Source organism: Marinobacter nauticus ATCC 49840, from assembly GCF_000284615.1.
GTDB classification, from domain to species: domain Bacteria; phylum Pseudomonadota; class Gammaproteobacteria; order Pseudomonadales; family Oleiphilaceae; genus Marinobacter; species Marinobacter nauticus.
On sequence record NC_017067.1, the window covers coordinates 3,443,562 to 3,558,904 of the forward strand.

96 protein-coding genes (2 of these 96 cut by a window edge) are annotated in these 115,343 nt (G+C 58.9%); 52 read left to right on the forward strand and 44 right to left on the reverse strand.

Annotated features, from left to right (window positions below; translation table 11 throughout):
* The 4 genes in view from MARHY_RS15995 to MARHY_RS16010 are tightly spaced (at most 31 nt apart) and all read right to left on the reverse strand, a layout consistent with a single transcriptional unit that may run on beyond the window.
* Positions 1-385, reverse strand: partial view of a helix-turn-helix transcriptional regulator gene (locus tag MARHY_RS15995; protein WP_014422741.1) — the 5' portion only. Its footprint begins 263 nt before the window's first position; only the first 385 of its 648 coding nucleotides appear in the window; the start codon lies at positions 383-385; the stop codon falls past the left edge of the window.
* A complete protein-coding gene (locus tag MARHY_RS16000; RefSeq protein WP_014422742.1) occupies positions 382-1,812 on the reverse strand; it encodes an HlyD family type I secretion periplasmic adaptor subunit in 1,431 nt (476 codons plus the stop codon). The genes MARHY_RS15995 and MARHY_RS16000 overlap by 4 nt, the downstream gene beginning before the upstream one ends.
* On the reverse strand, positions 1,809-3,944 hold the full coding sequence (locus MARHY_RS16005; protein ID WP_014422743.1) for a type I secretion system permease/ATPase: 2,136 nt from the start codon (positions 3,942-3,944) through the stop codon (positions 1,809-1,811). The genes MARHY_RS16000 and MARHY_RS16005 overlap by 4 nt, the downstream gene beginning before the upstream one ends.
* Positions 3,945-3,975: 31 nt before the next feature.
* Positions 3,976-5,808: a TolC family outer membrane protein gene (locus MARHY_RS16010; RefSeq protein WP_228703057.1), complete on the reverse strand. Its 1,833-nt coding sequence runs from the start codon at positions 5,806-5,808 to the stop codon at positions 3,976-3,978.
* A 353-nt stretch (positions 5,809-6,161) separates the two neighbouring features.
* Here MARHY_RS16010 and MARHY_RS16015 point away from each other — a divergent pair, with 353 nt between their 5' ends.
* Positions 6,162-16,493, forward strand: a complete 10,332-nt coding sequence (locus MARHY_RS16015; RefSeq protein ID WP_014422746.1) for an Ig-like domain-containing protein — start codon at positions 6,162-6,164, stop codon at positions 16,491-16,493.
* Positions 16,494-16,536: 43 nt separating this feature from the next.
* Here the strand turns inward: MARHY_RS16015 and MARHY_RS16020 are convergent, their stop codons facing one another.
* Both MARHY_RS16020 and dauA read right to left on the reverse strand, forming a co-directional pair.
* Positions 16,537-18,489, reverse strand: a complete 1,953-nt coding sequence (locus tag MARHY_RS16020) for a CASTOR/POLLUX-related putative ion channel (RefSeq protein WP_014422747.1) — start codon at positions 18,487-18,489, stop codon at positions 16,537-16,539.
* A 162-nt stretch (positions 18,490-18,651) separates the two neighbouring features.
* Complete coding sequence (gene dauA / locus MARHY_RS16025; protein ID WP_014422748.1) at positions 18,652-20,388, reverse strand: C4-dicarboxylic acid transporter DauA; 1,737 nt, start codon at positions 20,386-20,388, stop codon at positions 18,652-18,654.
* 127 nt (positions 20,389-20,515) lie between these two features.
* Between dauA and MARHY_RS16030 the strand changes: the two genes are divergently transcribed.
* The 3 genes from MARHY_RS16030 (at position 20,516) to MARHY_RS16040 (ending at position 22,528) form a co-directional block, all read left to right on the forward strand.
* A complete protein-coding gene (locus MARHY_RS16030) occupies positions 20,516-20,698 on the forward strand; it encodes a ribbon-helix-helix protein (RefSeq protein ID WP_014422749.1) in 183 nt (60 codons plus the stop codon).
* A 91-nt stretch (positions 20,699-20,789) separates the two neighbouring features.
* A complete protein-coding gene (locus MARHY_RS16035) occupies positions 20,790-21,722 on the forward strand; it encodes a ChaN family lipoprotein (RefSeq protein ID WP_014422750.1) in 933 nt (310 codons plus the stop codon).
* A gap of 95 nt (positions 21,723-21,817) precedes the next feature.
* A complete protein-coding gene (locus tag MARHY_RS16040; RefSeq protein WP_014422751.1) occupies positions 21,818-22,528 on the forward strand; it encodes an SIMPL domain-containing protein in 711 nt (236 codons plus the stop codon).
* A 14-nt stretch (positions 22,529-22,542) separates the two neighbouring features.
* Here the strand turns inward: MARHY_RS16040 and MARHY_RS16045 are convergent, their stop codons facing one another.
* Positions 22,543-23,610, reverse strand: coding sequence for a beta-N-acetylglucosaminidase domain-containing protein (locus tag MARHY_RS16045; protein ID WP_014422752.1), 1,068 nt, complete (start codon positions 23,608-23,610; stop codon positions 22,543-22,545).
* A gap of 178 nt (positions 23,611-23,788) precedes the next feature.
* On the opposite strand from MARHY_RS16045, the gene MARHY_RS16050 reads away from it, so the two are divergent.
* The 7 genes from MARHY_RS16050 (at position 23,789) to MARHY_RS16080 (ending at position 31,166) form a co-directional block, all read left to right on the forward strand.
* A complete protein-coding gene (locus tag MARHY_RS16050; protein WP_014422753.1) occupies positions 23,789-24,859 on the forward strand; it encodes an acyltransferase family protein in 1,071 nt (356 codons plus the stop codon).
* A gap of 52 nt (positions 24,860-24,911) precedes the next feature.
* The gene (locus MARHY_RS16055; protein ID WP_014422754.1) at positions 24,912-25,370 is read left to right on the forward strand and encodes a hypothetical protein; all 459 of its coding nucleotides are present in this window, start codon (positions 24,912-24,914) and stop codon (positions 25,368-25,370) included.
* Between the two features lie 139 nt (positions 25,371-25,509).
* Positions 25,510-26,586, forward strand: a complete 1,077-nt coding sequence (locus MARHY_RS16060; protein WP_014422755.1) for a TRAP transporter substrate-binding protein — start codon at positions 25,510-25,512, stop codon at positions 26,584-26,586.
* Between the two features lie 104 nt (positions 26,587-26,690).
* Entirely contained in the window at positions 26,691-27,236 is a 546-nt protein-coding gene (locus MARHY_RS16065) for a TRAP transporter small permease subunit (RefSeq protein WP_014422756.1), read from the forward strand.
* Positions 27,233-28,531: a TRAP transporter large permease gene (locus MARHY_RS16070; protein ID WP_011786891.1), complete on the forward strand. Its 1,299-nt coding sequence runs from the start codon at positions 27,233-27,235 to the stop codon at positions 28,529-28,531. Before MARHY_RS16065 ends, MARHY_RS16070 begins: the two co-directional genes overlap by 4 nt.
* Before the next feature lie 194 nt (positions 28,532-28,725).
* Complete coding sequence (locus MARHY_RS16075; RefSeq protein ID WP_014422757.1) at positions 28,726-30,042, forward strand: SAM-dependent methyltransferase; 1,317 nt, start codon at positions 28,726-28,728, stop codon at positions 30,040-30,042.
* Positions 30,042-31,166, forward strand: coding sequence for an NAD(P)/FAD-dependent oxidoreductase (locus tag MARHY_RS16080; RefSeq protein WP_014422758.1), 1,125 nt, complete (start codon positions 30,042-30,044; stop codon positions 31,164-31,166). Before MARHY_RS16075 ends, MARHY_RS16080 begins: the two co-directional genes overlap by 1 nt.
* 93 nt (positions 31,167-31,259) lie before the next feature.
* Here MARHY_RS16080 and MARHY_RS16085 read toward each other — a convergent pair whose 3' ends face one another.
* From MARHY_RS16085 to MARHY_RS16100, 4 genes are all read right to left on the reverse strand, one after another.
* The gene (locus tag MARHY_RS16085) at positions 31,260-32,204 is read right to left on the reverse strand and encodes a porin (protein WP_014422759.1); all 945 of its coding nucleotides are present in this window, start codon (positions 32,202-32,204) and stop codon (positions 31,260-31,262) included.
* 33 nt (positions 32,205-32,237) lie between these two features.
* Positions 32,238-32,864 (reverse strand): YccT family protein, encoded by a 627-nt coding sequence (locus MARHY_RS16090; RefSeq protein WP_226374353.1) that lies wholly within the window; start codon positions 32,862-32,864, stop codon positions 32,238-32,240.
* A 177-nt stretch (positions 32,865-33,041) separates the two neighbouring features.
* Positions 33,042-34,910 carry a choice-of-anchor I family protein gene (locus MARHY_RS16095; RefSeq protein WP_014422761.1) on the reverse strand — a complete coding sequence of 623 codons (1,869 nt, stop codon included), beginning with the start codon at positions 34,908-34,910 and terminating at the stop codon, positions 33,042-33,044.
* A 157-nt stretch (positions 34,911-35,067) separates the two neighbouring features.
* The gene (locus MARHY_RS16100) at positions 35,068-35,541 is read right to left on the reverse strand and encodes a Dps family protein (RefSeq protein ID WP_014422762.1); all 474 of its coding nucleotides are present in this window, start codon (positions 35,539-35,541) and stop codon (positions 35,068-35,070) included.
* A 227-nt stretch (positions 35,542-35,768) separates the two neighbouring features.
* Between MARHY_RS16100 and MARHY_RS18415 the strand changes: the two genes are divergently transcribed.
* Entirely contained in the window at positions 35,769-36,035 is a 267-nt protein-coding gene (locus MARHY_RS18415) for a DUF2061 domain-containing protein (RefSeq protein WP_014422763.1), read from the forward strand.
* A gap of 33 nt (positions 36,036-36,068) precedes the next feature.
* Here MARHY_RS18415 and MARHY_RS16110 read toward each other — a convergent pair whose 3' ends face one another.
* Positions 36,069-37,508: a dihydrolipoyl dehydrogenase gene (locus tag MARHY_RS16110; RefSeq protein ID WP_014422764.1), complete on the reverse strand. Its 1,440-nt coding sequence runs from the start codon at positions 37,506-37,508 to the stop codon at positions 36,069-36,071.
* Positions 37,509-37,683: 175 nt separating this feature from the next.
* Here MARHY_RS16110 and MARHY_RS16115 point away from each other — a divergent pair, with 175 nt between their 5' ends.
* A complete protein-coding gene (locus MARHY_RS16115; protein ID WP_023011287.1) occupies positions 37,684-38,361 on the forward strand; it encodes a LysE family translocator in 678 nt (225 codons plus the stop codon).
* Here MARHY_RS16115 and MARHY_RS16120 read toward each other — a convergent pair.
* Positions 38,306-39,358 carry a 3-deoxy-7-phosphoheptulonate synthase gene (locus MARHY_RS16120; protein WP_011786901.1) on the reverse strand — a complete coding sequence of 351 codons (1,053 nt, stop codon included), beginning with the start codon at positions 39,356-39,358 and terminating at the stop codon, positions 38,306-38,308. The genes MARHY_RS16115 and MARHY_RS16120 overlap by 56 nt on opposite strands.
* A gap of 365 nt (positions 39,359-39,723) precedes the next feature.
* Between MARHY_RS16120 and MARHY_RS16125 the strand changes: the two genes are divergently transcribed.
* Positions 39,724-40,518, forward strand: a complete 795-nt coding sequence (locus MARHY_RS16125; RefSeq protein ID WP_011786902.1) for a secretin N-terminal domain-containing protein — start codon at positions 39,724-39,726, stop codon at positions 40,516-40,518.
* On the opposite strand, the gene MARHY_RS16130 is transcribed toward MARHY_RS16125, so the two are convergent.
* Positions 40,519-41,025 carry a DnaJ domain-containing protein gene (locus tag MARHY_RS16130; protein WP_014422766.1) on the reverse strand — a complete coding sequence of 169 codons (507 nt, stop codon included), beginning with the start codon at positions 41,023-41,025 and terminating at the stop codon, positions 40,519-40,521.
* Positions 41,026-41,310: 285 nt separating this feature from the next.
* Between MARHY_RS16130 and MARHY_RS16135 the strand changes: the two genes are divergently transcribed.
* Complete coding sequence (locus MARHY_RS16135; protein ID WP_014422767.1) at positions 41,311-42,408, forward strand: efflux RND transporter periplasmic adaptor subunit; 1,098 nt, start codon at positions 41,311-41,313, stop codon at positions 42,406-42,408.
* Positions 42,408-45,497, forward strand: coding sequence for an efflux RND transporter permease subunit (locus tag MARHY_RS16140; RefSeq protein ID WP_014422768.1), 3,090 nt, complete (start codon positions 42,408-42,410; stop codon positions 45,495-45,497). The genes MARHY_RS16135 and MARHY_RS16140 overlap by 1 nt, the downstream gene beginning before the upstream one ends.
* Positions 45,498-45,551: 54 nt before the next feature.
* Here MARHY_RS16140 and MARHY_RS16145 read toward each other — a convergent pair whose 3' ends face one another.
* Both MARHY_RS16145 and MARHY_RS16150 read right to left on the reverse strand, forming a co-directional pair.
* A complete protein-coding gene (locus MARHY_RS16145) occupies positions 45,552-46,517 on the reverse strand; it encodes a helix-turn-helix domain-containing protein (protein WP_014422769.1) in 966 nt (321 codons plus the stop codon).
* A 118-nt stretch (positions 46,518-46,635) separates the two neighbouring features.
* Positions 46,636-48,294 carry a putative bifunctional diguanylate cyclase/phosphodiesterase gene (locus MARHY_RS16150; protein ID WP_014422770.1) on the reverse strand — a complete coding sequence of 553 codons (1,659 nt, stop codon included), beginning with the start codon at positions 48,292-48,294 and terminating at the stop codon, positions 46,636-46,638.
* A gap of 227 nt (positions 48,295-48,521) precedes the next feature.
* Between MARHY_RS16150 and MARHY_RS16155 the strand changes: the two genes are divergently transcribed.
* The 5 genes from MARHY_RS16155 (at position 48,522) to MARHY_RS16175 (ending at position 54,125) form a co-directional block, all read left to right on the forward strand.
* Positions 48,522-50,153, forward strand: coding sequence for a methyl-accepting chemotaxis protein (locus MARHY_RS16155; RefSeq protein ID WP_014422771.1), 1,632 nt, complete (start codon positions 48,522-48,524; stop codon positions 50,151-50,153).
* Positions 50,154-50,223: 70 nt separating this feature from the next.
* A complete protein-coding gene (locus MARHY_RS16160; RefSeq protein ID WP_023009553.1) occupies positions 50,224-50,535 on the forward strand; it encodes a DUF3301 domain-containing protein in 312 nt (103 codons plus the stop codon).
* 111 nt (positions 50,536-50,646) lie between these two features.
* Positions 50,647-51,573, forward strand: a complete 927-nt coding sequence (locus MARHY_RS16165; RefSeq protein ID WP_014422773.1) for an esterase/lipase family protein — start codon at positions 50,647-50,649, stop codon at positions 51,571-51,573.
* Between the two features lie 7 nt (positions 51,574-51,580).
* Positions 51,581-52,663, forward strand: coding sequence for a lipase secretion chaperone (locus MARHY_RS16170; RefSeq protein WP_014422774.1), 1,083 nt, complete (start codon positions 51,581-51,583; stop codon positions 52,661-52,663).
* Positions 52,664-52,742: 79 nt separating this feature from the next.
* Positions 52,743-54,125, forward strand: coding sequence for a sensor histidine kinase (locus MARHY_RS16175; protein WP_041655648.1), 1,383 nt, complete (start codon positions 52,743-52,745; stop codon positions 54,123-54,125).
* Here the strand turns inward: MARHY_RS16175 and MARHY_RS16180 are convergent.
* Positions 54,058-54,717: a response regulator transcription factor gene (locus MARHY_RS16180; RefSeq protein ID WP_014422776.1), complete on the reverse strand. Its 660-nt coding sequence runs from the start codon at positions 54,715-54,717 to the stop codon at positions 54,058-54,060. The two genes, MARHY_RS16175 and MARHY_RS16180, sit on opposite strands and share 68 nt — an antisense overlap.
* A gap of 206 nt (positions 54,718-54,923) precedes the next feature.
* On the opposite strand from MARHY_RS16180, the gene MARHY_RS16185 reads away from it, so the two are divergent.
* The 3 genes from MARHY_RS16185 (at position 54,924) to MARHY_RS16195 (ending at position 58,540) form a co-directional block, all read left to right on the forward strand.
* Positions 54,924-56,243 carry a substrate-binding domain-containing protein gene (locus tag MARHY_RS16185; RefSeq protein WP_223268813.1) on the forward strand — a complete coding sequence of 440 codons (1,320 nt, stop codon included), beginning with the start codon at positions 54,924-54,926 and terminating at the stop codon, positions 56,241-56,243.
* Positions 56,244-56,367: 124 nt separating this feature from the next.
* Positions 56,368-57,663, forward strand: coding sequence for a pyridoxal phosphate-dependent aminotransferase (locus tag MARHY_RS16190; protein ID WP_014422778.1), 1,296 nt, complete (start codon positions 56,368-56,370; stop codon positions 57,661-57,663).
* Between the two features lie 52 nt (positions 57,664-57,715).
* Entirely contained in the window at positions 57,716-58,540 is an 825-nt protein-coding gene (locus MARHY_RS16195; RefSeq protein WP_014422779.1) for an inositol monophosphatase family protein, read from the forward strand.
* A gap of 411 nt (positions 58,541-58,951) precedes the next feature.
* Here the strand turns inward: MARHY_RS16195 and slmA are convergent, their stop codons facing one another.
* The 9 genes from slmA to MARHY_RS16240 form a co-directional block, all read right to left on the reverse strand.
* The gene (gene slmA, locus MARHY_RS16200; protein WP_014422780.1) at positions 58,952-59,539 is read right to left on the reverse strand and encodes a nucleoid occlusion factor SlmA; all 588 of its coding nucleotides are present in this window, start codon (positions 59,537-59,539) and stop codon (positions 58,952-58,954) included.
* Positions 59,540-59,608: 69 nt separating this feature from the next.
* Positions 59,609-60,418: a thiazole synthase gene (locus MARHY_RS16205; protein ID WP_014422781.1), complete on the reverse strand. Its 810-nt coding sequence runs from the start codon at positions 60,416-60,418 to the stop codon at positions 59,609-59,611.
* Positions 60,419-60,477: 59 nt separating this feature from the next.
* Positions 60,478-60,678: a sulfur carrier protein ThiS gene (gene thiS / locus MARHY_RS16210; RefSeq protein ID WP_041655650.1), complete on the reverse strand. Its 201-nt coding sequence runs from the start codon at positions 60,676-60,678 to the stop codon at positions 60,478-60,480.
* A 17-nt stretch (positions 60,679-60,695) separates the two neighbouring features.
* Positions 60,696-61,094 (reverse strand): DUF423 domain-containing protein, encoded by a 399-nt coding sequence (locus MARHY_RS16215; RefSeq protein WP_014422783.1) that lies wholly within the window; start codon positions 61,092-61,094, stop codon positions 60,696-60,698.
* Positions 61,081-61,884: a symmetrical bis(5'-nucleosyl)-tetraphosphatase gene (locus MARHY_RS16220; RefSeq protein ID WP_022993141.1), complete on the reverse strand. Its 804-nt coding sequence runs from the start codon at positions 61,882-61,884 to the stop codon at positions 61,081-61,083. Before MARHY_RS16220 ends, MARHY_RS16215 begins: the two co-directional genes overlap by 14 nt.
* Entirely contained in the window at positions 61,877-62,707 is an 831-nt protein-coding gene (rsmA, locus tag MARHY_RS16225) for a 16S rRNA (adenine(1518)-N(6)/adenine(1519)-N(6))-dimethyltransferase RsmA (RefSeq protein ID WP_011786918.1), read from the reverse strand. Before rsmA ends, MARHY_RS16220 begins: the two co-directional genes overlap by 8 nt.
* Positions 62,704-63,714 (reverse strand): 4-hydroxythreonine-4-phosphate dehydrogenase PdxA, encoded by a 1,011-nt coding sequence (pdxA, locus tag MARHY_RS16230; RefSeq protein ID WP_014422785.1) that lies wholly within the window; start codon positions 63,712-63,714, stop codon positions 62,704-62,706. Before pdxA ends, rsmA begins: the two co-directional genes overlap by 4 nt.
* Positions 63,711-65,054 carry a peptidylprolyl isomerase gene (locus MARHY_RS16235; RefSeq protein WP_014422786.1) on the reverse strand — a complete coding sequence of 448 codons (1,344 nt, stop codon included), beginning with the start codon at positions 65,052-65,054 and terminating at the stop codon, positions 63,711-63,713. Before MARHY_RS16235 ends, pdxA begins: the two co-directional genes overlap by 4 nt.
* A gap of 62 nt (positions 65,055-65,116) precedes the next feature.
* Positions 65,117-67,450, reverse strand: coding sequence for an LPS-assembly protein LptD (locus tag MARHY_RS16240; RefSeq protein ID WP_014422787.1), 2,334 nt, complete (start codon positions 67,448-67,450; stop codon positions 65,117-65,119).
* A gap of 238 nt (positions 67,451-67,688) precedes the next feature.
* Between MARHY_RS16240 and MARHY_RS16245 the strand changes: the two genes are divergently transcribed.
* From MARHY_RS16245 to MARHY_RS16255, 3 genes are read left to right on the forward strand one after another with little or no spacing between them, the layout of a single operon-like run.
* Entirely contained in the window at positions 67,689-68,729 is a 1,041-nt protein-coding gene (locus MARHY_RS16245) for an aminoglycoside phosphotransferase family protein (RefSeq protein WP_014422789.1), read from the forward strand.
* 2 nt (positions 68,730-68,731) lie between these two features.
* Positions 68,732-69,418 carry an N-acetylmuramate alpha-1-phosphate uridylyltransferase MurU gene (murU, locus tag MARHY_RS16250; RefSeq protein ID WP_011786923.1) on the forward strand — a complete coding sequence of 229 codons (687 nt, stop codon included), beginning with the start codon at positions 68,732-68,734 and terminating at the stop codon, positions 69,416-69,418.
* Complete coding sequence (locus MARHY_RS16255; RefSeq protein WP_011786924.1) at positions 69,415-70,170, forward strand: DnaJ domain-containing protein; 756 nt, start codon at positions 69,415-69,417, stop codon at positions 70,168-70,170. The genes murU and MARHY_RS16255 overlap by 4 nt, the downstream gene beginning before the upstream one ends.
* Here MARHY_RS16255 and MARHY_RS16260 read toward each other — a convergent pair.
* A complete protein-coding gene (locus MARHY_RS16260) occupies positions 70,167-71,132 on the reverse strand; it encodes a DUF3530 family protein (protein ID WP_011786925.1) in 966 nt (321 codons plus the stop codon). The genes MARHY_RS16255 and MARHY_RS16260 overlap by 4 nt on opposite strands.
* Positions 71,133-71,230: 98 nt before the next feature.
* Here MARHY_RS16260 and rpe point away from each other — a divergent pair, with 98 nt between their 5' ends.
* The 13 genes from rpe to MARHY_RS16325 all read left to right on the forward strand — a co-directional run bounded on the left by rpe (position 71,231) and on the right by MARHY_RS16325 (position 85,522).
* Entirely contained in the window at positions 71,231-71,917 is a 687-nt protein-coding gene (gene rpe, locus MARHY_RS16265) for a ribulose-phosphate 3-epimerase (protein ID WP_011786926.1), read from the forward strand.
* Positions 71,914-72,603: a phosphoglycolate phosphatase gene (locus tag MARHY_RS16270; RefSeq protein WP_014422790.1), complete on the forward strand. Its 690-nt coding sequence runs from the start codon at positions 71,914-71,916 to the stop codon at positions 72,601-72,603. Before rpe ends, MARHY_RS16270 begins: the two co-directional genes overlap by 4 nt.
* A 236-nt stretch (positions 72,604-72,839) precedes the next feature.
* Positions 72,840-74,327 (forward strand): anthranilate synthase component I, encoded by a 1,488-nt coding sequence (trpE, locus tag MARHY_RS16275; RefSeq protein ID WP_011786928.1) that lies wholly within the window; start codon positions 72,840-72,842, stop codon positions 74,325-74,327.
* Positions 74,328-74,343: 16 nt separating this feature from the next.
* The gene (locus tag MARHY_RS16280) at positions 74,344-74,922 is read left to right on the forward strand and encodes an aminodeoxychorismate/anthranilate synthase component II (RefSeq protein WP_014422791.1); all 579 of its coding nucleotides are present in this window, start codon (positions 74,344-74,346) and stop codon (positions 74,920-74,922) included.
* A 17-nt stretch (positions 74,923-74,939) separates the two neighbouring features.
* The gene (gene trpD, locus MARHY_RS16285; protein ID WP_014422792.1) at positions 74,940-75,968 is read left to right on the forward strand and encodes an anthranilate phosphoribosyltransferase; all 1,029 of its coding nucleotides are present in this window, start codon (positions 74,940-74,942) and stop codon (positions 75,966-75,968) included.
* A gap of 162 nt (positions 75,969-76,130) precedes the next feature.
* Positions 76,131-76,943 carry an indole-3-glycerol phosphate synthase TrpC gene (gene trpC, locus MARHY_RS16290; RefSeq protein WP_014422793.1) on the forward strand — a complete coding sequence of 271 codons (813 nt, stop codon included), beginning with the start codon at positions 76,131-76,133 and terminating at the stop codon, positions 76,941-76,943.
* A gap of 27 nt (positions 76,944-76,970) precedes the next feature.
* Complete coding sequence (locus MARHY_RS16295) at positions 76,971-78,338, forward strand: MATE family efflux transporter (protein WP_014422794.1); 1,368 nt, start codon at positions 76,971-76,973, stop codon at positions 78,336-78,338.
* A gap of 81 nt (positions 78,339-78,419) precedes the next feature.
* On the forward strand, positions 78,420-80,252 hold the full coding sequence (locus MARHY_RS16300; protein WP_014422796.1) for an IucA/IucC family protein: 1,833 nt from the start codon (positions 78,420-78,422) through the stop codon (positions 80,250-80,252).
* 25 nt (positions 80,253-80,277) lie between these two features.
* Entirely contained in the window at positions 80,278-82,041 is a 1,764-nt protein-coding gene (locus tag MARHY_RS16305; RefSeq protein ID WP_162132555.1) for an IucA/IucC family protein, read from the forward strand.
* Positions 82,042-82,075: 34 nt separating this feature from the next.
* On the forward strand, positions 82,076-83,377 hold the full coding sequence (locus MARHY_RS16310) for an AMP-binding protein (RefSeq protein WP_014422798.1): 1,302 nt from the start codon (positions 82,076-82,078) through the stop codon (positions 83,375-83,377).
* The gene (locus MARHY_RS16315; RefSeq protein ID WP_014422799.1) at positions 83,374-83,643 is read left to right on the forward strand and encodes a phosphopantetheine-binding protein; all 270 of its coding nucleotides are present in this window, start codon (positions 83,374-83,376) and stop codon (positions 83,641-83,643) included. Before MARHY_RS16310 ends, MARHY_RS16315 begins: the two co-directional genes overlap by 4 nt.
* A complete protein-coding gene (locus MARHY_RS16320; protein ID WP_023009526.1) occupies positions 83,640-84,650 on the forward strand; it encodes a DUF6005 family protein in 1,011 nt (336 codons plus the stop codon). Before MARHY_RS16315 ends, MARHY_RS16320 begins: the two co-directional genes overlap by 4 nt.
* Entirely contained in the window at positions 84,647-85,522 is an 876-nt protein-coding gene (locus MARHY_RS16325) for a sugar phosphate isomerase/epimerase family protein (RefSeq protein ID WP_014422801.1), read from the forward strand. Before MARHY_RS16320 ends, MARHY_RS16325 begins: the two co-directional genes overlap by 4 nt.
* Here MARHY_RS16325 and MARHY_RS16330 read toward each other — a convergent pair.
* The 11 genes from MARHY_RS16330 to MARHY_RS16380 all read right to left on the reverse strand — a co-directional run bounded on the left by MARHY_RS16330 (position 85,498) and on the right by MARHY_RS16380 (position 96,288).
* On the reverse strand, positions 85,498-85,788 hold the full coding sequence (locus tag MARHY_RS16330) for a DUF2218 domain-containing protein (protein WP_014422802.1): 291 nt from the start codon (positions 85,786-85,788) through the stop codon (positions 85,498-85,500). The two genes, MARHY_RS16325 and MARHY_RS16330, sit on opposite strands and share 25 nt — an antisense overlap.
* Positions 85,789-85,811: 23 nt before the next feature.
* Positions 85,812-86,597, reverse strand: coding sequence for an ABC transporter ATP-binding protein (locus MARHY_RS16335; protein WP_014422803.1), 786 nt, complete (start codon positions 86,595-86,597; stop codon positions 85,812-85,814).
* Positions 86,594-87,691, reverse strand: a complete 1,098-nt coding sequence (locus MARHY_RS16340) for a FecCD family ABC transporter permease (protein WP_014422804.1) — start codon at positions 87,689-87,691, stop codon at positions 86,594-86,596. The genes MARHY_RS16335 and MARHY_RS16340 overlap by 4 nt, the downstream gene beginning before the upstream one ends.
* On the reverse strand, positions 87,688-88,836 hold the full coding sequence (locus MARHY_RS16345; RefSeq protein WP_014422805.1) for a TroA family protein: 1,149 nt from the start codon (positions 88,834-88,836) through the stop codon (positions 87,688-87,690). Before MARHY_RS16345 ends, MARHY_RS16340 begins: the two co-directional genes overlap by 4 nt.
* Before the next feature lie 8 nt (positions 88,837-88,844).
* Complete coding sequence (locus MARHY_RS16350) at positions 88,845-90,818, reverse strand: TonB-dependent receptor domain-containing protein (RefSeq protein WP_041655120.1); 1,974 nt, start codon at positions 90,816-90,818, stop codon at positions 88,845-88,847.
* An 87-nt stretch (positions 90,819-90,905) separates the two neighbouring features.
* Positions 90,906-92,255, reverse strand: a complete 1,350-nt coding sequence (locus MARHY_RS16355; protein WP_041655123.1) for a sensor histidine kinase — start codon at positions 92,253-92,255, stop codon at positions 90,906-90,908.
* Positions 92,252-92,956 (reverse strand): response regulator transcription factor, encoded by a 705-nt coding sequence (locus MARHY_RS16360; protein ID WP_014422808.1) that lies wholly within the window; start codon positions 92,954-92,956, stop codon positions 92,252-92,254. Before MARHY_RS16360 ends, MARHY_RS16355 begins: the two co-directional genes overlap by 4 nt.
* 70 nt (positions 92,957-93,026) lie before the next feature.
* On the reverse strand, positions 93,027-93,644 hold the full coding sequence (locus MARHY_RS16365; protein ID WP_041655125.1) for a DUF4202 domain-containing protein: 618 nt from the start codon (positions 93,642-93,644) through the stop codon (positions 93,027-93,029).
* A gap of 109 nt (positions 93,645-93,753) precedes the next feature.
* Positions 93,754-94,371 carry a glutathione S-transferase family protein gene (locus MARHY_RS16370; RefSeq protein WP_014422810.1) on the reverse strand — a complete coding sequence of 206 codons (618 nt, stop codon included), beginning with the start codon at positions 94,369-94,371 and terminating at the stop codon, positions 93,754-93,756.
* A 77-nt stretch (positions 94,372-94,448) separates the two neighbouring features.
* Complete coding sequence (locus tag MARHY_RS16375; RefSeq protein WP_014422811.1) at positions 94,449-95,186, reverse strand: alpha/beta fold hydrolase; 738 nt, start codon at positions 95,184-95,186, stop codon at positions 94,449-94,451.
* Between the two features lies 1 nt (position 95,187).
* Positions 95,188-96,288, reverse strand: coding sequence for a M14 family zinc carboxypeptidase (locus MARHY_RS16380; RefSeq protein ID WP_014422812.1), 1,101 nt, complete (start codon positions 96,286-96,288; stop codon positions 95,188-95,190).
* A gap of 144 nt (positions 96,289-96,432) precedes the next feature.
* On the opposite strand from MARHY_RS16380, the gene MARHY_RS16385 reads away from it, so the two are divergent.
* Positions 96,433-97,266, forward strand: coding sequence for a substrate-binding periplasmic protein (locus MARHY_RS16385; protein WP_014422813.1), 834 nt, complete (start codon positions 96,433-96,435; stop codon positions 97,264-97,266).
* Here MARHY_RS16385 and MARHY_RS16390 read toward each other — a convergent pair.
* Both MARHY_RS16390 and MARHY_RS16395 read right to left on the reverse strand, forming a co-directional pair.
* Positions 97,242-98,219, reverse strand: coding sequence for an META domain-containing protein (locus tag MARHY_RS16390; RefSeq protein ID WP_014422814.1), 978 nt, complete (start codon positions 98,217-98,219; stop codon positions 97,242-97,244). The genes MARHY_RS16385 and MARHY_RS16390 overlap by 25 nt on opposite strands.
* 129 nt (positions 98,220-98,348) lie before the next feature.
* Positions 98,349-98,786, reverse strand: coding sequence for an META domain-containing protein (locus MARHY_RS16395; protein ID WP_014422815.1), 438 nt, complete (start codon positions 98,784-98,786; stop codon positions 98,349-98,351).
* A gap of 109 nt (positions 98,787-98,895) precedes the next feature.
* Here MARHY_RS16395 and MARHY_RS16400 point away from each other — a divergent pair, with 109 nt between their 5' ends.
* From MARHY_RS16400 to MARHY_RS16430, 7 genes are all read left to right on the forward strand, one after another.
* On the forward strand, positions 98,896-99,633 hold the full coding sequence (locus MARHY_RS16400; protein WP_014422816.1) for a glutathione S-transferase family protein: 738 nt from the start codon (positions 98,896-98,898) through the stop codon (positions 99,631-99,633).
* 111 nt (positions 99,634-99,744) lie between these two features.
* Entirely contained in the window at positions 99,745-100,728 is a 984-nt protein-coding gene (locus MARHY_RS16405; RefSeq protein WP_014422817.1) for a sterol desaturase family protein, read from the forward strand.
* Positions 100,694-101,647, forward strand: a complete 954-nt coding sequence (locus MARHY_RS16410) for an alpha/beta hydrolase (RefSeq protein WP_014422818.1) — start codon at positions 100,694-100,696, stop codon at positions 101,645-101,647. The genes MARHY_RS16405 and MARHY_RS16410 overlap by 35 nt, the downstream gene beginning before the upstream one ends.
* Before the next feature lie 9 nt (positions 101,648-101,656).
* Positions 101,657-102,424, forward strand: coding sequence for a molybdate ABC transporter substrate-binding protein (gene modA, locus MARHY_RS16415; RefSeq protein ID WP_014422819.1), 768 nt, complete (start codon positions 101,657-101,659; stop codon positions 102,422-102,424).
* Entirely contained in the window at positions 102,424-103,104 is a 681-nt protein-coding gene (gene modB, locus MARHY_RS16420) for a molybdate ABC transporter permease subunit (RefSeq protein ID WP_014422820.1), read from the forward strand. The genes modA and modB overlap by 1 nt, the downstream gene beginning before the upstream one ends.
* On the forward strand, positions 103,101-104,180 hold the full coding sequence (gene modC, locus MARHY_RS16425; RefSeq protein ID WP_014422821.1) for a molybdenum ABC transporter ATP-binding protein: 1,080 nt from the start codon (positions 103,101-103,103) through the stop codon (positions 104,178-104,180). The genes modB and modC overlap by 4 nt, the downstream gene beginning before the upstream one ends.
* A gap of 87 nt (positions 104,181-104,267) precedes the next feature.
* The gene (locus tag MARHY_RS16430) at positions 104,268-105,149 is read left to right on the forward strand and encodes an alpha/beta fold hydrolase (protein ID WP_014422822.1); all 882 of its coding nucleotides are present in this window, start codon (positions 104,268-104,270) and stop codon (positions 105,147-105,149) included.
* 89 nt (positions 105,150-105,238) lie between these two features.
* On the opposite strand, the gene MARHY_RS16435 is transcribed toward MARHY_RS16430, so the two are convergent.
* Both MARHY_RS16435 and crp read right to left on the reverse strand, forming a co-directional pair.
* Positions 105,239-106,147, reverse strand: a complete 909-nt coding sequence (locus tag MARHY_RS16435; RefSeq protein WP_011786959.1) for a vWA domain-containing protein — start codon at positions 106,145-106,147, stop codon at positions 105,239-105,241.
* 269 nt (positions 106,148-106,416) lie between these two features.
* Positions 106,417-107,058: a cAMP-activated global transcriptional regulator CRP gene (crp, locus tag MARHY_RS16440; protein ID WP_007153756.1), complete on the reverse strand. Its 642-nt coding sequence runs from the start codon at positions 107,056-107,058 to the stop codon at positions 106,417-106,419.
* Between the two features lie 249 nt (positions 107,059-107,307).
* Here crp and MARHY_RS16445 point away from each other — a divergent pair, with 249 nt between their 5' ends.
* The 3 genes from MARHY_RS16445 to MARHY_RS16455 all read left to right on the forward strand — a co-directional run bounded on the left by MARHY_RS16445 (position 107,308) and on the right by MARHY_RS16455 (position 109,759).
* A complete protein-coding gene (locus MARHY_RS16445; protein WP_011786961.1) occupies positions 107,308-107,730 on the forward strand; it encodes an OsmC family protein in 423 nt (140 codons plus the stop codon).
* Positions 107,731-107,963: 233 nt separating this feature from the next.
* Complete coding sequence (gene speD, locus MARHY_RS16450) at positions 107,964-108,755, forward strand: adenosylmethionine decarboxylase (RefSeq protein WP_011786962.1); 792 nt, start codon at positions 107,964-107,966, stop codon at positions 108,753-108,755.
* A 149-nt stretch (positions 108,756-108,904) separates the two neighbouring features.
* Positions 108,905-109,759 carry a pirin family protein gene (locus tag MARHY_RS16455; RefSeq protein ID WP_014422824.1) on the forward strand — a complete coding sequence of 285 codons (855 nt, stop codon included), beginning with the start codon at positions 108,905-108,907 and terminating at the stop codon, positions 109,757-109,759.
* On the opposite strand, the gene MARHY_RS16460 is transcribed toward MARHY_RS16455, so the two are convergent.
* Both MARHY_RS16460 and MARHY_RS16465 read right to left on the reverse strand, forming a co-directional pair.
* Positions 109,760-110,626, reverse strand: coding sequence for a phosphoribulokinase (locus MARHY_RS16460; RefSeq protein WP_011786964.1), 867 nt, complete (start codon positions 110,624-110,626; stop codon positions 109,760-109,762).
* 26 nt (positions 110,627-110,652) lie between these two features.
* Positions 110,653-114,402 carry a DUF1631 family protein gene (locus MARHY_RS16465; protein WP_014422825.1) on the reverse strand — a complete coding sequence of 1,250 codons (3,750 nt, stop codon included), beginning with the start codon at positions 114,400-114,402 and terminating at the stop codon, positions 110,653-110,655.
* A 186-nt stretch (positions 114,403-114,588) separates the two neighbouring features.
* Here MARHY_RS16465 and MARHY_RS16470 point away from each other — a divergent pair, with 186 nt between their 5' ends.
* Positions 114,589-115,343, forward strand: partial view of an aminopeptidase gene (locus MARHY_RS16470; protein WP_014422826.1) — the 5' portion only. 316 nt of this gene lie beyond the right edge of the window; the window shows 755 of its 1,071 coding nt (coding positions 1-755); its start codon is at positions 114,589-114,591; its stop codon lies beyond the right edge, outside the window.

The window sequence follows — 115,343 nt, forward strand, 5'->3', positions numbered from 1 at the left end:
GTGCAACCGACTGCAACAGTGAACTCAGGAGATTCTCCGGAAACCACAAACCGCCTGCCAGAATCGTCTTGGCGACCTGGCGGAAGACCTTATCGTTTGATAACGCTGGCAGATAAGCCCGCGCTCCGCACGCCAGACTTCGGTTCATTTCAGCGGCTTCGGGTAGCCGCGCGAGCACAGCCACACGAATACCAGCCTCGGAAAACATGCGCACACATTCTTGCCAGCCCGGCACATCGGAACTTATCCAGGCCACCGAGGCTTTCGGCATCGACACATGCTGCCCATCAACCATTTGCTGGGGCACCCCAGGCAATACCCGCTCCCAGTGGCCCAGAGGGCGAAAAGCACGACCATACAGCAGAATAGAGGACTCTGTTTTCATCGCTCGCTCAGTGCCAGAGAAGTAGCGCGCACCACGGGCTTGAGCAGGTACTCAAGCACTGTTTTCTGCCCGGTCAGGATGTCTACCTGTGCCGTCATTCCGGGGATAATGGCAAATTGCTCCGAAAATCCCTGAGTTTCAGTGCGCAGTCTTGTCAGATAATAGGTGTTGTTGTCTTCATCGGTGATCGTGTCTGCACTGATGTGCTCAACCGTTGCCCTCAGCCCGCCAAAAACCGCAAAATCATAGGCGGTAAACTTGACGATGGCTTCCTGGCCCTTCTGGATAAAAGCAATGTCTTTGGGCGACACTCTCGCCTCGACCAGCAATTCATCGTTCAGCGGGACGATTTCTACCACGTCCTGGCCTGGCGAGACCACACCACCCACCGTTTTCACAAACAAGCGCTGAACGGTGCCGTCAACCGGTGCAACAATTCGGGTTTTGCTGACGCGATCCTGTAATCCATCCAGTGTCTCGAGAGTCGCCGCCAGCTCGCTGACTGAGTCCGACAACTGCTCACGCCAGCGATTGGTCATAACCAGCCCGGTTTCCCGTATCTTCGATTCTGCTTCCAGAATAGCCGACCGCGAACGCGTGATCGCAGCCTCAGCCTGAGCAAGCTCACCCCGCGCATTCGAGATTTCTCTCTCCAGCTTGATCAAGTCAACTTCTGAAACCGCTCCCGAGGCCAGCAAGGGTCGCTTGAGTTCAAGTTCCCTGGACGCCAGTTTCAGCACTTCCTGGAATTGCCGGCGGGCCGACTGAGCCTCCTCAAGATCGGCCTGACGCTGTTGCAACTGTTGGCGATGAATCGCCTCCTGCTCCTGCATTTCGCGGCGACTGTTTTCAAACAAGGAGCGCTGGACCGTGACAAGTTGTGGAGAACGCTCAATAAACTCAGGCGGGAACGTGAGCTCCTTGCCCTGAACGAGAGCCTCTAGCCGGAATATATCGGCGGTCAAGGATAATTCCCTCGCTTTCTGCTCGGCAAAGTCAGAATCGAAGCGGGTCGATTCAATGCTAACCAGCAATTGCCCTTTCTTGACCAGTTCGCCTTCCTGCACAGACAGAACCTCAACGACGCCTCCATCCAGAGACTGCACCACCTGCAGTTGCGTCGAGGGAATCACCCGGCCATCCCCTCGAGCGACCTCATCAATCGGTGCCAAGCCGGCCCAGACCAGCAACGCAATCACAGTCAGAAAGATCATCCACAACAGCGCTCTCGGCCGGATCGGCTCCTGCTGAATGCGGGCCCACTCACTGTCTACTTCCCACCCACGCTGATCCGGGACGCGCAGCCAACGCCCTGCCAGCTTCTCAAGCCAACGTTCCGGACGCTTGCCAACACGCTCAGCGCCCTTGCCAATCCGGTGAAAGCTCTTCTCGGCCAATGACGAGGACGGCTCATTGTTCTCGCTCACGAGGCCCCCCTTATCTTACCCTGACGCAATGCCTCGACGACCGTTGCTTTTGGTCCATCCGCGACAATCCGGCCGCCATCCAGCACAATAATCCGGTCCGCCAGTTCCAGCAACGAGGTTCGATGCGTGACCATCAATAGCGTCTTGTTCTCCGCCGCTTTGGCCAGACTGCGCTTGAAGTGTTCTTCGCTACTGTGATCCAGAGAGCCCGTGGGCTCGTCCAGCAGCAGAATGGCGGGATCACCCACCATCGCCCGCGCGATGGCTAACGCCTGACGCTGCCCGCCAGACAGTCGCTGGCCACGCTCACCAACCTGCAGATCAAACCCATCTGGCTGTGCATCGACGAACGACTTCAAACCGCTGAGTTCTGTTACCCGAAGCAGTTCCTCATCGGACACCGGCCGGGAAAGCGTGATGTTGTCTCTGAGACTCCCGAAAAAGAGCTCCACATCTTGCGGCACATAGCCAATATTGTTTCGAAGTTCCGCCGGGTCTAACTGACGAACATCCACATTATCCAGCGACAAGGTACCTGCGGAGGGGTGGTGTAGTCCAAGCAACAGGCGTTGCAGCGTACTTTTGCCCGAGCCGTTTCGCCCCAGAACCGCCACCCGCTCACCTGGGTTCAGTTTCATTGAAACGCCGGTGAGCGCGGCCTGCCCGGCGTCCGGATAACTGAAATGCACATCCCGAAGTTCCACCCGACCACTCAAGCGAGGGCGCGAGACCCAGTCCTTTCCGGCTTCACGCTCCTGTGGCAAAGCCATGATATCGTCGAGGGTTCGGAGCGCTGTCGCTGCCTGGTGATACTGAGCCAGCAAACCGGCAGCCTGACTGACCGGCGCCATGGCACGCGAGGACAACAGATAAGCAGCGATCAGGCCACCCTGGGTCAACTCACCGTTGATGATCAGATATACCCCGAGGATGATGATTGAAACCGCAACCAGGTGCTGAACCCACTGCGCACCATTCTGAAGACTGGCAGAGATGAATTTCAGGCGAGCTCCAACGTTGCTGATATATAGCGATGTGCGCTCATAGGCTTCCTGTATCCGGCTTTCAACGCCGAAACTCTTGACCGATTCCAGGTTCGCGAGACCCTCTACCAGAGTCGCATTCCGCTGGGAACTCGCCGACATGCTCTCTTCGGACAAGTCCCGTAAACGGCGCTGCGCGATGGCGGCATAAATTACAAGGCCGAGCGCCCCCACCAGCACTGGAATGCCAAGGGGCCAACTGATTAGCACAATCACCACCAGGAACAGAAGCATAAACGGCAGGTCGACCAATCCCACCACGGTCATGGAACTGACAAACGAGCGTACAGATTCAAACGACTGAACATTTGCGGCAAATGCGCCCGCAGATTGTGGACGATGTGCCAGGCTGAGTCCCAACACCCGTTCCATAATCGTCGCGGACAGTTTCGCATCCGCGCGACTGGCGGCCAGATCAATGAACCATCCGCGCATCAGGCGAAGAACCAGATCTGCACAAAGGGCGATCAGAAGCCCCACCGCCAGGACCCACAACGTATGCGTGGCATGGTTGGGCACCACGCGGTCGTACACGTTCATGACAAACAAAGGCATGGCAACCGCGAAGACATTGATCAACAGCGCGGCGATACAGATATCACGATACAGCTTGCGATTCTCGCCAATGACACTCCAGAACCAGTGCCCGCCCTGCGCCGCCCGTGTTCTGGTTGCGCGCTGATCAAAGTGAAATCTCGGGCGACAATAGATCACTGTCCCTGAGTAGAGTTCGGATAACTGTGCAGAGGTAATCTCCGTTTCTGACTCGGGCAGCTCGGGAAAAACGACCGATGCCAAGCCTCCCTCCGCATCAAGCGAGTGAACGACACACGCACGTTCATTATTCAACAACAACACTGCAGGCAGCAGCGCGGTATTGATTGATGACAATGACTGTTGACAGACCTGGCTGCTAAAACCCAGTCGCCGAGCGCCTCGACCAAACAGCGAGGGCGTCAGTCGGCCCTGGTCAAGGGGTAATCCGGAAACAATGGATTCTCCGGACGCCTGGCGTCCATGTAATTTGCAAAGAACGCGCAGGCACGTTAGCAAGTCATCCTGCCGGTGATCTATTGCAGAAGTTTCCACGCCTCTCCTTATCTATGCCGAAATGGAGATATCAGTTTCCTGCAACCTCTTGCGCCTGCAGAACACGAATATCGACCCTGCGGTTGGCGCTCACTGCCGCCTCGGAAGGCTGGGAAAACCGGGGCTGATAAAATCCCTGACCTGTGAGCTTTAGTCGAGTTCTTTCAATAGCATAGTCGTTAACCAATGTCTCTGCGACCGCTTCCGCCCGGCGCATCGAGAGTTCCCGATTATAAACCGGCGCCCCCGTTCTGGAAGCATGGCCAACGATCTCCGCTTGCGCATCCGGATTAGACACGAGGTACTGTCCGAGATCCCTCAGGTAAGCCTCACTGGCAGACGAAATGTCGGCAGAATCATTGGCGAACTCAATCACCATTGTTTTTACCACCTCAGGGGGTTCGGCAATGGTACAGCCGCGAATATCCACCTTGCTGCCTGCCGGCGTTCCGGGACACTGATCTTTATAGTTCTTCACCCCATCACCATCGGAATCGAGCAACAACCGGACCGACTGGTCCACTTCAACGGCCGGGCACATGGAGTCTGTAAACGGGAGCGGAGAGGCGCCAAGGTCGTCCAGGGAGGGAAGACCGTTTCGAACCAGCCCCAGAGACACAACCAATTGCCCCATCTCGGCCTGAACGCGCGCCACTGCCAGTTTCTGATCGTAGATTGCATTCACATAGGCACGGCTGGCATCGAAGTATTCGTTCTCCGCATCCAACACATCCAGCAAGGTGCGTTCACCAATATCAAACTGATCTTTGTAAGCTGTCCGCACCCGCGCTGACGAGAGGCGGTGGTTGTTGAGAATCGGAATCTGGCTCTCCAGATTGCGCACATCGTTGAAGGCAATCTGAACTTCCTGGCGAATATCAACGCAGGCTTTGTCACGAAGATCCTTGGCTACATTGACCCTGTCGTAGGCACTGCGCACCCTGGCCCGGTCGGCGCCACCGCGATACAGATTCATACTCAACTCAAGACCAACCCGGCCATCGGTCTCGGAATCGTCGAAGCCCAGATCGTCATACGAGCGATGACCATAGCTGGCCACCAGGTCCAGCTTTGGATGAAAGCCTGAACGACTTTCCTCAACGCTGGCCTCTGCCGCCCGGATCTGCCGATGCGCGGCACGGAAGGACGGATTCGCTTCATAAGCAATACCCAGGGCCTCCTGTGCAGTCGCTGGTACAAGCTCAACCCCGATCATGACCTCATCCGGCTGACTGGGTGCTTTTTCTCCTATGATTCTGAGATAACGAGCCCGAACGTCGTGCAAATTACTGGCTACCGTGAACAGATTGGCTTCGGCCAGTGATAAACGTCCATTGATCTGCTCGAGGTCTGCTGCTCTCGCAACGCCCGCCTCGGCACTTGAGCTTACCTGTTCATACACATCCTGGTGTGTCTGCAGATTATTCCTGGCCAACTCCAGAAGCTCTTGCTGACGGCTGACGTCAAGATACGCTCGCAGGGCTTCAAGGCTGGTGTCTTCAATCTGGGCGAGCAGCTCAAAATAACTGACCAGTTGTTCCTCTTCAAAGCGCTGAACGGCACTTCGGGTCTGAAAGCCATCGTAGAGCATCTGGGTCAGGGTCAAACGACCGTCGTAGCCATCAAACTCACTGACTTCGCCATAATTGCGATGTTCCCAGCCATAACGGGCCGTCGCGTCCAGAGAGGGCTTATAATCCCCTTTTGCGGCCGATTTGTCGTGGCCGGCAACCAGAAACTGGTGCCAGCTCGCCTGAACTTCCGGATTGTGCTCAATAGCATTTCTGACCGCCTCCAGCACACTACCCTCTGCAACAGGTTGGCTGCCATAGGTCTGCGCAGCGGTGATCGCCGGCGCAGTCATACAAGCCAAGATCGCAAACGCAACAGCCCGGCACTCCAAGACCTTTCTTACCATTAAAAGCTCCAAAATCATCACACGAATCATGGCACCACGTTGTTCACTGCTGACCAACGCTCAAGTTACGAGGCTACCCGCATTATCGCCCACCCGGCCCGAAAAAACCGGCCGTCAATTGTACAGAAATCACGCAAAAAAAGATGGATTTTACAACTGTTTACAATCAAACACAGGGAATCTACCCAACCTGTACCTGAGTCCAGTAGGCGACGATTGGCAGACAGTCTACTGTAAACGACACTACGAAGTTTCTTAAATTCACTTGCTTGTTCGATTTTGCAATATAGAGGAACGCCATGAGCATCACGATCGCGATCGTTGTTAACGTTACCGGAAACGCTTGGGCAGAAGCTCCCGACGGGAGCCACCGCCTGCTGCAACCGGGCGACGCACTGATGCTTGGCGAGCGCCTGATTACAGCTGATGACGGGCGGGTCACGCTGGACTTTGGCTATAACAACGAAGCAACCGTCGATAGCGGTGTCTCCATACTGGCCAGCGCGGAATTAGCCAATAATTTTGTCCCGGCAGCGACCGACAATTCACTGGAAGACAGCAGCGTTGAACAGGCTCTGGCCGCCATCGAAGATGCTCTGGGCTCGAGCCTTGATGATATAGAAGCTCCCGCAGCCGGTATTGACGGTGGCAGTGCGGGCGGCAGCAGCTCTGTTCGCCTCGCAAGGATCGTCGAGAATATTAATGGCGCCGATATCAGCTTGAACCTGCAGTCCCTTGATAGCGAGACGCCCCTAATTAATGACGGTGGTGTTACGACCGGGTCCACCGCCGAGGCCCAACCATTGCCGGGCAGTATCGCCATTGACAACGTTTCTCCAGTGACTGGCGACAGCAATAACCTGATCGTAAACGGCAACAGCAGCAATCTGTTGGCCGGCAACAGCATCATCGTTACCGTGACTGATCAAAACGGGAATTCCGTTTCACAAACAGTCACGGCAGGGCCGGATGGCAAATTTACTTCGGTAATCTCCCAGTTTCCGAATATGGTCGACGGCCCGATTACCGTCGGGGTATCGGCGCAAGGATCGGATGGCAATCTGGTGTCTGCCACAACAGAAGGCTCCCTGGATCTGATCGCCGGCAGCGTATCTGTTACATCAACGATCACGGATCACAGTAGCCAGACCCTGGGCCTGGATGGCACGACCACGGATATTGCACCAGGCAGCGCCGTGACCATTGTGGTTACCGATAGCAATAACAACAGCCTTACAACCACAGCGACGGTGGGGGATGACGGCTCGTTCTCACTCACGGGCGTCGATATATCAGGCCTGGTGGATGGCGATCTGGCCATTACCGTTACCGGCGAAGATCGCAACGGTAATGCCGTTACCGACTCGGCCAGCGGTTCTTTCGACGCGACTGCTGGTGCTCTGACTGTCTCTCTTGACACCGTGGATAACACGGCGCAAACCGCGAACCTGTCTGGTACCACCACGGACGTTGCGCCGAATGAGCAAGTTGCGATTACCATTACCGACTCTGCTGGCAATATCGTGAACGCCATCGCCACCGTCGGTGCGGATGGCTCCTACAGCCTGACCGGTGTCGACATCTCCAGCCTGGTCGATGGCAGCCTGACCGTGGAGGCCTCGGCTCAGGACCGTAATGGCAACGCCTTGACTGACTCGGCCAACGGTGCCCTCGATGCCACCGCCGGTGATCTGACGGTCTCTGTCGGCACCATCGATAACACGGCGCAAACCGTGAACCTGTCCGGCACCACCACGGACGTCGCGCCGAATGGGCAAGTTGCGATTACCATGACCGATTCGGCTGGCAATATCGTGAACGCCACCGCCACCGTCGGCGCCGATGGTTCCTACAGTCTGACCGGCGTCGACATTTCCAGTCTGGTCGACGGTGACCTGACCGTGGAGGCGTCCGCGCAGGACCGTAACGGCAATGCTGTGAGTGACTCGGCCAACGGCACCTTCGATGCCACCGCCGGTGATTTGACCGTCTCTGTCGACACTGTTGATAGCACAGCTCAAACCGCGAACCTGTCCGGCACCACCACCGACGTGGCCCTGAACAGCCAGGTTGACCTAACCGTCACCGACTCCGCCGGCAATGTCGTCACTGCCACCACGACTGTCGGCGCCGATGGTTCCTACAGTCTGACCGGCGTGGACATCTCCAGCCTGGTCGATGGCAACTTGACCGTGGAAGCCACGGCTCAGGACCGTAACGGCAACGCTGTCTCCGACTCGGCGGCAGGCTCACTTGATGCGACTACCGGTGCTCTGACCGTCTCTCTTGACACCGTGGATAACGCAGCGCAAACCGTCGACCTGTCCGGCACCACGGCCGATGTGGCGCCAAACAGCCAGGTCAACGTGACCATCACGGATTCCACTGGCAATGTCGTTAACGCGATCACCACCGTCGGTGCGGATGGCTCCTACAGTCTGACCGGCGTGGACATCTCCAGCCTGGTCGACGGCGACCTGACCGTGGAGGCCTCGGCGCAGGGCCGTAATGGCAACGCCTTGACTGACTCGGCCAACGGTGCCCTTGATGCGACCGGCGGTGCTCTGACCGTCTCCGTGGACACCATCGACAACACGGCGCAAACCGTGAACCTGTCCGGCACCACCACGGACGTCGCGCCGAATGAACAGGTCAGCATCACCGTCACCGACTCCGCCGGCAATGTCGTCACTGCCACCACCACCGTGGGTGCCGATGGTTCCTACACTCTGACCGGCGTCGACATTTCCAGCCTGGTCGATGGCAGCCTGACCGTGGAAGCGTCCGCACAGGATCGCAACGGCAATGCCGTCACCGACTCGGCGACCAACAGCTTTGACGCCACCGCAGGTGCTTTGACGGTCTCTGTCGACACCGTCGATAACACCACGCAAACCGCGGATGTATCCGGCACCACCAGTGACGTAGCACCAAACAGCCAGGTTAACGTGACCATCACCGATTCCGCTGGCAACGTCGTCAACGCCACCACGACCGTCGGCGCCGATGGTGCCTACACCCTGACTGGCGTCGACATCGCCAGCCTGGTCGATGGCGCCCTGACCGTGGAAGCCTCGGCTCAGGATCGCAATGGCAATGCCGTGAATGATTCGGCCAACGGTGCCTTTGATGCGACCGGCGGTGCTCTGACGGTCTCTGTCGACACCATCGATACCACAGCGCAAACCATGAACTTGTCCGGTGCTACCACGGACGTGGCGCCAAATGAGCAAATTGCGATTACCATCACCGACTCTGCCGGTAATGCCGTCACTGCCACCACCACCGTGGGAACCGATGGCTCTTACACTCTGACCGGCGTCGACATTTCCAGTCTGGTCGACGGCAACCTGTCCGTGGACGCTTCCGCGCAGGATCGCAATGGCAATACTGTGAGTGACTCGGCTACTGGCAGCTTTGATGCCACTGCTGGCGATCTCGCCGTGACCATTAGCAACGTCGATAATGGTGCCCAGACTATCGATCTGTCCGGCACCACGACCGATGTGGCGCCAAACAGCCAGGTTAACGTGACCATCACGGATTCCGCTGGCAATCTCGTTAACACCACCACGACTCTAGGCGCCGATGGCTCCTACACTCTGACCGGCGTCGACATTTCCAGCTTGGTCGACGGCGACCTGACCGTGGAAGCGTCCGCGCAGGATCGCAATGGCAATGCTGTGAATGATTCGGCCAACGGCACGTTCGATGCCACCGCCGGTGCTCTGACCGTCTCTCTCGACACCGTGGATAACGCAGGGCAAACCGCGAACCTGTCCGGCACCACCAAGGACGTGGCGCCGAATGAGGAAGTCAGCATCACTGTCACCGACTCCGCTGGCAATGTCGTTAATACCACCGCCACCGTGGGCGCCGATGGCTCCTATTCCCTGACCGGCGTAGACATCTCCAGCCTGGTCGACGGCGACCTGACCGTGGAGGCCTCGGCCCAGGATCGCAACGGCAATGCCGTCTCCGATTCGGCTACCGACAGCGTCGATGCCACCGCCGGTGCTCTGACCGTCTCCGTGGACACCATCGATAACACGGCGCAAACCGCGAACCTGTCCGGCACGACCTCGGACGTGGCGCCGAATGAGCAAGTTGCAATTACCATTACCGATTCGGCTGGGAATATCGTGAACGCGGCCGCCACCGTCAGTGCTGACGGCTCCTACACCCTGAACGGCGTGGACATCTCCAGCCTGGTCGACGGCAACCTGACCGTGGAAGCCTCGGCTCAGGATCGCAATGGCAATGCCGTGAATGATTCGGCCAACGGTGCCCTTGATGCGACCGACGGTGCTCTCACCGTGGCCGTCGCCAATATCGACAACACAACTCAGGCGATTGATCTGTCCGGCACCACCACGGACGTCGCGCCGAATGAGCAAGTTGCGATTACCATCACCGACTCTGCCGGTAATGCCGTCAATGCCACCGCCACCGTGGGTGCCGATGGTTCCTACACCCTGACTGGCGTCGACATTTCCAGCCTGGTCGACGGCAACCTGACCGTCGAAGCCACGGCCCAGGATCGCAATGGCAATGCCGTGAGTGATTCGGCCAACGGCAGCTTAAATGCCATTGCTGGCGATCTCACCGTTACCTTGGACACCGTCGATAACGCGGCGCAAACCGTGAACCTGTCCGGCACTACCACGGACGTGGCGCCAAATGGACAAATTGCGATTACCATCACCGACTCTGCTGGAAATGCCGTCAATGCCACCACCACCGTCGGCGCCGACGGTGCCTACACCCTGACCGGTGTGGACATCTCCAGCCTGGTCGATGGCAACCTGACGGTCGAAGCCACAGCTCAGGATCGTAACGGTAACGCCGTCACTGACTCCGCCAACGGTTCCCTGGATGCCACCGCCGGTGATCTGACCGTGTCTCTCGACACCGTCGATAACACGGCGCAGACCGTAAACTTGTCCGGTACTACCACTGACGTGGCGCCGAATGAGCAAGTTGCGATTACCATTACCGACTCTGCTGGTAATGCCGTCAATGCCACCACCACCGTCGACGCTGACGGTGCCTACACCTTGACAGGCATGGACATCTCCAGCCTGGTCGACGGCGACCTGACCGTGGAAGCGTCCGCGCAGGATCGCAACGGCAATGCCATCACCGACTCGGCAACCGGCACCTTCGATGCCACCACCGGTGATCTAACGGTGGCCATTGCCAATGTCGATAACGGTAACCAGACCATCGATCTGTCCGGCTCGACCACGGATGTGGCACCAAACAGCCAGGTTAACGTGGCCGTCACCGATTCCGCTGGCAACGTCGTTAATACCACCGCTACTGTCGACGCCGATGGTTCCTACACCCTGACCGGCGTAGACATTTCCAGCCTGGTCGACGGCGACTTGTCCGTGGAAGCCACGGCCCAGGATCGCAACGGCAATGCTGTGAGTGACTCGGCCAACGGTTCCCTGGATGCCACCGCCGGTGCCTTGAGTGTCTCTGTCGACACGATCGACAACACAACCCAAACCGTGAACCTGTCCGGTACCACCACGGACGTGGCACCAAACAGCCAGGTTGATGTGACCATCACCGACGCCGATGGCCATGTCGTTAATACCACCGCCACCGTGGGCGCCGATGGCTCCTACACCCTGGCTGGCGTGGACATTTCCAGCCTGGTCGACGGCAATCTGACGGTCGAAGCCACGGCTCAGGATCGCAACGGCAATGCCGTCAATGACTCAACCACTAGCATTCTTGATGCGACTGCCGGCGACCTGACGGTATCTCTCGACATCGTTAATAACGCGACGCAAACGGTTAACTTGTCCGGTACCACCAACGACGTGGCCCCGAATGAACAGGTCGACATCGCCGTCACCGATTCCGCTGGCAACGTCGTTAATACCACCGCTACTGTCGACGCCGATGGTTCCTACACCCTGACCGGCGTAGACATTTCCAGCCTGGTCGACGGCAACCTGACGGTCGAAGCCACAGCTCAGGATCGTAACGGTAACGCCGTCACTGACTCCGCCAACGGTTCCCTGGATGCCACCGCCGGTGATCTGACCGTCTCTGTCGACACCGTCGACAACACCGCGCAGACCGTGAACCTGTCCGGCACCACCACGGACGTGGCGCCAAATGGACAAATTGCGATTACCATCACCGACTCTGCTGGTAATGCCGTCAATGCCACCACCACCGTCGGCGCCGACGGTGCCTACACCCTGACCGGTGTGGACATCTCCAGCCTGGTCGATGGCAACCTGACGATCGAAGCCACAGCTCAGGATCGTAACGGCAACGCTGTCTCCGACTCGGCGGCAGGCTCACTTGATGCCACCACCGGTGATCTAACGGTGGCCATTGCCAATGTCGATAACGGTAACCAGACCGCCGATCTGTCCGGCTCGACCACGGACGTGGCGCCAAACAGCCAGGTTAACGTGACCATCACCGACTCGGCGGGTAGCACGGTCACTGCCACCGCCATCGTCGGTGCCGATGGCTCTTACACTCTGTCCGGCGTCGACATCTCCAGCCTGGTCGACGGCGACCTGACCGCGGAGGCCTCGGCTCAGGATCGCAATGGCAATCACGTGAGTGACTCGGTCACCGGTAGCTTCGACGCCACCGCCGGCGATCTCGCCGTGACCATTAGCAACGTCGATAATGGTGCCCAGACTATCGATCTGTCGGGTACCACCACCGACGTGGCCCCGAACAGCGAAGTTGAGGTGACAATCACCGACTCCGCCGGCAACGTCGTTAATACCACCGCCACGGTCGACGCTGACGGTTCCTACACCCTGACCGGCGTGGATATTGCCAGCCTGGTCGATGGCAACCTGACGGTCGAAGCCACGGCCCAGGATCGCAACGGCAATGCTGTGAGTGACTCGGCCAACGGCACCTTCGATGCCACCGCCGGTGATCTCACCGTGTCTATTGCCACCATCGATAACGGTAACCAGACGATCAATCTGTCGGGTACCACAACGGACGTCGCCCCGAACAGCCAGGTTGAGGTGACCATCACCGATTCCGCTGGCAACGTCGTGAACGCGACCGCCACCGTCGGTGCGAATGGCTCCTATTTCCTGACCGGTGTGGACATTTCCCGCCTGGTCGATGGCAGCCTGACCGTGGAAGCGTTAGCACAGGATCGCAACGGCAATGCTGTGAGTGACTCGGCCAACGGCACCTTCGATGCCACCGCCGGTGATCTGACCGTCTCTGTCGACACCGTCGACAACACCGCGCAGACCGTGAACCTGTCCGGCACCACCACGGACGTGGCGCCAAATGGGCAAATTGCGATTACCATCACCGACTCTGCCGGTAATGCCGTCAATGCCACCACCACCGTCGACGCCGACGGTGCCTACACCCTGACCGGCGTGGACATTTCCCGCCTGGTCGATGGCAACCTGACGATCGAAGCCACAGCTCAGGATCGTAACGGCAACGCTGTCTCCGACTCGGCGGCAGGCTCACTTGATGCCACCACCGGTGATCTAACGGTGGCCATTGCCAATGTCGATAACGGTAACCAGACCGCCGATCTGTCCGGCTCGACCACGGACGTGGCGCCAAACAGCCAGGTTAACGTGACCATCACCGACTCGGCGGGTAGCACGGTCACTGCCACCGCCATCGTCGGTGCCGATGGCTCTTACACTCTGTCCGGCGTCGACATCTCCAGCCTGGTCGACGGCGACCTGACCGCGGAGGCCTCGGCTCAGGATCGCAATGGCAATCACGTGAGTGACTCGGTCACCGGTAGCTTCGACGCCACCGCCGGCGATCTCGCCGTGACCATTAGCAACGTCGATAATGGTGCCCAGACTATCGATCTGTCGGGTACCACCACCGACGTGGCCCCGAACAGCGAAGTTGAGGTGACAATCACCGACTCCGCCGGCAACGTCGTTAATACCACCGCCACGGTCGACGCTGACGGTTCCTACACCCTGACCGGCGTGGATATTGCCAGCCTGGTCGATGGCAACCTGACGGTCGAAGCCACGGCCCAGGATCGCAACGGCAATGCTGTGAGTGACTCGGCCAACGGCACCTTCGATGCCACCGCCGGTGATCTCACCGTGTCTATTGCCACCATCGATAACGGTAACCAGACGATCAATCTGTCGGGTACCACAACGGACGTTGCTCCAAACGAGCAGGTCAGCATCACGATTACGGATTCCTCCGGCAACGTGGTAAATACCACCGCGACGGTAGGAGCAGACGGTTCGTATACACTGAATGGTCTGGATATCAGCAGCTTTGAAAACGGCCAGATTTCTGTCAGCGCCAATGCGATCGATCGCAACGGTCAATCGGTATCGGATTCTGACAGCGATCTGCTGGACAAGAACTTTGCACCCGACGCACAAGCAGATAGCTTCGGTGGTGTAGCCGTTCAAGGACTGTTCGGGGAGTACTATGCGTACGCTCAAGGTAGTGACGGAGGCAACCTCTCCAATGTTGCCCAGGTCAAAGCCTTCATTGCCGCCAATGAGGCCGATGCCACCTTTATCGGTAGAAATATCGACTATGGCTCTGTGAGCGGAGATCTTGGTGGCAACGGTAAAGTTCAGTCGTTCCTCAAAGACGATGCCGGCTCGCTAAGCACAGATCCCGAAAACAGTTCAGATGCCATCGTGAAGCTCACCGGCAATCTGGAACTGCAGGCTGGAACCTACCAGTTCCGAGTTCGTGCAGATGATGGCTATCGAATTGAGGTTAATGGCCAGACGGTTGCCGAGTACAATGGTAATCAGGGCGCGAACACCCGCACGGGCAGCGAGTTCACACTGACGGGAGATGGCCCTCATTCAGTGGAAATCGTTTACTGGGATCAGGGTGGCGCAGCACAGTTGCGTATCGAGCTCCGGGAGCAAGGTGGCGCCTACGAAATATTCGGCTCTCAGCATGCCAGCCATGGTAGCGAGAATCCGGCTTTGGTAGTAAACGAAAACCAGACCCTCGAAATTGATCCAGCCGTCCTGTTGGGCAACGATAGCGACAGCAATGGAGACATCCTGACGATCCAAAGTGTTCAGAGTGCCACCAACGGAACAGTCTCTATTAATGGCGACGGCAACATAGTATTCACCCCGGATGAACACTACTCCGGTAACGCCTCGTTCACTTACACCGCCAGTGATGGCCGTGGCGGCACCGACACCGCAACCGTCACTCTGGATGTAAAGCCTGTAGCGAGCGCACCAACGCTCAGCTTACAGGATGCGGTCAGCGCCCAGGTTGGCGCAACAACAATTTCCACAGGCTCATCAGACACTGTTGTTGACCCCGTTGCTTTCAATTCAGGTGATGGCATTTCAAGGGAAGCTCTGGAGAGCGAATTGAATGTCGCCCAGAACTACCTGAACAACCGGTTTGATCCCTCAGGAACGGGTGTCAATGATTCCGGAACCGTTAACATCCAGGATGGCAAACTGACAGAAGCCACTTACAAGCTTTCAGCCGGCACCGAAATTCGTTGGGACTATACGTTTATCAATGGCGAAGATGATTTCTGGGAAGTATCACGAGGCTTCAATGACATTGTTGCACTAGTGGTGATCTCGCCATCAGGGGCGCGAGAAACCATTCTGGTCGACTCCTCCGAAAACAAATATCCGGACCAGAGTGCAACTGGCATTCAGAGCTTCACGGCAACCGAAAGCGGACATCATCAGTTTCAGTGGATTGTCCTCAATGGTGGCGATAAGAACAAAGATTCGTCTCTGACACTGAGTGCTCCGAGTTTCGCCCTCCCGAATGTAGCCGGCAGTTTTGGTGTACCCGTTGACCTGGCCATCAACGCTGAATTGGCAGACCCGGACGGATCCGAAACCCTGTTGATCACTATTGCGGGTGTTCCGGCTGGAGGTGCGTTGTCTGCGGGCACGCTGAACGCGGATGGATCATGGAGCCTCGTCAGCGGCGACCTGGAAAACCTGCAACTACTGCCTCCGGTTGATTACAACGGTGACGTCCAGCTTACGATTACCGCAACAGCAACAGAATCCGCCAACGATGATTCCGCATCGGTTACGGATACCCTGTCGGTCACCATTACCCAAACAAACAATACCACTTCGGGTACAGAAGGGAATGACACCCTGCAGGGGGCGGCGTCCGACGACCTTATGCGGGGTTACACTGGCAACGATTCGCTATCTGGTGGCGATGGGAACGATTATCTATTTGGCGGCGCCGGCAATGATACCCTGATCGGTGGTACGGGCAGCGATGTACTCACTGGAGGCATGGGTGCCGATGTCTTCCAGTGGGAGCTGGGGGACGCCTCCGATGCTGACCCGACTCAAGACGTCATTACCGATTTCGCACTGGATAATCAGGGATATACAGGAGCTGGAGACGGCGATCAGTTGAATTTTACCGACTTGCTTCATGACGCAGACGCAGCGTCTATCAGCAATTATTTGATGGCCCAGGAAGAGGACGGCGACACGGTCATCTACGTAAATACCGGAGGCACTCTCGATAACAACACAGACAACGCAAACCAATCCATTGTTCTGAGTGGCGTCAGCATGGACGGGCAGTCGTCCGAGCAGTTTATTGATAGCCTGCTGGCAAGCAACCAGATCAAAATCGAGTAAGCGGAAACCACCGCGCCGGTGCCAATGCACCGGCGCGGACTTGTCAGGCCGTTCTACAAAGGATCACCAAGCGATCCTCTGCCCGGAGATCCAGATACTGGCTCCGGGGCAGGTTTAGCTGCAAATGCCGCCCGCGTTCATCCGCTTCGTCCCGAAAAACGCCCAGGGCAATTTCACCGCGCTCCGCCACAATCTTTTCTAACACCTGGAAATCCGCGCTGGCCGGCAACGGGTAGTCGTGGGGGTTCCGGAACTGGATTTCTGCCCCACCCTCCGTGAACAATTCATCCAGCACCACCCGCAGTTCTCGCCGCAGGGCCACCTGAGCCAGTACATGACTGAGGATCATCGGGCTGATCAGCATCTCGCTCTTGTGGCCGTACAACAGATGGCGGTTGTCCGGGTCACTCAGTTCCATAATAATCTGCGGTCGCCTGGGGGCGGCCGACAGAACATCTTCCAACTGGAGATAGCCCACCATGGCACGGGCATCGGCTTCCTCTCCGGAGCCAACTCGATCACTGCTGAGCAACATCACTGTGTCGTATCCAGCTGGATCAAGGCGCCGAAGGTCCTCTTCCACCATGTAGTCAGCTTCCAGCAGGCGACCGTTTACTTTCGACAGGTCAACGCCGTAACGCTGCATTTCCCGATTCCGGTCATCCAACGGAATCGCCGACACCAGATCGAGTTCAAAAACCCGACTGCCATAGCTGGCAAACTCGGCCGCCATGGTCGGCACCCTGCGGTTCCAGCCCAGTACCAGCACCCGGTGGACACCCGGAACCGGCTCTGGCAGGGCCTGATTTTGTCTTCGCTCCAGCTTCGGCAACGTCGCTGCCTTTGGCACGGCCACGGTATGCTGGTAATCCCGGGCCAGAAGCACAACCCGGTCTTCGTTGCGGATGACCGTGCCGGAATCTGCCAACAGATTGACCTGCCAGCCCCCGCTCGGGTTTGGATGCAACAAACCCAGGACAATCGCATTGGGCCGCTGGCTTGCCAGCTCTGCCAAGGTCAGGCCTTCAGCGGTTTCTCCCCCACGCACGAAAATCTCGTTGCCTTCACCAGCGGTCAGCAACTCGTTGTAGACCTCGGAAAGGTTCGGGTGGATGACGTTCTGAACCATCAACCTGCTGATGGTGGCATCACCGGCCACCACTTCCACGGCCCCGGGGTAGGCCCGCTCGATAACGGGCAGTTTACGCATGTCCTGAATTTCAGCCACCACAAAGGGCAGCCGGGCGTTGTAGTGCCTGGCCTGGGCGGCGATGGACAACAGCGCCTTCACGGTTTCAACATCGGAGGTTATCAGCGAGCCGCCCTCGTGCACCTGGCTGGGCACAATCACCGCCGCCGCATCCAGGCAGGCAACCCGATGCAACGCTTCCGGCTGAATGGCAGAGCCGCTCCGCAGAATCACTTCCCGGGCTCGCCGGCCAATACCAGGCTCCCTGATCAGTTCGTGCAAATGCTCGACACTGGCCTCTTCCGCCAAAAGAACCAGCCGCAGTTTCTGGGCGTCATGTTTCTCCAGAAACCGGGCCATACGTCCGGACGAACCAAATAACTCCGCTACCAGCGGCGGCGTCTGGGCGGTCCAGCCCAGCACGACGATATGGTTTTTCAATGTCACCGGAGTAAGGCCACGCTCCAGATCTTCCATCTTGGCAATCAGCCAACGGGTGAGAATGGCCACCAGGGTACCCATGAACACCACGTAGCCCATTATCGTCAGAAGAGTAGAGACAATACGTTGCCAGGTGCCCACATCGTCTCCCAGGTAACCCGGATCGGTCAGGCGCAAAAATGCCCACCAGATGGCATGCCCGGCACTTTCAAACTCGCCGGCCTGGGGCAGCACCACCAGCAGACCACCAATCAGCGATATCAGCGCAATAAAGCCTCCGACCACCAGCAACTGGAAACCAGCCCCCTTGACCAGTTGGCGCTCCACAATGAACTTGATCCGGTCGATAATTCGAAATGGCAGCATTCGGTCCCTTATAGCGTTGTTCATGCGGCAAACGGTTTGCCGGTTTCTGATTCTGTCGCCTAGGATAGTTCAAACAGTCCCGGAAGGTGAGCCCTGACACGATGCGGCCTTCAGGCGTTCTTGTGTTGATCACTGGCGTGTTATGCCAACTGCCTGTTTTTTTTAGGTCTGCCAGTCCATCTCTGACAACTCAGCCAGCGCCGCCTCCAGAGTCGGGTAGAAATAGCTCACGCCGGGCTCCGGTTTTACGCCGGCCCGGGCCAGGGTTCTCAATGGCTGGAACTGCAAGTCAGCAAATACAAGGCGGGTACCGGTTTTCCGGCAACTGGCGATCAGTTTGTTCAGCGCCGCCAGGCCGCCAGCGTCGAGGATGGTCACTCCGTCCATGTACAACACCAGGCCCTTAGCCTGCTGGGACAAGTCTGCCAGCTCGCCGAAGATGCGGTCAGCGGCCGCGAAAAAAAGCGGACCATTGATCTTGAACACCTGCCAACCCTCCGGCACTCCAACCTGCTGCACTCGTTTGTTGCCGGTAATGTCTGTCACCTTGGTCATTTGTGCCATTTCCCGCATGAACAGCACCGCGGCCAGCAACACCCCGGTGGTGATGGCAATCACCATATCCAGGGCCACGGTCAGGCCGAAGCAGGTCAGGAAAACCAGGATGTCGCTGCGGGGCGCGGTTCTCAGCAGGTGCACGGCTTTCGGCGCCTCACTCATGTTCCAGGCCACCATCACCAGCAACGCGGCCATGGCCGGCATGGGCAGATAGGCAAGGATGCCGGCCAGGGAGACCAGCGCCAGCAGCACCACCAGCGCATGAATCATCGCAGCCACCGGCGATTCAGCGCCGGCCCGGTAATTGGCGGCAGACCGGGCAATAGCGGCGGTGGCCGTGATACCACCAAAGAACGGCACCACAATATTGCCAATGCCCTGCCCCATCAGCTCACTGTTGGCACTGTGGCGTTTACCGGTCATGCCATCCAGCACCACCGCACAGAGGAGGGATTCGATGGCCCCCAGCATGGCGATGGCGAAGGCGGCCGGAATCAGCTCCCGGAACAGGTCCCAGGACAGGCCAAGGGATTGTCCATCCGCCCCGGCCTGCTGCCAGGGCCAGGCGAATTCCGGTAAAAACGGAGGTATGCCAGCGCCGGTGCTGCCGTCAGGAAGCAGGTAACTGAAGCGTGAGCCGACGGTCTCAATAGCCGCACCACCGGCATTGAGCCACAACGCCAGCAGACTGCCGACAATCACCGCCGGCAGATGAGGAGGCACCGGGGTTTTCAGCCTTGGCCAGAGCAGCATCACCGCCAGGGTAACCACTGCCACCAGCGTACTCAGCCCATCCAGCGCCGGCAGTTGCTGACCCAGGACCACCAGCTTGTCCCAGTAATGCTCTGGCATAGTGTCTATGGAGAGCCCGAAGAAGTCCTTCACCTGCAAGGTGGCAATCACCACGGCAATACCACCGGTGAAGCCAAGGGTGACGGATTCGGGGATATACTCAATGAAGCGACCCAGACGCATCACCGCCATGATGACCAGCAACACACCGGACATCAGCGTAGCCAGCAGCAAGCCACCCAGGCCATAGCTCTGGGCAATGGGATAGAGAATCACGACAAAAGCGGCCGTTGGTCCGGAAATGCTGTAGCGGCTGCCGCCAAACAGGGCAATCAGAAAACCGGCTATGATAGCGGTATACAGGCCATATTGCGGCGCAACCCCGGAGGCAATCGCCAGCGCCATCGCCAGCGGAATGGCAATGATGCCAACCGTGGCGCCAGCCATCAGGTCTTTGAAAAAGCGCCCGCTGTTGTAGGGTTCATCGACGCAGGCCTCGCGAACGGCGTGAGCGGTACGAAGAGAAAAGAGATGGGCGCGATGGGGCATGAACAGACTCTCTCAGGCCAGGCATTTGGTTACATTATATGCTCATCGTCTGTACACTCAATGTTAATATGATTAACATGCCAGTCTGTAACTATCTTCGCTGAACCTGTTGAGAACCAGAAACACCATGGAAAACCGAACTGCCCGGCTGACCCTGTTGATTGACCCTGAAAAGAAGAAAGTTTTCGAGGCCCTTTGCAAACAGGAGGACGTGACTCCCTCCCAGAAGGTGCGTCAGTTCATTCGTGAATATGTGGAAGAGCGGCTCGGGCCAGACTGGCGCGAGAACAGCAGCCAGAAAACCGACTGACTCCGGCAACGTACAATCGGATATGAAAGCTTACGCCACCCGCCTTGTCCTGACGCTTGTAACCGTTGCCGCCTTCACAGGATGCACAGTCATGCGCACAGAGAACCGGCCCGCGCCCGTCAGCCAATACGATGCCGTGATCGTCGACGCCGACACCGGCGATATCCTCACGGTCGCAGAGCTGGCCCGGCAATTGGCAGACACCGATGTGGTGGTGACGGGGGAATACCACGGCCACCATGCCTCGCACCTGTTACAGGCCCGCCTTCAACAGGCGCTGTACCGGCACAACCCCTGGCAGATCCTGACCATGGAGCAATTCAACCTGAACCACCAGGATGCCCTGGATGCCTACCTGGCCGGACAAACCGGCGAAACGGAAATGATCGAAGACGCGAGCGCCTGGGAGAACTACAAAGGCTCCTACCGGCCCCTGGTGGAATTTGCCCGCGAACACCAGTTGCCGGTTGTCGCGGCCAACGCCCCGGCAGATATCGTGCGCTGTGTCGGCCGTGAGGGGATGGACTATCTGCAACGTCTTCCAGAAGCGCAACGCGCCGCCCTGCCCGAACAGGCCTTCCTGGATACCCCGGACTACCGTGACAAATTCGTCGACGCCATTGCCGGCAGCCACGGTGCGGAACAGACAGAACTGACCGGGCGCCTGCTAAATACCTATCAGGCCCAGCTGTTGCGGGACAACACCATGGCCGATCGGATACTGACTGCACTGAATGAACATCCCGGACATCAGGTTTTGCACACTACAGGCACCTTCCACAGCGAACAGCGGCTCGGTACCGTTGCGGTCCTTGAGCAACGGGCACCAGAACTGAGCATTGCAGTGCTCTCACCGGTTGAATGGTCGCCCCCGGAACAGGCGATGCCGGTGGCAGCAAACCGTCACAAGGGTGACTACCTTTACTTTATTCTGCCCCTGCCTCCGGAATACCGGGATGCGGAACGCCAGCGCAGCGCCATGCAGAAACGCTTCAGCCGCCATTCAGGCACCCGCTGCGAGTGATCAAAGTGGCGCGTAAGGCGCGCCTTCCCAGCAGCCCCGGTTCCCGTTAACCTGCGCAGACATCAGGACGTTTTCCGAACCGCAAGGAGTAAGCCATGAAAGTTGTCTCTGCCCTGATTATCGGCCTGTGCGCCATTGTTGCCGCCTCCCTGTTGAGCCAGGGCTTGATGGGGCTGCGCACGGCCGATCGCTACGTAACGGTCAAGGGCATGGCCGAACGGGAAGTGCAGGCAGACCTGGCGCTCTGGCCCATCCGCTTTGTTGCCACCGGTAGCACGCTGGACGAAGCACAGAACAAAGCCCGAAGCAGCCGGGAAGCCATCATGGCATTCCTGAAACTGCAGGCCATTGACCAGTCAGCGGTTGAGCTCCAACGCCTGGATGTGACCGACACTCGCGCCAACCCATACGCCGGCAATAACAGCGAGCAACAGTACATCATCAACCAGACCCTGATGGTGCGCGGCACCGATATCGACCGCATCCGACAGGCGGCCCAGAACGTCAGCGAGCTGGTGGATTCCGGCGTAGTGTTGTCCTCGGACTACGGCCCGAGCGGCCCCACTTACCTGTTCAACGGCCTGAACGATATCAAACCGGCCATGATCGCCGAGGCCACAGCAGCGGCCCGTGAATCCGCCCAACAGTTCGCTCGGGATGCCGAGGCCAAACTCGGCAGCCTGCGCCGGGCCAATCAGGGTGTGTTCCAGATTCTGGCCAGGGATCAGGCACCAGGCGTGTCGGAGCAACAACAGCCGGTGAAAACCGTGCGGGTGGTCTCCACCTTCGATTACTACCTGGAGTAACCGAAAACAGGTGCCTACTGGGTGGCCACCATTTCGTCGGTCACCTGATAGTCTCCGGCCAGCCAGCGCAGGATCTCGTGAGCCGCCGGGTGATCAAACGCGTCGTAGGTGTGCATCAATGCCTGCTTTTTCTCATCACTGATTCGTGCCAGCCCGGTATCCTGCAGGGTCAGTAGATCCTTGTGCAACTGCCCCGCAAGCTCCAGCCCAAGCACTTCCCGCGCTGCATGCAAAAACGCCTGACCATACTGGTAATCCGGCCCCTGGCGGTAGCATTCCGCCAGCGTGATCGCCGGGATGGTGGTCAGTACCGGCTGCAAAGCCGGATTGATGGCATGACCGGCAAGGTAGGCGGCATTGCCGGCAGGGCGGCCGGTGAAACCACGCAGATGCAGATGCCGGGACATGCGGTCGCCATCATTCACCGGGTAATTATCCCAGAGCAGTGGCTTGCGCCCCAGCAACTTGCTGACACGTTTGAGATGGCCCGGAGAGACTTCACGAGAACAGACCTCTTCCCCGGTCCAGAAAATTCTCACTTCACGGTCCAGTTCCGCCCCCAGGGTTTCCAGATAGTCCGCCGGCCGCTGCCCGAACACCCGGTCCAGCACCGGGTCATCGGAGTAGTAGGTGGGGCATACGCTAAGTTTGCCGGCACTGGTATTGGCTTTTACCCAGTCCACGATCTGAGCCTGGGTGCGGGCCAGGTCCGGAGTGTCCGGGTGCATATCATCAAACAGGATAGCCAGCTCATGGATACCGAGGCGATCCAGCATTTTCAGTTTCTTCGCCAGGGCCTCCCGGGCCGCCTCATCGAAGTTATTGAAGATTTCGAACGGGCTCAGCCCAATACCAAACCGCACACCTTCACGCCGGCAGAATCTGGCAAAGTCCGCCAGTGCCTCAGCCTGCTCCGGAGGGTGCGGTTCCTGCCAGCGACGACGCAGGTAAGGGTCGGCCTTGGGGGCATACAGATAGAAGCCGTAACCATGGGCAAGCAGGGCATTGACCAGTTGGCGCCGTTCGGACCAGGTCCACAGAGGCCCGTAAAATCCTTCAATAATTCCCAGTTCCACTGTCATAATCCTGTCGCTCCCTGTCTGCCATCCAAGCGAATACTATACCGGACCAGCCGCCTTGATGACGGGATCGTCAGATCTCAGCAAGCATACCGTATGATTAGATCCTAGCCGCTACTGTCACAACCTGCCTAGAATAAACGATCCGGTAAAATGTTGAGTTTTCAGGAGCACAGCTTTCATGCCCAAAGGTCAAGACCGACTGCCCGCACTGGACGCGCTTCGAGGCATCGCGGCCCTGGGTGTAGTGCTGTTCCACTACCTCCCCTATTACGACAAACTCTACGGCCACAGTTTCAGCACGCCGGACATCCTCGGTTTCGGGCGCTACGGGGTTCACCTGTTTTTCATCCTCAGCGGCTTTGTCATCTTCATGACCCTGGAGCGCACACGCAGCGCCAGTTGGTTCGGACTGGCCCGGGCCTTCCGCCTGCTGCCGGCACTCTGGGCCGGCATTGTATTGACCTGGATTGCCGTTCAACTGATGGGGCCAGCTGACCGCATGGTGAGCCCGGGCTCGGCGCTGCTGAACATCACCCTGCTGCACGAATACCTGGGCCACCCCCATGTCGATGGCGCCTACTGGAGCCTGGTGATTGAAGCCACGTTCTACGTCTGGATTGCCTTGTTGTTCTACGGGCTGGGAAGCTGGCAGCGCATGCAGCCAATGCTCTGGACCTGGACTCTGGCCAGCTATGCGGCAGTGATCTGGTGGAAAGCCATTCCCGATGGGCTGGAGTTCCTGATCAAGGACCTGTTGTTTACCCGCTACGCGCCCCTGTTCATCAGCGGCATGCTGATCTACCGCTGGCACCGCCACAATCGTTTGCCGGTCGCGGATCTTGCGCTATTGACACTAACCATCAGCCACTGCCTGCTCGCTTACAAGGCACCGTTCAACCTCTTTGTGCTCGGCTGTTATGGCGTTTTCGGGCTGGCCGTAGCCGGCTATCTCAACGTTCTGGCACGGCCGGGAATGCTCTGGCTGGGCAGCATTTCATACACCCTGTACCTGGTGCACCAGAACATTGGTTATGGCGTGATTGATCTGGCTTACAAATCCGGTCTACCCGGCCAACTTGGTGTGATGATGGCCCTGGCCGTCGCCATTGGTCTGGCGGCAGCCCTGCATTACGGTATCGAAAAACCCGCTCTGCGCTGGTTCCGGCAGTGGCGCAAACGTGCCGTACCGGATACTGGTCTGACGTTGATCAACGCCCCGGTACCGAAAAAAGCGGAAAATCTTGACTAGACTGAACACAACAAAAAACCTGAAACCCATTGCCTGACAAGAGTAAGACGCCATGGAAATCAAGACCTTCGCAGACCTGATTGACTGGACACGCCAGCTCCACGCCCACCTTGCCCGGTGCCTGCACGAATCCGCCCAGAAAAATCAGAACGAACGCGCCAGCGCCTTGCTCGATTACATCAGTTCCCACGAGGCACTGCTGGAACAGGCTGTTGCCGAGTACGAGAAACAGGCCGACCCGAAAGCCATGACCACCCGCCTGTACGATTATGGCGTGCATAAACCCATCGAGAAAAACCGCACCTGCGATACCCGCTATAACGATCTGGATTTTGACGGTATTGCCCGGGAGATCTTTGATTTCCACGACCAGGTGATGGACCTGTACGACGCCCTCATCGGCAAAGCCGAGATTCCCGAGGCCAAATCCCTGCTGGAGGATCTGAAATCCCTGGAGGAGCACGAGGCCATGCTCCTGGCCAGCCAGATAGGTCGAATGAACGACATCTAACGTTAGACCAATGTCGTAGTCCGGCAATTTTTTGCTGCAGCCCACCCGCCATAGTTGCTAATCTGAACTACACTCTTGAGTTCCGGACCCCACGAGGGGCCGGGCTCTACTACAACAATGACAAGAGGTTAGAAGAGCAATGAAGATCCGTTCTGTTCTTTCCGCGGCTGTGCTGGCTGTGGCAACTACCTTTGCCGCCACCCACGCGCTTGCCCAAGACAAGTTCACCCTGCGACTGGCAGAAACCTGGGGCCCGAACTTCCCCATTTTTGGTGACACCACCAAACGCTTCGCCGAAACCGTTAACAAGATGTCTGATGGCCGACTGACCGTCCGCATCGACTCAGCCAACAAGCACAAAGCCCCGCTGGGCGTATTCGACATGGTCAAGGCCGGTCAGTACGACATGGGCCACTCCGCCTCCTATTACTGGAAGGGCAAAGTGCCGGAAACCCTGTTCTTCACCAGCATGCCATTTGGCATGAATGCCATGGAACAGTATGCGTGGTTCTACCACGGTGGCGGTATGGAGCTGATGCAGGAAGTGTATGAGCCCCACAACATGCTGTCGTTCCCTGGCGGCAACACCGGCGTACAGATGGGCGGCTGGTTCCGCAAGGAAATCAAATCCCTGGATGACCTCAAGGGTCTGAAAATGCGTATTCCCGGCTTTGCCGGCGAAGTCTTCGCAGAAGTGGGTGTTAACCCCACTAACATCGCCCCGGGCGAGCTCTACACCGCTCTGGAGCGCAATACGATTGATGCCGTTGAGTGGGTAGGCCCTGCGCTGGATCTGCGTCTTGGTTTCCAGCAGATTGCTGACTACTACTACACCGGCTGGCACGAACCGGCAACCGAGCTGCAGTTCCTGATCAACAAGCGCGTCTGGGATCGCCTGCCGGCAGACCTTCAGGAAATCATGCGGGTAGCCATGCGTACCGCTTCCTATGACATGCTGGTTCACTCTCAGCACGCCAACGCCGAAGCCTGGGCGAACATCAAGGAAGAGTATCCGAACGTGCAGATCAAGCGTTTCCCGGATGACATTTTCCAGGCCATGTACGAGGCCAACGAGAAGCTGTTGAAAGAGGCCGCGGCAGAAAGTGAGATGGCTGCGAAGATCATTGAATCCCAGCACAATTATCTGGAGCAGAGCCGCGCTTACACTGACATTTCGGAGCGGGCTTACCTCAACACCATGGCCGAAGTCGAGTAAACTATTCGTTTATGACGAATCAGAGCCGGGATCGCTCTTCCAAGTGATCCCGGCTTTTTCATTTCCAACATTCAGAAATTCCGCGATGCGGAGGAAGAAGTTCGATGCGCTGGATTATCCGACTGGACGAGGGCCTGGCCTGGTTCTCCAAACTTTGCGGCTGGATCGCCTGTGTGGCCATGATCCTGATGGCCGCCAACGTCTTCTATGACGTCGTCGCACGCTATGCTTTCAACGATGTGTCCATCGCCATGCAGGAAATGGAATGGCACCTTTATTCAGTCGTCTTCCTGCTTGGCATTCCCTATGCCCTGCGCACTGATGGTCATGTACGTGTGGACGTTTTCTATACCAACTGGAGCCAGAAGCGCAAAGCCTGGATTAACCTGATTGGCGCCGTTCTTTTTGTTATTCCGTTCGCCTACCTGATTGCCACCTATGGCTACAGCTACGCCATGGATGCCTACCAGATGGGCGAAGGCAGCGGCGACCCCGGTGGCTTACCGCACCGCTGGGTGATCAAATCCGTGATTCCGGTCAGCGCTTTCTTTATGGGAACGGCCGGTTTGAACATGGTCACCTACGCCATCCGTGTGATGGCCGGTGACAAGCAGTACGAAGGCGAGCACAGCGCAGGAGGTCTGGCATGATCGGTATGATTATGTTCGGCGTGGCGCTGGTCATGCTGATGTTCGGTTTCCCGGTAGCCTTCACCTTCGGCGGCGTCGCACTGTTTTTCGGTATCTACGCCGAGGGCATGGATCTCTTTGCCTTCATGCCCTTCCGGATCATGAGCGTGATGCAGAACACCGTATTGATGGCAGTGCCTCTGTTCATCTTCATGGGTGTGGTACTGCAACGCACCAGGCTGGCTGAACAACTGCTGACCTCCATGGGTCGGCTGTTTGGCGGGTTGCCCGGCGGCCTTGCCATTTCCACCATTCTGGTCGGTGCCCTGCTGGCTGCCTCCACCGGCGTTGTTGGCGCCAGCGTGGTTGCCATGGGCCTGATTTCACTTCCGGTCATGCTCGCGCACAAGTACGACAAGCGCCTGGCCACCGGCACCATCTGTGCCTCAGGCACCCTGGGCCAGATTGTGCCGCCGTCGATCATCCTGATCATTCTGGGTGACGTCCTTGGCCTGCCCGTGGGCGATCTGTTCAAGGCTGCGGTCATGCCCGGCGTGGTACTGATTGGCCTGTACATTGTTTACATTCTGATCCTGACCCGTTTCAAGCCGGAAACCGCACCGGCCATGCCGGCCCAGGATGAGTCGGTCAGCCGGGGCAAGGAAATCCGGGATGCCCTGCTCGCGATTATTCCGCCACTGGCGTTGATCGTGATCGTGCTGGGCTCCATCTTCACCGGCATCGCCACTCCCACGGAATCCTCCGCACTGGGCGGTGTTGGCGCCGTGGTTCTGGCGATCATCTACCGCCAGTTCTCGTTCAAAATGGTCTGGGATGCCGCCAAAGACACCGTCAGCGTGACCGCCATGGTGTTCGCAATCCTGATCGGCGCGACTGCCTTCTCCATGGTGTTCAGCTATACCGGCGGCGATTATCTGCTGGAGGAGTGGCTGATGATGCTGCCCGGCGAACAATGGGGCTTCATTATCCTGGCCATGGTGGTCATTCTGGTGCTGGGCTTCTTCATCGATTTCGTGGAGATTTCCTTCATCATCGTGCCGATTCTGGCACCGGTGGCCGAGGCCATGGGCATCAACATGCTCTGGTTCGCCATCCTGATTGCCATGAACCTGCAAACCAGCTTCCTGACACCACCATTCGGGTTTTCGCTGTTCTACCTCAAAGGGGTGGCACCACCGGAAGTCCGAACCACGGATATCTACAAGGGTATTATTCCGTTCATTCTGATCCAGATTCTGGTGCTGGCGCTGATCGTCATCTTCCCGGAATGGTTCGGCATGAGCGCCACCTACTGACCCCCGAATAACCCTGCAACTCTGGCGGAGCCGGCCAATGCCGGCTCCGCCCATCCCCCCGCTCTGCCCCTCCGTCTTCAGTCCGCCGACCTGACAAAACCTGATCATTTTCTATACTGAGTCAAAAAGCCGCGACTCTCAGTTCAGTTTTCGGGATTGCACGGACCATAACGAATCAGAGGAGAGAGCATTCCATGGCACAGAGTACCGCTCATAAACCGGAGTTCCCGGACAAGGAAGAACACCGGGCCCACGTCCTCAGCCTGCCCCTGGAGCGCGGTCAATCCGATCGCGAACCCCACAGTTATGAACGCTGGCTGATCCATAAACTGATGCGTATGGCCGGCTCTCCCCCCATTCGTTTCCGGCTCTGGAACGGCGATGTCATAGAACCGGAAGTTCAGGACGCCCGCTTCACCCTGCACCTGACCGACCACAAGGCTCTCTACTCCCTGGTGGCCAACCCCAATCTGGCCTTTGGTGACCTGTATGCCGCCGGTCGACTGGAAATCGACGGCGATCTTCCAGATCTGATGGAGAGCCTGTACCGGGCCGTCCATGCCGCCCGCCAGAAGTGGCCACGCTGGCTGGACGCCCTGTGGCGCAACCACAACCCGCGTGCTACCGGCATCTCCGAGTCCAAGGAGAACATTCACCACCACTACGACCTGGGCAACGAGTTTTACCAACTGTGGCTGGATGAGACCGAAATGCAGTACACCTGCGCCTATTACGAGCAGGCCGACAACACCCTGGAACAGGCGCAACTGGCCAAACTGGAACACGTTTGCCGCAAACTTCGGCTGAAACCGGGCATGACCGTGGTCGAAGCCGGCTGCGGCTGGGGCGGGCTGGCCCGATATATGGCCCGTCATTACGGGGTGAAGGTGCATTCCTACAATATCTCACGGGAACAGCTGGCCTACGCCCGGGCTGAAGCAGAGCGACAAGGCCTGGACAACCTGGTCACCTATGTCGAAGACGACTACCGCAATATTGAGGGCCAGTATGACGCGTTCGTTTCTATTGGCATGCTCGAACACGTGGGCAAGGATAATTACCCCGCTCTGTCGGAACTGATCAAACGCTCCCTGAAGCCGAATGGTATTGCCTTGCTCCACAGCATCGGCCGCAACCGGCCCATGCTGATGAACGCCTGGATCGAGAAGCGGATTTTCCCCGGCGCCTATCCGCCCAGCATTGGCGAGTTCATGGAAATCTGCGAGCACAGCGATTTCTCGGTACTGGATGTGGAAAACCTGCGGCTGCATTACGCTCAGACCCTGACCCACTGGATGGACAATTTCACCGCCAACCAGGACCAGGTCACCGAGATGTACGACGAACATTTCACCCGGGCCTGGCGACTGTATCTGGCTGGTTCCATCGCCGCGTTCCGGGCCGGTTCTTTGCAGTTGTTCCAGGTGGTGTTCACCCACGGCGACAATAACCAGCTGCCCCAGAGCCGGCAGGAACTCTACACGTTTCCAGCCACGCCAGAGGGGGTCTGATGGAATACTACGACATCATTATCGTGGGGGCCGGCCCTGCCGGCTCAACCCTGGCCCGGGCTCTGGAGGACTCCGGCAAACGGGTACTGATCATCGACAAACAAGCCTTCCCCCGGGACAAGACCTGCGCCGGCTGGGTTACGCCGGCAGTGATGGCCAGCCTGGACATTGATCCGGGGAAGTATTCCGTCGGCCGGACACTGCAACCCATTCGCCGGTTCCGGATCGGCATGATGGGGCAAAGTGCGGTGGAGAACGACCACGGGGATATTGTCAGCTACGGTATTCGTCGCTGCGAATTCGACGACTACCTGCTGGACCGTGCCGGGTGTGAAAAGCAACTGGCAACGGCGGTAAAGTCCATCAACCGGAACAACGGCAACTGGGTGATCAACGATCAATGGCAGGCGCCGCTGCTGGTGGGTGCCGGGGGTCATTTCTGCCCGGTGGCACGGCTGTTGGGCGACGGCCCGGGCAAGCATGAAACCGTGGTGGCCGCCAAAGAAGTTGAGTTCGAGATGACGCCAGAGCAGGCCCGCGCCTGCGAAGCCCGCGGCGACACGCCAGAGCTCTGGTTCTGCCGGGATCTCAAGGGCTACGCCTGGGTTTTCCGGAAAGGCAGCTATCTGAACATCGGCCTGGGCCGTGAGGACAACCACCGGTTATCTGATCATCTGGAAGCTTTTGTCGAGGAAATGAAACAGGCGGGCCGCATTCCTTCAGACCTGCCAGGCCGCTTCAAAGGTCACGCCTATCTGCTGTATGCCCATGCCAACCGACCACTGGTGGATGACGGCGTGTTGCTGATTGGCGATGCGGCCGGCCTGGCCTATACCCAGAGTGGCGAGGGCATTCGTCCCGCCATCGAATCGGCACTGATGGCGGCCAATGTTATCAAGGCCGCCACGGATTATTCCGCGCTCTCGCTGCAAAGCTATGGTGAACGCATTGCCGAACGCTTCGGAACCCGGGCCACGGACCAGGAGCCCGGCTTTGAGGTGCCGGACTGGCTGAAACAGCCCATCGCCAGCACCTTGATGCGCTCACACTGGTTTACCCGCAAGGTGGTCACGGAGAAGTGGTTCTTGCATCAGGAGGTGCCGCCACTGGAGGTCGCGGTTTAGATACACCAAGGCCGGGCGCTGAGGCCCGGCCTTGATTTCACGTCTGCACTGACCTGTAGCTCGATACCAGGCTGGCGCATGTAACGAGCGAGCTTAGAACTTCACGCGCATACCGGCCAGGAAGCCCATGTCGGCGTCGTCGCCAGACGCATCTTCAAGGTCGCTCTGGGCGATTTCGGCGAACACGCTGACGTTCTTGGCAGCCGGGAACTTGTAGGTTACGTTGGCGTACCATTCGGTAATGTCGTCCGCGTCATCTTCTTCCTTGTTGCCCATACCGAGTGCGACGTCGGTGGTGGCAGCAACAGCAAACACAGCCGCCAGGTTGTACTGGGTGGTTTCGAAGTCGTCTTCGTCGGTGGAGCTGTAATCAGCGGCCAGGTTCATGAAGCCGAAATCGTAGGAAGCGCTCACACCCCAGGTGTCCGCAGATTCAGCCGCGCCAGCCGCTCGGGACTGCTGGTAAGCCGCTGCCAGTTCCAGACCTGCCAGTTCAGTAGCAACGAAGAGATCGTAGTATTCACCGTCCTGATCCGCAGCATCCATTTCGTGAGAAGCGGCGATATAGACGTTTTCCAGCTCGATGTCGACACGAATCGTATCGTCACCTGCTGTTTCTACGCCATCAAACCGGTCTTCATCAATGGTCTCGACTTCGTAGGCTTCTTCAATACCGAATTCGTCACCGGCGAAGTCCTGCTTACCGAAAGAGAAGGAGGCAACGCCGTACTTCAGACCGACATAAGCCTCTTCCAGGTTGCTGGCGTCCTGACTGCCTTCCGCCGCTTTTTTGTAACCCACATCCAGACGACCAAACGCAGTCAGGTCATTGCCCAGATCGTAGGCTACGTAGTTTTTCAGCTCCATATCGTCGTACTCAACCTCGGCACGCTCATCAAAGCCAGTGGCCTGACGGAACTGAATCTGGAAGTCACCGTTCAGTTTGTAGGTAAAACCATCTTTCTCGTAAACAGTCGCAGCATTCACAGAACCTGCGGCAACAGTAGACACAGCAACAGCCAGAAGAAGCTTCTTCATTTTTGGAACTCCACGTTCAGTTTGGTTTGGTGTTTATTGGTTGCTGGAATCAACCCAGCTGTCCCACTCTTTTCGAGTTTGTTCGTCAGCTTTCAGATACCAGTAGCGCAGCATCCTGCTGACCATTTCCTGATCCGGATCGACGTGCGAATCCAGCAACAACCCGTCCTGGTTGGTTATCAGCCCCGGAGCAGCTACTGCCGCTTTGGCGCCGGAACGGTTATAGGCCGCCAGCTCACGGGCATAGTCCCGCACCAGCTGAAAGCCCTCTTTCTCGAGCACATCGGCGGTAAACGCCACCTCACGGCCCTGGCGATCAGTCAACTGCCAGTTACCCTGTTGATTGAAAGCGTCCATTTGATTGCGCGACTCGATTTCCGGAGCGCTCAGGGCCAGTGCGGTATCAGCAGCCTCGAAACGGACAACGAAGGCGTCGCTGGTTTCCAGCACTTCTTCACGACCAATTTCGGTGGTGCACTCCACCACCAACTGCTGGGTACCATCAGCAAGAGTCAGTGACTGGCCAGAGCCGGCGGTCTGCTCGCTATCCTGAACAGCCTGCACGTTCACACAGGCCCCCAAAGTGAGCTGAACCTCTGCCAGAGCCGGCAACGGCATCAAGGCGGCAAGTAAACAGGTCGTCCAGGCAAGTCTCGTCACGCTTTATTTCCAATCGGTGGTTGGCAGCAATCTTGAGACGACACTATGGCGGGAATTTATTAACGGACTGTTAATAATATGTTTCGGTTATATGACACGATCCTGTGGACACTTTTTTGGCCCGGACACAAAAAAGCCCCGCCATGAAGACGGGGCTTTTTTATTCCGGAAACTGAATTAATCAGTCAGTTCGAGTTTCACACGGTAGATCGCCGTGGTGCCGCTGACTTCGTTGCCGGTGATGAGTAACGGCTCACCAGTAGGTGAGTCATCGGCGGCCACCACAGTGATGCTCTCCACGCCCAGATCCCCTGCGGTTTCGAGTACTGAAGCCGTGTCGACAGTGGTCCAGTCGTCACGGGTATTCAGGTAATCCACCTGAACCGGACTGGCAGGGTCCGTTACGTCGTAGACCAGAATACCGCCCATGCGCTCAAGGCCCAGAAAAGCAAAGGTTTTATTGCCGAACGTCGCCACAGTCACGGCTTCAGGTTCCGGACCTTTGGCGTCCGACCGGGAATCGAAAGCCATGCCCTCGTCATGGGCGGAGTTGAAGTGGTCGGCGCAGGGAATAGAACGATCCGTACCCAGACGACACTCCTCACTGGCCAGGAACTGCTCGATCGCATCGCCGGAGTCCCATACCAGCTCACCGTCCTCATTCCAGATCGCAAGAGAACGCGTGCCGTAGGAGTACAGCTGGTCGTACATCAGAAGCGTGCCGTCCGGGTCTTCTGCACCCGACGCGTTGAACATGACAGGAGCACCATTTTCATCAACCCGGTAACCCTGCACCCAACTGATGTTGAGTCTTCCCAACTGGTCATCATCGCGACAGGCATTGGCTGCACCGGCTGTGGCACCGCAGTAATCGAAGACGGATGGATTCAACAGCGCACCTTCGGCCAGCGCAGTCAGTTGCGGTGGCATGTCGTCACCAATCCGGCGGGCAAAACCATCCGGATGTACCAGGTGTTTCACCCGCAACTCTTCGACAAAACCCCTGGAACTATCGCCATTCCAGTAGTCGGCGTCATCTTCACCCCAGGCCCTGGCATCCCCCTCATTGGCCGTCACGATAAAGGTTTCACCATTTGCCTGGTAACTGTCGATGGCATCGGGATGATAGATACCCACCACACCCGGCCATCTCTGGATATTGATGACGCCGTCATCGTCCGAGGCATCAATACCCTGCCCCTCAACACCGTAATCCTTGAACCCCAGGGGTAAGATACCGGTGACCGTTGCCGCGCCGACATCCAGCTTCGCCAGGGCGTTGTTTTCCTGCAAGGAGACCCAGGCAGTGCGGCTGTCGGCACTGACGGTGATATATTCCGGTTCCAGATCCTGGGCCACGGTGGCCCCCGGGCCGTATATGCGAACACCCGATGCCTTCAGGGCGCCTTCCTGGCTGTTGAAGGCCAGAAAATCGGCTGTTCGTACCGTGAGATTCTCCGGATTGGAAACATCAACTACACTGATCGACCCTTCCGGATCGATCTGGTAATCATCGCTTGGCTCGCCTTCGTTTGCTGCCAGGACATATTGCCCATCCGGCGTAAAGGTAACCATATCCGGCTGCGCACCTACCTGGATACTGTCACGCAACTGCAGGTCTGCAGCTCCAAATACCGCGACATAACCGGGGGCAGTTTTCGGATTCGATTCAACAGCAACCGCAACGAGCCCGCTTGCCACAGCCACACTGTTAACCACCGCATCAGCGGCAATGTCAGCAACCGTCAGCGTGTCGATTTTCGCTGGATTGACCGGGTCGCTCATATCCAGCACATCCACAGCTCCGGACAAGGCATTAACCACAAACGCCCTGCGACTGGCAGGGTCAAACGCCGTGATTTCCGCAGCAGACTCATCAAACTGCCCGGTGCTGTATCGACCGGCGAATTCGAGCGTCAGGCCAGTGACTTGAGCTTCCGGCGCCAGGTCATCATCGTTGTCCGAGGAATTACAGCCGGATACCAGCACGGCGCTCACAGCGAGAGCGAGCAATGACAGTTGAAATGGGTGCGATGTCTTGGGCACAGCGGGCTCCTTTGCTTATTTAATGATGCAAGAGCAAAGAAGGCTAGGCGACAGACGTGACGAACGCGGGAAAGGAAAGTGACAGTGCAGTGACGTTTCTGTGACAACTCCCCGGCCCGATGCCGGGCCGGGGAAAAGTCGGAGCATCAGCCGGAACTTACTGGCCCAGGTAGCTCCGGTACATCCATACCGTTTTTTCCTGCTGAGAGATGTAGTCACTCATCAGTGCCACGGTACCTTCATCTTCTGCTTCACCGGCCAGGTTCAGCAGGCCACGCTGCTTGGCGATGAGCTTACCGAAACTCTCAACGATGTTACCCACCGCTTCTTTGCCATCAGATACGTCCTTGCGCTCCGGCACTTCGGACTTTTCAATGTAGGTGCTGTAGGCGTGTGCAGGACGATGGCCCAGGGTGAGAACCCGCTCGGCAATTTCATCAATCTTGAGCAGCAGGTCATCGTAGAGTTCTTCAAATTTGGCATGCAGCTCAAAGAAATTGTCACCCTTGATGTTCCAGTGATAGCCACGCACATTCATGTAGAAAATCTGGTAGTTGGAGAGCAGTTCGTTCAGTGCATCTGCCAGCTTCTGGGTTTTGTCTGTGTCGAGACCAATAAAATTCTTGCCCATGTTGAACCTCCTGATTCGTTTTGGGGTTGCATCTGACCGCTACTGTATGACAGCTCAGTATCAGAACGAAAGTTTGGTTATTCAATACCTCTCATAGCATAAACTTATGCCATCAACCTTAAACCCATAGCCGAGCCCTATCGAGAAAAATATCACTTTCTATTTGGAAACAATTCTCGTTTGTCCTTAAATGGGTTTATAGGCATTCATCACGCGGAGTTGATTCCATGAGTACCCTGAAACTGTTTGTTCACAATCACAGCTCGAAGGGCGACCAGTCGTTTCTGAAAACGATCACCTTCGCGATTACCCACTTTACGGTGGCTTTTACCGTCGCGTTCCTGCTGACCGGAGACATTCTGATCGGCAGCCTGATCGCGATGGTCGAACCGGCCATTAACACCGTTGCTTACTTCTTCCATGAAAAGATATGGGCACGGCATCAGCGGAATACAACCGCCAATGCCATGAATTTAGGGCAAAATACGCTTTAATGGCTTGCCCTCTGTCAAAGACGGGGGGTAAAGCTACACACCCGGCCCGCAATCCATGCAACCCTCCCCTGGCGCAGGGCCTATCCGGAGTTTCTTGCTCAGGTCTTTAATTGCGGTTCGCAGCCCCTCCTCAATCACCGGATGGTAGAACGGCATCTCCAGCATTTCGCTCACGGTCATTCGCTTTTGCACGCACCACGCCAGCAAGTGGGCAAGGTGCTCTGCAGCAGGCCCGAACATCTGGGCCCCCATGAACAGGCCGCTGCCGTGCTCGCCGTAGACCCGGAGCAGCCCCCGATTCTTGCCAATAACCTTGCTGCGCCCCTGATCCTCAAACGACACCTCACCAACCGCAAAGCAGCCCTGGCAACGCTCATCCACCTGATGAATGTTCAGCCCCACCGAGGCAATCTGGGGCTCGGTGAACACCACCGCCATGGGAGTTTTTCTGCGGCCGGTTCGGACTTCCGGCCAGGCCCCTGCATTGTCGCCGGCAATCCGGCCTTCGTCTGCCGCCTCGTGCAGCAGGGGGCGGTCGTTGTTCACATCACCGGCAATGAAGATATGGCTGTCACCGCAGCGCAGGGTGAAGGGGTCAAACTCCGGCATGCCCCGTTCATCCAGTTCGATGCCGGCATTCTGGATATCCAGGTGATCAATGTTGGGTCTCCGCCCGGTGGCTGCCAACAGATAATCAAAGGTTTGCTGATGCTCCTTGCCGCCCTCGCTCCAGCTGATGCGAACCCCCTCCTCGATGCGTTCAACACGCCGGGTATCGGCTTTCGGGCTGATGGCAAACTCTTCACGGAAGGTGTCCAGCGCATACTCCCTCACCTTCTCATCCTGAATACCGCCAATGCCGCCGCTGACGCCAAACATGCGGACCTTTACGCCCAGCCGGCTCAATGCCTGACCTAATTCGACCCCAATCACTCCCGGGCCGAACACCGCCACCGAAGACGGCAGATCCCGCCAGTCGAACACGTCATCGTTGACCACCAGTCGGTCTTTCGCTTCTTTCAGAATGCCCGGGATGTTGGGGCGGGAGCCGGTGGCAATAACAATCCGGCCCGCGGTGACCTCGGTATGATCACCCACGACAAGACGATGACTGTCAACAAATCGGGCATGCCCCATCAACCGGTGTTCCTGCGGCAGCGATTCCATGGACCGCACCACCGGTGCCACAAAGCGATCGCGCTCTTCACGCACTCGCGCCATCACAGCCGGACCATCAATGCGCACATCGCCCGGAAGCACACCGAACGCTTCCGCCTGCCTCACCTGATGGGCCCTTTCCGCGGCGGCAATCAGCAACTTGCTGGGCATGCACCCTACCCGGGCACAGGTGGTACCGTATTGATCACCCTCAATCAACACAATCCGGTCGGTGGCCCTGCGGGCGCGCTGATAGGCGACCATTCCCGCCGTACCCGCACCGATAACCGCTACATCCACTTCTCGCTTGTCCATCCTGCCTCCTGGAGACTGACTGAAATTTCAGGTGGTTTGGGCTATTAAACTTAAGGAGCCTTTCGGTAAAGTATAGAAAGCTTATTATCCGCTGACAGGGGAATCACAGAAAAAATCCCTGTGGTTACTGGCTGCAGGCGCAACAACCCAAGCACAATTGCAAACACGCGGGAGAATGAATGTGCAGAATTACTGGCTGGAGTTTCTGACCGTTGCCCTGGTGCACCTTTTGGCGGTGGCCAGCCCCGGGCCGGATTTTGCAGTCATGCTGCGCCAGGCACTGACCCAGGCCCGGCGCAATGCCCTGCTGACCGCCATGGGCATTGGCATCGGCATTCTGCTGCATGTGGGCTATTCGCTGCTGGGTATCGGGCTGATCATCCAGCAATCGGTAATGCTGTTTACCGTGCTGAAAGTGATTGGGGCCGTGTATCTGCTCTATATCGCCTGGCACTGCCTGCGGGCCAAACCCGGAGCCATTCACGTGCAAGCGAACGGCGGGCAGGCCCAGACTGGCTGGGCGGCGTTCCGGCTCGGGTTTTTAACCAACGCCCTCAATCCCAAGGCCACCCTGTTTTTCGTGTCCCTGTTCTCCGTCATCATCAATCCAGGCACGCCGGTTCTGCTGCAGGCCGGATACGGCATCTATATGGCCCTGGCCACCGGCCTGTGGTTTGCCATGGTAGCGGTGTTCTTTACCCACCCCCGTGTCCGCCGGGGGTTCAACCGGTTCGGACACTGGCTCGACCGGACCATGGGGGGCATTCTGGTATTGCTGGCCGGGCAACTGCTGCTGTCTACAGTGAGCGGATCAGAGTCTCCGTCTGTTCCCAGCCCAGGCATGGATCGGTAATCGAGCACCCGTAGACCAGCTCTTTGCCGTCGTCCTGGCGGCCGAATTCCAGGAAGCTTTCCAGCATCAGGCCCTTGATGTGCCGATTGCCGTTACGCTTCTGCGCCATCACTTCCCGGGCGATGTCCACCTGCCGCTCAGCCTGCTTGCAGGCGTTATCATGGCTGCAGTCCACCATCACCGCCGTTGATACGCCGGCTTTTTCCAGCTCTGCCACGGCCTTGGCAATGCTCAGTTCATCGTAGTTGGTCACACCCCGGCCACCGCGCAGAACCAGATGAGTATCCGGATTGCCGGCGGTGGAAATCATCACCGGTGCGCCGCTATGGGAGATCCCCATGTGGTGGTGCGGGTGCGAGGCCGACTTCATGGCGTGGCTGGCCACGGTAATGCCACCATCGGTGCCGTTCTTGAACCCGGTAGGCATGGGCAGGCCGCTGACCATTTCCCGGTGAATCTGGGATTCGGTGGTACGGGCGCCGATCGCGGTCCAGCTTACCAGGTCCCCCAGGTAATCCATCATGAACGGGCTCAGGGCTTCGGTGGCGAGCGGCAGGCCGAGCTCGGACAACGCCAGCAACAACTTGCGGGAACGCTCCAGGCCCTGTTTCAGATCGCCCTGACCGGTGCGTTCCGGATCGTACAGAAGGCCTTTCCAGCCCACCGTGGTACGGGGTTTCTCCAGGTAGGCGCGCATGACAATCAGGAAACGGTCACTGACTTCGTCTGACAGTGCTTTCAGGCGGGTGGCGTAATCCAGGGCAGCCTGCTCGTCGTGAATGGAGCAGGGGCCCATCACGATCAGGGTGCGGTCGTCCTGACCGTGCAGCACGGCGCGGATCTGATCACGGTAACCGGCAATGGCCCGCACCTGTTGCTCATCGGCAGGAAACTGCTGGCGCAACTCGGCGGCGGTGGGCAGTCTCGCTTCCTGGCGGTGCTGGCAGGCGCTTGAGGCTTGCGCATCCAGTGTTTCAGATTTCAGCGGCATGTTCATGTCTGTGTTCCCGTTTCCCTGTGTCAGAATCAAAAAAGCCCCGGCTGGGCTACCAGTCGGGGCTTTTCGGAGTCCGGTGGCAGCCTGGGTTGCTTGCCGGGCTGCCTTCCTCGTTGTATTCGGTCGATGAAGATCTTATGGGCGGCCCGGGCTCTGGCTAAAATAAAAGCCATAACCAAACCACCAAAAATACACAGCAGAGCCTGCGGCCTTCAGTTTTTCACCGAAAGCTTTCAGAACATTCAATTGACAGGCTGCGTGTAAGGTCTTCATGCTTTTCACTATATACCTACGGTTTTAACGATGGCAACCCGCAAAACGGATTATTTAATGCGGGCATGGCCGTCATGGCTCTGGAGGCCTGCATGCGAAACACCGAGCACCGCTCCGTTCTCTGGCTGATACCTGCCCTGTTTCTTGCGATGTTAACGGCTTCCACCGTCGTTTGGGCACAATCAGAAGCCAGGGTCTATGAGCTGAACAACCGAACGGCCGACGACATTGCGCTACAGATTCGCGAACTTTACCAACAGTCGCCGGTTACGGTGACGGCACGCGGACAACAACTGGTGGTCCGTGGCGAACCCGCACTGCTGGACGAAATCGGAACACTGGTGCAATCGATGGATGTGCCGCCGGTACAGATGAGGATCAGCGTACGCTACCGTCAGGACATCGGCGGCAAACAATCCGGAGGCGGCGTCAGCCTCTCGAACGGCTCGGCCGGCGCCAGCGTCGAACGCCGCACCATCAGCACCAATTCAACCCGTGAACGTCAGTTGATCGTGCAGGATGGCCAGTCAGCCCACATTACCTCCGGCAATGTGCGAACCTTGCCATTTGCCGTTAAGGGTGGGCGCAACCCCGCCGCCATACTGCAGCAGGTCGAAACCCGAAGCGGCTTTGTCGTGAGCCCCCAGGCCATCTCGAACCAGGCGGTAGAGCTGAGTATCGTGTCCTTTGAGGAAGACCCCGCCGCACTGCCCGGCTACGAAACCGAAGCCCTGATGACCATCCGGCGGGTCGAGCCGGGGCAATGGGTCAGCCTCGGGGGAACTCGCACCTCCATGAATCAGGAGCAGCAAGGCATCACCTACCGTGTGAACGGCAAGCGTGCAGAAAACCTGTCCATCGACGTCAAAGTGGAAATTCTGCCCTGATCAGGCCTGATTACGCTTGCCCAGCAAGACATCTCGGGCCTCATTGAGCTTGGCGGCCAGGTAATCGTTGCCGCCGCGGTCCGGGTGCACCTTCAACATCAGTTTGCGGTGGGCAGCGGTCACCTCCTCACGGGAGCAACCGGGGTTAACTCCCAGAATATCGCAGGCTTCCTGCGTGCTCATTGGTCCCCGGGTGGCAGCCCGATCACCCCCGGCATTCGCATGGCGCGTCGAGTCATTACCGGATGAATCGCCCATGGCCTTGCGAAACATCGGCGCATAACGCAGTAGTGCCGGCAACTTTCTCAACAGGGGAATAAGAGCGGCAATACCGGCCGTGATCACATGCACCCGGCCCGTCAGCACCATGAACAGCAACAGCGCACCGCCAGCCACCAGAATGACTTTCCAGATTGCCGCCTTCTGCCCTTCCGGCGACAGCGCGCCCCATTTTTTCAGGATCACAAATACAGCGGCAGCCAGGGCCAGGCCGAGAATCAGTTGCATTGCATGTATCTCTGTCAGGTTTTAGTCCACCAGTTGGACACTCAACATGGTGCTGTTACTCTAATCCGGCATCCAAACACCAGCGTAATCATTCTGCAGTATTTATACTGCTTCATGAATGCAAACGGGTGACAAATAGCAATAGCTTTTGTAGCATCCTATTCGTTAAATTGAACTGACGTTCTATAACTTTGTCCCCGAGCCCTGATTTGCAAGGATAGCTGTCAGCCTTCCCTTCCGGGCGACTTTATCAGATTCAGGAAATTCACTCCCAGGAACAGACTTATGCGCACTGCTTCCCGTTTCGTCATCGTTCTCCTTTTTCTCGGCGTCGTGCTGGGTGGAATCTTTGGTTACAAGTTCTACCAGTTCGGCCAGATGAAAGATATGATGTCCCAGCCACAACCGCCGGCCATCATTTCTGTGACCAAAGCAACTACCGAAAACTGGCAGCCGGCGATCAAGGCTGTCGGCAGCATCACTGCTATCAACGGCATCGAAGTGGCCAACGAAGTGCCCGGTGTGATTGAGAGCATTGGCTTTGAGTCCGGCGATACCGTCAACAAGGGCGATGTTCTGGTGCGCCTGGATGCCGCCATCGACGAAGCAGCGCTGCGCACACGGCGGGCAGAAGCCCAACTGGCAGAACAGGAATTCAAGCGGGTTTCGGATCTGCTGCCGAAGCGGGCCGTGTCTCAGTCCCAGTATGATGAGGCCAAAGCCAATTTCGATGCCGCCCGAGCCCGTGTCAACGAGGCCGAAGCTCAGCTCAACAAGAAGGTGATTCGCGCGCCCTTCGACGGCAAGCTGGGTATCCGCATGGTGGATCAGGGTCAGTACGTTGCCACCGGCACACCGATCGTCGAGATCAACATGCTGAACCCTATCTATGTGGACTACACCCTGTCCGAGAAATTTCTGCCGGACGTGGATCAGGGCTACCCGGTATCCGTGACGGTCGCTGCTGTGCCGGACCAGTCCTTCGAGGGTGAGGTGAGCGCTATCAACACCTCGGTAAACCCGGAAACCCGTACCGTGCGTATACGCGCCACCCTGGATAATGAAGAAAACCTGCTGCGCCCCGGCATGTTTGCCACCATTCAGACCGGTCAGCCCCGGGACAATGAAGTGGTTACCCTGCCGCGCACCGCCATTTCCTACAACACCTACGGCAATTTCGTGTATGTGGTTGAAGAAAACGACAACGGTGAACTGATTGTCAGCCGCCGCACCGTCACCACGGGCGAAGTCCGTGATGGCCGCTCAGCCGTGCTTTCCGGTCTGGAAGAAGGCGAAACGGTCGTCGCCAAGGGCCTGCTGAGGCTGCGCGCGGGCCAGCGTGTTGAAATCCAGGACGAGTCCGGCCAGGAGGCGTCTGAGTAATGAAATTCACCGACATTTTTGTCCACCGGCCGGTTCTCGCCACGGTGGTCAGCCTGCTGATCCTGTTGATCGGCGCGCGGGCCGCCATGGAGATGGAAATCCGGCAGTATCCGGAGCTGGAAAGCACCACGGTGACCGTCTCCACGGCTTACCCCGGCGCCAGTTCGGACCTGATCAAGGGCTTTATCACGACCCCGCTACAGCAGGCCATTGCGGAAGCCAGCGGCATTGATTACCTGACGTCCACCAGTTCCCAGAGCGTATCGACCATTCAGGCCAAGATGATCCTGAACTACGACGCCAACGATGCCCTGGCAGAGATCCAGGCCAAGGTGGCCAGTCAGCGCAACGTGTTACCGGCGGAAGCCGAGGACCCGGTGATTACCTCTACAACCGGCGACAGCACGGCACTGATGTACATTGCCTTTTACAGCACCGAGCTGGATGTCCCCCAGATTACCGATTATCTGACCCGGGTGGTGCAGCCCAAGCTGCAGGCGCTGGCCGGCGTGGGCAAGGCTGAACTGCTGGGCCGTACGTTTGCCCTGCGTATCTGGCTGGATCCGGAGCGTCTCGCCGCCGTGGATATGACCCCGGTCGAGGTGGCTGCCAAATTGCGGGCCAACAACTATCAGGCCGCGGTGGGTAAGACCCGCGGCAAGTACACCGAGGTCAGCCTGACCAGCGACACCGACATCGCCGACCCGGACGCCTTCCGGAACCTGGTGGTTAAACAGTCAAACGGCACTCTGATCCGCCTGCAGGACATTGCCCGGGTGGAACTGGGCTCACAGACCTACGACAGCCTGGCGCTGTACAAAGGCCAACCGGCCACCTATGTGGCCATTGAGCTGGCACCAGGAGCCAACCCGCTGACGGTGGCTGAACTGGTCAAGGCAGAACTGCCGGATATCGAGAGCCAGTTACCCAGCGGCCTGAATGTGCGCCTGGCCTACGACGCTTCCGACTTTATCGACGATTCCATCAACGAGGTTATCCAGACCTTGCTGGAAGCCATGATCATCGTACTGGTGGTGGTTTTCCTGTGCCTGGGTTCGGTTCGAGCCTCAGTGGTGCCATCTGTAGCGGTTCCGCTGTCCCTGATCGGTGGCGCCTTTGTCATGCTGATGTTCGGCTTCTCCCTGAACCTGCTGACGCTCCTGTCCATGGTGCTGGCCATCGGGCTGGTGGTGGATGACGCCATCATCATGGTGGAAAACGTGCACCGGCATATTGAACAGGGCGAATCCCGGTTCGATGCTGCCATCAACGGTGCCCGGGAAATGGCGACCCCAATCATCGCCATGACCACCACCCTGGTTGCGGTTTATGCGCCCATCGGCTTTATGGGAGGTCTCGTAGGCTCACTGTTTACCGAGTTTGCCTTCACCCTGGCCGGCACCGTGGTCATTTCCGGTATTGTTGCACTGACCCTGTCACCCATGCTGTCTGCCAAGGTACTCAAACCCCACGGCGACCCGGGCCGCTTTGAAAAGGTTGTCGAAAAGAGCTTCAACGGTCTGGCAAACGGTTACAAGGCAGCGCTGGCGTCATTGATGCAAACCAAGTCCGTCGTGGTGTTCTTCGCCTTTGTGGTACTTGGATCCATCTACTTCATGTTGATGATGAGTCAGAACGAACTGGCCCCCACCGAAGACCAGGGCATCCTGTTCTATCAAGGCCTGGGGCCCGAGACCTCCACCCTGGACTACCTGTACGACCACGGTCAGGAAGTTCAGAACCGGATGTCTGAGGTGCCGGGTTACAGCGAAGACTTCATGATTCTGGGCATCACCAGCCCCAACGCCGTCTTCGGTGGCTTCAAGCTGGCGCCCTGGAGCGAGCGGGAGATTACCCAGTTCGAGGTTCAGCCCAAGCTGGATGCTGAACTGAAAAAGGTCACCGGGCTGCAGACCGCGGTATTCCCCCGGCCGTCCCTGCCCGGCTCCGGCGGCGGCCTGCCGTTCCAGTTTGTCATCACCACCGGCGGCAGCTATGAACAGCTGGACCAGGTGGCGGATGAAATGCTGGGCAAGGCCATGCAGAGCGGTAACTTCATGTTCCTGAAGAAGTCCATCAACTTCGACAAGCCGGTTACCCGCATTAATGTTGATCGTGATCGCGTGGCCGATCTGGGCCTGTCAATGCAGGATGTTGGGCAGTCCCTGGCCAGCATGCTCAGTGGCGGCTACATCAACCGCTTCAACATGGAAGGCCGGTCGTACCAGGTGATTCCGCAGGTGGATGATCAGTTCCGCCCGAGCAAGGAAGCCCTGCAGGACTACTACATCCGTGCCGGCAATGGCGAACTGGTGCCGCTGTCCAGCGTCGTGAGCTTTACCGAGGAAGTGGAGCCGTCGAACCGCACTCAGTTCAACCAGCAAAACTCGCTGACCCTGGAGGGCGTGGTGATGCCGGGCGTGGCGGCAGGCACCGCCATGGAGTTTATGGAGCAAACCGCCAGCGACGTCTTCCCTCAGGGTTTCAGCTACGACTACACCGGGGAAACCCGCCAGTTGGCCACCCAGGGCAGCGCTCTGATGGTGACCTTCTTCCTGTCATTGCTGGTGATCTATCTGGTCCTGGCCGCGCAGTTTGAAAGCTGGCGCGACCCGATCATCATTCTGGTATCGGTTCCCATGTCGGTAGCCGGGGCCATGGCGTTCATCGTACTGGGCTTTGCCACCATGAACATCTACACACAGGTGGGGCTGATTACGCTGATCGGGGTGGTCTCCAAGAACGGCATCCTGATTGTGGAATTCGCCAATCAGTTGCAGAAAGAGCGGGGCTTGAACAAGGTCGATGCAGTCATCGAGGCGGCGGCTATCCGCTTGCGCCCGATTATCATGACCTCTCTGGCATTGATCTTCGCCATGGTGCCTCTGCTGATTGCCATCGGCCCGGGTGCGGAAAGCCGGTTTGCTATCGGCCTGACCATCAGTGCTGGTCTGGGCATTGGTACCCTGTTCACGGTGTTTGTGCTGCCGGCGTTCTACATTCTGCTGGCCCGTGACCACCATGGCTCGGCAGCCGATGAATACGGCAACGACGAAGAGTCATCACAGGTGCCGGCGGGCAACCACTAACCCCGCACAGCAACACAAAAAAGCCCGGCATGGTGTCATGTCGGGCTTTTTTTGTCAGGAAGCAACGATCCTGTCCGGCGCTTCCAACGCTGCCTCTCCCGTCTGCAGACGGCGGCGCCACTGGACGGTCTCGCTGGGCAACTCACCGAAATGTTCCCGGTACAGCGCAGCAAACCGCCCCAGATGTGAAAATCCCTCATCGGCGGCGTACCAGGAAATATGGGGCACATCACACTGGCAATCCACCAGCCTGCGCCGTACCCGGATCAACCGACAGCGCTGGTAGAAACGGTAGGGGGTCATTCCGGTTTCCCGCTTCATCAGATAATACAGATTGCGCTCGCTGACCCCGGAATGGTTTGCCAGCTCCTGCAAATCAAACTCCCAGGCGGGCTCCATGCGGATTTTGTCGATAACCCGGAGAAGCCGGCGATCGAGCTCCGGGGGCGTTTCGTTAGGTTCACAACCACCCTCTCGGGCGATGCTGTCCAGTTCGTCAAACAGGCTATCGGCCGCAGCGCAGGCATCGTTGTGATCCTGGAAGAAGTTGGAGCGCAACAGAAAGTGATTCACCCGTTCCGCCATCCAGGCTAACACCCCCTGCCCCGGGGTGACGTTGCTGCGCCACTGTTCCGGGTTTAACAGAATCAGCCGGGACTGCCCGCAGGCGCGCACGGAAATTGCCTGGCTGGAGGTGATGGCGGCCATCGGGAAAGCCGGCTGTCTGCAATCGCCATTCACCAATACATCGCACTGCCCCGATACCGGCACCACCAGCAATGTCCCAGGCAGTCCGCACAGATGCACCTCGGCATCCTGGGCCAGATCCAGCGCACACACGACCCCACGGTCAACACTCAGGGAAGACAGCGAGCCAGCAACCGTTTGCGGCCGCTCAAGAGTGAGACCAACGTCATCACAGGCCAGCAACTCACGGATAGCCGCCTGCCATTCGCCGGCTGCAGCGCGGTTGAGTCGAAGGTAGGCATCCAGATCCGGTTTGGCAGTGAGATTGCGCATACAGCGTGAACAGGCAGTGAGTGAGCTTGCTGTTTTAAGCCAGCGTGCCGCAAACCCCTAGCCAAATCTTGCAAAACGGCAAGAAACGGGACGGAGTTTGCCTGTTAATTGATTCTTATCAATCCAGTGGCAGCTCATCCAGGGGGGACGGCCGGGCCATCAGGTAGCCCTGGCCACGGTGACAGTTCAATTCCTGGAGCTTGCGTTTCTGAATCTCGGTCTCGATGCCCTCCGCTACCACCTCCAGACTCAGCGCCTCGGCGATGGCCAGAATGGCGGAGACAATCCGCGAATCCCTGCCATCCTGCCCCAGCCGCTGAACAAACTGCTGATCGATCTTGAGCACATTCACAGGTAGCGCATGCAGATACGCCAGCGAGGAATACCCGGTACCGAAGTCGTCAATGGCAACCACCACTCCCTTGTCACCGAATTCCCGGAGTTTGTCCAGGCAACGGCGTGACAGGTTCATCAGGTGGGTTTCAGTAATCTCGATTTCCGGCTGCCAGCCAACCTGTCGAACCCGTTCGAAGAAAGGCTCCAACAATCCATCCAGCCGGCCATCAGCGATCTGGCGGGCGGAAATGTTAATGGCCAGGCGTCGGCCTCGGCCATGATCGACAGCGCAGGCCTCCAGATCCCGACGGATGCACCGGATCAGTTGCTCGGTCAGTTCGTGGATGTGCCCGCGCTGCTCGGCCACCGGGACAAAGTCCCCCGGAGACACCGCCCCCAGCTCAGGATGTTGCCAGCGCAAAAGAGCCTCCATGCCGGCCATGGCGCCGGTGGCAAGATCGTACTGGGGCTGGTACACCACCGAGAATTCCTCCGGCGCCACTTTCAGGGAAGCCACGAGGGCTTCGGACAGCCGTTGTTGCTGCTGGCCATGCTGGATTTCGCTCGCACTGTAGATCCGATAGCAGGCCCGCCCGGCCAGTTTGGCGGTATACATGGCCCGGTCGGCATTCTGCAGCAATTCACCCGCGGTCTCGCCGTGATTCGGATAGATAGCGGCGCCCACCGAGGCGGAGAGAAAATATTCCCGGTGCTCCACCATCACGGGTGCCCGGAACACATTGGTCATGCGCTCACACACCGCATTCAGTTGATCTTCGGTATCCAGTTCGATGATGGCGGCAAACTCATCCCCCGATAGCCGGGCAATCACATCGCCGTTACGAACCACGGCCTGGATACAGGCCGCAGCCTGTTGCAGCACCCGGTCGCCACAATCGTGGCCATGCAAGTCGTTCACAGACTTGAAAAAGTCCAGATCGATATAAAGCACCGCAAACAGGTCGGCGGTATCTTTACGCTGGTTCACCCGGGCCTTCAGGAATTCCTGAAACAGCGAGCGGTTGGGTAGTTCGGTGAGGGGGTCGTAGTAGGCCAGAGTTGCCAGCCGTTCATCGCTGGCAGCCAGCTCACCCACATCCATGAACACCCCGGCATACAGGCGCTTGCCCTGATAGTCCACGGGGTAGATAGTCAGCCACTGGGGATAGTTCTCGCCGCTCTTGCGCCGGTTCCAGATCAGGCCTTCCCATCGACCGCTCTCATTCAGGCTTTCCCACATGGCCTGATAGAACTCAGGCGAGTGCAGCCCGGAACTGAGCACCGACGGTGCCCGACCCAGGACTTCTTCTGGGCGGTATCCGGTCACGGCCTGGAACATCCGGTTCACATAGGTAATCACGGCGTCCGGAGTTGAAAGCATGATGGCTCGCGGATGATTATCCACCAGGGCTTTGAAGTCCTGTTCTGTCAACGCCTGCATACGCCAAATACCTTCCGTGTCCGACCTGCTACAGGCAGGCTCTTTTGTCCCAGCATAGGCAGAAAACGTCGCAAACCTATCCATATTTTGCAAAACCGCCTTATCTTTGACGAAAGGCTGAGAAAATGTGAACACAATTTCAACATTTGCAATATTCGGATACCCCGCCAACGAATACAGGTCGATAGTAGGTGCAAAACGAAACAAACGCCCCGCAGGAGCGCCCCATGCGCAGGAACGAACCGGTTACCGGTCACGAGCGCGAATACCCCGCGCACTATCACCTGATTACCACCACAGATCTGAAGGGCAAGATTACCGCTGCCAATGAAGAATTCGCGGAAGTCGCCGGCTACAGTATTGATGAACTGGTGGGACAGCCCCACAACCTGATCCGGCACCCGGATATGCCCCCCGAAGCCTTTGCCAATCTCTGGGAGACTATCCGCAAGGGCGACTCCTGGCGCGGTATGGTGAAGAACCGCTGCAAGAACGGCGACCATTACTGGGTGGACGCCTATGTCACGCCAATCATGAAAAACGGCGAACTGGTGGAGTTCCAGTCGGTACGCTGCCAGCCCCGCCGCAGCCAGGTCCGGCGTGCGGAAAAGGCCTACGCCGCCTGGAACCGTGGCTCCCTGCCCCGGCGTTTCCTGGCGGTGTCACCCCCACTGATTTCCAAACTCGCCTGCCTGTACGGCCTGCTCGCAGGCAGTCTTCTGGTGTTTGGCCTGACCTCCCTGTCGATACCGGAAATGGCCGTGCTGCAAGCCCTGGTCCTGTCTGTTTTCGGTGTTCTGTTCTGGCTTACCCTACCCATGATGCGAACCGCACGGGAAGCCTGTTGTGACGCCCACCCCGTGATGCCCTGGATCTATACCGGACGGCGCGACGAGGGCGGCTGGATCGAATACGATCGGCAAAAGCGCGATGCCACCTTGCGCGCGGTCTCGGCACGCATGCACGCCAACATCGGCAAACTGCATGGCCGCAAGCAGCGCACCATGGAGTGGGTTTCCAGTTCGGTGGCGAGTATCCGCAGCCAGCAAGGCGATATTGAGCAAATCACCCGGGCCTTCGAAGAACTGGCCCAGAGCGTCCGTCGTGTCAACGAGATGACCGTTCGAACCCAGCAGGCCAGTGCCGACGCCCGCCAATCTGCCAGTCAGTGCCAGCACCAGATGGATAGCGTCAATCATTCACTATCACGGTTACGGCAGCAGCTAACCAGCGCTAACGACGAGATGGATCGACTGACCGAACGCAGCAATGCCATCAGCATGGTGCTGGAGGTGATCAGCGACATTGCCGAGCAGACCAACCTTCTGGCCCTGAATGCTGCGATTGAAGCCGCACGGGCCGGCGAGTCGGGCCGTGGCTTTGCGGTGGTGGCGGACGAGATTCGGGGCCTGGCCCAGCGCACTCACGATTCCACACGCCGTATCGACACTATGATTGAGGAATTGCAATCGGAAACCCGGATGGTGGTCGACGTCATCGGCCAGGGCAGCGCTGCCTGTGAGCAGACTGCCACCATGGCCGACGAAGCCCGTCAGGCCCTCACCACGACCCTGAAAGACATGAACATTATTGATGACTGCGCCCGTGAAGTGGCTGGGGCAACCGAACAGCAATCCGCACTGGCAGCTCAGGTGGAACGTCAGGCCGAACATCTGCTGCACCTGGGCAATCAATCGGTTCAGAGTAGCGAAAGCGCCCGCCAGGAGTCCGAGCAACTGGGATCCAATGTTGACCAGGCGCAGTTGCTGACCAGTCATTTCCTGCAAATGCTGTGCGATAAACTGCTGAACAAGGGCGCTCAGGCATCGACCCGGCAATTTCCTGAACCGGCACAATAGGGTAGTCTGGCGATTCGTGGGGGGTGGAGGCTTCGCCCCCTTTGCAATCACCCACAGGATTCCCCGTGCCTTGACCCTAGCAACCCTCTTCTGGCTGTTTGTCGCCGGTTTCGCCATCTGGTACTGGTGGCGGGCCAAAGCCATCAAGGATTTTGTCTTGCAGGCTGCTCACCGGTACTGCAAATCCATGGACGTAATGCTGCTGGACGACGCCGTTTATCTGCGCGGACTCTGGTTCAAGCGCGATCAGAACGGAAAACTGCGAGTGTGGCGGCGTTTCCTGTTCGACTTCACCACCACCGGCGAAGAGCGTTACACCGGCCGTATCATCATGCTTGGCCAGAGCATCATTCACACCGAACTTGAACCGCACCGATTCTGACCGACTGTCACCGGAGCCGCCTCACCCAAATGGGCGATTACCGGCACCTGTGTTCGTCCGTGATACTCCCTGTTGCATGTCGACAACCAACAAAAACAACAGGAGTCATCTATGCGTTTTGCCATGCCCATCCGGCTTGTGGCCGGAATTCTCATGCTGGTGTTCTCGGTACTGAGCCACGCCAGCTACACCCAGACCCGTCATCCGATTGTGCTGGTACACGGTGTAACCGGCTTCAACACTCTTGGCGGTCTGATCAACTACTTCCACACCATTCCCTGGAACCTTGAACGCAGTGGCGCAAAGGTCTATACCGCCAGCGTGTCCTTCGTGAACAGCAGCGAACAGCGTGGCCAGCAACTGGCCAATTACGTCAACAGCCTGGGCCACAGCAAGGTCAATCTGATGGCGCACAGTCAGGGTGCCCCCACCTCCCGGGTGGCAGCGGCTCTGATTCCCCACAAGATTGCCTCGGTCACGTCGATTGACGGCGTAAACAAGGGCTCCAAAGTTGCTGACGTTATCCGGGGCATCATCCCTCCCGGCAGCTATGTTGAAGGGGGCGCCGACGCCATTGCCAACGCCCTGGGCGGACTGATCAATGCCCTGTCCGGAGCCAGCAACCCCCAGGATGGTATTGCCGCCCTGGAAACCCTGACCACTCCGGGCACCACCAGCCTGAACGACGCCCTGGGTTGGAAAGGGGTTAATCGTAATGCCTGCGCGGGTACCAGCGAAGATGTCTGGATCAGTGGCCAGAAGATCAAGTTTTTCTCCTGGACCGGACGCGCCGTATGGACCAACGTGTTCGACATTACCGATCCGTTCCTGGGCGTGACCTCCCTGGCCTTTGGCAGCGAGCCCAATGATGGTCTGGTCGGCGTCTGCGCCACCATGATGGGCAATGTCATCGGCACCCACTACGACATGAACCACGTTGATGCCATCAACCATCTGCTGGGCGCCCGTTCTCTCTGGACCAACCCGGTCTCACTCTACCGCAGCCAGGCCAACCGTCTGAAAAACCGCGGTCTGTGAGGTGGTTATGAAGCACCAGTCCACCCGGAAACTGCGGTGGCTGCTTCCCGTTGCCCTGCTGGCCATTATGGCCAGCAGCGGCCTCTGGTACTGGCAGGCACCGGGTTCAGAACCCAGGCCAGACCCGGCAAAAACCTTTGCCAGTGCGCCTGCTGTCACGCCACCGGCGGTCACCCAGGCATCGGCCCCGGTTCCTTCCAATAAGAAACCGCCACACCAGACACCCGCCAGCCTTCCCGACCAGAACTTTGCCCGTTCCCTGGCCGGCACGGATATCGACGGCGCCCTCAAGGCAGACCGCAACGGCGAGTTGATTCTGGACCTTGGCGTTCGCGACTTCTTCGATTACTTCCTGAGCGCCGTGGGTGAAGTCTCACCAGAGGCCGCCATCGGACAGATCCAGTCCCTGGCCCGCAACTATCTGCCGGAACCGGCCGCCAGCGATGCCATGGTTCTGCTCGACCAGTACCTGGCTTACAAGCAGGCTGCGTTACAGCTGATGCAGACGGAACTGGATCCGAGCCGACAACACGACCCTGGCTACCAGCTAACCGCCCTCGGCGATGCCCTGAGCAGTCTGAAACAACTGCGCCGTTCGACCTTCAGCCCGGACGCACATCAGGCGTTTTTCGGCGAGGAAGAGGCCTACAGCGAGTACACCCTGGCGGCCATGAGTATCCAGCAGCGGGAAGATCTTTCCGATCAAGGCAAACAGGCGCTGATTGAATGGCACCGCAAACAGCTGCCGGAGTCGCTTCGGGCAACCGAGCAACGACTGCAGAGCGAAACCCGCGAGCATCAGGCCCGACTGTCTGCCCTGGAGAATACCGAATCACCGGAAGCCGCCGGCCGGAAGCTGGTGGAGCTGGGCATGGACCCGGAAAGTGCCGAAGGGGTCGTCAGTTACCTTAAACAACGTGAAAGTTTTGATCAGCAGTTTTCCGAGTTCGAACAGGCTGTTGACGCCGAGGATCTGGAAGGCCTGGCCGGAGCAGATCGTCAGAAACACAAGGATGCCCTGCTGGAGCAATACTTCCCCGATGAACAGAGCCGAACCTGGGCCCGACTCAGAATGCTGAACCAAAGCTGACCACTCTGTGCTCTGGCTCCCGAAATCCGGAGCCAGAGCGTTCTAGAATCGGAGCTTGTGTTCCGTGGATATCCCGACCATGACGGCCGAACAAATCCAACAGCAACAGGCCAGAGGATTCCTGACCCTGCGTTTTGTGCCGGCACTGGAAGCCGACTACCGCAAAGCGCGTTCTGCGTTAATCCGCCAACGGGCGAGACTGGCATCTATCGCTGGTCTGCTGCTCTTTCTGGTGTACGCCCTGGTAGACCTGATGACCCTGCCAGCCGAGCTGGCCCGTCTCACGGCTGGAATAAGACTGGCCATTACCTGCCCGATCATCGCCCTGGTTCACTGGCTGGCCCACCGGAAAACCCCCGACGACCACCACTTCGAGCGGCTGTACGTGTTTGCCTATATCGCCGGAGGCCTGAGCGTCATTGCCATTATCCTGGCCGCCCGCTGGCACAGCTACCCTCTGCCTTATGAGGGCATGATACTCATGCTGATGTTCGGATACTTTGCCATGGGACTGCCTTTTTTTTCCGCCTCGGTGGCCTCCTTTGTTCTGGTGTGGGCCTACCTGCTGGCAGAGCTCTGGGCCGGCAACCCTGCCACCGCCACCCTCACCAATCTGTTCTTTCTGATGACCGCAAATGTCATTGGTATGGTCGGCGCCTGGATCAGCGAGTACCGTCACCGTGCCCACTTTCTCGACCGCCAGCTCCTGGATCTGTTGCACCAGTCCGCCAGGGACGAGAGCCGTCGGAAAACCGAGCTGATCACTGCGGCCAGCCATGATCTGCGCCAACCCCTGAATGTCATCGACCTGACGCTGGAAACGCTGCAACCTGAACGCGAACACTCCGAGGTGATGAATCAGCTTCGTGATACCGTGGGTCAGCTCCGTAATCTGCTGGGAACGGTGTTCGACAGCGCCCGACTGAACGAGGGCATGATTCAGCCGGAGCTCCAGCCTGTGCAACTGAACCATACGTTGCAGGAGCTTGAAGATCTGCTGTCAGACACCTTGTCCCGTCGCGACATCCGCCTGGACATTGCCCCGGCCGAGCCCGGGCTGGCCTTGACCGCGGATCCCAGCTTGCTGTTGCGAGTATTGCAGAACCTCGTCATCAATGCCGCCGACCACAGTGGTGGCCAGCGCATTCAGGTCAACACGGTCACCACCGGGAACTGGGCCCGCATCCGGGTGTGCGATGACGGGCGTGGGCTGCCGGAAAGCCTGCACACACAGGTCTTCGACCCCTACATCCGTGCCGGTGCCAGCCACCAGGCGGGGCTCGGGCTGGGCCTGACCATCGTGCGCGAATTCTCCCGGCTCATGGGCGGGCAATGTGGAACCGAATCATCTTCGGGCCGGGGCGCGGTATTCTGGGTGGCACTGCCGATTGCTATTACAACCAGCCCAGGGCCCGGGCCCGGTTCACGCATTCAGTCCGATTGTGCACCCCCAGTTGGGTAAAGATCGCTTTCAGATGGGTTTTGACCGTGTGTTCGGTCAGGCCCAAGCTCTGGCAGATGCGTTTGTTGGGAAACCCCTGGGCGAGAAGCGTCAGCACTTCGAACTGACGCGGCGTTAACGGGGCTTCCGAAACCAGGGGCGCCATGCCCCCGGGGAAATAGCCCTGTCCCCGCCGTACCGATTGCATCATACGAACCAGCGCCGCGCGCCCGGCTGATTTGGCCAGAAACCCGGCCGCCCCGGCCGTTCGCACGGCCCTGACGGTGCTTTCGTCCTCACTGCTGGAGATAATCACCACCGGCGGGGTGTTCCGCAAGCCAGCCAGACGCGGCAACAGCGAAAGTCCGGCTTCTCCGTTAAGTGCCAGGTCAAGCAATACCAGATCGACCCCGGTGCCATGCACCAGTTGCTCGGCCGCGGCCTCCAGCGTGCCCACCGTGACCACCGAGAGAGCCAGTTCCTCCTGCCGGATCAGGCCCGCCAGCGCCTGCGCAAACAGGGCGTGGTCATCGACCAGCAAAACCTTCTCAAAGGCTGTGGTTCGATGATGTTCTGCCGAAGATGAGCCATGCCGGAGCGATGTCACATGCATGATGGTGCCCCGCTGTGTTTGTTTTTGTTACTGCGGACACCCCACTATAATCCAGCAAGCCCGGCGCCTCAGCGGCCTGCTTAACACTTTCTTACAAAAGTATTGAACCTTTCGCGCCATCTGATCTCGCCTGAAACATAAATGTCATATTTCTGAAGCATCCTTCCGGCATCACAACCATATGATCTGAAAAGGTTTTCAACACGATGCCTGATTTCACAAGGAAGACCGCCGGCCACTGGCTGGCAATGCTTGCAAGCGCCAGTCTCTGCGCCAGCGCCTACGCCCATGAGCTGGAAATTCACGGCTCCAACACCGTCGGCGCCACACTGGCACCCATGCTGGTAAGCGGCTATCTGGCACAGCAGGGTAATGGGTCGGTCAGTCGCCGGGCCACGGGCACCGAGAACGAGCAGATTCTGCTGACCGAGACCGAACAGGGTCCCATCAGTGTTCTGGTGGCCGCCCACGGCTCCAGCACCGGCTTCCGCACCCTGGCCAGCGGTCAGGCGCAGATCTGGGCATCCTCCCGGCCGGTCAAAGCCGCTGAGGCGGAACAGGTTCGCCAGAAGGCCGACCTGACAGCCCTGGAGAGTGAACATGTCATCGCTATTGATGGCCTTGCCGTACTGGTGCACCCCGACAACCCTGTCAATGCCATGAGTATCGATACGCTCGGGCGCATTTTCGCTGGCCAGATTCGTAACTGGTCGGAACTTGGCGGGCCGGACCGGCCAATACGGCTCTACGCCCGGGATGATCGTTCTGGCACCTGGGATACCTTTAAATCCCTGGTTCTGGGTAAAGGCTACCGCCTGGACGAATCCGCCAAACGCTACGAATCCAACGACCAGCTGTCCGATGACGTGTCCCGCGATCCCGGTGGTATCGGCTTCTCCGGCCTGGCCTCGGTGCGCAACAGCAAACTGCTGGCGATTTCCGAGGGCAATGCCCCGGCCCTGAAACCGAATCAGCTCACGGTTGCCAGCGAAGACTATCCGTTGTCCCGCCGACTGTTCATGTACACCATGGGGGAGAAAACGCCGGTCTTTGCCAAAGGCTTGATCAACTACGCCCTGGATGAGGACGGCCAGAACCTGGTGGCCGAATCCGGGTTCATTTCCCAGAATCCGATCGCGGTAAAACCGGAATTCGACACCTCCGTACCAGAGAGCTTCCGGCGACTGACCAGCAATTACCAGCGCCTGACCGTCAATTTCCGCTTTGCCGAAGGCCGCACCAAGCTCGACAACAAGGCCCAGCGGGATCTGCTACGGGTGAAGCATTACCTGCGACAGCATAATCGCGACGCCAGTGATCTGCTGTTGATCGGTTTTGCAGATGCACAGAGTCACGAACTTCGGGCCCAGATGATTTCCGAGCTGAGAGCGTTGTCGGTGCGCAAGGCACTGGGCCAGGCAGGTGTGGCGAACGTTGCCTACACAGGTTATGGCCACTACATGCCCGTTGGCGGCAAGGGAAACCTGCGCAATGGCCGGGTAGAAGTCTGGATCAAGAACCCCTGACCAGCCGGGGATTCGACCAAAGTCTGCCTGCAGACTTCGGCAATCCCCTATCCGCACCCCCATCACAGATATGTTTGGGTTTCCTATACTGCCGTTGTCACCCTCCAACCAACAGACCGGGACAATGGACATCAAAAACGACCACCGTTACGCGATTAACCTGAACGTACGGGGCATCCAGCCCTCCGCAACCCTGCGCATCAACGAGCTCAGTAACCAGCTCCGTTCCGAAGGCAAGGACATCATCAAACTGGGGCTGGGGCAGTCGCCGTTCCCGGTACCGGATCGCGTGGTCGACGCCCTCAAGGAGCACGCCCACGAAAAAGATTATCTGCCGGTCAAAGGTCTGAAGGGCCTGCGTGAAGCCATCGCCGGCTACATCAACCGCAGCGAGCGCATGCGCTGTACCTGGGAAGACGTGCTGATCGGCCCGGGCTCCAAAGAGCTGCTGTTCATGCTGCAGCTGGCCTACTACGGCGACCTGCTGATACCGCGCCCGAGCTGGGTGTCTTATGCGCCCCAGGCCCGCATCATCGGCCGTTCGGTACACTGGCTGCCGACCCACGCCGAGAACAATTGGCAGCTGACCGCCGAGGAACTGGACATCATCTGCCGGGACGACCCGTCACGCCCGCGTATCCTGATTCTCAACTATCCGTCCAACCCGACCGGATGCACCTACACCGACGATCAGCTGCTGGCCATCGCCAACGTGGCCCGCAAGTACAAGCTGATCCTGCTCTCAGACGAGATCTACGGAGAAGTTCACTTTGAGGGCAAGCACAAGTCCATTGCCCGCTACTACCCGGAAGGCACCATCATCAGCACCGGCCTGTCCAAGTGGGCCGGCGCCGGCGGCTGGCGCCTGGGTACCTTTATCTTCCCGCCCGAGCTGAGGCCACTGCAGGACGCCATGGCGATCATCGCCAGCGAAACCTACACGGCGACCAGCGCCCCCATCCAGCACGCTGCCATTGCTGCTTTCAATGGTGGTGAGGATATTGAGGAATATCTGGTTCAGTCGCGCCGGGTGCTGAAAGTGGTGGGTGAATACATGCATCGCCGTCTGACCGACATGGGCGCTGTGGTTCAGAAGCCCGAAGGTGCGTTCTACCTGTTCCCGGACTTCTCCGGTTTCCGCGACCAATTGGCCCGCACGGACATCAAGACTTCCCAGGCCTTCTGCACCGCCCTGCTGGAGAATACCGGCGTCGCCATCCTACCCTCCAGTGATTTCGGCTTCGTACCGGATCACCTGGGCGCCCGCCTGGCGTTTGTCGATTTCGACGGTGCCGCGGCCCTGAACCTGGCCGGTGGCGATTACGCCGACCAGGAGCTGGATGACAGCTATATCCAGCAGGCCTGCCCAAGACTGGTGCTGGCCATGGATAAAATGGAGAAGTGGCTGAACAGCCTGTAAGCCTGCCGTGCTAGACTGGCACCCTCACAGTTTCAGAAACCGCGAGGGTGCCATGTCTGACTCAGTTTCTCTCCAGGAAATCGCCGATTTCACCGAAGCCCTGGCCCGCGAAGCCGGCGAATTGATCCGCCACGAGCGGGAAGAAAACACCCTGCGCACCGACTACAAACACCAGACCGAACTGGTCACCCACGCCGACGTGATGGCCGACGAATTCATCACCGGCACCATCCGCGAACGCTTCCCCCACCACCGCATCCTCTCCGAGGAAACCATGCCGGATCTGTCCCAGGCGGAAGAGCTGGAAACGCCATTGTGGATAGTCGACCCCATCGACGGCACGGTGAACTACGCTTACGGCCATCCCCAGGTTGCGGTGTCCATTGCCTACGCCGAGAAGGGCAAAGTGCGGGTGGGCGTTGTGCACGCGCCGTTTCCCGGCGAGACCTTCCGGGCCACCGAGAGCGAAGGCGCAACCCTGAACAACCAGCCTATCCGCCACAGCGGCGCGACCGACCCCAGGCAATCGCTGTTCGCCACCGGTTTTCCGTACACCAAGGACAACCTGGAACCGCTGGTACGCCGCTTGGACGCCATGATTCACCAGTGCCGCGACCTGCGCCGGATCGGCTCAGCCGCTCTGGACATCTGCTGGGTGGCCTGTGGCCGGCTGGACATCTACTACGAAAACGTCAGCCCCTGGGACTTCGCCGCCGCCCGTCTGATCGCAAAAGAAGCTGGCGCTACGGTAGGCCATTTCGGGGAAGTTCCGGAGGGCTATCCGGCGGATCTCTATGGACGGGATATTCTCATCTCGGCGCCGGCCGTGTGGGCGCCAGTGCGCTCAATTCTGCGGACTGCTTCCGGATACGAGTAAGGTTGGATAATATCGCCAACACCTAGCCTGATATTTTGGAGTTAGGCATGGGCTGGGATCCCTTTCCCGAAACCGCTACGAGCACATCCGTGTGCGCTTCTCTCCGGCCATCCTTGGCCTCCGAAATTTCGGGAAAGGGATCCCAGCCCATGCCTTTCTGACATCAGCGATAACGCACCGAATCTAGGTTTGATCAGGAAATACAAATCCATAGAGAAAGATCGAGGGGTATAACTCGACTATCCCAACAAAGTTCGATCGTTGTGACTGGGGTTTACCTTCGCAGAATGTCGGAGGCCAAGGATGGCCGGAGAGAAGCGCACATGGATGTGCTTGTAGCGGTTCTGCGAAGGTAAACCCCAGTCACAACAGGCAGTCCACTGGAAGGCTAGGTGAACGAAACTCCACGGCTCAACCCCAGACCGCCTCAGACACCAGCCCCCAGGCCTCGTCGAAATCACTCGTCGGCAAGCGCGAAAACGAAGAGCGCACAAAGCGCTGAATCCGGCCTTCCACGAACACCATGACAAAGTCCGCACCACGGGCCGCCGTGGTTCTGGGCCGCAGGCCCTGACGGATTTCACCTTCTTTCAGGGCCTGGCGAATCTGGGTTTCCAGCCGCTCGAAAAACTGGGATGCCCGCTTTCTCAGGGATTCATCCTCCCCCATCAGCGCATCGCCAGTCAGCACACAGCACAGGCCCGGATTACGCTCGGCAAACACCAGCACCAGATGCGACAGCTGCTGCAGGCGCACGCGCACATCCTCCTGTTCCTGCAGAATCACCTGGCAACGGGAAAAAACCGCCTCCTCGGCAAATTCGATCAGCGCCTCAAACATTTTGCGCTTGCTGGGAAAATGCCGGTACAAGGCCGCTTCGGTAACGCCCACGGTTTTGGCCAGGCCAGCCGTGGTGATTCGGGCACCGGGATCGCTTTGCAACAGCTCGACTAGCGCCTGGAGAATAGACTCCCGGCGACTGGGTTTCTGGTTGGTCATGACAGGACTACAGCGCTCTGAAATTCTGGTTTTGGTTTTATATGCCCTCCCCGGCAAGGGAGGGACTTTTCAGAAAAAAGTGCCGTCGATCGGTGACGAGGCACTGGCATACAGTTTCTTGGGCATACGGCCGGCGAGGTAGGCTTCACGGCCGGATTCGATGGCCAGACGCATGGCATTGGCCATTCTGATCGGGTCTTTGGCCTGGGCGATCGCGGTGTTCATCAGCACGCCGTCACATCCCAGCTCCATGGCAATGGTAGCGTCTGAGGCCGTACCGACGCCCGCATCCACCAGCACCGGCACCTTGGCGTTCTCGACAATCAGCCGGATGTTGTAGCGGTTCTGGATACCCAGGCCGGAGCCAATCGGCGCACCCAGAGGCATGATGGCCACGCAACCCATTTCTTCCAGGCGCATGGCCAGCAAAGGGTCGTCCGAGCAGTACACCATCACCTTGAAGCCATCCTCGATCAGCTCTTCAGCCGCGAGCAGGGTTTCCGGCATGTTGGGGTACAGGGTCTTGTGTTCGCCCAGCACTTCCAGTTTGACCAGATCGTGGCCATCCAGCAGCTCCCGGGCCAGCTTGCAGGTACGGACTGCATCTTTGGCGGTGTAGCAGCCGGCGGTATTGGGCAGGATGGTGTAGCTTTCCGGGGAAATCACGTCCAGCAGGTTGGGTTCATCCGGGTTCTGGCCCAGGTTGGTACGGCGTACCGCCACAGTCACGATCTCGGCGCCACTGGCCTCGATGGCATGACCGGTTTCCATCAGATCGTGATATTTGCCAGTGCCCACCAACAAGCGGGACTGGTACACCTTGCCGGCGATTTCCAGGGGTTTGTCTTCGGGGAGCTGAATCTCTGGTGTCTCTGTCATAACCTGCCTGAGTTATCTGGATAAAGTAAGAGCGGGAACCGCCTGGCTCTGATGAGGTATCAACCACCACCGATGGCGTGGACCACTTCCACCCGGTCACCTTCATTCAGGGTGAACTGCGGGTGCTGGCTGCGGGGTACAATGTCTTCGTTTACCTCCACCGCCAGGCGTTTCCCGGTCAGGGTGAGTTGTTCTATCAGGGCGGCAATGGTCGCTCCGCTTGGGAGTTCCATCGGCTCGCCATTCACCTGTACCAACATGGTTACCATTGCCTCCGTTACTTCTTCAGGGCTGCGACAATCAGCAACACCCAGCCCACCATAAAGCAGACGCCGCCCACCGGTGTCACCGGACCCAGCCAGTGGATTCCTGTCAGAACCAGCAGGTAGAGACTGCCACTGAACAGCAACATCCCGGCAAGCCAGAAGCCACAGGACAGGGTCAACAGCTTTCGCGGCAGGCCAAGCGCCGGCATCAGACTCGCGGCCACCAAAGCCAGGGCATGGTACATCTGGTAGCTGACAGCCGTCTGGAATACCTCAAGGCCGCGTTCGGATACCACATGGCGCAGGCCATGAGCACCGAAAGCGCCAGCCATAACGGCCAGCAGGCCGGCGACGGCGCCGGCGACAAGTGCCCAGCGTACAATCCGGGTTCCGGGGTCAGCCGCAGTCACAGTGGATTTTCTCTCCGGTATCGAGATTCATCATGGTCAGGGCGCCGCCCCATACACACCCGGTGTCCAGCCCGATAAACCGGTCGCTGCCGGTGTTGCCTTCCAGCGCAGCCCAGTGGCCAAACACCACTTTCACATCGTCCTGGCGGGGATAGGTAAACCAGGGGGCATAGCCCTCAGGCGCCTGATCGGCCGACTCTTTGGTAGCCAGTTCCAGGCGGCCGTCGCTGGCAATAAAACGCATGCGGGTAAAATAATTGGTAATCACTCGCCAGCGATCCATACCGGTGAGGGTATCACACCAGGTTTCAGGCTGATTGCCATACATTTGGCTGAAATATTCGCTCGCCTGGTCGTCCCGGATCACGGCTTCCACTTCCCGGGCACAGGCCACGGCCTGCTCCACACTCCAGATGTGCGGCAGACCGGCATGGGCCATCACCAGGTTTCGGCCGGCGTCGTGCACGCACAGATGCTGCTGGCGCAGCCACTGGATCAGCCGGTCGTGATCCGGTGCGTCCAGAATGTCATGCAACGTATCCTTGCGCTTCGGTCTGTGGCCGCCAAGCGCGACCGCCAGCAGATGCAGGTCGTGGTTGCCCAGTACCACAACGGCGGCATCGCCCAGGCTTTCGATGTAGCGCAGGGTTTCCAGTGATGACGGGCCGCGGTTAATCAGATCACCGGCCACCCAGAGCCGGTCACGGGACGGCGAAAAATCAACCTTCGCCAGCACATCCCGCAGGCGATCGTAGCAACCCTGAATATCGCCGATGGCGTAGTCAGTCATCACTTACCTCGTTGTCATCTGCCTGCAGCTTACCAGTGTCTGCCAGCAAATCCGCAATCCTGACATAGTCGGCCAGGCCCAGGTTTTCCGGGCGCAGGCCATCGTTGATTCCGAGGGACTGCAGCTGTTCTACGGTAACCATGGCCGCCAGCGCCTTGCGCAGGGTTTTTCGGCGGGCATTGAACGCGGTGCGTACCACTGCCTGCAGCGTTTTCAGGTCTTTCGCGGGGTACGGCAGTTCCTTGTGGGGCACCAGGCGGACAATGGCGGAGTCCACTTTCGGGGCCGGGCGGAAGGCGCCAGGGCCTACTTCGAACAGCGGCTGCACCTTGCAGAAATACTGGGCCATGATACCCAGGCGGCCGTAATTGTTGTCGCCCGGTACCGCCGCCAGCCGCTGCACCACCTCCTTCTGCAACATGAAGTGCATGTCCTGCACCACACCGCTCTGGGACAGCAGATGAAAGATCAGCGGGGTGGAGATGTTGTAAGGCAGGTTGCCGACAATGCGCAAAGGCCGGTCACTCACCAACTGGCTGAAATCGAAACTGAGGGCATCGGCCTCGTGAATCCGGAATTCCGGGTAGTTGAAGAACTTGGTACGCAGCACCGGAATCAGGTCCCGGTCCAGTTCCACCACCTGCAAACGGGGATTGATGGCAAGGATTTCTTCGGTAATAGCCCCCAGACCGGGGCCGATTTCTACAATCGAGTCTTCCGGCTTGGGATTGATCGCGCGCACGATGCGTTCTATCACACCTGGATCATGCAGGAAGTTCTGGCCAAACCGTTTACGGGCCTGGTGCCCGTGTTTGTTGCTCATGACAGTTCTCCGGCCCGTGCGGCCTTGCGGCAGCGGGCCATCTGCTCGCCCACACGGATAGCGGTATGCAGGCTGCCGGCATCGGCCTTGCCGGTACCAGCCAGATCCAGGGCAGTGCCATGGTCAACCGAGGTACGGACAATGGGCAAGCCCAGCGTGATATTAACGGCCCGGCCAAAGCCTTGGAATTTCAGTACCGGCAGGCCCTGATCGTGATACATGGCCAATACCGCATCGGCATTGTCGAGCCAGTGCGGGGTGAACAGGGTGTCCGCCGGCAACGGCCCGGTCAGTTGAATTCCCTCGGCCCGCAGCTGTTCGAGGGTCGGCTCAATCACCTCAATTTCTTCCCGCCCCAGATGGCCCCCTTCACCGGCGTGGGGATTCAGGCCAGCCACCAGAATGCGCGGCTGATCAATACCGAAAAAGGCTTTCAGGTCCGCATTCAGAATGCGCGTCACCTGAGTCAGCCGGTCCGGTGTTATGGCCGCAGAAACGTCTTTCAGGGGTAAGTGGGTGGTTACCAATGCCACCCGGAGTTCTTCCGTGGCCAGCATCATCACCACCCGTTCCACGCCACACAGCTCCTGCAGGAATTCGGTATGGCCACTGAAGACGATGCCGGCTTCGTTAATAACGCCCTTGTGCACAGGCGCGGTCACCATGCCGTCGAAATCGCCATTCAGGCAACCCCGGGCGGCGATGGTCAGGGTGTCCAGGACGTACTGACTGTTACCCTTATCAAGCCGGCCGGCCACCGTGGAACCACAACCTTCAACATGTCGTACCGATAAATGACCCGCCCGGGTTGCTGCCGCTACACCTGGCTGCCAGTCATGCAGCTCAATCTGGAGCCCGAGCTGGCTGGCCCTGTCTCGTAGCAGTTCGCGGCTGGCAATCACCACCAGGCCGGCGTCCCGGCTCCCGGTTGCCAGTTGCAGGCACAGTTCCGGGCCGATGCCGGCCGGTTCGCCGGCAGTGAGTGCCAGGATCACCGGTGTGCTCATGACGGGTTTGCTTCCTCGCTCTCCGGGTTCATATCGGCATATTCACCCTTGAACTCAACAAAGGCTTCGTCCCGAATCTCACGCAGCCAGTTCTGCAATTCCAGCTCGAATTTCCGCATATAGATGGCCTGACGAGCCTGGGACTCGCGATTCTGTTCGGTCACGTCCTGGCGCCGGCGCTCCTCCACCTGCAGGATGTGCCAGCCAAACTGGGACCGGAAAGGCCCGAAATATTCGCCCACCTGCGCCTGATTCATGGCTTCTTCAAAAGCGGGCACCATCTGGCCCGGGCTTACCCAGCCCAGATTACCGCCGTCCGAGCCGGAGACCGGATCGTCCGAGCGTTCACGGGCCAGATCGGCAAAGTCGGCGCCATCCTGCAACTGCTGGTAGATCTCGCGAATGCGCTGCTCCGCCTGCACATCGGTCACCGCTTCGGAAGGCCGTACCAAGATATGCCGGACCCGGTGCTGCTGGATGAATTGCTGCTGCTCACCGCCGCGCTTGTCCATCACCATCACCAGATGAAAACCACTGTTGTTTTCCAGCACCTGCGAAGGCTCACCAACTTCCAGATCCGGTACCACCGGTGCGACCAGTGAGGGCAACTGGCTTTCAGATCGCCAGCCCATGTCGCCCCCTTCCAGGGCGTTGCTGGCATCGGATTCGGCAACCGCTACTTCCCGGAAGTCCCGACCGTTGGCAATCTGCTGGCGCAAGGCCTGTGCTGTCTCCCGGGCCTCATCCACCGACGCTTCGCTGGCCGGGTCGTCAACTTCGATAAAGATATAGGCCAGACGGTATTCGGCATCGGTACTGCCGTTGGCTTGCTGGGCCTGGAGATAGTTTTCCACTTCCCGGTCGGTAACGCGTACCCGGTTACCTACGCGACGCTGCTGCACCCGGCTGGTCAGCATTTCATTGCGGATCTGCTCCCGGGCCTGCTGATAGGTCACCCCTTCTTCCGCCAGCTGGCCTTCGAATTCGGCCAGGGTCATGCCGTTGCTGCGGGCAATATTGGCCAGGGTCTCGTTCAGCTCGTTGTCGCTGATGCGCATGCCCATCTGGCCGGCCATCTGCAGCTGCAGGGATTCCTGAATCAGTTGGTCCAGTACCCGCTGCTCAAGCAGTTCCCGGGGCGGCAGACCAGTGCCCTGCGCACTCAGGCGACCGACAATGGTATTGATACGGGCGTCCAGCTCACTCTGGAGGATCACCTCGTCATCCACGATCGCAACCACACGGTCCAGCAGTTTTCGTTCGGCCTGAGCAGTCACTGACAGCACCACCATGGCCAGTGTCAGCAGAATTGTCAGTCCGTGGCGGACAGTCGCCTTCATAATCACCTCTTGGTTTGTAAAATCGTGATCGCAGCCGGGTCGGCCTGCAGATTCGGGTTCGTTCAACGGCGCGGGTTTCCGAACCTCCGGCGCTCGCGCTCGTCGTAGCCGTAGATGGCGTCCGCGATGTTGTCGGATGCACCACCACTGCCGCCCAGACCTTTCAGTTCAATCCGGAACAGCAAGCGGGTGTCCAGTTCTTCGTCATCAGTCAGGTAGTTCTGGTGCACCACCTGAAAACTCCAGCAGCAGTTGTTATATTCCAGACCGGCAAGGGTGCCCACGGTTCGGTCGAGCTGAGAATCCCAGACCCAGCGACCAATGGCACTGACCTGGTCCGTTACCGGAAAGACCGTTCCAATGTCGGTTTGTTCCAGCTCATCCGGCCGGCTGTAGGTATGTCCGAGTGTCGCCAGGTAACGATAATCCTCGGAGTGGAAAATCAGCTGGCTGCGGCCCTCTTCGGTTTTCCGGGTTTCGTGATCCCACAGCAGGGAAGAACGAAGCTCCAGATTGTCGATGGGGTTCAGCACCAACTCGCCCGCCAGCGGTGAGCGGCTCCGGTCGGATGCGCCCTCGCCAAACAGATCCACTTCACGATCTTCGAAATAGCGCACCTGGCCAACACTCACCCGAGCCCGCTCCGCCCCGGTCAGGAGGTCATTGAAACGACTGGTGAGCGCCACCGTCAACTGGTTGGCGTCACCGACCCGATCCCCGCCGGTAAACCGGTCCCGCCGGAACAGCTGGTCAAAGCGGAAACTGCGGATGCCGGTATCAAAATCCGGGATATAGTTCTGATCGGATTCGGCATCGGCCCAGGCGTAATACAGCCGGGGCTCCAGGGTCTGGTTGTAGGGTACGTCAAACAGGCTGGATCGACGATCAAAGTACAAACCATTGTCCCACTCGAACACCGGCACGGTGCGGTCAAAGCCGGCGTCACCCAGGGTGTAGTCATCCAGCTCGTAGCGGGTGTAGTCGAGGCTGACCGAGGGACGACTGAAGCCCCAGAGCGCCCTCATGGGCAACGCCAGTTCGGGAATCGCCCGTAACCGCTGGCCGTTGGCCTTGTCCAGGCCGGTAAGGTTCTCATTGTCCCGGTAGAACCAGGTGTACTGGCTTTCCAGGTTCGCTTCCAGCCAGCCGGCTTCCAGCGAGCCACCGTAGATCACTTCCGGCAACTGGGCATAGGGTTTATCAACGTTGGCAATACGGTCAGGGATGGTCTGGTAGCCGTTCAGGTAGGCTTCAAAGTACTGATTGGCTCCGTAGTAACGGACGCCACCCCGTCGCTGAAGATGCGTCGCCTGATCAATTTCAAGACTGCGGTTCAGATCGCTCAGGTAGTCCTCATCTGATATCACCGAGTAATCGCCGTAGCCGCTCCAGCCTCCGCCAAACGCCGCCCGGGTGGTAAAATCCAGGGCCCAGCGCTCGCCATTTTCACCCGGATTTTCATCCCGAAAAGCGGAATCATTGTCGATATACCCCAGCTGCAGCACCGATTCGCCATACTGACTGAGGTAGCGCCCCTCCACTTCCGTGAACAGGCCGCGACCGTGGATATACTGCGGTGTGAGGGTGGCATCATAATGGGGTGCCAGATTCAGATAGTACGGCAAGGCCAGGTAGGCCCCGCTACCAGCGCTGGACGAGCCAAACTGGGGATACAGGAAACCGGTCTTGCGGCGGTCATCAATCGGGAAGGTAATGTAAGGCCAGTAGAATACCGGCGCATCCAACACTTCCAGCCGCACGTGCCGTGCAGTACCAAAACCTTCCGCCTGATCCAGCTCGATGTCCGATGCCACAATCGACCAGTCGTTCTGGCCCGGACCACAGGTAGTGATCATGCCATCGGAGATAACCACCTGGCTTTCACTGACCCTGGACAGGGATGAGGCCTCGCCCCTGAGTTCCGACTCGTGCAGGAGAAACGTGGCCGTGTTGATATCCAGTTGCCCGGACTGGGTAGAATAGTTCGCGTCCTGCCCGGTCAGCAGAAAGCCTTCACCTCGGCTGACCAGCGGTCCTTGCAGTTGCAATTCGCCGGACTGCTGGTTGTACCGTGCCTCCGCGCCGGTCGCCTGGAACGGACCCTGGCGCAGGCGCACATCACCCTGCAGGTAGAGTTCGCTATCCAGTTCATAGCGGGCGTTCAGGGCACTGGCTTCCAGTGGCATGGAACCCTCAATGCCCTCGCCCGGCACCACGGCGCCATCGCCGCCAACCGTGCCAGGCAGATAACCTCCCTCGCAGAATACCGGCAGCCGACCGGCCACCTCTGGCGGCAATTCACTGCGCGGGCGCCAGTCAATCTCAGCGGCGCTGGGGCTGCTACCCGCCCCCTCGGCACGTACGCCACTCGCTGCCAATGCCACGATGACGGCCAAGCTTGAAAGCCGGAACCTGGCGCACAACAGGGAGGAGCAATGGCTGGGCACGTTGACGAAATTCCTGTTCCATTTGAATGATGGCTGGGCGTAAGGGCACCTAGTTTACACGCGCCCTCAAGGCTTGTTAACGGAAAGCCCGCTGCAATTCCGTTTTACCCTCTTTATACTCCGGTGCAGAGAGTGCCCGGTTAACGCGCCGGCCATCATCCACCGATCCAGGAATGCTGATCTGACCATGGATAACCGTTTGCAGTTGCTGACCCGCTGGGTCAGGCAAATTCCCGGCTTCTCGGCCGCCAGCCCGACACCGGTTTCCGGCGACGCCAGTTTTCGACGGTACTTCCGGGTCTGGAAAGACGTGCCGGGCGGGCAACCCGCCCCCTTCATTGTGATGGATGCTCCACCGGAGCACGAGGACTGCGTTCCGTTTGTGGCCATCGCCCGGCACTGGCATCAACACGGTATCGCCGTGCCCGCCATTGCCGCCGAGGATCTTGAGCAGGGTTTTCTGTTACTGGAAGACCTGGGCGATCTGCTGATGTTAACGGCCCTGGAACAGGGCGATGTGGACACCCTGTATCGGGCCGCGCTGGACGAACTGGCGCGTATTGCCGGGCTGGACGACCCGGCAGACTACCCACTGCCCGCCTATGACCAAGCCCTGCTCGACCGGGAGATGGCGCTATTCCCGGACTGGCTGCTGGAAAAACACCTGGGGCTGGAACTCGACAACCAGGAACGGGCGCTGCTGGACACCGCCTTCGGCCTGCTCCGGGAGAGTGCCCTGGCGCAGCCGGAAGTCACCGTGCACCGCGATTACCACTCCCGCAATCTTCTGGTCCGTGATAGCCAGACGGTTCCCGGCGTGATCGATTTTCAGGATGCCGTACGCGGCCCCATCACCTATGATGCCGTCTCCCTGCTCAAAGACTGCTACGTGCGCTGGCCGGAACAGCGACTGGCAAGCTGGCTGGAGCATTTTCGTAACGCCAGCCAGCAGGCCGGCTTGCACCGCGCTGATGCAGATACTTTCCGGCAGTGGTTTGAGCTCATGGGCATGCAGCGCCATCTGAAAGCCGCCGGCATTTTTGCCCGCCTCGCCATTCGCGACGGCAAGACCGGCTACCTGGCTGACATTCCCCGCACCGTCAGTTATCTGCGAGATGCCAGCGCCCGGCAACCAGCCTTCCGGCATTTTCACGAGTGGCTCTGCAGCACCGTGATTCCGGCCATCGAACAGCGCATTGGCCCGCTGCCGGAGCCGGGAGTTCGCTGACTATGAAGGCTATGATTCTCTCCGCCGGCAAAGGCGAGCGTATGCGCCCGCTGACCCTGACCACCCCCAAGCCGTTGCTGTCAGCCGGGGGGCAGCCCCTGATCGTTCATCATATCGAGCGCCTGCGCGACGCCGGTTTCAGCGACATTGTGATCAACCATGCCTGGCTGGGGGAACAGATTGAAGCCCGGCTGGGGGATGGCGAGGCCTTTGGTGTCAGCATTCGCTACTCTGCAGAGGGTGAACCGCTGGAAACCGCCGGTGGCATCATCCGGGCCCTGCCTCTGCTGACCGACGCGGGCGACGACTGGTTCCTGGTGGTCAACGGTGACATCTGGAGCGATTTCGATTTCAGCCAGCTCCAGGCCCCGGCCAATGCCGATGCCCTGCTGGTGATGGTTTCTAATCCACCCCACCACCCTGAGGGGGATTTTCATCTTCAGGACAACGGCTTTCTGAACCCTGACGGGACCGAAAAACTCACCTTCTCCGGTATCAGCGTGCTGCACCGGCGCCTGTTTGATGAACTGGACGATTCCGCCGGCAAACTTGGCCCTGTGCTGCGCAGGGCCATGGCCCGCAACCGGGTCACCGGCCTGCATCATAACGGCCAGTGGGTGGACGTCGGCACACCAGAACGATTGCAGAGCCTGGACCAGTGGCTGCACGAAAGGGCCCGGACATCATGAGGCAGAGCAATCCACCCGCCCTGCCGGCGAGAATGGAGTCGTCGTTCCAGGAACTGCTGCAGGAACTGTCCAGTTGCGGACATCAGGCCAGCACCCTGCTGGAGCGCGCGCGCCTGCCGCGCTGGTACCGCAAGCCACTGTTCTTTTTTCTGGGTTACATTGCCAAGGCCGATGGCCGGGTCCGGGAACCGGACATTCATTATGCCGAAGCCCTGATGAAAGCCCTGGCCCTGTCGGCCAGGCAACGCCGCAAAGCCATCGATCAGTTTCGCAAGGGCAAGGACACTGACCATCTGCCCCTGCGCCAGGGCCTGATACTGCGCCTGGCCTTGCTGCTGTGGCCGGCACCGGCCCTGAAAACCGCTATCTGCCTGTGCCATGGCGCACAAATCCTGGGCCAGCCCGGCAAGGCCCGGCGCTACCGCTGCGAAGACGCCATCAGCCATATGGGGTTGCCCGTTGTCATCAGCGATGACATTTTCGAAAGCTACGCCAGCAAAGTGTGGATTCGCACTGCCGCGCCGCCGCAAAAGCCGGCGACCTACGAGCAGGCTTGCCAGATTCTGGGCGTAACCCGGCGAGATTCGCTGGAGACCATCAAACGCGCTTACCGCAAACAGGTTTCCGCCTGCCACCCGGACAAACTGGCGCAACAGAAACTGGCGCCCTCGGAAGTGGCGATGGCAAAAGACCGGTTGTTACGCTATCAACAGGCCTGGGAACTGATTCGCCAGAGACATCGGGCACTTTAATCCCCGCTGGCCGACAGGTTTTTCAGCCAGGCACTGACCCGGCTGGCAACCCGCCTCGCATCTTCAGCCCGGAGTGGTCGATTGAGGGCCACGGGCTGACGGTCGTAACCGGCCACATCCGCGCGAGCAAACGCCGCCGCCCGCGCCCGGCCCTCTGCGCCGGAAGGCCCAGCGGAATCATGCAGATCCAGCACCGGCCATCCCTGTCCTCCGTTTCGCTCCTTCAACAACGAGGGCAAGGTAACGGCCTGCCGGGCCGGAAACCGGGGGGCCAGCCAGACCACCGCAGACACGGCAGCGGCGTCCGCCGCCCAGTCCGTGACATAGTCGGCAGACCAGCCCATGCCCAGCACGCCCACACGTTCATAGCCACGCTGCTGCAATACGGCTACCCCGGCGGACAGAATTGTACGAACCGAATTTCGAAAATCTGCGGTCAGGTCATCAAAAGGCGGTTCCTCAGCCACATCAATCATGACCGAATCCGATGTATTCCCGCCCTGATCCGGGTTCTGTCCGGCGTCATCATCCAGGCCAGGCGCCATGACATCCATGCGATGTCGCCGTATCGCCTCCGGCGGCAGCCCAAGGCCAACCGTCATCACCGCAAGACCCCGCTCCGCCAGCGCCACCCGCAACGATCCCAGCACACCCTCATCGGCCGTCTGGCCTTCGTCGGCCAGTATCAGTAAAGCCCCGGTTGCCGGCGTAACGTATTCGGGCAGGAACAACCCCAACGCCCGGCCCTCGTCGTCCAGATCGAGCCAAACAGCCTGCTCCGGGTAACGCCGTACCAGCGCCCATTCGCCCAAACCCGTTGAAAAACCGGATCTTGACGCTGGATTAGCCTTGGTCGCGGGTTCCGCTTCCTCACCCCCCTTCGCCTCATCCTGGGCCACAGCGGCGTTCAGCCAGCCGCTGATCAAGAACAGACAAAGTAATCTGATTGCTTTCAACACCATGAGCCAATGCACCTATCCCGCTGCGAAAATCACCGGCAAACTGATAGACTAGCAGGGTTGCCCAGAGGCCGATAATTCACTACACCGAGAGAGCCCCGATGAATCCATATCTGATTGCCCCATCCATCCTCTCCGCCGATTTCGCCCGCCTGGGCGAAGAAGTCGATAACGTTCTGGCTGCTGGTGCCGACGTGGTGCACTTCGATGTGATGGACAATCATTATGTCCCTAATCTCACCATTGGGCCCATGGTGTGCGAGGCCCTGCGCAAGCACGGCGTTACCGCCCCCATCGACGTGCACCTGATGGTGTCTCCGGTGGATGACCTGATCCGCATGTTTATTGACGCCGGCGCCAGCTACATCACCTTCCACCCGGAAGCCAGTAACCACATTGACCGTTCCCTGCAACTGATCCGCGACGGCGGCTGCAAGGCCGGACTGGTGTTTAACCCCGCCACCCCGCTGAGCTACATGGACTACGTCATGGACAAGCTCGACATGGTGCTGCTGATGTCAGTGAACCCGGGCTTCGGTGGCCAGAAGTTTATCCCCGGCACCCTCGACAAGCTCAAGGAAGCCCGCAAGAAGATTGATGCCAGCAACTACAACATTCGCCTGGAAATCGATGGTGGCGTGAAAACCGACAACATCCGGGAAATCGCCGAGGCCGGCGCCGACACCTTTGTGGCCGGCTCTGCCATATTCAACACTCCGGATTACAAGGCCACCATCGATGCCATGCGAGAGGAACTTGAGCAAGCCCGCAAGGTGATCGGCGGATGAGCCTGAAAGGCCTGTTCAACGCCCGCTGGCCGGGAGTCGCCCTGTTTGATCTGGACGGCACGCTGGTAGACAGCGCACCGGATCTGGCCGCCGCCGTGGATCAGATGCTGGAGCACCTGGGGCGTAGCCCGGCAGGCCTGGACAAGGTGCGCACCTGGGTTGGCAACGGCGCCCAGGTTCTGGTGCGCCGGGCCCTGGCCGGAAAAACCGATTGGGAACCCGCCACCGCTAAAGATGAGGCGCTGTTCAACGACGCCCTGACCATTTTCTATCATGCCTACGGCCAGCTGAATGGCCGGCATTCCGAGGTATTTCCCGGCGTCCATGACTGCCTGGACCACCTGAGGCAACTGGGCTGCCGGATGGCCGTGGTCACTAACAAACCTGACCAGTTTGTTCAGCCCCTGCTGGAAAAAACCGGTCTGGATCAGTGGTTCGACCTCTCGGTCGGTGGCGATACCCTGCCAGTGAAAAAACCGGACCCGGCGCCCTTGCTGCACGCCATGGAAAAACTGGGCGGCACACGGGGCACCACGGTGATGGTCGGGGACTCGAAGGCAGACGTCAATGCAGCCCTGGCAGCAGGCATCCCCTGCGTCGCCGTCAGGTATGGCTATAACTTTGGCGGCTCCGTTGACAGTCTCGGCGCAGATGCTGTTGTTGATTCGCTGGCCGAGCTTTTGTAATCTCGCAAGGACGTTTTATTTTGAACACATCAATTCGGGAGATTCCTGCCGTGCAGGGACTGAATCTGACTGCAGCGCGAGGCATCCTGACAACCCGCGCAACACGATGGTGGCGATGGCGCACCGGCTGAGCAAGCCCCGGGGCTGATGGCGCATGCCTGCTTGCCCGCACCACCGGTCACAGCGGTGTAACACCGTTCTGACAAAACGCAGATCAGATTTCAGGAAACCGAACCATGACACCCGAGCAATTCCACGAGCTCGCTGAAGCCGGCTATAACCGTATCCCTGTCTACCGCGAAGTTCTGGCGGATCTCGACACTCCCCTCAGCACCTATCTGAAACTGGCCAGCGGGCCATACTCCTACCTGTTCGAATCGGTACAGGGTGGCGAGAAATGGGGCCGATATTCAATCATTGGCTTACCCAGCCAGGAAGTGCTGAAAGTCTTCGACCACCGCATCGAAGTCAGCCGCAACGGCGAAGTGGTCGAACAGGCAGAGGTCGATGACCCTCTGGCTTTCGTGGACGACTACCAGAAGCGCTTTAACGCCCCGGACCTGCCCGAACTGCCCCGGTTCAACGGTGGCCTGGTGGGCTATTTCGGCTACGACACCGTGCGCTACATCGAAAAGCGCCTGCGCAACAGCTGCCCGCCCGACCAGATCGGCACGCCGGATATTCTGTTGATGGTGTCCAATGAAATCGTGGTGTTCGACAACCTGCGCGGCAAGTTGCATCTGATTGTGCACGTGGACCCGTCTATTGAAGGCGCCTACGAAGCGGCGCAACGCCGCATCGACGAGCTGGAAAGCCAACTGCACCGCCAGACCGCCAACGCCCCCCGCACGCCGGAACATCTACGCGGCAAGGTGGTGGACGAGAGCGACTTTATTTCCGGCTTTACCCAGGACAGATTCGAAGCGGCGGTGGACAAGATCAAAGGCTACGTGCTGGATGGCGATGTCATGCAAACCGTCATCTCCCAGCGCATGTCGATTCCGTTCGAGGCACCACCCCTGAACCTCTACCGTTCGCTGCGCGTGCTCAACCCGTCACCGTATATGTACTTCCTGGATCTGGAAGACTTCCATATTGTCGGCTCATCTCCGGAAATCCTGGCGCGTGTGGAAGATGAGGAAGTCACCGTCCGGCCCATCGCCGGCACCCGCAAACGCGGCGCCACCGATGCCGAGGACAAAGCCCTGGAAAAGGAACTCTTGGCCGACCCGAAAGAGATCGCCGAGCACCTGATGTTGATCGACCTGGGCCGCAACGACGCCGGCCGGGTGTCGGAAACCGGCACAGTGAAGCTGACCGACAAGATGATCGTGGAGCGCTATTCTCACGTGATGCACATTGTCTCTAACGTGACCGGTCGACTGAAAGAAAACACCAGCTGCCTGGACGTGCTGCGCGCCACCCTGCCCGCAGGCACCCTCAGCGGCGCGCCGAAAATCCGCGCCATGGAGATTATCGACGAGCTGGAACCGGTAAAGCGCGGCGTATACGGCGGTGCGGTCGGTTACCTGTCGTTCAACGGCAACATGGACACCGCCATCGCCATCCGCACCGCGGTCATCAAGGACAACACCCTGCACATCCAGGCCGGCGCCGGCGTGGTGGCAGACTCCATTCCCCGCCTCGAATGGAAAGAAACCATGAACAAGGGCCGCGCCATTTTCCGTGCCGTGGCCATGACCTACAACGACTACGACCATTGAGGCGGAGGAACAGATTATGTTGCTGATGATCGATAACTACGATTCCTTCACCTACAACGTGGTGCAGTACCTGGCTGAGCTGGGTGCCGACGTACAGGTATACCGCAACGACGAAATCACCATTGAGCAGATTGAAGCCCTGAAGCCCGAGCGGCTGGTGATTTCCCCGGGCCCTTGCACCCCTAATGAGGCAGGCATCTCCATGGACGCCATTCGCCACTTCGCCGGCAAACTGCCGATTCTGGGCATTTGTCTGGGCCACCAGTCCATCGGCCAGGTGTACGGCGGCGACATCATCCGGGCCGGCAAGGTGATGCATGGCAAGGTGTCGGCGGTGTACCACAACGACGTGGGAGTGTTCCGGGGCCTGAACAATCCCTTGCAGGCCACCCGTTACCACAGCCTGGTGATCGACAAGAACACTCTGCCCGACTGCCTGGAAGTGACTGCCTGGACCCGCAACGACGACGGCTCCGTTGAAGAAATCATGGGCGTGCGCCACAAGACCCTGCCCATCGAAGGCGTGCAGTTCCACCCCGAGTCGATCATGACCGAACAGGGCCATGAACTGCTGCGCAACTTCCTGAGAACATAACAAGAGGCCGACGACCCATGGACATGAAACAAGCACTGAACCGCATTGCCTCCAACCTGGACCTGTCCCGGGACGAAATGAAGGATGTGATGCGCATCGTGATGAACGGCGAAGCCACCGACGCCCAGATCGGCGCCTTCCTGATGGGCCTGCGCCTGAAGAGCGAAACCATCGACGAAATCACCGGCGCCACCGAAGTGATGCGTGAATTGGCCACCAAGGTCAGCATCAACGCCAGCCCGCTGGTGGATATCGTCGGCACCGGGGGCGATGGTGCCAATCTGTTCAACGTCTCCTCTGCCTCTTCCTTTGTGGTGGCCGCAGCCGGCGGCTTTGTCGCCAAGCACGGCAACCGGGGCGTATCGTCCAAGAGCGGCAGCGCCGACCTGATCGAAAAGGCCGGCATCAACCTGGACATGAAGCCGGAGGAAGTGGCCCGCTGCGTCGAACAGATCGGCGTCGGCTTCATGTTTGCGCCGGCCCACCACGGCGCCATGAAACACGCCATCGGTCCGCGCCGGGAGCTGGGTTGCCGGACGATCTTTAATATTCTTGGCCCGATGACCAATCCGGCCGGCGTCACTCGCCAGCTTATCGGCGTGTTCACCAGGGAACTGTGCCGCCCGATGGCAGAAGTCATGCAGCGCCTGGGCGCAGAACACATCATGGTGGTCTGCTCGAAGGATGGCCTGGATGAAATCAGTCTGGCCACGGTCACCCATGTTGCCGAACTGAAGGATGGCGAAATCACCGAATACGACCTGACGCCGGAAGACCTGGGCCTCAAGAGCCAGTCGCTGGTGGGCCTGACGGTGGATTCCTCCGACGAATCCCTGAAACTCATCAAGGCCGCTTTCGGTCGCAACCACGACGAAACCACCGAAAAAGCCCGCGACATGATCGCGCTGAACGCCGGCGCGGCCATTTATGTCGCCGGCCTGGCCAAGACCGCCAAAGAAGGCGTCGACATGGCACTGGATGCCATGGGTTCCGGTTTAGCGGCTGGCAAGATGTCGGAGCTGGCTGATTTTTCTCAGTGTTTCTAATTCCGGCCTATTTTTGATGGAGCCGGACGAGCTGGTGAGGGAGCCTTTCCAAAACACGCCCACGAGTACGTCCCTGTAGGGCTTGACTTCAGCCATCCATGGCTGAAGACAGTTTTGGAAAGGCTCCCTCAACAGCTCTCGCAAACTTTATACGGGCCAGCTATGACTGACAGACATTTGGATAAGACTCCCACCATCCTGCGTAAAATCGTTGATCGGAAATGGGGGGAAATTGATGAACGTAAGCCCAAGGTTTCGATTGCAGACCTGAAAGCCATGGCCGGCGATCAAGCTCCAGCGCGTGGATTCGCCAATGCCCTGCGCACCCGCATCGAAGCTCAGCGGCCAGCGGTCATTGCCGAGATCAAGAAGGCTTCACCCAGCAAAGGCATCCTGCGAGATCCCTTTGAACCGGAACGCATCGCCGAAAGCTACGAACAAGGCGGTGCGGCTTGCTTGTCAGTGCTCACCGACCAAGATTTCTTCCAGGGCCACGAAGACTACCTGAAAGCCGCCCGCGCGGCCTGCAGCCTGCCGGTGATCCGCAAGGACTTCATGGTGGCGCCCTATCAGGTGTATGAAAGCCGGGCCATTGGCGCCGACTGCATTCTGCTGATTGCCGCCTGCCTGACCAAAGACCAGATGCAGGAACTGGAGGGCATCGCCCACGAGATTGGCCTGGATGTGCTGGTGGAGGTGCATGATGGCGAGGAATTGGACGATGCGCTTACCCTGAGCACGCCGCTGGTAGGCATCAACAACCGCAATCTGCACAACTTTGAGGTGTCGCTGGACACCACCTTTGAACTGCACCACCGGATTGCCGAAAACCGACTGACCATTACCGAGAGCGGGATCATGACCCGTTCAGATGTTGAGGCCATGACCAGCCGGGGCATTTACGGATTTCTGGTGGGTGAGTCGTTCATGCGCGCGCCAGATCCGGGTGAGAAACTGCAGGAGCTGTTCGGCTGATTCACAGGATAAACGGGTGAGGCAAGTATGGACGCAGAGACCGGCAAGGATTCCGACAACCCGATACTGACCGGCCCCTTCTGGCCGGTTTTCTTCCGCTATGCCCTGCCCTCAGTGGCGGGGTTGCTGGCACTGACCACCGCCAACATCGTTGACGGCATTTTCATTGGCAACTTCGCCGGCGCAGATGCCCTGGCGGCTCTGAACCTGCTGATTCCCTGGTTTACCCTGCTATTCGGCATGGCGCTCGCCCTGGCCATTGGTGGTACCGTTCGGGCTGGCCGCTATCTGGGCGAAGGCAGGACCGACGCCGCATCTGCCATCTTCAGCAAGTGCCTGATGGCCACTCTGGCCCTGGCTCTGGCCGGAGCACTGGCGGGGTTGTTGTTCCATGATGGGATCTATCGTCTGCTGGGTGCTTCGCCCGACATCTACCCGCTGATGTCCGAATATTTTCTGGTGATCATCTGGGTGCTGGTGGCCCAGCTGGTCACCATGGTGTTGTACTACTTCGTGCGGGTGGACGGCTTTCCGGGGCTGGCAACCACGGCCCTGGTCGCAGGAGCCGCCGCCAATATCCTGCTGGACGCCCTGCTGGTGGGCTATCTGGATCAAGGTTTGCGTGGCGCCGCCATCGCCACCGGCCTGGCCCAGGTACTGCAATTCGCGGTTCTGGCCCGTTACTTTCTCAAGCCGGAACGCAAGCTTCACTTCCAGCTTCAGCAAAAACACTGGCAGGAGATTCCCCAGGCGTTCGCCAATGGCGTTTCGGAGTGGATCAACGAGCTCTCGGTGGGGCTGGTTATGCTGTTGATCAACTGGCTGTTGATGACCACTCAGGGCGTGGCGGGGGTAGCCGCCTTCACCGTGGTGAACTATCTGATCTTCCTGAGTCTGATGGTGTTCTATGGTATTTCGGACGCCATGCACGTGCTGATCAGCCACAACCTGGGGGCCGGCAATGCCGAACGTATCCGCCGTTTTATGGGCTGTGGGGCCACCGTCATTCTGAGCCTGGCACTGGCGCTGGTGGTCACGGTCTGGCTGTTTGGGAATCAGGTGGTCCGCCTGTTTCTGGACACCACCGCAGACCCGGCCACCGCAGCCCTGGCAGACCGCTTTCTCACCATCCTTTGGCCGCTGTTTCTGGTCAACGGCATCAACGTGTTGCTGTCGGTCTACCTGACGGCCATGCACAAAGCCCTGCCTTCAGCCCTTGTCGCCTTTTCCAGAAGCCTGGTGCTGCCCGCACTGCTGCTGGTCGGCATTGCCCGCTTTGCGCCGGAATGGCCGCTACTGCTGGCACTGCCACTGGCGGAATGGCTCACCTTCGGCCTCGCAATAGCCCTGTTTTTACGCTTCCGGCCGCAGCGGGTGATCACCGTTCCCGGCTAATTGTAAAAAATGTAAAACCATTTCACCTGCAATAGATTCTCATTTAGATTTACTCCAAATTCAGGAATTTGGAGCGTCGACATGGGACCGTCTGCCCGGGCAATTGCCGAACAGGCAAGTTTTCAGGCTTTCCTGCATGGTTACCTTCAGGAAGTTGATCCCGGCGACTGGCAGACCGCCAGCCAGCGCACCCAGGATCCGACAGGCCGGTTCTCGGGGCCTTGGGTATGCGAACTGACTCTGAACAGCCAGCGCTCCCGCCTGGCCATCGATATTGTCTACCGCTCCGCTCTGGGCCGACACCGCTACGGCAAGGTACGACAGTGGCTCAGCGGTCGTCATTGCTGGGCCGACATCGACCCTTTTCAGGCAATGTGTCTCTTGGCCCGTGAACTCTATGCGTTATCCGGCGGCATGGTGCCCGAGCTCCGAAAACTCCGGGAACTGGAGTTCCTGCATCGGCTCACCGACAGCTACGGGGTCATGACCCGTTACGTCGAACACAGGCGCAACGATTGCCGGCTTCTGGCCAACCGGTTTATCGATTCAGAACAGTCTCTGTTGTTCGGACACACCGCCCATCCCACTCCCAAGAGCCGCCAGGGGATGTCGGAATGGCAGCAGCATGCCTACGCGCCGGAGCTGACCGGGCGCTTTCAGCTGCACTACTTTCTGGTTCATCGGGATTGCGTCCTGGAGGATTCTGATGGTCCTTTACCAGCCAGTACCATGGCCGAATCTCTGTTGCAGGACAGTCAAGCCTCCCTGAACCTGCCGGACAATCATGTCCTGATTCCGGCCCATCCTCTGCAGGCTCAGTGGTTGATGACGCAGCCCGGGGTGCTGGACGCCATCGCCCAGGGGTTGATTCACCCACTGGGCTCGCTTGGTCCGGAATTTTCTGCGACGTCATCGGTACGCACTGTTTACTGCGAGCAAGCTGAATGGATGCTGAAGTTCTCCATTCCAGTCAAGGTGACCAACTCGCTGCGGATCAACAAGGCCCACGAGCTGAAAGCGGGGGTGGTTATGTCCCGGCTGCTCCGGCAAACCGGTTTTGGTGAAGCCGAGCCCGGCTTCCGGATCCTTCAGGACCCGGCCTATCTGACCGTTATGCTACCCGGGCTGACCGAAAGCGGCTTTGAAGTGATTTTCCGGAACAACCCTTTCCCGCCGGGGCAGGACCAGGGGGTGATCAGCATTGCCGCCCTGACCCAGGATCCCCTGCCGGGCCGGAATTCCCGGTTACTGGATCTGATCGAGGGCCTGGCATTGAACGAGAACCGCAGCCTGGCAGCCGTCAGCCGGGACTGGTTCCAGCAGTATCTATCATGCGCGATTGGCCCGGCGCTGCGGCTTTATGATGAGCACGGCATTGCCCTGGAAGCCCATCAGCAGAACAGTCTGCTGGATGTCAGCGGGGGCTATCCACGCTGTTACTACTACCGGGACAATCAGGGTTACTACCTCTCGGAGAGCTTGCGCGGGCCACTCACAGAGCAATGCACCGACCTGAAAGAAACCCCGGAGTTGTTCTACCGGGACGCCATGATCCGCGACAGGTTCTGCTACTACCTGATCGTAAATCAGCTGTTTTCGGTAATTGCCCGCTTTGGCATTGACGACCTGATACCGGAAACCCTGTTGATCCAGCAATTCCGACATTTTCTACATGCCGAGCACAGCCGGCTTGATGGACCGGCACAGGCGCTCGTCAAGTCGTTACTGGAAGACAGCCGTCTACCCTACAAAGGCAATCTGCTGACCCGGGTCAACGATGTTGACGAGCTGAATGCAGAGCTGGAGATGGCAGTCTACACCAGTATTGCCAACCCACTCCGCGGCGATACCCGGGCAACACCGAAAGGCAGCACCGCTGCCCCGGCAGTCGAGGTAAGCCATGGTGTTGCCTGAGCCGAGAGCCTTATCCAAAGCCCCCATGGCAGGACTGCAACCGGTGACCACGCTGAGCGAGTTACCGGCCCAACGGGTGCTGCGGCAGCTGCTTGAAGCCCTGATGTTTGAAGGCCTGATTGCGTACCATCCGGGCGATCGCAACCGCACCGGATGGCAATGGCTGAGCTTCCAGGCTGGCAATCTGCACGGACGTTGCCGAGCCCGCATTCGGGGCTTTGGCCGACTGAGACTGGACACCAGTTCCCTGACCTTGGAGCGGAACCAGAAACCGGTGTCGCTCTCGGTGACCACGTTGGTTGCACAGCTTCCGGCAACGAACTCACACCAGCAATCTCTGTTAACGGAGCTGCTGGCCACGATCAGCAACAGTGAACGGCTGGACGCCCTGCGCAAGGCTCGTCATTCCGGAGACCGCCGGAACCTGCATGGCGAAGCTCTGGACAGCGCCCTGCACGAAGGCCACCCCTACCATCCCTGTTTCAAGAGCCGGCTCGGATTCCAGGGCGATGATCTGGTGCACTATAGCCCGGAAACCAGCACCGGATTCAGGCTTCATTGGGTGGCAATTCCCCGACACAATCTGGATTCCCAGTTACCGTCTTCAGACATGGCTTTCTGGCAATCAGAACTGGGCCAGGAACAGGCTTATCTGCTACGGGCAGCATTCCACCGGGCGGGCGTTGACTGGCAACAATATGGCGCGCTGCCAACCCACCCATGGCACTGGCAGAAACTCAGCCAGGGTCCCGAGTCCGCCCGGCTTGAGGCACTGGGCATCAAATGCCTGGGGCCTCTGGGAGACCGTTACCATCCAGGGCAGTCGCTCAGGTCTCTATTCAATGCCAGCCGGCCAGCGAAAGCCTGCGTCAAACTGCCTTTGGGCATTCACAATACCTCGTCACGCCGGCATCTGGAGCCCCATTCCGTGCCATCGGCTCCTGCCATCAGCCGTTGGCTCGAGTCCATTGTCGCCGGCGATCCACTGTTTGATACCAGCTACCCACTACGTCTGCTGCCCGAATATGCCAGCCTGGGCGTTGCCGCGCGCGAAGAGCAGGGAGCAAATAATTCGGAGCTTGCGGGGGAGCTGGCCGCCATCTGGCGCGCCAGCATCGGCTCCCGGCTTCATGAGGGTGAGCAGGCCATCCCCTTAAACGCCCTGTTCCAGTGGCAACCTGACGGCATGCCCTTTATTCACCCCTGGGTGGAGCATTATGGTCTGGTCCCCTGGCTGGAGGCCACGCTCAAGGCTGTCATTCTGCCAGTCTGGCATATGCTCGCTGCCCACGGCGTCGGTCTTGAGGCTCATGCCCAGAACAGCCTTCTGGTGGCGCGCAGCGGCTGGCCCAGAGCACTGATGCTTCGGGATTTCCACGACAGCGTCGAGTACGCCCGGGACTATCTGCCCCAGACTATCCCCGAACCGGACTTCGGCCCCCGGCAGGCATTCTACGATCAGGCACCGGACAACCAGTATTACCGCATGAGCAACCCGGAAGCCCTGCGCGAGCTGGTGATGGATACCCTGTTTATCTTCAATCTCAGTGAGCTCGCGCTGGTTCTGGAAGAGGCCTACGGATTTAACGAGGCGCGGTTCTGGGATCGAGTCCGGACAATCCTGACCAACTATGCACGACAACACCCGGAGCAGAGGTCCCGCCTGGATCGCCTGGGATGGGATCAACCCAACCCGCTCACCGAGTCGCTGCTGCGCAGCAAACTTCAGCCAGACATCGAGCAGCCCCGCCACCGGGTGCCTAATCCCCTGGCCCCAACGACACCCTGATGCCCTTCATTGATCACCATCACAAGAGGTTACCGTGACTGCACCTTTGTTCTATGTCGACAACATGCCTTACACGCAACCGGACTGCGACCAGATAGTCCAGTGCCTGGAGGAGCGCCCTGAATTTCAGGAGCCGGCCGGTTGCCGATTTGCGGTCTGCCTGCAGGACACCGCCCACTGGCTGGCCCTGTGCCTCTGGCTGAAACCCCTTGGCGCCAGTGTGCTGCCCATTCATTCCGGCACCCCCTATGCTGCGGCCCGAACCCTGGCCGAGAGCACGGGCTGCACCTACCTGCTGTTTGGCGAGCAACTCCAGGAAGTCACGCCCGAAGTCATTCGCGAGAAAGCGAAGACGGCCTGCGCCGAAGGCGGTGAGCTGATTCAGCTCAGCTCCGGCACCACGGGCAACCCCAAAACCATCACACGACCCTGGCACGACATAGAACGGGAGCTGGCCGCCTATGTTGCCCAATTCACTGAGGCCATGAGCTTGACACCGGTGGTCGCATGCCCGGTGACGCACTCCTACGGTCTGATCTGTGGTGTGCTGGCAGCCCTGCAGCGGGGGATTGCCCCCCAGGTGATCACCAATCTCAATCCACGTTCTATTCTTGCAAGGCTGCGCGCAGTACCCGAGCATCTGCTCTATGCCTCTCCGACCCTGGTCAGCTTGCTGATACGGATGCTGCCTGAAAACCAAAGTCTGCACAGCGTCATGCTGTCCGGGGCGCCCCTGCCCGCCCCCGTGCTGGACCAGCTTCGAAACCGCTGCCTGCGCGTTTGCCAGCAATATGGCTGTTCGGAAGCCGGCTGCGTGGCGCTGAGCCCGGACGTGACTGAGCCTGGCCAACTCGGCCTGCCGTTATCGCATGTGTCAGTGCAGGCCGGGGGCTCCCCAGGGCAACCGGATGAAATCCTGATCACGGTTAAAGCCACCGGACAGCGCATTCACAGCAGGGATCTGGGCTATTTCGACCAGCAGGGTCAGCTGCATTTCCTGGCCCGTTCCGATGACACCATCAACGTTGCCGGCATCAATGTCTATCCGGGGGCCGTGGAAGACGTGTTTCTTGGCTATCCCGGGATTCGAGAGGCGGTGGCCTTCAAGCAACCGGATACCTTTGCCGGTGAGCGGGTTTGCCTGCGCTTTGTAGCAGACTCAGAAATAGACACCGACCAGCTGCGGCAATGGAGCCGGGGCCAACTGTCACCGCACCAGGTGCCGTCACTGATCGAACAGGTGGAAAGCATCAGCCGGCTCCCGAACGGCAAGGTCAGTCGCCGGCTGTTAACTGAATCCCTCAACCACAAAGATCAGCGGGAGGTGCCGGCATGAGTTCAGCCACTCCCACCCGCGAAGCCATTGAAGCGGTGATTCGAAGCCATCTGCCCAACGCCCGGCTTTCGGCGTTCTCAGCGACTGCCCGCCTCAACGCCGATCTGGCTATTGACTCGATTATGCTGTTGCAGCTGATCGTACACCTGGAACTGGAATACGGCCTGCATATACCTGAAGAAGCGCTGCTGACCCATCAGCTCGAGACCGTTGAGGACCTGGAAGCGCTATTGGTCGCCACAGGCAACCCGGAGGTTTCCCTGTGATCAAAGTGCACTGTTTTGTCAGCTGTGTCTGCGAGATCATCAAACGCACCCCCGGTGTGGACCACCGCCCCTTCTACTTTGGCGTATGGGATGCGGACTTCTCGGTCAATGAGGAGCAGGTTCTGTCCTACCACTCGCCCCATACCCGGCACGACCAGTTCCGGGAGTGGTACCGGCTACTGTACGGCGTCACCATTGAATCTTGGTATAACCACCAGCAATCGAAAGAGGCCAACATCGACCGGCTGATTGAACTGCTGGAAACGCGCCCTTCCGATCGTCAGGTCATGGTCATGCTGGACCTTTACCGACTTCCAGAACGGGAAAACAAATTCCACCAGAACCCGTTTCCCCACTACGTGATGTTGGAAGCCACGGAAGATCCGGAGCAGTGGTTCATGTCGGACCCGGATTTTCGCTGGGAGGGTGTGCTGCCCAAAGACCGGATTCTGGAATCGGTCCGCTCCCCGGCCGCTGCCGGTGGCTTCTGTTTCGATGGCCTGGACATCCGGCATACGCCCGCGGAGACGGTAGCCGCTTATTTCGCCCAGTGCATGAAAGCGGAAACCAATCCGTTTACCGATGCCTTGCGGCAGATTCTGCACGCCCATATCGGTCCCGACGCCAGGCAACCACTGGCAAACCTGCCCCGGGCATTCAGGGAGATTCCAGTAATGGCGATTCGCAAGTACGCCTACGAGCACGCCTTTGCCTGGCTGCTGGAGGATCAGGGCCGCACCGCCGAGGGCGATCCGTGGTTCGAAGCGCTGTGCGAGGACATTGACCGGCTGGTGAAAACGTACACCCAGATCCAGTACCGGGCGCTGAAACTGGTGATGTCCGGTAACGCTGCCCTGCTGTCCGGGGTCGAGCAGTTGCTGGACGAGCAGGATCAGCGAGAGTTCGCCATCAAGGACAGCCTGCAGGGCCTGTTTGCAGAATGGCAGCAGCAACACCCCGACCTCACGGTCAACACCCGGACGTCCGCCCTGGAGGTATTGCCATGATTCGCTTCCACCTGTGCACCATCTCGTTCCGCCACCAGTTGGTGTCGTTACCGGAACTCGCCACCTGGGCTGGCGCCACCGGCTTTGACGGTATTGAACTCTGGGGTGTGCATGCCCGGCACCTGTTACAGCAGCCCGGACTGGATGGCCGCTGGCTGAAAAGCCAGGGACTGGCTATTCCCATGGTCAGCGACTATCTGCCGCTGGACGGTAGTGAACAGGAGGCCATCCACTACACCCGCGAACTCTGCCGGCTGGCCCGACACTGGCAGGCACCCAAACTGCGAACGTTTGCCGGCCATCAGGGCAGCGCCGAGCTCGACCAGAGGCAGCGCCAGGCCCGGACCCGACGTCTGCAGACGCTGACCCGTTGCGTCGCAGATGAAGGCCTGACCCTGGTGGTGGAAACACACCCCGGTACACTGGCCGATACGGTCGACTCCACTCTGACGTTGCTGACCGACGTTGATCACCCGGCCCTGGGTATCAACTTCGACGTCTTGCATGTCTGGGAAGCCGGAGCAGACCCAAAGCTGGCGCTGCAACAAATGGCGCCCTGGGTCAGACATTTTCACTTCAAGAATATCCGTCATCGGGATCAGCTCGGCGTATTTGCTCCGGCTAATGTCTACTCACCGGCCGGTTCCCGGCAGGGAATGGTGCCCGTGCTGGACGGTGCCTGTGACTACCGTCCGCTACTGGACACCCTGGCCGGCTGGCATCAGTCGCAAACCCATCCGGCCCCACTGGACATTTCCCTGGAGTGGTTCGGCCCGGACAGCTACCGGGTGCTATGCAGCGATCTTCACCAGTTGCGGCAAAACGTTCGCCAGAACCACCCGCAATCTCAGGCGCTGGCCGTCTGCCAGTGAACCTCATCCACCTCATCGCCGGCAAAGCGAATGAGGTGGGAAGCCACCACCTGGCCCAACTCCTCCAGCTCCGTTCCGGTGGCTGATTGGCAGCGCATCAGCAGCTCCCGGTTTGCGGCTTCGAGCCAGCATTCACCAATGGAGAAAGCCAGCCTGCCATCGGTTGCGGTCCACTCAGCCTCAATCTTGTGGCGAAAGTGTTTGCAGAGGCGATTGATCAGGCGACCGGGATCGGTGGTGGCGACTCGGGCATTCATGGTTGGCATGGCAGACTCCTTACCTCAATGGGTCAGTTAACACTGGCAGATAGCGGACGATCCGCCAGCACAATGGGGTGTCCCCGGGAGCATCGCTCGATGCGGGCCTCGATACCATAGGTTCTGGCCAACAATTCCGGCGTCAGCACCTGTGCCGGTGTGCCCAGCACGGCCTGGCCCCCCGGGGACAGAACCAGAATCTGGTCGCAATAGCGCAGGGCCAGATTGAGATCATGGCTGGCCACCAGAGCAATGGCGCCGGTCCGGCTGGTGGCATCACGTACCGCGTTGAGCACATTCAGCTGCCAGTGCAAGTCCAGGGCACTGGTGGGCTCATCCAGCAGCATCAATGGCGTCTGACGTACCAGTACCTGAGCCAGCCCCACCATCTGGCGCTGACCACCAGACATTTCCGACAGCCGCCGAAGCGCCAGTTGCCGGATACCCAGGGTGTCGAAAACCTCTTCAATCGCCAGCTCGGTTTCTTCCCGGGACCAGTCACCGCGGGCGGAGCGACAGGCACTGAATACGGTTTCATAGGCCACCAACGGAATGGCCTGGGGCAGTGGTTGCGGCAGGTAACCGACACGACGAATACGATGGTGGGCCGTCATCGCCGCAAGGTTTTCCCCGGCAAAGGTCATGGTGCCGGCAATCGGCAGCAGGCCAGCAATGGATTTCAGCAGCGTGGATTTACCCACGGCGTTAGGGCCAACCACGGCCACCAGTGAGCCCGCGGGTATCTCCGGCAGGGTAAGCCCTGTGAACACGGATCGATTCCGGTAACCGGCGGTGACGGATTGCAGCTTCAGGGTCACAATGCGGCCCTCCTGCTGCGGCCGATGATCAGGGTAATGAACAGCGGGATACCTACCAGGGCGGTCACAATCCCCACCGGCAATACCACTCCCGGCACCAGTAACTTGCTGGCGATAGATGACAACGACAGCAGAACGGCCCCGGCCAGGGCACTGCCCGGCAACAGAAAGCGATGATCTTCACCCAGCATCAAACGGGCGATGTGGGGCGCCACCAAGCCGATAAACCCGATTTCGCCAACGAAACACATGGCCGCCGCGGTCAAAAGGCTCACCCGCATCAGCACCACCAGGCGCATGCGCTCCACCCGGATACCCAGGCTTCGGGCCTGCTCCTCACCACTGCGCAACAAGGTCATGGCCCAGGCATTGCGAAGGGAAAACGGCAGGCACAGCGCAAGCACCAGGGCGACAATGGCCACTTTGTCCAGACTGGCCCGAGCCAGGCTACCCATGGTCCAGAACACAATCTGCTGAACCGACTCGGCATCGGCCATGAACTGGATCAGGCCCACCACTGCGTTGATGCCGAATAACAGGGCAATCCCAAACAGCACCACCGCATGCACCGAGGCCCCCAGAGTGCGTGACAATACCAGAATCAGCAGCGAGGCGGCTGCGGCAAATACAAACGCAGACAGGGGCAGCAATACATGGGCCGCCAATCCCAATACCGAGATATTGAAGGCAATCACTAGGGACGCCCCCAGAGTGGCAGCCGCACCGACGCCCAGGGTAAACGGGCTGGCCAGCGGATTATTCAGTACCGTCTGCATCTCCGCCCCGGCAAGGCCAAGGCAAGCGCCGACCACCACCGCCATCAACGCGTATGGCAGTCGGATATCCTCAATGATCACGCGGGTGCCGGCATCGATACCCTCAGGGTTGAGTAGTCCTCTGAACACATCCATCAATCCCAACATCGACGGCCCGCTGGCAATATCCACCAGCAGTGCCGTCATCGCCGCGAGGGTCAACCCTCCCAGGCATAACACCCGGCGCCAGACAAAACGCCGATAGTCATCGGCCAGCGAGGACGCCCTGGTGTCAGACGATCTCAGCCCTGCATCTTGCCTATACTGCACAGGCGTCATTTCTGGGCCTCCCCGGCTGTCACCCAATAGACTCCTTCAAGCGGCACTGGCTGGAATCGCCGGTAGAATTCCGCCAGGGTCGCATCTGGATCCAGCTCACCAAACGCTGCCGGATGGAACCACCGGGCCAGAGCCTGGACCGCCACCACATTCATGGGCGTGTTGTAGAAGTGGTGCCAGATAGCCATGGCCCTCCCCTCTCGAATGGGTTTTACCGCTCGCAGCCCCGGACGATCGGTGGCCCGGAGAAGGGATGCCCTGGCCGTCTGCTCATCAATACCGGCCCCGAGCATCACGTATGCGTGGTCGGTTTCGGACGCCTGATACCGTCGGGAGCCAATGGCCGTGGCTACGTAACGCCGGGGCGGCTCACTGATCAGATATTCCAGATTGAGCACACCACTGACCCCGGGAACCCGGCCTTGCGCCACATTCTTACCGCCAGCAGCCTCGATGAAGTGCCCCATCATCCCCTCCACCATGGTCTCACAGCAGTTGTCATGCCGACCCAGACGACTGTGCAGGAACACGCTGGGCCAGTCGCTTCGCGGAATCTCGGCCACCACGCCGGTAACCCGGGCAAGCTGTTGCTGGTAGAACCGGTTGAAGACCTCGGCCTCATCCTGACGCCCGAGAACTTCGCCCAGAACAGCCATGCTCCTGGGTGTATTGACCAGAGGATCCTGCCGAAAATCGATAAACACCACTGCCACGCCCGCTCGCTGAAGGCTATCAATCAGTGCCCGGTTATAGGCACCGGGACCGTGGCCCTCGAGACTGAAGATGGCCAGGTCGGCCCCCATGGCAAGCACACTTTCCAGACTGAAACTGTCAGCCGAGGTGTGCCCCACCCGGGGAATATCCGCCAGTGACGGGAAAGCTTTCAGATACTGCGCATAGCCGCCCGGATCCGTCATTTCGAAATCCGGTAACAGCCCCGCAAGACGGTCAGGCAGGTGCTCTCCCTCCAGTATGGCAAGCGCGGGAATGTAGCGACTCTCTCCCAGGATCACTCGCTCGACACGGTCCGGCAGCTTTACCGTCCGCCCCGCCAGATCGGTAACCGTGTCCGCCGCCAGGGAGAGCTCAGCCAGTAAACAGAAAACGCCGCCCATCAGGGCGGCTGTGATTTGGTAACGCAACATCACGGGCCTCAGAACCGCATGGCCAGGCCAACACGGATGTCCCGCCCCGGCTCCGGCATGCCAACGATTCCCTCATAGTCCTCAATATGCTGGTAATCAGCATTGCTGGCATGAGCCAGGTACTGCTTGTCGCCGACGTTCTTGATGGTCAGACTCAGCCGCAGATCCTCATTGCCGGTGGGTAACCAGTGCAGAAACAGGTCGTGCACGCCGTATCCGGGCTTGTCGATGGTGCCAACAGAGGTGTCCAGATTATCGATACCCTCAACAAACCGGCCCTGCCAGCCAAACTCCAGGTTTCGATCCCAACGGTACGCCAGGTCGGCAATCCAGGTATCTCCCATGGTGTTACCCAGCAGATTGTGCTCGTACACCGTCAACGGCTGGCCATCCACTTCGGCATCGTTACTGTGGAAGCTGAGTCCGGCGGAAAGTGCCTGCCATTGGTAACCGGCCGTGATCAGGTAGCCGTCAGACTCGAGATCACCGATGTTCTTGTAGATGGATTCCCGGAACGGCAGCAACGGATCAGCAATGGCGTCCTTGATTTCAGAACGGTACACCTCGGCCGACAGCCGGAAAGTTTCGTAGCGGTAATCGAAACCGACCTCGGTATTCCGGGCTTTTTCGCCTTCCAGATCCGGATCGTTTTCAGAACCTTCCAGCTTGAAGGAGTCCTGAGTGGTTGGCCCCCGGAAGGCCTCGGCATAACCAGCTTTCAGGGTGAGACCGTCCACCACCTCCCAGGCCAGGTTGGCATTCGGGCTGACCTCGTCTTCACTGAAGCGCTGATCATCGTTGTCCTTGAGCCGGTAGTCGTCATAACGGGCGCCGGCACTGAACAGCAGACGGCTGGTGAGCCATAGATCGCCCTGCAGGTAAACGCCCAGCACTTCACCAGTCTGTTGTTCGGCCCTCTTGTCCTCCTGATACCCGGCGTTCACCTTGTCCTCACGATAATCAACACCGTAGGTCAGGCTGTGCTCGCCAAAACGACTGGTGTTACGAAGGTCGCCGCCGATGTTCCGGCTAAACCCGAAGTAACGGCCCCAGCGATCCTCAACGTTCTGCTCAATGTCAGACTCGGTGTGGTAAACGGTTGCCTCAAGATCCACCAGCGCATTGCCTGCGGGAGCGTATCCGTAGTTGAGGGTGGTGGTGTCCCGCCGGCCATCCAGTTCGTAAAGGCGATTGAAACCACTGACAACCCATTGTGGACGCTGGGGCCGCTCCCCCTCATCGGTACGTACTTCGTGACTGAGCTTGATAGTCTGATCGGCCGGCAACTGACCCACCAGTTTCGCAAACCCCAGCTGCTGACGGGCATCACTGCCGGCAATACGGTCGCCACTGCCATCCTTGAAGGGCTCGTGGTCACTCTGGCTGACAGACACCAGGGTGCTCCAGTTATCACTCAGCCGACCAAAGGCCGTACCACTGGCCTTGTAGCCATCGGTGTTGGAGAAAGAGCCGAGTTTCACCAGGGCCCCGGCGCTTTCGCCTGGCCGCAACAAATCGGCCGGATCCTTGGTGACAAAGCGGATTGATCCGCCCAGGGCGCCTGCCCCGTCGGTGGCCCGGCCAGCCCCGGCATTGACTTCAACCTGCTTGAGCAACTCCGGCTCCACCGACAGTCGACCGGAGTGATGGAACAGTGCCCCAGCCTGGGTGGCGCCATCCACGGATACGTTCAAAAGCGGGTCTTCAAAGCCTCGGACATAAACTTTCTGGGCGATGCTGTTGGACCCACCAACGCTTACGTCTGGCTGGCCCGCAAAGACGTCTTCCAGATCGTCCGCCTGGAAACGCTCTATGGTCTCTGCATCGACCACAGTATCGGCGTCCACCTCACGGTCTGCGGTTACCTGAATAGGATCCAGGGAAACCGGCTGTGCATGAGCCAGAGGTGCTGCCATCAGTGCCAGCCAGAGGGTGTTGCGACGAAAGCGCCGGGGTTGTTTCATCGGTGAGGAATTTGCCATCACGACCGCACTCCATTATGAAAATGATTCGTATTTGGAGTGCATTCTCGATAACTTGTGTCGCGAAGTGAACCAGTTTTACATTTGTTACATCCGGACTGCAGGCAACCACAAATGCATCGCCAGACCACCGTTCCCCGCAAGATTACAGGCCCGGATTCGCCCCCCTATGGCATCCAGATGCCGGCTTGCCAGCGCTAACCCCAGGCCATGGCCAGACGGCACACTTTCCCGTATCCGTGTGGCACGGAAAAACGGCCGGAAGATCGCCTCCAGTTGCTCGGCCGGAACACCCGGCCCGTCGTCCTCCACCGACAGCCGGTACCCACCGGCTTCCTCCTGCAGCCGTATCATTACCGTGCCACCGGCCGGCGTATACTTGCAGGCATTGCGGACCACATTTTCAATGGCCTGTGCCAACGCCCGATGACTGGTACCCCGAATCTCCGCCTGTTCCGGAAGCTCGGTCCTGATATGATGCTCCGGGTACTCGTAGCGGGCGTCTTCCGCAATGGTATCCACCAGATCGGTCAGATCCAGATCCTCCTGGTTGAGCTCCGGCTGCTCGTTCTCCAGCCAGGCCAGGGTCAGGGTGTCCTCTACCAGCGCGCGCATCAGATCGCACTCCCGCCGTATTCGGGGCAGGAAATGCTGGGTATCGATGCCTTCCTCTACGCAACTGATGGCCATATCAATCCGGGTCAGGGGCGTTCGCAGCTCATGGGAGAGATCTGAGATCAACCGGCGCTGGGACTGGATCAGATCGCCGATCCGCTCAGCCATCCGGTCAAAGGTCTCTGCCAGCGCGGTCAGTTCGTCATTTCTGTTACCCAGCAGAGCCCTGGCTCTGGCGCCCAGATTACCCTCACTGAACTGGCGGGTTGCCAGCTCCAGCTGGCGAACGGGATTCATCAGGTGCCGGTAAATCACCAGACACAATGCCAGCAGCACCGTCAGTGGCAGGGCAGCTTTCAGGAATAGCCGCGCCTCCGGCAGGTAAGCGCCCGGCCGCATACGCTGAGGCAGGGTAATCAGGAAATGGGTGTGGCCATCGGCGAAGGTAAGATCCATGACCGGGTTTTCGGTGAAATACAGATGGATCTTCCATTCCACGTTGCGTCCAAGCCGAAAACCCTCCTGAAACTGTGAGGACAGTTCACTGCCAGCCAGCGGCTGTATCTCGGACCGAACCACCGCCGCCCAGGTGATTTCGTCCCGTTGCAGCTGCTCCAGCCAGCGGGCAAGGGCCTGTTCGTCGCCGGCCAGGTACAGACGCTCTGCTGTGTGCCCCCAGTCTTTCAGGGTCTCCTGATGCTTGCGGGCAATAAAACTCATCTGCTGTTCGGTAGTGGTCCCCAGAAAGGAGATCACCCAGAACAACACCAGCGTACCCAGTGCCAGTGTGCCTGACAGCTTCCACCACAAACGACGATTCACTGGAAGCAATACCCCTTGCCGTGCACTGTCTGCAGTCGGTCACCGGCAACGCCGGCCTCCACCAACTTGCGGCGCACCCGGCTCAGGTGCATGTCCAGGCTCCGATCGTAGCGACTGAACTCTTTCTCCAGCACCACCTGGTAGAGATAGGGTTTGCTCAACGCTTCGCTCTGATGCAGCACCAGAATCCAGAGCAGGCGAAACTGGATGGGAGTCAGCGAGACCGGATTACCCTGAAAGCTGACGGTCATGGCATGACGATCAAGCTTCAACTCACCGGCAGCCAGTGCGGCAGGGTCTGCGCGCTGATCGGTTTCGCCCAGGGTGCGTCGCAGCAACGCCTCAATTCGCAACAGCAATTCGGTGAAACTGAAAGGTTTTGGCACATAGTCATCGGCCCCCTGCTGATACCCCATAATGCGCTCTTGCTCGGCACCACAGGCGGTCAGCATCATGACCGGGGTCTGGCGGGTTTTACGGAGTTTCTCCAGGAATTCGAACCCGTTCATCCGTGGCAGCAGTACATCCAGAAGAATCAGATCCAGCCGCTGCCCCATAGCGGTGATCAGTGCCTGATCGCCCTCGTAGCTCTGCACCACCTGGTAGCCCCGGGACGCCAGTAATCCGGACAGCTGATCACTGAGGGACTGATCGTCTTCGACAATCAGGATTTTCGGATTTCGGTCGGCCAGTGTCGCCATGGTTTGCCATCCATTGCCAAATGATAATGCATATCATATGCAACGAATGGCAGTAGCTCAAGTGCAGGATTCACTCAGCGGGTGCGGCAAGAGCCTCCTGCAGCAACGCCAACAGGTGAGCGGGCATGCCCTCGGCCAGCTTCAGAGCGGCACTGTGGCCACGAGGTGTCATTTTTCCCCAGGTCCGGCGCACAATGCGCAGCCATTTTTCCTTGTCGTAATCCGGGTTGTCTTCAAAGAATTGTGCAAAATAGCGCTCCAGAAACACCATACACGCCACATCTTCCAGCAACTGGGTGTCTTCGTCTTCCCGCAGTTTACGCTTGGTCAGAATAGTTTCGACCCGTTCGCACTCCGCTTTCGGGTAGCCGCAAGCCGCCATGATCTCCGCTGCCCGGCGACCATGCATGCGGCCGCAGGCCTGACGCCATTGATAGTAATTCTTGCGGCCCTCACCATAGTCACTACGGGGCATGGTCCAGCGCTCGATATGCTGGGCCCGACAGGCAATCTGCATGCGCTCGGAAGGTTCCGGCTCCAGCTCAAACAGCCAGCGGGTCATGTGCAGACTGTATGCGAATTCCCTGGGAAGGGATTCACCATCTATTTCCTCGCGGTTGGGATCCTGCTGGTTTGCCTGGTCGATGGCATTAATCGCACATTCCAGATTGACACTGTTGCTCATCATTCAGTCCTTCAAGTCGCACGGCTCGCTCCTGGCGCCCCCGTGTGAACAGGGCGCGCCGTTCCATCAAGCGATACTATCAGCCAGCCGGACTACAGGTCACCGGCAAACTTCAGACCTGCGCCGAAGGCCGCGACTTGATCCGGTCGAACCAGGCTTGCAGATGCTCCTGTTCCGGCTTGATACGGATATTGACCACCCGGGCAAAGGCTACGGTGGTGAAAGCGTTGATGTCGGCGGCGGTGAACCGGTCACAGCACAGGTATTCCTTGCCCTCGAGCTGCTTGTTCAGGAAATGCATGAATTTCTCGACGCCCTGGCCGCACTCCTCCCCCCACTCCTTGATGGGATTCATCCGATCCTTGAAATAGCCGGTGGTGTGCTGAAAGCACATGCCGGTGGGCATCATGAAATAGAATTCGATCCAGCGCAGCCACTGCTCCACCTGGGCTTTCTCCAGCGGCGATTCACCCAACAGACTGGGCGTGTCCGGATAGCTTTCCTCAAAATAGCGGCAGATGGCCATGGTTTCGGCAATGCAGATGCCGTCATCCAGTTCCAGCACCGGCACTTTCTTCATCGGGTTGCGGGCAACAAAGTCCGGGCTCAGGTTCTCCCCTTTTTCAATATCCACCTGCACCAGTTCAACCTGGTCCAGCAAGCCTTTCTCGGCCAGGAACATGCGCACTCGGCGTGGGTTGGGGGCGGTTCGGGTTTCGAAGAGTTTCATCTTGTTATTGGCTCCGTTCACTCGTTGAATTGACGCCAATGAGCGTGACCGCAAAAAACAGTTGCGTCAAGCAACCGCTATTGACCAGGCAACCACTGTTCCATCTGCCGGATGATCCACCCGGGTTCATCCAGCGGCAGGTCGTGCCCGGCATCCGGATGCAGCCGAAGCGTCCAGCACCAACGCCGTTCCAGTTCGGCGCTGCAATGCCAGTGCACAATACGGTCATCCTTGCTCGCCAGCAGCAGAGCATCTGCCATGGGCCGCTGCGGCAAGGGCTGAAACCGGGCTGCCGCCCGCAACTGATTGAACGCCGTACGATAGTTGACAGGACGCTGGCGCTGGATGCTGTACCAGGCTTTGCACAAAGACAGTGGAATCTCTCGATTGGACGTCAGGCGCAGAATATCCCGCTCCCGGTGAAACAGCTCTCGACGGGCCAGTAGCTGAGTCACGCGCGGCCAGGCCAGCGGGCGCATGCGTTTCCAGAACGGGCTGAAACCGGAACTGGTGTTGACCAGAACCAGGTGCTGCAGCTCCCCGGGTTCGGCACGCTGGGCCCAGTCAAGGGCCACCATACCGCCCATGGACAGCGCCAACAGGCTGAAAGGCCTGGGTATATGATTGACCTGTTCACAGACGCGCCTGCGAATCTCAGGGATAGTGCCGGGAGAATCCTCGCGGAACAGTGTGCCGGTGCCCGGCAGATCAATGGTGTGGAACCGGTGTTCCGGAAAGGCCGAGCGAAGCTGTGCCGGGAAATCGCCCCAGTGGCCCTGCTCCCGGGTGAGGCCTCTCAGAAGGATCCAGTGCATGTCATCGGCTATCCCTGTACCAGTGCATAATGGCAGCTTCCCTCAGCATGGACTCTTCATCCGACCCCGGCAACCAGTTCTCATGACTGGCAGCGGCGTTCAACAGGAAATCAATCCACGGCATGTGACTGCGCAACACCCGTTGGTGTCGGTGCGGAACCAGTGGGTTGAAGAAGCCTTCCAGCCGAAACAGCTGACGCGGGCGTTTACGAATCCAGCGCCAGGATCCCATTTCCAGGGTGAGCGGCAGAAAAACACCGTCGCTGGTTCGGTTAACCTGTTTGTAAAAGTAGTCCCATAGATCACCATGGGTCAGATAGTGGGCAGATTGCGGCTCAAACCGGTACGTGTGATTGGGGTAAGCCTGTTCCCAGATCAGTTTGAGCGCCATGACCGAGCCAATGCGGCGCATGGGCCGGCGGCGATAGGCGTAGGGAAACCAGATCTGATCCTGCCAGCCAAACCCGGAGTGGCAATCCAGCGCCAGACTGAATGGACGACCCGGGAGCAGTTCCCGGATCACCGACTCGAGGGCCAGGTTCTCGGCTTCCATCCCCTGTTCGGGATCACCGGTATACCAGGGCAAGCGTGGTGAAAGCCGCTGCCCTCCCAACAGGAAGGCACTGCGATCCTGGGCCGTGATCGGCGCATTACGCATCAGATCAACCCCGTTCGGATTGCTGCGCTGGTTCAGGTACATGCCGCCCGGGTTCAGCATGGGCAGAAGCGTGATGTGCACCCGCTCCAGAAGCGCCTGTACGCTGTCATCCCAGGCCAGGCGGGCCAGAAAAGAAGACAGCCACGCCATCACCACCTGCGTGCCGATACGCTCAAGCCCATGAACTCCGCCAATCAGCATAACAACGGGCGCATCCTTGCGGTCGGTGCCCAGGTCGACCCGATAGACCGGCAGTTCAAGGTCGCGAACGTTCACCCGGGACAGTACCGAACTGGAGACACCTTCCGGCGCCTCCGCCAGCAGCCGCTCGAGCTGGATCAGCTCCGGCAGGAAAGTGCGAAGCCTTCGTTTCTGGCCTCTGTCCCGGCGGGCTTGCTCCGCTGGTATCACAGCGTGGGGCGTCAATGCTTTCAGTTCGGTCATTTCAGGCTCTCTGGCAACGGCTGCTGACAGTGTGCGCCAGAAATGCTTCAGTCCGTTGACAGTGCCGAACCTGTTATTGCAAATAGTACGCAAGGGTATACTATGAAAATGCACCTTCGCAGATTACCGTGACCCAGTCCGCTCATGCCCAGATTCCCGTTGCTCATCCTGGCCCTGTTGATGGCCGCCTGCTCACCCGATGAGGCTACAGAACCAGGGCGGCATGAAGCCACGGAAAGCGCCACGCGTCAGCAACCTGCCCCCCACCCTGATCAACACCGGATCATTCTCGCCGCCGACCCCTGGTGCCCCCATAACTGCCGGGCTGGTGCGCCGGAGGAAGGTTATATGGTGGATATTGCGCGGGAGATTTTTGCCGCATCCGGCTTTGACGTTGAGTACAGAAACTATGGCTGGGCCCGTTCCCTGAGCCTGGCCCGGGAGAACCGGATTGATGGCGTTATCGGCGCCCTGAAAGGCGACGCCCCGGACTTTGTCTTTCCGGAGCGCCCCATGGGCACCGCCCGTATCGGCTTGTACACGCATCCGGAGAGTCAATGGCAATACCGGGGGCTGGAGTCGCTTAACGGAAAAACCCTGCTGGTGATCAACGGTTACTCCTACTCTCCGGAGCTGGATCGTTATATTGCAGACTATACCGATGATCCCGAACGAGTGTGGGTCCTCTCCGGAGCAGCGCCCCTCGGGCGAGCCCTCAGACTACTGGCACAGGAACGCACCGATACCTTCGCCGAAGACCAGGCGGTCATGAGCTGGTTTTTGCGGGAGCATTCAGGATATCCACCTCCAAGACTGGCCGGGATCGCCCACCAGGCCCCCGTCTACATTGCCTTCTCGGCCGGGAATCCAAGGTCGGGGGAACTGGCCAGACTGCTGGATGCGGGTCTGGCCAGGCTGGCTGAAACTGGCCGCCTGGACATGATCAAGGCGTCCTACGGGCTTTCCACCTCGGATTGAAAAGCCTTGATGGTATTGCCAGCGGGTGTTTGCAGCAGCAATTCACCATGCCGGCCGATCCGGCCATCCGTTACCTCTTCCAGCAGCTCCAGGAAACGCCTTTCCTGATTCATCAATGCCGGCGCACAGGCCATCATGGTGGTGGCCTGAAGACTGAAGGACAACACTTCTCCCGTCAGGTTGTAACTTCCCGTATAGCGATTACAGGAAGCCCGGCCAGCTACCCGGTTGTCCGCCAGAAACCTCAGGGTCATTCTGGAGCGGTCAATAATGCCGGCACCGGCAAGGTCTTCCACCACCCATTCGGCACCCCGGAACAGCCGCTGACGATCCCCGCCACAACCCTCAAATGTCTCATCGCCGAGTGTCAAACGAACCTGAGCCGGATACTGAGCGCCAGCCATCTGGTCTTCACACAACTGATGAGCGATCCGCACCTCCGTCCGCTCGTCACCCAGCGTGGCTTCATAGGCGCGACCGTGGCGATTGGCAAGAATCTCGTTCAGGCGGATATCTTCGGTAACTTGCTGGTCGTAAGGACGGGTCAGCCGCATCTGGCCATTCTCGATAACAACAGACCAGAACGGTTCCGTGCCTATCCCACGAAACGAGGATTCAATGGCACCCGGCTCCAGGCACTCGGGAAGCGTCTCGCCACGCAGGCTCAGCGTTGCCCGCTCCCCCTTGCTCCAGAACCGGGTATCCGGGTCGCCGGGCGCGACAAACAAGGCGCCGGAGGCGCTCTCGGCCGGCTTGAGCAGAACCCGGCGATTCAGGTATTCCAGCCCTACCAGTTCGTCGTCACCGGAGCTGGTGACCGTAACGTCCAGCTGGCCACACTGGTAACGGCCAAACTCCGACAAGCCCGTTTTCGTCGGGCTGGAGGCACAGGCACTGATCAGGGCGCCGGCAAGAACCACGACAGACAGCGATACACCTTGTCGCAAAAACATGAACACATCCTCTGTTGTTCCAGACTACAAGTCGCCATTGTAGAGATTCCATCCTGGATTCACCACGATCGACGCAAAGCACTGAGTCAGAAACCTGCCTGTAGCACGTCATTGCCAAGACGCTCTTAACTACTCCTGCGTAGCCGCTGGCGAAGCCAGGATGGTAACGCCCTGCCCGGTCTCAAGCACCAGCCGGCCGTCAGCGGCAAACTGATACCCGTGAACATCGCCCAACAGTTTCAAAAACCGGTTTTCCTGCTGCATCAGGGTTTCAGGGCAGGCCATTCGCGTCGCGGCCATCTGGGAAAACACCAGTTCTTGACCCTGAATGTGCCAGCCTCCGTTGTAACGGTTGCAGGACGATGAACCAAACACCCGCCCTTCATCGTTGAATCCGATGGTAACCTCACTACCCTCAAGTACCGGCTCACCATCAATTTCTTCCACCATCCACTGGCTACCGGCCAGCGACCCGGGCTTTCCACCCTCTTTCTCGGCATTGAGGGAGCAGCCCCAGAGCGACCCGGTAATCAGCAACATCGCCATGACATTCTTTGCAAGACTCATATAACCCCCTGATACATAGTGAGATAACCATTGCATTCTACGCCTGCCGTCTTGGGAATTCGCATACAGAAAGGTTAATCTTGAGTTACCAGACATCCGGAGCTACACCATGGCGATCAAACTCTATCAGTTCTGCATTTCGCACTACTGCGAAAAGGCGCGTTGGGCCCTGGACTACAAGGGCATCAACTATCAGACCGTCAACCTGCTCCCAGGCCAGCATGTAAACACGATTCGCAAACTGACCGGGGCCGAGTCGTCTGTACCGGTACTCGAACACGACGGCCAGATCATCCAGGGGTCCGCACAGATCCTGGACTACCTCGACAAGGTCTTTCCAGACAAGCCCCTGTTGCCGACGGATCCAGGCCTTCAGGCCAGGGCCCTGGAATGGGAACAAAAGCTGGACGAACAGGCCGGCCCCGCTCTGCGCACCTGGGTGTACCACTATTTTCTGCAGCGCCCGAAAGTGGTGGTACCCATGCTGGTAGCGGGTACGCCGTTCTATAATCGCATCCTGCTTAGCCTGGCCTTCAGCCGGGTTGATGAGATCATGCGCAAGTGGATGAAGATCAACCAGAAAACCGCCGATAGCTCACAGGCAACCCTGGAGGCCCTGGTCAAGGAACTGGCAGAGATCTACCAGCAACGTCCGTTCCTCGTCGGTGACCAGTTTACCCGCGCCGATCTCACTGCATGCTCACTGCTGGCGCCGTTGTTCCAGCCGCCCGAGTACCCGGTACCATGGCCAAAGCCAACCAGGGTTCCGAAGCCTGTGCAGGCCTGGCTATCCGAATGGCAGGCTGCAATCGATCCCATCGCCGCGGTGTATCGCCAGAACCGGTGACGCTGGCCAGGCGGTGGCGGAATAGGCCAGCAACCCTGGCGCAATAGGACATCGCCTTTACCCGGCGCTGTGCGATGATGACTCCCAACAAAAATAATTCGGGGAGCGGCCATGGTGTTGATCGACATGATGCGGACAGTGCTGGAAGACAGCGGGCTGATCAGCCTCTGGCAGTTCCTGGCCCCCTGGCTGGCACTTGACGAACGACAGCTGATTTTCGTTATCGCCACCCCCGTGTTCATTGCGGTTACCTTGTGGGAATACCTGAAGATACGGCATGATCCACAGTTAATGAACGTGCCGGAGGCTATTCGCAACTTCGCCCTCGGTGCCGGCTACCAGGTTACGGAGCTACTTTTTGCCGGTCTGATCGCCTTCCCCGTCTACGCCCTCTGCTATCACTACCGCTTGCTGGAACTGGAGCTGAACTGGGCGACCGGATTTCTGACCTTTCTCGGTGTGGATTTCTGTTTTTACTGGATGCACCGGGCCAGCCACCGCATGCGCTGGTTCTGGGCCGCCCATGTAGTCCATCATTCGTCCGAACGCATGAATTTCTCCACCGCCATGCGCCAGAATGCCACCAACATTTTCAACGGCATGTGGATTTTCTATTTGCCCATGGCGCTGATCGGTTTCAACCCGGTGTGGATCGGCATCGCCTATGCTTTCTCCCTGGTGTACCAGTTTTTCGTGCACACCACGCTGGTGCGGCATCTGCCGGCCTGGGTCGAATTCCTTTTCAACACCCCGAGCCATCACCGGGTACACCATGGCCGCAATCCGGAATACATCGACCGCAATTACGGTGGCACACTGATTATCTGGGATCGCCTGTTCGGAACCTTTGTCCCGGAGAGCGACAGCAACCCACCGGAATACGGCATTACCCGGCAGATTCATTCCAATAACCTGATTGTGCTCTGGACCCACGAATATGTGGACATGTTCCGCGACATGGCCCGCCCCGGCAGCTTATTGTCCCGTCTTCAGCATTTATGGAATCCGCCGGAGTGGCAGCGCCCGGCACCTCAGAACAACAAGGATGCGGGCCGAAACCATGACAGAACACCCTCTGACGCTGAATACCCCTGACGGCAACACCATTGCCGGACGGCAATACCTGCCGGCACAGCCAGTTGCCATTCTGGTGATCAGCCATGGCATGGCGGAGCACGGTGATCGCTACCAGGAGCTGGCCCGCTGGCTCGGGGCTCACAACATTCTTGTCATCACCTATCACCACCGGGGCCATGGCCCCCACTGCCCGGCCGAACACCAGGGGCATTATGCTGATCAGAACGGATGGCAACGGGTGGTGGACGACCTGGCGCAAGTGGTAGAGACTGCCCGCAAGCAGCATCCAGGGCTGCCAATAAATCTGCTCGGCCACAGCATGGGCTCGTTCATCGCTCAGAGCTATGCCCAGCAATACGGCGGCCGTATCAATACCCTGATCCTCAGTGCCACCAACCGCATCCACCGGCCACAACTGCTGGCCTCGAGGCTGCTGGTCAACCTGATTGCCGGCGTCCGTGGCCGGCGCCATCGCAGCCGGCTCATCGGCAAGATGACCTTTGGCCAGTTCAATCGTGCTTTCCGGCCCAACCGTACCGGCAGCGACTGGCTGAGCCGTGATCCCGAGCAGGTAGACCGCTACGAAGCCGATCCTTCCTGTGGTTTTGATTGCACCGTGGGGCTCTGGCAGGACTTCATTGGCGGTATGCTGAGCATCCGGCCGGCAACCTGGCATCGGGATCTGCCGGTGCACTTGCTGTCCGGCACCGCCGATGCCGTGGGCGAGATGGGGAAAGGCGTGCGCCAGCATTTTCAGACCATCCGGGAGTCGGGCATCGAGCAGGTAACGCTGCGGTTGTTCGACGGCGGGCGCCATGAGATGCTCAATGAAACCAATCGCATGGAAGTGTGGCAATACGTGCTAACCTTATGCCGTATTCAGTCGCCCGCTCGGTCGGAGGTCGGCGACCTGCCACTGGCCCAATCACTACCATAAGGAATCGCTATGAGCCGCCGTACCTGCTGGCGTTTCTTCCCTTTGCTGGCAATCTGGCTGCTTCTGCCCCTGAGCAACGCCTATGCGGGGAATCTGACCCTCGCCGTCGCTGCCAATTTCACCGACACCACCGCCAGTCTGGTGGAAAAGTTTGAGACTGCAACCGGCCACCACGTCACCGCCAGCTTCGGCTCCACGGGTAAACTCTACGCCCAGATTCGCAACGGTGCTCCGTTTGATGTGTTCATGGCGGCCGATGCCCAACGTCCCCAGTTGCTGGAATCCGACGGGATGGCCGTTCCCGGTTCTCGCTTTACCTATGCCAGGGGCAAGCTGGTACTCTGGAGCCCTGAGACTGCGGCCTTTATCTCTCCCATCGCCTACCTGAGCGAACAGCCGTTCTCGCGGCTGGCCATCGCGAACCCTAAAACTGCCCCCTATGGCCTGGCCGCACAACAGGTCCTGGAACACCTGGAACTCTGGTCACCGCTACAGCCCAAACTGGTCCGTGGCGACTCCATCGCCCAAACCTTCCAGTTCATTGCCAGCGGCAATGCCCAGGCCGGGCTGGTGGCGCTGGCTCAGGTCAAAGCCTGGCCAAATCAGGACGGAACACTCTGGCGGATTCCGCAAGCCTATTACGCCCCCATCGACCAGCAGGCGATTCTTCTGAAACGCAGTGCCGACAATGCTGCCGCCAGAGACTGGCTCGCCTTCCTGCAATCCCCGGAGGCTGTTGCGATTATTCAGGACTACGGATACGACACGGCGGACTGATGCTGGAAACCTATTGGCAGCCGGTCTGGCTGACGCTGAAGCTGGCTTCACTGACAACCCTGGTACTGCTGCTGGTAGGAACCCCGATCGCCTGGTGGCTGGCGCGGTCCCGTCACTGGCTGCGACAGCCGATTGCTGCCGTCGTCGCCTTGCCATTGGTCCTGCCGCCCACGGTGCTCGGATTTTATCTTCTGCTGCTGCTTGGCCCGAATGGCTGGGTCGGCCAACTGACAGAACGTCTTGGCCTGGGTTTACTACCGTTCACCTTTGAGGGCCTGGTAGTGGCCTCGGTTATCTATTCTCTGCCCTTTACCGTGCAACCCCTGCAGAACGCTTTCGAGGGTATCCGTGAAGGCTTTCTGGAGACCGCCGCCACCCTCCGGGCCGGGCCCTGGGACCGGTTTTTCTTTGTGGTGATTCCGCTGGCCCGCAACGGCTTCATCACCGCCAGCGTGTTGACCTTCGCCCACACAATCGGCGAGTTCGGCGTCATCCTGATGATTGGCGGCAATATCCCGGGCGAGACCAAAGTGCTGTCGGTGGCCATCTACGATCACGTGGAATCCCTGGAGTACACCCAGGCCCACTGGCTGGCCGCGGGCATGGTGGCGTTTTCCTTCATCGTTCTGGTGACCCTGTACGCCCTCAATGGCAGGGCTCGGGCGGGGGCTCTGCGATGACCCCCACAGCCATCGAGGCACGTTTTATCTGCCGGTTCCCCGGATTTGAACTGGATGTCGACCTGAAACTGCCGGGCAACGGAATTACCGCTTTGTTTGGTCACTCCGGATGCGGCAAAACCACGCTACTCCGGTGCATCGCCGGGCTGCAGCAGGCTCAGGGACAGCTTTCCGTATTCGGCACCCCCTGGCAGAAAGACACCCTGTTCAGGCCGGTTCATCAGAGGCCCCTGGCCTATGTGTTCCAGGAAACGCATCTCTTTCCCCACCTGTCAGTACGCCGGAACCTGACGTTCGGGCAACGCCGGGTTCCGCCACAGGAACGCCAGGTCCGGTTTGACGATGCCGTCTCCTGGCTCGGGCTGACCCACCTTCTGGAGCGTATGCCCGCCGGACTGTCCGGTGGCGAACGACAACGGGTTGCCATTGCCCGGGCCATTCTCACCAGCCCGCGACTGCTGCTGATGGATGAACCTCTGTCGGCACTGGATCAGAGCTCAAAGCAGGAGATACTGCCCTACCTTGAGCGGCTGCGCGACCATCTGGCCATTCCGATGATCTACGTTTCCCACTCCACCAGCGAAGTGGCGCGCCTGGCCAACCACATTGTAATGATGGACAAGGGACGTGTTATCGCACAGGGACCGCTGCAAGAGACCCTGGCCCGGGTGGACCAGCCGTTTCGGCTGGAGGAAGACGCCGGCGTGCTGGTTCAGGCAAGACTGGATGCGCTGGATGAGCCGTGGCATCTCGCCCGCTTCAGCTTTGACGGTGGCAGCTTGTGGCTACGACAGGATCCGCGCTTCCGGCACGGTGACCAGGCCCGCATACAGGTACTGGCAAGAGATGTGAGTATCGCGTTGACGGAGCATCGCGACCAGAGTATCCAGAATCTGCTGCCGGCGCGGGTGGATCGTGTCGAGACAGACGTCACCCCCGGCACCACCCTGGTGCGACTACTGGCCGGCGATACGCCGTTTCTGTCCCGTCTCACCAGCCGCTCCGCGGCCCAGCTGGCACTCACCCCTGGCCAGCCGGTGTGGCTCCAGATCAAATCGGTTGCCCTGGTAGACTGAGCACGACTTCTGGCCCCTTTGGCCACAGAGTGTGACCAGTGATACCGCTACTCTGGCGTCTAAACACACCATGCCGGGAGCGGAGACATGCCGACCAAACGTGAGCACTGGGTGACCAGTGGGGACCTTCTTCTCTACGCCGTTGCTGAGGGCAATCCCGAGGCAACGCCCATTGTTCTGGTACACGGCTACCCCGACAACCACAGTGTCTGGGACAAGGTCACGGCCGCACTCAGCCAGGAGTATCTGGTGATTCGTTACGATGTCCGCGGTGCTGGCCGCTCCGACAAGCCAGCCCGGACCCGCGACTATCGCCTGTCGTTGCTGGCAAAGGATCTGCAAGCAGTCGTCAACGCCATTATCCCCGACCGGCCATTTCATCTGGTTGCCCACGACTGGGGCTCCATTCAGAGCTGGGAATCGGTCACCGACCCCGACCTCCAGCAGCGTATTCGGTCCTACACGTCCATTTCCGGCCCCTGCCTGGATCATGTCGGCTTCTGGATTCGCAATCAGATCGGCTCACCAGCAAACGGCGGTACTACCAAGGTACTGCGGCAGCTGGCGAGTTCCTGGTACGTATTTCTTTTCCAGCTGCCGCTACTTCCGGAAATAATCTGGAAAGCCGGGCTGGACAAAGCCTGGCCCGGCTACCTCAAGAAACAGGAACAGGTCGCTGATGCCCGCTTCAGCCCCTTGCAGAAGGCAGACGGGCAATATGGCGTAAAACTCTACCGGGCAAACTTTCTGCCCAGACTGCTACGCCCCAGGCCACGGCACACCCGCTGCCCCGTTCAGGTGATCATTCCTACCCGGGATGCCTACGTTGGCCGTCAACTCACCGAATGCCTGGTGCAATGGACCGGTAAACTCACGCTGCAGGAACTGGATGCCCCGCACTGGGCGCCACTGACCGAGCCCGACGCCATCTGTCAGTCTGTATCAACCTTTGTTGGAAATAACGCTTAGCGGACCTCAAAGCCCCTGATGATAACGGTCACAAAAACAACAAGGGCGCCCCGAAGGCGCCCTTGTTACTGCAAGCCTCGATCGAACGATCAGGCTTTCTTGCGGCGGAATGCCAGGCCAGTCAGACCCAGACCCAGCAGGGCCAGGGTACCGGGCTCCGGCACAGAAACCGGAGGCTGCTCGGTAATTTCCTGTACCTTGGTGTCAACAAACGATGCGGTGAACGAATCTGCGTTAGTACCACCGGAACGGAGAATGTTCAGGTTCCAGGCGGCACCGCCGGAATTCAGGGCCAGATCGACGTAGTCGCTGCCAGTGGTTCCGTAACCACTACCGATGTTGCCAGCGCCTTCACACTTGGTGAAACCACCGGAACCATCGGCCTGGAAACCGTTATCATCGCTGTCGATACCAATGGCATTGGTAGAGGACGCATCACAACCAAAGCTGTTGTTTACTACCACGTTCAGCAGCGCGTTCTTCCCGAACAATCCTGACAACAGGCTCTCCTTGTTCAGGGCAGCATTCGTGTTGTCACGATCCTCGTCGGTAACCAGCACAAAGTTAACCGCGGCATCCGCGCGATAGCTCAGATTATTCAGTGCCCAGTCCAGCGCACTCCAGCCGTCTTCCGTGCCACCGTTGGTAACCAGCGTCGACGTTGCAGCAGCAAAATCGGTGGAACTACCCCACTCCTGAGTGCCCGCAGTAACGGCATCCATATCATGGGCATGGGGATCCAGATGGTTGCTGAATGACGAACCACCAAAACCAACCAGCGAATACCGGTTGCTTACCGAAGAGCCAACGCCCTCACCGACCAGACCACTCTCAAGGCTTGCAATCATATTGCTGAGCCAGGCGTGCTCTCCACCCATGGAGCCGGATTCATCGACCAGAAACACAACATCTGCCGTAATCGGCGCGGCAACAGAAGCGGAACTCATCAGGGCGGCTGCGGCCAGGCCAGCAGTGCCGGCAATCCATTTTCTTTTCATGGTTAAACTCCTTTTTGTGAGTCAATGTGTGACTCAACCTTCCCTGCGCGATTCCTGCCAGAATTGAAAAGATCTTTAATTTTCAGTTTGTTATAAAACACTCAGTTAATGTGTCTGAACACAACTGTAAAGTGCTTCGACACCATCAAAGCTGAGAAGGTAACGGAGCGGGAAATGGCGAATATACCGACGGAGATACCGAGAAAGACCGGTGCCCGTCAAAAGCAGAGCACCGTTTTATGCAGCGATTACAAGGAGGGAGAGAACAATCAACGGGTACCGTAAACCACCATGGTCTTACCCTTGACCCGCACCAGACCTTGATCTTCAAGAGTTTTCAGAACCCGACCGACCATCTCCCGGGAGCAACCAACAATGCGTCCAATTTCCTGACGGGTAATCTTGATCTGCATGCCGTCCGGGTGAGTCATGGCATCCGGCTCTTTGCACAGATCCAGCAGTGTTCTGGCAACCCGGCCAGTGACATCAAGGAACGCCAGGTCCCCTACCTTGCGGGTGGTCTGGCGCAGGCGCGAGGCCATCTGCTCACCAATAAAGTACAACACCCGCGGATCCTGCTGAGCGATTTCCCGGAACTTGGTGTAGCTGATTTCTGCCACTTCGCACTCAGTCTTGGCCTTGACCCAGGCACTCCGGGAATCCATGTTGTCGAACAGCCCCATCTCGCCGAAGAAATCACCGGCATTAAGGTACGCCATGATCATTTCACGACCATCGTCGTCTTCAATAATGACAGTGACCGAGCCCTTGACGATGTAGAACAGGGAATCGCTTTTATCACCCGCATAGATGATGGTGCTTTTGGCTGGGTAACGCCGGCGATGGCATTGGGAAAGGAAGTAATCCAGGTGTTTGGTCTTCTGCTCAACCGGCTTGACAATGGTAGCCATAATGCGAGACATGCCTCCTCAGAGTCTGGCGATTCCTGATCGTTTTTATATCCCCGCCTGTCCGTGCGGGTTAGGGGTTTTACTGATATGCCACGCAACTTATAACAAGAAGGTAACTTCTGGGCAACTCAAAAGCGGATACAGGATGTATCTGAAGGCAATACCGCTTTGGTCGCAACCACATCATGCCGCAGGGAGTGAACTGTGCTAGCATCCTGCCCATTCATTCAGGCACCAGGGGTAACTCCGATGAAAGCAACCGTCGACTGGACCGGCAATGCCAGCTTCAAAGCAACCAGTGGCAGTGGCCACAGTGTTCAACTGGACGGCCCCCCGGATCACGGTGGCGAGAATCTGGGTCCGCGCCCGATGGAGTTGCTGCTGATGGGCGTGGGCGGCTGCTCCTCCTTCGATGTGATGAGCATCCTGAAGAAAAGCCGCCAGGACGTGACCGCCTGTCACTGTGAGCTTGATGCGGAGCGCGCTGATGAGGTGCCGGCTGTGTTCACCCGCATTCATCTTCATTTTGTGGTTAGCGGAAACAACCTGAAGGAAAAGCAGGTGGAGCGCGCAGTCAGCCTGTCTGCCGACAAGTACTGTTCAGCCTCGATCATGCTGGGCAAAGCCGGTGTCGAGATCACGCACAGCTTCGAAATCCAGGCCGCCAGCTAGAACGGCAGGGCGGATTCCGGCCAGCGCCCTGCAACCGCGGCTTTCCGTTATAAAAAATGTCATTGCAAATACTATTCAATGACACCTGCGGTATGCATAATACGCAACTTTCTCCGCCGGTCTGCGCAAAAGGTGAACAGTTCCATTCACCCGGTCAGTAGTCGGTGGCGGCCTCGGCAGGGAGAGCTCCTCTCCCTGTGATCATTCATCTCCATTTCCCGGAGGGGCTGAGCATGGAAACCAAACTCCAGCTGCACGGTTTCAACAACCTGACCAAATCCCTGAGCTTCAACATCTACGACATCTGTTACGCGCAGACCGAAGAACAACGCGAAGCCTATATTGATTACATCGACGAGATGTACAACGCCGAGCGTCTGACCCAGATTCTGACCGACGTGGTCAAGATCATCGGTGCCAATGTTCTCAACATTGCCCGCCAGGATTACGAGCCTCATGGTGCGTCCGTCACCATGCTGATCGCCGAGCACGAACTGTCCGACAGCGAAGCCAATAACGAAGAGTCCCCTGGTCCGCTGCCGGATACCATTGTGGCGCATCTGGACAAGAGCCACGTGACGGTGCACACCTATCCGGAAAGCCATCCCCATGACGGCGTGAGCACCTTCCGGGCCGATATCGACGTGTCCACCTGCGGTCTGATTTCACCGCTGAAGGTACTGAACTACCTGATTCACAGCTTCGACTCGGATGTGGTTACCGTTGACTACCGTGTACGCGGTTTCACCCGTGACGTGGACGGTACCAAGCATTACATCGATCACGACATCAACTCGATCCAGAACTACCTGACCGAGGATACCCAGAACGCGTATCAGATGATCGACGTCAACGTGTATCAGGAAAACCTGTTCCACACCAAGATGATGCTCAAGGAGTTCAATCTGGACAACTATGTGTTCGGAGTGAACGCCGGCGATCTGGACCCGGCAGAAGCCCAGTCCATCGAGGATCGCCTGCGCCGGGAAATGCTGGAAATCTTCTACTCCCGCAACGTGGAATAATCGCTCCGGAGGTGACGACGGGGTTCCCGTCGTCACCTTTTGATGCCTTCGTCAGTTTTTTTGACTTCCCCCGCCAGAATTCTGCGTTTTCATCCCTTCCACCATCCCGGTTAAATAGCCCCATGACTAACCGAGAGGAGGACGGGATCATGCTTCGCTCCCTGAAACAAACCATTCCCGCACTGGCCACATCCGATGGCGCCGGGGTTCGCATCAAACGCTCATTGGGTCAGCGCCAATCCGTGCGCATGGATCCATTCCTGATGCTGGATGAATTCGGTTCTGACCAGCCCCAGGACTATATTGCCGGCTTTCCGGCCCATCCGCACCGGGGCTTTGAAACCATCACCTATATGATTGAAGGCCACATGCTGCATGAGGACCACCTGGGGAATCGCGGCAACCTCCGCAACGGTGGGGTGCAATGGATGACCGCAGGCCGGGGCATCGTGCACTCGGAGATGCCGCAACAGGAATCCGGGGTCATGCGGGGATTCCAACTCTGGCTCAACCTGCCGGCCGCTGAAAAAATGAAGCCCGCCGGCTACCGGGACATTCAGCCTGAAGAGATCCCGATAGCACGTCAGCCGGGTGTTTCCGTCCGGGTAATTGCCGGTGAACTGGAAATCGGTGGCGGTGCCGTCACCGGCGCAGTCACCGGCGGCAGCACAGAGCCCGTGTATGCCGACGTCCATCTGGAGCCCGGAGCGAGAGTCTCCTTACCGGCACCTCAGGCGCTCAATGCTCTGGTCTACCTGTACGAAGGCGTCGCAAGTCTGGTGAGCGAAGACCGGAACCAGACTCTGACATCATCCTCGGCAAACATTCTGGACCATGGGGATGAAGTTCTGATTGAAGGCGGAAAGGCCGGCGCAAAACTGCTGCTGATTGCCGGCCGACCCATCGGCGAGCCAGTTGTCCAGTATGGTCCTTTTGTAATGAACACAACTGCCGAGATTGAGCAGGCGCTGGCCGACTACCGCGATGGCACCCTGACAGCCTGATCAGGCAAAAGTTCTACCAGCCATCAGGCTCTGGACCATGGGCCGGATAATCAGATCCATGGCCAGGGCCATTTTCGGCCCAGGGATCACCAGAGTGTCGTGGCGGGACAGGCTGCTTTGGGGGATGGCCTGCAGTAACCAGGGAAAATCCACTTCCGCCGTTTCCCTGAAATGAATGACCACCATGCTTTCGTCCTCACTGGGCACATCCCGGGCAACGAACGGATTGGACGTGTCCACCAGCGGAATTCGCTGGAAGTTGATGTGGGTATGAGAGAACTGCGGCACGATGTCGTGCACGTAATCGTCCATCCGATTGATGATCGTCTGAACCACGGCATCCTGGCTGTAGCCGCGCTGATGAGTATCCCGATGGATTTTCTGGATCCACTCCAGATTGACAATGGGTACCACACCAATCAGCAAGTCAACGTACTGGGCAATGTTGTAGTTGTCGCTCACCACCCCGCCATGGAGCCCCTCGTAGAACAGGGCATCGGTATCCGCAGGTAACGGGCCCCAGGGGGTGAAGGTGCCAGGTTTGTGGCCTTCGGCCACCAGGTCGCGGTCTTCGTCATGAACGTACTGCCGGTAACGGCCATTGCCGGTATGGCTGTAGTCATAGAACAGAGCTTCCAGCCTATCGATATGATTGGCTGCCAGGGCAAAATGGTTGCGTTCACCAAACTGCCCTTTAGCGGCGAGCCGTGCCATTTGTTCCCGGGTATACCGATGAAAGCTGTCGCCACTGACCATGGCGGCAGCAATGCCCTCACTGGCAAACATGCGGCTGAAGATCTGCCCGGTTGTGGTGGTGCCCGCCCCGGAAGACCCGGTAACGGCGATAATCGGATGGCGTCTGGACATAAAAAGCTCAGGTTCCCGGATGTGCGTCAGACAAGGCTGGTCAGCAGTCGGGGCTTCTCGACCACAAACCCTTGAGCGTAATCCACGCCCAGTTGTCTCAGCATATCCAGAACCTCACGGGATTCAACCTGAGAGGCAATCACTTCCCGCTCCATGTAGTGAGCCATATCAACCATGGACCTGACCATGGCCTGGTCCGTCTGGTTGGCTGCCAACTGACCGGTAAAGGCACTGTCGATCTTGATCAGATCTACCGGCAACGATCGCATGAACTGGAAGGAACTGGGGCCGCTGCCAAAGTTACCCAGGCAGAACCGGCAGCCGAGCTCTTTCATTTCCAGCATGAAATCCGCCACCGATTGCAGATCATGAATGGCAGAGGCTTCCGTCAGCTCGAACCAGAGACGCTCAATAGGCGCATCCTTCTCACTGAGCTTTTCGTAAATGAATTCCAGCAGTGACTGGTCGTTCAACGAATAGCCGGACAGATTTATGCAGACACCGCCTACATGGCGCGGATCCGGCGACTGATCCCTCAGCCAATCCAGCATGTGCCCCACGACCCAGCGATCCACCGCCTGCATACGGTCATAGCGCTCGGCCATGCGGACGAAATCCTGGCCGGTAATCAGCTGCCCGCTGTCGTCGTACATACTGATCAGAATTTCATACTGCGCCCCCATTCGGGTGCTGCCGTGCAGAGGGATGATCTTCTGGCAACGCAGCAGCATGCGTTCTTCATCCGGGTTGCTCAGGCCAGCCACACGGGCTGCAATCTGCTCTTGCCGGGCCTGGTCGTCTGCGTCGAGAGTGTATATAGAGAAACGGCCAGGGCCCTTGTCACGGGCAGAATTGAGCGCCTGTTCGGCGGCTTTCAGCCATTTTTCGGCGCTGATCAACGCGGGCAGTTCCGGCGCCAGACCAACATTGGCATTTAACGTGTAACACCGTCCGCCATACTCGAAGGGCTCATCTGCAATGGCTTCCAGGAGCGCCTTGGCAATTTCCGGCCCCTGTTCTTCAGGCACCAGCATGGCAAATTCATTGCCTCCGGGACGAGCCACCGGCATGCCATCGCCCACATGCCGACAGATGACCTCCGCCACCCGTTTCAGGGTTTCATCTCCGGCCTGGTAGCCCGCCGTATCATTCAGCAATCGGAACCCGCGCAGATCCAGTTGCAATAAAGTCCGGCTATCTTCCCGGCGGGCAAGTTGCTGTTCCAGCATACGCTCGAATTCCCGACGGTTAAGCAGCCGGGTCAGTTCATCATGGGTGGATGCCCAGGACAGCTGGTCATAGACGTTGCGAACCATGCGGTCGATGCTCTCATCTACCAGCGGTCGATCATACTGATTATCCGGTACGATGATGCCTTTGCGCATTTGTCTGGCCAGAGCTTCCAGCTCCAGCTCAACCACCCGCATGCCCTGGTGATTAACGAATACAAACCGGCTGAAACCACGGGCAATCCACACCAGGCGGATATACTGGGGATCTTCCGCCTTGGTTTGATCCCGCAGCCAGTCACCGGTGCGCAATTGCTGGGCTCGGTTGATCCAGCGTTGCAGGCTGCGCTGTTCCCGTTCACTGAGCACCTGCTTGTCCGGGCGGACACCACTGACCGCAGGCATTTCAACCATTTCCGGCGCCTTGTCGGGCCGACGCACCAGGAACTGCTTCAACTCATCCCGGATCTGGGAGGACGGCATATGGTTGCTGGAGATCGACGCCAGACCATCCTGAATCAGCCGCAACAGTTCGGGCAGGTTAATGCTGCTGTCCGGGTCCTCGGCAAAGGCCATCAGCGAATCGATCACTGCCAGGTAGTCCTGCCATAACTGACTGTCTGGTCCCTGGCGAATCCAGGTCAGCGACAATAAATCCCGCCAGCCACCGTCGAGCAGGCTGACCAGGGCCCTGGGAACCTTGCGGCCAGCCAGTTTGCTTTCCAGCGCGCTGGCTACGGCAGTTTTGGATTCGGCAACCTTCTGGGCACCCTCTGCGGCAGCCGTCACCCGCTCAACGTTGCGGCGATACACGAGGTTCTGCCGGTCAATCAGCGTGTCCAGCTCACCTACGGTTTGCTCAAACACACCGGTATCCTGTTCAAACTCGGTAGCAATGCGGTGAATCAGCTCATCCACCCGGCGCTGCACCACCGGGTTCAGCCGGCCACCCTTCACGCCCAGTTGTGCCAGGCGATTCATCACACCACGAACCGGGCTGTCCTGGTCCTCAAAGAATTCGGGATCACGCATCACAACTTTCAGCACCGGCACTTCCAGCTGACGCATTCGGCTCTGGGCGTAGTCACTGAGCTTGGGGCTATCGACCACGCTCCGGAAAAACCGATCGACAACGTCCAGAGTGTCCTGCTGCTCAGCATTGAGCCGGGTGTCACCGGTTTCACGTATCTTTTCAACCACCCGGTCCCGCAAGGGCACGGCCGGCTCTTCCGGAGCCGCAGCGCGTAGCTGCAGCTCCTGCAATTCCCGGTGCAGTTCACCCTGAGACAGCGGACGGGCATTGGCCGCAAACGGCTCTGGCGTCGCCTCTCCATTCTCCACACGACTGGCCTGCAGTGTTGTCAGCAGATTCCTCACCGTGGCAAAAGCCGTCTGGGCTGCGCGGGCATACCCCCGGAACTCTCCAGCTACCCGGTTTTTCAGCCCGCGGGCCGTTTGCCCGGGTTTGCTTTCCGGCGCCTCAGGCTGCGGCTTTTCCAGAGGTGTTTCGGGCTCCCGCTTCAGCACCTCGGCCGGCGGTTCCTTCCTGGCCGGCGCCTGTTCGCTCAGATAACGGGACAGGTCCAGATCCGGCAACACACCATGCCGGATCAGGATATTGTTCAACTCCCGATACAACGGCTCCAGCTGTTTGATCACCGTCTGCTCAAACGTCTTCAGGCAGACCTTTTCAACCTCCCGGCTGACTTTCAGTTGGGCAAGCGCATTATGGAAGGCTTCGCACACAAGAGCGGGACCGAGGGGATTATGATGGCCGGTGCGATTGGCGATACCTAACTTGTCCAGCCTCAGCTTGAGCTGCAGCAGGTCGCCACGGTACTGGGTATCAGCACGGGTAACCATCACCCGAATTGCCAGCCAGTCCTCAAACTCGTTTTTGTCTACCACCGACAACACTGAACCGGGCGCGCCTTTGGGCTCCGGTTTTAAGGGCGACTCCAGACTGCGGCTCATGTAATGCCAGAGCACCCGCTGGCGCCCCTGAATCTGGCCGGAGGCATCCATCAACTCATTGGCAAGCTGGTCATTGGGGGCTTTCTGGGCTGTAACACGCAGGGCATCCACCGTCTGCACAAAACAGGCGTCCATTAGTGGTTCAATAAACCGCGTGACGGTTTTGGCACACTGGTGAAGCACAAACTGAACGCGTTCACTGGGAGCGCGAAGTGATGACCGGGCCTGATCCCCGGAACTGCCACACAACTGGAGCATGGCGCTGAAGGCATCGGAATCCGGGCGGGTAAAATGAACGCCCATAGCACCATCAATGCGCCGGACCGGGCTGACATGAAGCTCGTATCGACGATTGCCCTCAAGACCGCGGAACCGAACCACCAGTTCGGTAACACCGCCGCGAGCAAAGGCCCGCTCGATTTTGCCGGAGGTTTCGCCCGAATAACGAATGAACATGCCTTCGGCACAGAAATCAGCAATCTGGCAGGGCCACGCCTCACCACTGCCGGCATCTATCTGAGCGGCAAGTTTGATCGGCTGTCGGGGGCTGCTGCGACGCTCTCTCGGATCCATGAACTACCTGACCAGTTGCAAAGCCGGCATGTTGCCGGATGCGGAAATCCGGCCAACGTCCCTGAGTGGGTGTAGGTTCGAGCTGTTATGATAAGGCCTGTGGCGGTCGGTTAAAAATCTGTAACAGCCGTCGGCGAATAAGGAATTGTACAGCCTCATACCCACAACATCATAATATGATGATTCATGAGACAGCTTAGTCAGATCTATCTCTTTTTGCTACTGGTAACACCCCTGAGTGGCTGTACGACCATTGGCTACTATAGCCAGGCCATCGGCGGCCATGTGTCCCTGATGATGAAGGCCAGGCCCATCCACCAGGTGATCACGGCACCGGAAACCGACCCGGAACTTCGTCGACAGCTTGAGCTGGCAGCGCAGGCGCGGGCGTTTGCGGCTCAGGAACTGGCCTTGCCCGTGGACGACGTCTTCAGTGAATACGTAGCGCTGGGCCGCCCATGGGTGGTAGTGAATCTGGTCGCCGTGCCGGAGTTTTCCCTTACCCCCCACCAGTGGTGTTATCCGTTTGTGGGCTGCCAGTCCTATCGCGGGTACTTCCGCCTGGCCGATGCCCGGCAGGAACAGACGGCCTTCCAGGAGCGCGATTACGATACCTTTATCGGCGCTGTTACCGCCTACTCCACCCTGGGCTGGTTCGATGATCCACTGCATACCGGGTTCACCTCCCTGGCGGATGACCGCATGGTCGCCCTGATGTTCCACGAGCTGGCCCACCGCGTGCTCTATATCAACGGTGATACCGCCTTTAACGAGAGCTTTGCCACTGCCGTGGAACTGGAAGGGCTTCGGCTCTGGCTGAAGCGGCAAGGGGCATCTAAGGTTTTTGAGCGCGCTCTGGCGCGATTACAGCACCGGCAAAAGACTCTGGAACTGGTCGCCGCCACCAGCGAACAACTCCAACAACTTTATGCCCGCCAGGA

Coding starts and splice junctions, on each gene's coding strand:
- MARHY_RS16195 (WP_014422779.1), top strand. CDS start 57,716: ATGTCTGACTCAGTTTCTCTCCAGGAAATCGCCGATTTCACCGAAGCC.
- MARHY_RS16035 (WP_014422750.1), top strand. CDS start 20,790: ATGCGCACAGAGAACCGGCCCGCGCCCGTCAGCCAATACGATGCCGTG.
- MARHY_RS16325 (WP_014422801.1), top strand. CDS start 84,647: ATGATTCGCTTCCACCTGTGCACCATCTCGTTCCGCCACCAGTTGGTG.
- MARHY_RS16315 (WP_014422799.1), top strand. CDS start 83,374: ATGAGTTCAGCCACTCCCACCCGCGAAGCCATTGAAGCGGTGATTCGA.
- MARHY_RS16045 (WP_014422752.1), bottom strand. CDS start 23,610: ATGACAGTGGAACTGGGAATTATTGAAGGATTTTACGGGCCTCTGTGG.
- MARHY_RS16065 (WP_014422756.1), top strand. CDS start 26,691: ATGCGCTGGATTATCCGACTGGACGAGGGCCTGGCCTGGTTCTCCAAA.
- MARHY_RS16170 (WP_014422774.1), top strand. CDS start 51,581: ATGAAGCACCAGTCCACCCGGAAACTGCGGTGGCTGCTTCCCGTTGCC.
- thiS (WP_041655650.1), bottom strand. CDS start 60,678: ATGTTGGTACAGGTGAATGGCGAGCCGATGGAACTCCCAAGCGGAGCG.
- MARHY_RS16030 (WP_014422749.1), top strand. CDS start 20,516: ATGGAAAACCGAACTGCCCGGCTGACCCTGTTGATTGACCCTGAAAAG.
- MARHY_RS16075 (WP_014422757.1), top strand. CDS start 28,726: ATGGCACAGAGTACCGCTCATAAACCGGAGTTCCCGGACAAGGAAGAA.
- MARHY_RS16145 (WP_014422769.1), bottom strand. CDS start 46,517: ATGCGCAATCTCACTGCCAAACCGGATCTGGATGCCTACCTTCGACTC.
- dauA (WP_014422748.1), bottom strand. CDS start 20,388: ATGCCCCATCGCGCCCATCTCTTTTCTCTTCGTACCGCTCACGCCGTT.
- MARHY_RS16365 (WP_041655125.1), bottom strand. CDS start 93,644: ATGATGAGCAACAGTGTCAATCTGGAATGTGCGATTAATGCCATCGAC.
- MARHY_RS16340 (WP_014422804.1), bottom strand. CDS start 87,691: ATGACGCCTGTGCAGTATAGGCAAGATGCAGGGCTGAGATCGTCTGAC.
- pdxA (WP_014422785.1), bottom strand. CDS start 63,714: ATGAGCACACCGGTGATCCTGGCACTCACTGCCGGCGAACCGGCCGGC.
- MARHY_RS16255 (WP_011786924.1), top strand. CDS start 69,415: ATGAGGCAGAGCAATCCACCCGCCCTGCCGGCGAGAATGGAGTCGTCG.
- MARHY_RS16245 (WP_014422789.1), top strand. CDS start 67,689: ATGGATAACCGTTTGCAGTTGCTGACCCGCTGGGTCAGGCAAATTCCC.
- modC (WP_014422821.1), top strand. CDS start 103,101: ATGACCCCCACAGCCATCGAGGCACGTTTTATCTGCCGGTTCCCCGGA.
- MARHY_RS16330 (WP_014422802.1), bottom strand. CDS start 85,788: ATGCCAACCATGAATGCCCGAGTCGCCACCACCGATCCCGGTCGCCTG.
- MARHY_RS16370 (WP_014422810.1), bottom strand. CDS start 94,371: ATGAAACTCTTCGAAACCCGAACCGCCCCCAACCCACGCCGAGTGCGC.
- MARHY_RS16385 (WP_014422813.1), top strand. CDS start 96,433: ATGCCCAGATTCCCGTTGCTCATCCTGGCCCTGTTGATGGCCGCCTGC.
- MARHY_RS16280 (WP_014422791.1), top strand. CDS start 74,344: ATGTTGCTGATGATCGATAACTACGATTCCTTCACCTACAACGTGGTG.
- MARHY_RS16175 (WP_041655648.1), top strand. CDS start 52,743: ATGACGGCCGAACAAATCCAACAGCAACAGGCCAGAGGATTCCTGACC.
- MARHY_RS16375 (WP_014422811.1), bottom strand. CDS start 95,186: ATGCACTGGATCCTTCTGAGAGGCCTCACCCGGGAGCAGGGCCACTGG.
- MARHY_RS16185 (WP_223268813.1), top strand. CDS start 54,924: ATGCCTGATTTCACAAGGAAGACCGCCGGCCACTGGCTGGCAATGCTT.
- MARHY_RS16360 (WP_014422808.1), bottom strand. CDS start 92,956: ATGGCGACACTGGCCGACCGAAATCCGAAAATCCTGATTGTCGAAGAC.
- modA (WP_014422819.1), top strand. CDS start 101,657: ATGAGCCGCCGTACCTGCTGGCGTTTCTTCCCTTTGCTGGCAATCTGG.
- MARHY_RS16235 (WP_014422786.1), bottom strand. CDS start 65,054: ATGAAGGCGACTGTCCGCCACGGACTGACAATTCTGCTGACACTGGCC.
- MARHY_RS16015 (WP_014422746.1), top strand. CDS start 6,162: ATGAGCATCACGATCGCGATCGTTGTTAACGTTACCGGAAACGCTTGG.
- MARHY_RS16295 (WP_014422794.1), top strand. CDS start 76,971: ATGGACGCAGAGACCGGCAAGGATTCCGACAACCCGATACTGACCGGC.
- MARHY_RS16400 (WP_014422816.1), top strand. CDS start 98,896: ATGGCGATCAAACTCTATCAGTTCTGCATTTCGCACTACTGCGAAAAG.
- rsmA (WP_011786918.1), bottom strand. CDS start 62,707: ATGAGCAACAAACACGGGCACCAGGCCCGTAAACGGTTTGGCCAGAAC.
- MARHY_RS16380 (WP_014422812.1), bottom strand. CDS start 96,288: ATGACCGAACTGAAAGCATTGACGCCCCACGCTGTGATACCAGCGGAG.
- MARHY_RS16100 (WP_014422762.1), bottom strand. CDS start 35,541: ATGGGCAAGAATTTTATTGGTCTCGACACAGACAAAACCCAGAAGCTG.
- MARHY_RS16430 (WP_014422822.1), top strand. CDS start 104,268: ATGCCGACCAAACGTGAGCACTGGGTGACCAGTGGGGACCTTCTTCTC.
- MARHY_RS16050 (WP_014422753.1), top strand. CDS start 23,789: ATGCCCAAAGGTCAAGACCGACTGCCCGCACTGGACGCGCTTCGAGGC.
- MARHY_RS16180 (WP_014422776.1), bottom strand. CDS start 54,717: ATGCATGTGACATCGCTCCGGCATGGCTCATCTTCGGCAGAACATCAT.
- MARHY_RS16115 (WP_023011287.1), top strand. CDS start 37,684: ATGAATGTGCAGAATTACTGGCTGGAGTTTCTGACCGTTGCCCTGGTG.
- trpD (WP_014422792.1), top strand. CDS start 74,940: ATGGACATGAAACAAGCACTGAACCGCATTGCCTCCAACCTGGACCTG.
- MARHY_RS16345 (WP_014422805.1), bottom strand. CDS start 88,836: ATGTTGCGTTACCAAATCACAGCCGCCCTGATGGGCGGCGTTTTCTGT.
- MARHY_RS16395 (WP_014422815.1), bottom strand. CDS start 98,786: ATGAGTCTTGCAAAGAATGTCATGGCGATGTTGCTGATTACCGGGTCG.
- speD (WP_011786962.1), top strand. CDS start 107,964: ATGGAAACCAAACTCCAGCTGCACGGTTTCAACAACCTGACCAAATCC.
- MARHY_RS16110 (WP_014422764.1), bottom strand. CDS start 37,508: ATGGACAAGCGAGAAGTGGATGTAGCGGTTATCGGTGCGGGTACGGCG.
- MARHY_RS16085 (WP_014422759.1), bottom strand. CDS start 32,204: ATGAAGAAGCTTCTTCTGGCTGTTGCTGTGTCTACTGTTGCCGCAGGT.
- MARHY_RS16040 (WP_014422751.1), top strand. CDS start 21,818: ATGAAAGTTGTCTCTGCCCTGATTATCGGCCTGTGCGCCATTGTTGCC.
- MARHY_RS16070 (WP_011786891.1), top strand. CDS start 27,233: ATGATCGGTATGATTATGTTCGGCGTGGCGCTGGTCATGCTGATGTTC.
- trpC (WP_014422793.1), top strand. CDS start 76,131: ATGACTGACAGACATTTGGATAAGACTCCCACCATCCTGCGTAAAATC.
- slmA (WP_014422780.1), bottom strand. CDS start 59,539: ATGACCAACCAGAAACCCAGTCGCCGGGAGTCTATTCTCCAGGCGCTA.
- MARHY_RS16350 (WP_041655120.1), bottom strand. CDS start 90,818: ATGGCAAATTCCTCACCGATGAAACAACCCCGGCGCTTTCGTCGCAAC.
- MARHY_RS16120 (WP_011786901.1), bottom strand. CDS start 39,358: ATGAACATGCCGCTGAAATCTGAAACACTGGATGCGCAAGCCTCAAGC.
- MARHY_RS16300 (WP_014422796.1), top strand. CDS start 78,420: ATGGGACCGTCTGCCCGGGCAATTGCCGAACAGGCAAGTTTTCAGGCT.
- MARHY_RS16055 (WP_014422754.1), top strand. CDS start 24,912: ATGGAAATCAAGACCTTCGCAGACCTGATTGACTGGACACGCCAGCTC.
- MARHY_RS16190 (WP_014422778.1), top strand. CDS start 56,368: ATGGACATCAAAAACGACCACCGTTACGCGATTAACCTGAACGTACGG.
- MARHY_RS16270 (WP_014422790.1), top strand. CDS start 71,914: ATGAGCCTGAAAGGCCTGTTCAACGCCCGCTGGCCGGGAGTCGCCCTG.
- rpe (WP_011786926.1), top strand. CDS start 71,231: ATGAATCCATATCTGATTGCCCCATCCATCCTCTCCGCCGATTTCGCC.
- modB (WP_014422820.1), top strand. CDS start 102,424: ATGCTGGAAACCTATTGGCAGCCGGTCTGGCTGACGCTGAAGCTGGCT.
- MARHY_RS16460 (WP_011786964.1), bottom strand. CDS start 110,626: ATGTCCAGACGCCATCCGATTATCGCCGTTACCGGGTCTTCCGGGGCG.
- MARHY_RS16150 (WP_014422770.1), bottom strand. CDS start 48,294: ATGCAGGCGTTGACAGAACAGGACTTCAAAGCCCTGGTGGATAATCAT.
- MARHY_RS16080 (WP_014422758.1), top strand. CDS start 30,042: ATGGAATACTACGACATCATTATCGTGGGGGCCGGCCCTGCCGGCTCA.
- murU (WP_011786923.1), top strand. CDS start 68,732: ATGAAGGCTATGATTCTCTCCGCCGGCAAAGGCGAGCGTATGCGCCCG.
- MARHY_RS16220 (WP_022993141.1), bottom strand. CDS start 61,884: ATGACTGACTACGCCATCGGCGATATTCAGGGTTGCTACGATCGCCTG.
- MARHY_RS16410 (WP_014422818.1), top strand. CDS start 100,694: ATGACAGAACACCCTCTGACGCTGAATACCCCTGACGGCAACACCATT.
- MARHY_RS16130 (WP_014422766.1), bottom strand. CDS start 41,025: ATGCAACTGATTCTCGGCCTGGCCCTGGCTGCCGCTGTATTTGTGATC.
- MARHY_RS16010 (WP_228703057.1), bottom strand. CDS start 5,808: ATGACTGCGCCGGCGATCACCGCTGCGCAGACCTATGGCAGCCAACCT.
- MARHY_RS16165 (WP_014422773.1), top strand. CDS start 50,647: ATGCGTTTTGCCATGCCCATCCGGCTTGTGGCCGGAATTCTCATGCTG.
- MARHY_RS16445 (WP_011786961.1), top strand. CDS start 107,308: ATGAAAGCAACCGTCGACTGGACCGGCAATGCCAGCTTCAAAGCAACC.
- MARHY_RS18415 (WP_014422763.1), top strand. CDS start 35,769: ATGAGTACCCTGAAACTGTTTGTTCACAATCACAGCTCGAAGGGCGAC.
- MARHY_RS16305 (WP_162132555.1), top strand. CDS start 80,278: ATGGCAGGACTGCAACCGGTGACCACGCTGAGCGAGTTACCGGCCCAA.
- MARHY_RS16465 (WP_014422825.1), bottom strand. CDS start 114,402: ATGGATCCGAGAGAGCGTCGCAGCAGCCCCCGACAGCCGATCAAACTT.
- crp (WP_007153756.1), bottom strand. CDS start 107,058: ATGGCTACCATTGTCAAGCCGGTTGAGCAGAAGACCAAACACCTGGAT.
- MARHY_RS16205 (WP_014422781.1), bottom strand. CDS start 60,418: ATGACAGAGACACCAGAGATTCAGCTCCCCGAAGACAAACCCCTGGAA.
- MARHY_RS16060 (WP_014422755.1), top strand. CDS start 25,510: ATGAAGATCCGTTCTGTTCTTTCCGCGGCTGTGCTGGCTGTGGCAACT.
- MARHY_RS16405 (WP_014422817.1), top strand. CDS start 99,745: ATGGTGTTGATCGACATGATGCGGACAGTGCTGGAAGACAGCGGGCTG.
- MARHY_RS16125 (WP_011786902.1), top strand. CDS start 39,724: ATGCGAAACACCGAGCACCGCTCCGTTCTCTGGCTGATACCTGCCCTG.
- trpE (WP_011786928.1), top strand. CDS start 72,840: ATGACACCCGAGCAATTCCACGAGCTCGCTGAAGCCGGCTATAACCGT.
- MARHY_RS16155 (WP_014422771.1), top strand. CDS start 48,522: ATGCGCAGGAACGAACCGGTTACCGGTCACGAGCGCGAATACCCCGCG.
- MARHY_RS16135 (WP_014422767.1), top strand. CDS start 41,311: ATGCGCACTGCTTCCCGTTTCGTCATCGTTCTCCTTTTTCTCGGCGTC.
- MARHY_RS16140 (WP_014422768.1), top strand. CDS start 42,408: ATGAAATTCACCGACATTTTTGTCCACCGGCCGGTTCTCGCCACGGTG.
- MARHY_RS16435 (WP_011786959.1), bottom strand. CDS start 106,147: ATGAAAAGAAAATGGATTGCCGGCACTGCTGGCCTGGCCGCAGCCGCC.
- MARHY_RS16390 (WP_014422814.1), bottom strand. CDS start 98,219: ATGTTTTTGCGACAAGGTGTATCGCTGTCTGTCGTGGTTCTTGCCGGC.
- MARHY_RS16455 (WP_014422824.1), top strand. CDS start 108,905: ATGCTTCGCTCCCTGAAACAAACCATTCCCGCACTGGCCACATCCGAT.
- MARHY_RS16260 (WP_011786925.1), bottom strand. CDS start 71,132: ATGGTGTTGAAAGCAATCAGATTACTTTGTCTGTTCTTGATCAGCGGC.
- MARHY_RS16020 (WP_014422747.1), bottom strand. CDS start 18,489: ATGCTGCCATTTCGAATTATCGACCGGATCAAGTTCATTGTGGAGCGC.